The organism is Nocardioides sp. GCM10027114 (genome assembly GCF_042659625.1).
GTDB lineage: Bacteria > Actinomycetota > Actinomycetes > Propionibacteriales > Nocardioidaceae > Nocardioides.
Map to the genome: position 1 here is coordinate 1 of NZ_JBHSSS010000006.1, position 115,035 is coordinate 115,035.

General features: G+C 73.0%; 106 protein-coding genes and 1 tRNA gene (1 of these 107 only partly in view). 80 read left to right on the forward strand and 27 right to left on the reverse strand.

What is annotated here, in order from left to right; all coding sequences use genetic code 11:
* Positions 1–346: 346 nt before the first annotated feature.
* The 8 genes from ACFP2E_RS03160 to ACFP2E_RS03195 all read left to right on the forward strand — a co-directional run bounded on the left by ACFP2E_RS03160 (position 347) and on the right by ACFP2E_RS03195 (position 9,610).
* A complete protein-coding gene (locus ACFP2E_RS03160) occupies positions 347–1,375 on the forward strand; it encodes a 6-phosphofructokinase (RefSeq protein WP_378521328.1) in 1,029 nt (342 codons plus the stop codon).
* A gap of 25 nt (positions 1,376–1,400) precedes the next feature.
* Entirely contained in the window at positions 1,401–2,819 is a 1,419-nt protein-coding gene (locus ACFP2E_RS03165; RefSeq protein ID WP_378521327.1) for an APC family permease, read from the forward strand.
* A gap of 196 nt (positions 2,820–3,015) precedes the next feature.
* Positions 3,016–3,498, forward strand: coding sequence for a hypothetical protein (locus tag ACFP2E_RS03170; RefSeq protein ID WP_378521326.1), 483 nt, complete (start codon positions 3,016–3,018; stop codon positions 3,496–3,498).
* Between the two features lie 67 nt (positions 3,499–3,565).
* On the forward strand, positions 3,566–5,557 hold the full coding sequence (locus ACFP2E_RS03175; RefSeq protein WP_378521325.1) for a delta-60 repeat domain-containing protein: 1,992 nt from the start codon (positions 3,566–3,568) through the stop codon (positions 5,555–5,557).
* A gap of 80 nt (positions 5,558–5,637) precedes the next feature.
* Positions 5,638–6,972 carry a class II 3-deoxy-7-phosphoheptulonate synthase gene (locus ACFP2E_RS03180; protein ID WP_378521324.1) on the forward strand — a complete coding sequence of 445 codons (1,335 nt, stop codon included), beginning with the start codon at positions 5,638–5,640 and terminating at the stop codon, positions 6,970–6,972.
* Between the two features lie 22 nt (positions 6,973–6,994).
* The gene (locus ACFP2E_RS03185) at positions 6,995–7,987 is read left to right on the forward strand and encodes a threonine aldolase family protein (protein WP_378521323.1); all 993 of its coding nucleotides are present in this window, start codon (positions 6,995–6,997) and stop codon (positions 7,985–7,987) included.
* Positions 7,988–8,081: 94 nt separating this feature from the next.
* Positions 8,082–8,540 (forward strand): NfeD family protein, encoded by a 459-nt coding sequence (locus ACFP2E_RS03190; RefSeq protein ID WP_378521322.1) that lies wholly within the window; start codon positions 8,082–8,084, stop codon positions 8,538–8,540.
* Positions 8,541–8,545: 5 nt separating this feature from the next.
* Positions 8,546–9,610 carry an SPFH domain-containing protein gene (locus ACFP2E_RS03195; protein ID WP_378521321.1) on the forward strand — a complete coding sequence of 355 codons (1,065 nt, stop codon included), beginning with the start codon at positions 8,546–8,548 and terminating at the stop codon, positions 9,608–9,610.
* A gap of 29 nt (positions 9,611–9,639) precedes the next feature.
* On the opposite strand, the gene ACFP2E_RS03200 is transcribed toward ACFP2E_RS03195, so the two are convergent.
* Positions 9,640–9,858, reverse strand: a complete 219-nt coding sequence (locus ACFP2E_RS03200) for a hypothetical protein (protein ID WP_378521320.1) — start codon at positions 9,856–9,858, stop codon at positions 9,640–9,642.
* Between the two features lie 212 nt (positions 9,859–10,070).
* On the opposite strand from ACFP2E_RS03200, the gene ACFP2E_RS03205 reads away from it, so the two are divergent.
* Together ACFP2E_RS03205 and ACFP2E_RS03210 are read left to right on the forward strand one after the other, a co-directional pair.
* The gene (locus tag ACFP2E_RS03205) at positions 10,071–10,559 is read left to right on the forward strand and encodes a DUF5994 family protein (protein WP_378521319.1); all 489 of its coding nucleotides are present in this window, start codon (positions 10,071–10,073) and stop codon (positions 10,557–10,559) included.
* Positions 10,552–10,827, forward strand: a complete 276-nt coding sequence (locus ACFP2E_RS03210) for a hypothetical protein (protein WP_378521318.1) — start codon at positions 10,552–10,554, stop codon at positions 10,825–10,827. The genes ACFP2E_RS03205 and ACFP2E_RS03210 overlap by 8 nt, the downstream gene beginning before the upstream one ends.
* 7 nt (positions 10,828–10,834) lie before the next feature.
* Here the strand turns inward: ACFP2E_RS03210 and ACFP2E_RS03215 are convergent, their stop codons facing one another.
* The 5 genes from ACFP2E_RS03215 to pknB form a co-directional block, all read right to left on the reverse strand.
* Positions 10,835–11,380 (reverse strand): cupin domain-containing protein, encoded by a 546-nt coding sequence (locus ACFP2E_RS03215; protein ID WP_378521317.1) that lies wholly within the window; start codon positions 11,378–11,380, stop codon positions 10,835–10,837.
* Positions 11,381–11,448: 68 nt separating this feature from the next.
* Positions 11,449–12,486, reverse strand: a complete 1,038-nt coding sequence (gene aroF, locus ACFP2E_RS03220; RefSeq protein ID WP_378521316.1) for a 3-deoxy-7-phosphoheptulonate synthase — start codon at positions 12,484–12,486, stop codon at positions 11,449–11,451.
* A gap of 114 nt (positions 12,487–12,600) precedes the next feature.
* On the reverse strand, positions 12,601–13,494 hold the full coding sequence (locus ACFP2E_RS03225; protein ID WP_378521315.1) for a DMT family transporter: 894 nt from the start codon (positions 13,492–13,494) through the stop codon (positions 12,601–12,603).
* Positions 13,491–14,402: a deoxyribonuclease IV gene (locus ACFP2E_RS03230; protein WP_378521314.1), complete on the reverse strand. Its 912-nt coding sequence runs from the start codon at positions 14,400–14,402 to the stop codon at positions 13,491–13,493. Before ACFP2E_RS03230 ends, ACFP2E_RS03225 begins: the two co-directional genes overlap by 4 nt.
* A 73-nt stretch (positions 14,403–14,475) precedes the next feature.
* A complete protein-coding gene (gene pknB, locus ACFP2E_RS03235) occupies positions 14,476–16,560 on the reverse strand; it encodes a Stk1 family PASTA domain-containing Ser/Thr kinase (protein ID WP_378521313.1) in 2,085 nt (694 codons plus the stop codon).
* A gap of 155 nt (positions 16,561–16,715) precedes the next feature.
* On the opposite strand from pknB, the gene ACFP2E_RS03240 reads away from it, so the two are divergent.
* A complete protein-coding gene (locus ACFP2E_RS03240; protein ID WP_378521312.1) occupies positions 16,716–17,087 on the forward strand; it encodes an Rv2175c family DNA-binding protein in 372 nt (123 codons plus the stop codon).
* A 75-nt stretch (positions 17,088–17,162) separates the two neighbouring features.
* The gene (locus tag ACFP2E_RS03245) at positions 17,163–17,597 is read left to right on the forward strand and encodes a barstar family protein (protein ID WP_378521311.1); all 435 of its coding nucleotides are present in this window, start codon (positions 17,163–17,165) and stop codon (positions 17,595–17,597) included.
* A 56-nt stretch (positions 17,598–17,653) separates the two neighbouring features.
* Here the strand turns inward: ACFP2E_RS03245 and ACFP2E_RS03250 are convergent, their stop codons facing one another.
* On the reverse strand, positions 17,654–18,727 hold the full coding sequence (locus ACFP2E_RS03250; RefSeq protein WP_378521310.1) for a polyprenyl synthetase family protein: 1,074 nt from the start codon (positions 18,725–18,727) through the stop codon (positions 17,654–17,656).
* Between the two features lie 103 nt (positions 18,728–18,830).
* Here ACFP2E_RS03250 and metF point away from each other — a divergent pair, with 103 nt between their 5' ends.
* Positions 18,831–19,718 carry a methylenetetrahydrofolate reductase [NAD(P)H] gene (gene metF, locus ACFP2E_RS03255; protein WP_378521309.1) on the forward strand — a complete coding sequence of 296 codons (888 nt, stop codon included), beginning with the start codon at positions 18,831–18,833 and terminating at the stop codon, positions 19,716–19,718.
* A 27-nt stretch (positions 19,719–19,745) separates the two neighbouring features.
* Complete coding sequence (locus ACFP2E_RS03260) at positions 19,746–20,354, forward strand: SIMPL domain-containing protein (protein WP_378521308.1); 609 nt, start codon at positions 19,746–19,748, stop codon at positions 20,352–20,354.
* Here ACFP2E_RS03260 and ACFP2E_RS03265 read toward each other — a convergent pair.
* The 4 genes from ACFP2E_RS03265 to ACFP2E_RS03280 are packed head-to-tail and all read right to left on the reverse strand — an operon-like array spanning position 20,329 to position 23,045.
* Complete coding sequence (locus tag ACFP2E_RS03265; RefSeq protein ID WP_378521307.1) at positions 20,329–20,805, reverse strand: MOSC domain-containing protein; 477 nt, start codon at positions 20,803–20,805, stop codon at positions 20,329–20,331. The two genes, ACFP2E_RS03260 and ACFP2E_RS03265, sit on opposite strands and share 26 nt — an antisense overlap.
* Positions 20,802–22,154, reverse strand: a complete 1,353-nt coding sequence (locus tag ACFP2E_RS03270) for a phytoene desaturase family protein (RefSeq protein ID WP_378521306.1) — start codon at positions 22,152–22,154, stop codon at positions 20,802–20,804. The genes ACFP2E_RS03265 and ACFP2E_RS03270 overlap by 4 nt, the downstream gene beginning before the upstream one ends.
* Positions 22,155–22,168: 14 nt before the next feature.
* Positions 22,169–22,528 carry an ArsC/Spx/MgsR family protein gene (locus ACFP2E_RS03275; protein WP_378521305.1) on the reverse strand — a complete coding sequence of 120 codons (360 nt, stop codon included), beginning with the start codon at positions 22,526–22,528 and terminating at the stop codon, positions 22,169–22,171.
* Positions 22,529–22,535: 7 nt separating this feature from the next.
* Positions 22,536–23,045, reverse strand: a complete 510-nt coding sequence (locus ACFP2E_RS03280; protein WP_378521304.1) for a YbaK/EbsC family protein — start codon at positions 23,043–23,045, stop codon at positions 22,536–22,538.
* A gap of 34 nt (positions 23,046–23,079) precedes the next feature.
* On the opposite strand from ACFP2E_RS03280, the gene ACFP2E_RS03285 reads away from it, so the two are divergent.
* The 7 genes from ACFP2E_RS03285 to ACFP2E_RS03315 all read left to right on the forward strand — a co-directional run bounded on the left by ACFP2E_RS03285 (position 23,080) and on the right by ACFP2E_RS03315 (position 31,185).
* Positions 23,080–23,583: a hypothetical protein gene (locus tag ACFP2E_RS03285; RefSeq protein WP_378521303.1), complete on the forward strand. Its 504-nt coding sequence runs from the start codon at positions 23,080–23,082 to the stop codon at positions 23,581–23,583.
* A gap of 259 nt (positions 23,584–23,842) precedes the next feature.
* A complete protein-coding gene (locus ACFP2E_RS03290; protein WP_378521302.1) occupies positions 23,843–24,196 on the forward strand; it encodes a DUF6504 family protein in 354 nt (117 codons plus the stop codon).
* A 13-nt stretch (positions 24,197–24,209) separates the two neighbouring features.
* Complete coding sequence (locus ACFP2E_RS03295) at positions 24,210–24,656, forward strand: SAV_6107 family HEPN domain-containing protein (RefSeq protein WP_378521301.1); 447 nt, start codon at positions 24,210–24,212, stop codon at positions 24,654–24,656.
* On the forward strand, positions 24,649–28,530 hold the full coding sequence (locus ACFP2E_RS03300; RefSeq protein WP_378521300.1) for a DNA polymerase III subunit alpha: 3,882 nt from the start codon (positions 24,649–24,651) through the stop codon (positions 28,528–28,530). The genes ACFP2E_RS03295 and ACFP2E_RS03300 overlap by 8 nt, the downstream gene beginning before the upstream one ends.
* A 49-nt stretch (positions 28,531–28,579) precedes the next feature.
* Complete coding sequence (locus tag ACFP2E_RS03305) at positions 28,580–29,326, forward strand: methyltransferase domain-containing protein (RefSeq protein WP_378521299.1); 747 nt, start codon at positions 28,580–28,582, stop codon at positions 29,324–29,326.
* A 45-nt stretch (positions 29,327–29,371) separates the two neighbouring features.
* Positions 29,372–30,571, forward strand: a complete 1,200-nt coding sequence (dinB, locus tag ACFP2E_RS03310; protein WP_378521298.1) for a DNA polymerase IV — start codon at positions 29,372–29,374, stop codon at positions 30,569–30,571.
* Positions 30,572–30,744: 173 nt separating this feature from the next.
* Positions 30,745–31,185: a DUF3040 domain-containing protein gene (locus ACFP2E_RS03315; RefSeq protein WP_378521297.1), complete on the forward strand. Its 441-nt coding sequence runs from the start codon at positions 30,745–30,747 to the stop codon at positions 31,183–31,185.
* 46 nt (positions 31,186–31,231) lie between these two features.
* On the opposite strand, the gene ACFP2E_RS03320 is transcribed toward ACFP2E_RS03315, so the two are convergent.
* Genes ACFP2E_RS03320 through ACFP2E_RS03330 form a run of 3 tightly spaced genes read right to left on the reverse strand, consistent with a single transcriptional unit; the run spans position 31,232 to position 35,923 of the window.
* The gene (locus tag ACFP2E_RS03320) at positions 31,232–33,634 is read right to left on the reverse strand and encodes a transglutaminaseTgpA domain-containing protein (RefSeq protein WP_378521296.1); all 2,403 of its coding nucleotides are present in this window, start codon (positions 33,632–33,634) and stop codon (positions 31,232–31,234) included.
* Positions 33,631–34,923: a DUF58 domain-containing protein gene (locus ACFP2E_RS03325; RefSeq protein ID WP_378521295.1), complete on the reverse strand. Its 1,293-nt coding sequence runs from the start codon at positions 34,921–34,923 to the stop codon at positions 33,631–33,633. Before ACFP2E_RS03325 ends, ACFP2E_RS03320 begins: the two co-directional genes overlap by 4 nt.
* Before the next feature lie 22 nt (positions 34,924–34,945).
* The gene (locus tag ACFP2E_RS03330) at positions 34,946–35,923 is read right to left on the reverse strand and encodes an AAA family ATPase (RefSeq protein WP_378521294.1); all 978 of its coding nucleotides are present in this window, start codon (positions 35,921–35,923) and stop codon (positions 34,946–34,948) included.
* Between the two features lie 439 nt (positions 35,924–36,362).
* On the opposite strand from ACFP2E_RS03330, the gene mraZ reads away from it, so the two are divergent.
* From mraZ to ACFP2E_RS03460, 26 genes are all read left to right on the forward strand, one after another.
* Positions 36,363–36,794 (forward strand): division/cell wall cluster transcriptional repressor MraZ, encoded by a 432-nt coding sequence (gene mraZ / locus ACFP2E_RS03335; protein WP_378521293.1) that lies wholly within the window; start codon positions 36,363–36,365, stop codon positions 36,792–36,794.
* A 203-nt stretch (positions 36,795–36,997) separates the two neighbouring features.
* Positions 36,998–37,141 (forward strand): hypothetical protein, encoded by a 144-nt coding sequence (locus ACFP2E_RS03340; RefSeq protein ID WP_378521292.1) that lies wholly within the window; start codon positions 36,998–37,000, stop codon positions 37,139–37,141.
* A gap of 7 nt (positions 37,142–37,148) precedes the next feature.
* Positions 37,149–38,123, forward strand: a complete 975-nt coding sequence (gene rsmH / locus ACFP2E_RS03345; RefSeq protein ID WP_378521291.1) for a 16S rRNA (cytosine(1402)-N(4))-methyltransferase RsmH — start codon at positions 37,149–37,151, stop codon at positions 38,121–38,123.
* Positions 38,120–38,710, forward strand: a complete 591-nt coding sequence (locus tag ACFP2E_RS03350; RefSeq protein WP_378521290.1) for a hypothetical protein — start codon at positions 38,120–38,122, stop codon at positions 38,708–38,710. The genes rsmH and ACFP2E_RS03350 overlap by 4 nt, the downstream gene beginning before the upstream one ends.
* 14 nt (positions 38,711–38,724) lie before the next feature.
* Positions 38,725–40,482: a peptidoglycan D,D-transpeptidase FtsI family protein gene (locus ACFP2E_RS03355; RefSeq protein WP_378521289.1), complete on the forward strand. Its 1,758-nt coding sequence runs from the start codon at positions 38,725–38,727 to the stop codon at positions 40,480–40,482.
* A 43-nt stretch (positions 40,483–40,525) separates the two neighbouring features.
* Positions 40,526–42,112, forward strand: a complete 1,587-nt coding sequence (locus ACFP2E_RS03360) for a UDP-N-acetylmuramoyl-L-alanyl-D-glutamate--2,6-diaminopimelate ligase (RefSeq protein ID WP_378521288.1) — start codon at positions 40,526–40,528, stop codon at positions 42,110–42,112.
* Positions 42,109–43,491, forward strand: a complete 1,383-nt coding sequence (gene murF, locus ACFP2E_RS03365) for a UDP-N-acetylmuramoyl-tripeptide--D-alanyl-D-alanine ligase (protein ID WP_378521287.1) — start codon at positions 42,109–42,111, stop codon at positions 43,489–43,491. The genes ACFP2E_RS03360 and murF overlap by 4 nt, the downstream gene beginning before the upstream one ends.
* Positions 43,488–44,597 (forward strand): phospho-N-acetylmuramoyl-pentapeptide-transferase, encoded by a 1,110-nt coding sequence (gene mraY / locus ACFP2E_RS03370; RefSeq protein ID WP_378521286.1) that lies wholly within the window; start codon positions 43,488–43,490, stop codon positions 44,595–44,597. Before murF ends, mraY begins: the two co-directional genes overlap by 4 nt.
* The gene (gene murD, locus ACFP2E_RS03375; RefSeq protein WP_378521285.1) at positions 44,594–46,072 is read left to right on the forward strand and encodes a UDP-N-acetylmuramoyl-L-alanine--D-glutamate ligase; all 1,479 of its coding nucleotides are present in this window, start codon (positions 44,594–44,596) and stop codon (positions 46,070–46,072) included. The genes mraY and murD overlap by 4 nt, the downstream gene beginning before the upstream one ends.
* Positions 46,073–46,099: 27 nt before the next feature.
* On the forward strand, positions 46,100–47,326 hold the full coding sequence (gene ftsW, locus ACFP2E_RS03380) for a putative lipid II flippase FtsW (RefSeq protein WP_378521284.1): 1,227 nt from the start codon (positions 46,100–46,102) through the stop codon (positions 47,324–47,326).
* An 18-nt stretch (positions 47,327–47,344) separates the two neighbouring features.
* Positions 47,345–48,415, forward strand: coding sequence for an undecaprenyldiphospho-muramoylpentapeptide beta-N-acetylglucosaminyltransferase (gene murG / locus ACFP2E_RS03385; protein WP_378521283.1), 1,071 nt, complete (start codon positions 47,345–47,347; stop codon positions 48,413–48,415).
* Positions 48,412–49,842, forward strand: a complete 1,431-nt coding sequence (gene murC / locus ACFP2E_RS03390) for a UDP-N-acetylmuramate--L-alanine ligase (RefSeq protein WP_378521331.1) — start codon at positions 48,412–48,414, stop codon at positions 49,840–49,842. The genes murG and murC overlap by 4 nt, the downstream gene beginning before the upstream one ends.
* Positions 49,835–50,575 carry a cell division protein FtsQ/DivIB gene (locus tag ACFP2E_RS03395; protein WP_378521282.1) on the forward strand — a complete coding sequence of 247 codons (741 nt, stop codon included), beginning with the start codon at positions 49,835–49,837 and terminating at the stop codon, positions 50,573–50,575. Before murC ends, ACFP2E_RS03395 begins: the two co-directional genes overlap by 8 nt.
* A 222-nt stretch (positions 50,576–50,797) precedes the next feature.
* Positions 50,798–52,060: a cell division protein FtsZ gene (ftsZ, locus tag ACFP2E_RS03400; RefSeq protein ID WP_378521281.1), complete on the forward strand. Its 1,263-nt coding sequence runs from the start codon at positions 50,798–50,800 to the stop codon at positions 52,058–52,060.
* A 5-nt stretch (positions 52,061–52,065) separates the two neighbouring features.
* Positions 52,066–52,809, forward strand: coding sequence for a peptidoglycan editing factor PgeF (gene pgeF, locus ACFP2E_RS03405; protein ID WP_378521280.1), 744 nt, complete (start codon positions 52,066–52,068; stop codon positions 52,807–52,809).
* Positions 52,806–53,516, forward strand: coding sequence for a YggS family pyridoxal phosphate-dependent enzyme (locus ACFP2E_RS03410; protein ID WP_378521279.1), 711 nt, complete (start codon positions 52,806–52,808; stop codon positions 53,514–53,516). The genes pgeF and ACFP2E_RS03410 overlap by 4 nt, the downstream gene beginning before the upstream one ends.
* Before the next feature lie 58 nt (positions 53,517–53,574).
* Complete coding sequence (locus tag ACFP2E_RS03415; protein WP_378521278.1) at positions 53,575–54,066, forward strand: cell division protein SepF; 492 nt, start codon at positions 53,575–53,577, stop codon at positions 54,064–54,066.
* A gap of 44 nt (positions 54,067–54,110) precedes the next feature.
* On the forward strand, positions 54,111–54,404 hold the full coding sequence (locus ACFP2E_RS03420) for a YggT family protein (RefSeq protein ID WP_378521277.1): 294 nt from the start codon (positions 54,111–54,113) through the stop codon (positions 54,402–54,404).
* Positions 54,405–54,544: 140 nt separating this feature from the next.
* Positions 54,545–55,282, forward strand: coding sequence for a DivIVA domain-containing protein (locus ACFP2E_RS03425; RefSeq protein WP_378521276.1), 738 nt, complete (start codon positions 54,545–54,547; stop codon positions 55,280–55,282).
* Between the two features lie 160 nt (positions 55,283–55,442).
* Complete coding sequence (locus ACFP2E_RS03430) at positions 55,443–56,408, forward strand: TraR/DksA family transcriptional regulator (protein ID WP_378521275.1); 966 nt, start codon at positions 55,443–55,445, stop codon at positions 56,406–56,408.
* Positions 56,381–56,956, forward strand: a complete 576-nt coding sequence (lspA, locus tag ACFP2E_RS03435) for a signal peptidase II (protein WP_378521274.1) — start codon at positions 56,381–56,383, stop codon at positions 56,954–56,956. The genes ACFP2E_RS03430 and lspA overlap by 28 nt, the downstream gene beginning before the upstream one ends.
* Complete coding sequence (locus ACFP2E_RS03440) at positions 56,953–57,891, forward strand: RluA family pseudouridine synthase (protein ID WP_378521273.1); 939 nt, start codon at positions 56,953–56,955, stop codon at positions 57,889–57,891. The genes lspA and ACFP2E_RS03440 overlap by 4 nt, the downstream gene beginning before the upstream one ends.
* Positions 57,878–58,375 (forward strand): GNAT family N-acetyltransferase, encoded by a 498-nt coding sequence (locus ACFP2E_RS03445; protein ID WP_378521272.1) that lies wholly within the window; start codon positions 57,878–57,880, stop codon positions 58,373–58,375. The genes ACFP2E_RS03440 and ACFP2E_RS03445 overlap by 14 nt, the downstream gene beginning before the upstream one ends.
* A 123-nt stretch (positions 58,376–58,498) precedes the next feature.
* Entirely contained in the window at positions 58,499–62,059 is a 3,561-nt protein-coding gene (gene dnaE / locus ACFP2E_RS03450) for a DNA polymerase III subunit alpha (RefSeq protein ID WP_378521271.1), read from the forward strand.
* Positions 62,044–62,559, forward strand: a complete 516-nt coding sequence (locus ACFP2E_RS03455; protein ID WP_378521270.1) for a hypothetical protein — start codon at positions 62,044–62,046, stop codon at positions 62,557–62,559. The genes dnaE and ACFP2E_RS03455 overlap by 16 nt, the downstream gene beginning before the upstream one ends.
* A 99-nt stretch (positions 62,560–62,658) precedes the next feature.
* Entirely contained in the window at positions 62,659–64,323 is a 1,665-nt protein-coding gene (locus ACFP2E_RS03460; RefSeq protein WP_378521269.1) for a hypothetical protein, read from the forward strand.
* A 13-nt stretch (positions 64,324–64,336) separates the two neighbouring features.
* Here the strand turns inward: ACFP2E_RS03460 and ybaK are convergent, their stop codons facing one another.
* Both ybaK and ACFP2E_RS03470 read right to left on the reverse strand, forming a co-directional pair.
* Positions 64,337–64,828 carry a Cys-tRNA(Pro) deacylase gene (gene ybaK, locus ACFP2E_RS03465; RefSeq protein WP_378521268.1) on the reverse strand — a complete coding sequence of 164 codons (492 nt, stop codon included), beginning with the start codon at positions 64,826–64,828 and terminating at the stop codon, positions 64,337–64,339.
* An 8-nt stretch (positions 64,829–64,836) separates the two neighbouring features.
* Positions 64,837–65,502, reverse strand: coding sequence for an LON peptidase substrate-binding domain-containing protein (locus ACFP2E_RS03470; protein ID WP_378521267.1), 666 nt, complete (start codon positions 65,500–65,502; stop codon positions 64,837–64,839).
* A 70-nt stretch (positions 65,503–65,572) separates the two neighbouring features.
* Between ACFP2E_RS03470 and hisD the strand changes: the two genes are divergently transcribed.
* From hisD to ACFP2E_RS03510, 8 genes are read left to right on the forward strand one after another with little or no spacing between them, the layout of a single operon-like run.
* Positions 65,573–66,874 carry a histidinol dehydrogenase gene (hisD, locus tag ACFP2E_RS03475; protein WP_378521266.1) on the forward strand — a complete coding sequence of 434 codons (1,302 nt, stop codon included), beginning with the start codon at positions 65,573–65,575 and terminating at the stop codon, positions 66,872–66,874.
* Positions 66,875–66,879: 5 nt separating this feature from the next.
* Complete coding sequence (locus ACFP2E_RS03480; RefSeq protein WP_378521265.1) at positions 66,880–68,031, forward strand: histidinol-phosphate transaminase; 1,152 nt, start codon at positions 66,880–66,882, stop codon at positions 68,029–68,031.
* Positions 68,031–68,642 (forward strand): imidazoleglycerol-phosphate dehydratase HisB, encoded by a 612-nt coding sequence (gene hisB / locus ACFP2E_RS03485; protein ID WP_378521264.1) that lies wholly within the window; start codon positions 68,031–68,033, stop codon positions 68,640–68,642. Before ACFP2E_RS03480 ends, hisB begins: the two co-directional genes overlap by 1 nt.
* Before the next feature lie 2 nt (positions 68,643–68,644).
* Complete coding sequence (gene hisH, locus ACFP2E_RS03490; RefSeq protein WP_378521263.1) at positions 68,645–69,289, forward strand: imidazole glycerol phosphate synthase subunit HisH; 645 nt, start codon at positions 68,645–68,647, stop codon at positions 69,287–69,289.
* A 4-nt stretch (positions 69,290–69,293) separates the two neighbouring features.
* A complete protein-coding gene (locus ACFP2E_RS03495; protein ID WP_378521262.1) occupies positions 69,294–69,632 on the forward strand; it encodes a hypothetical protein in 339 nt (112 codons plus the stop codon).
* A 42-nt stretch (positions 69,633–69,674) separates the two neighbouring features.
* Positions 69,675–70,430, forward strand: a complete 756-nt coding sequence (gene priA / locus ACFP2E_RS03500; RefSeq protein ID WP_378521261.1) for a bifunctional 1-(5-phosphoribosyl)-5-((5-phosphoribosylamino)methylideneamino)imidazole-4-carboxamide isomerase/phosphoribosylanthranilate isomerase PriA — start codon at positions 69,675–69,677, stop codon at positions 70,428–70,430.
* Positions 70,427–71,188 (forward strand): imidazole glycerol phosphate synthase subunit HisF, encoded by a 762-nt coding sequence (hisF, locus tag ACFP2E_RS03505; RefSeq protein ID WP_378521260.1) that lies wholly within the window; start codon positions 70,427–70,429, stop codon positions 71,186–71,188. The genes priA and hisF overlap by 4 nt, the downstream gene beginning before the upstream one ends.
* A 60-nt stretch (positions 71,189–71,248) precedes the next feature.
* Positions 71,249–71,614, forward strand: a complete 366-nt coding sequence (locus ACFP2E_RS03510) for a hypothetical protein (protein WP_378521259.1) — start codon at positions 71,249–71,251, stop codon at positions 71,612–71,614.
* Positions 71,615–71,623: 9 nt separating this feature from the next.
* Here ACFP2E_RS03510 and ACFP2E_RS03515 read toward each other — a convergent pair whose 3' ends face one another.
* Complete coding sequence (locus ACFP2E_RS03515) at positions 71,624–72,259, reverse strand: TIGR03085 family metal-binding protein (RefSeq protein ID WP_378521258.1); 636 nt, start codon at positions 72,257–72,259, stop codon at positions 71,624–71,626.
* A gap of 143 nt (positions 72,260–72,402) precedes the next feature.
* Between ACFP2E_RS03515 and ACFP2E_RS03520 the strand changes: the two genes are divergently transcribed.
* From ACFP2E_RS03520 to pyk, 13 genes are all read left to right on the forward strand, one after another.
* Positions 72,403–74,184, forward strand: coding sequence for an ABC transporter ATP-binding protein (locus ACFP2E_RS03520; protein WP_378521257.1), 1,782 nt, complete (start codon positions 72,403–72,405; stop codon positions 74,182–74,184).
* Positions 74,181–76,001 (forward strand): ABC transporter ATP-binding protein, encoded by a 1,821-nt coding sequence (locus ACFP2E_RS03525; protein ID WP_378521256.1) that lies wholly within the window; start codon positions 74,181–74,183, stop codon positions 75,999–76,001. Before ACFP2E_RS03520 ends, ACFP2E_RS03525 begins: the two co-directional genes overlap by 4 nt.
* Positions 76,002–76,018: 17 nt before the next feature.
* Positions 76,019–76,366: a phosphoribosyl-AMP cyclohydrolase gene (gene hisI / locus ACFP2E_RS03530; protein ID WP_378521255.1), complete on the forward strand. Its 348-nt coding sequence runs from the start codon at positions 76,019–76,021 to the stop codon at positions 76,364–76,366.
* Positions 76,359–77,006: a Trp biosynthesis-associated membrane protein gene (locus ACFP2E_RS03535; protein WP_378521254.1), complete on the forward strand. Its 648-nt coding sequence runs from the start codon at positions 76,359–76,361 to the stop codon at positions 77,004–77,006. The genes hisI and ACFP2E_RS03535 overlap by 8 nt, the downstream gene beginning before the upstream one ends.
* Positions 77,007–77,046: 40 nt before the next feature.
* Positions 77,047–77,247 carry an HGxxPAAW family protein gene (locus ACFP2E_RS03540; protein WP_378521253.1) on the forward strand — a complete coding sequence of 67 codons (201 nt, stop codon included), beginning with the start codon at positions 77,047–77,049 and terminating at the stop codon, positions 77,245–77,247.
* A gap of 2 nt (positions 77,248–77,249) precedes the next feature.
* Entirely contained in the window at positions 77,250–78,032 is a 783-nt protein-coding gene (gene trpC / locus ACFP2E_RS03545) for an indole-3-glycerol phosphate synthase TrpC (protein ID WP_378521252.1), read from the forward strand.
* On the forward strand, positions 78,029–79,300 hold the full coding sequence (gene trpB / locus ACFP2E_RS03550) for a tryptophan synthase subunit beta (RefSeq protein WP_378521251.1): 1,272 nt from the start codon (positions 78,029–78,031) through the stop codon (positions 79,298–79,300). The genes trpC and trpB overlap by 4 nt, the downstream gene beginning before the upstream one ends.
* Positions 79,297–80,094, forward strand: coding sequence for a tryptophan synthase subunit alpha (gene trpA / locus ACFP2E_RS03555; protein ID WP_378521250.1), 798 nt, complete (start codon positions 79,297–79,299; stop codon positions 80,092–80,094). Before trpB ends, trpA begins: the two co-directional genes overlap by 4 nt.
* Positions 80,087–80,734: an SCO family protein gene (locus ACFP2E_RS03560; protein ID WP_378521249.1), complete on the forward strand. Its 648-nt coding sequence runs from the start codon at positions 80,087–80,089 to the stop codon at positions 80,732–80,734. The genes trpA and ACFP2E_RS03560 overlap by 8 nt, the downstream gene beginning before the upstream one ends.
* 13 nt (positions 80,735–80,747) lie before the next feature.
* Entirely contained in the window at positions 80,748–81,608 is an 861-nt protein-coding gene (gene lgt, locus ACFP2E_RS03565; protein ID WP_378521248.1) for a prolipoprotein diacylglyceryl transferase, read from the forward strand.
* A gap of 157 nt (positions 81,609–81,765) precedes the next feature.
* On the forward strand, positions 81,766–86,334 hold the full coding sequence (gene gltB / locus ACFP2E_RS03570) for a glutamate synthase large subunit (RefSeq protein ID WP_378521247.1): 4,569 nt from the start codon (positions 81,766–81,768) through the stop codon (positions 86,332–86,334).
* Positions 86,327–87,793 (forward strand): glutamate synthase subunit beta, encoded by a 1,467-nt coding sequence (locus ACFP2E_RS03575; protein WP_378521246.1) that lies wholly within the window; start codon positions 86,327–86,329, stop codon positions 87,791–87,793. Before gltB ends, ACFP2E_RS03575 begins: the two co-directional genes overlap by 8 nt.
* 69 nt (positions 87,794–87,862) lie before the next feature.
* Positions 87,863–89,311 (forward strand): pyruvate kinase, encoded by a 1,449-nt coding sequence (pyk, locus tag ACFP2E_RS03580; RefSeq protein WP_378521245.1) that lies wholly within the window; start codon positions 87,863–87,865, stop codon positions 89,309–89,311.
* A 21-nt stretch (positions 89,312–89,332) separates the two neighbouring features.
* Here pyk and ACFP2E_RS03585 read toward each other — a convergent pair whose 3' ends face one another.
* Both ACFP2E_RS03585 and ACFP2E_RS03590 read right to left on the reverse strand, forming a co-directional pair.
* Entirely contained in the window at positions 89,333–90,079 is a 747-nt protein-coding gene (locus ACFP2E_RS03585; RefSeq protein WP_378521244.1) for a transcriptional regulator, read from the reverse strand.
* A gap of 49 nt (positions 90,080–90,128) precedes the next feature.
* Positions 90,129–90,201, reverse strand: a tRNA-Leu gene (locus ACFP2E_RS03590).
* A 106-nt stretch (positions 90,202–90,307) separates the two neighbouring features.
* On the opposite strand from ACFP2E_RS03590, the gene ACFP2E_RS03595 reads away from it, so the two are divergent.
* The 5 genes from ACFP2E_RS03595 to ACFP2E_RS03615 all read left to right on the forward strand — a co-directional run bounded on the left by ACFP2E_RS03595 (position 90,308) and on the right by ACFP2E_RS03615 (position 95,105).
* Positions 90,308–90,910, forward strand: coding sequence for an ANTAR domain-containing response regulator (locus tag ACFP2E_RS03595; RefSeq protein WP_378521243.1), 603 nt, complete (start codon positions 90,308–90,310; stop codon positions 90,908–90,910).
* A 159-nt stretch (positions 90,911–91,069) separates the two neighbouring features.
* Positions 91,070–92,356 (forward strand): branched-chain amino acid ABC transporter permease, encoded by a 1,287-nt coding sequence (locus tag ACFP2E_RS03600; RefSeq protein WP_378521242.1) that lies wholly within the window; start codon positions 91,070–91,072, stop codon positions 92,354–92,356.
* A 13-nt stretch (positions 92,357–92,369) separates the two neighbouring features.
* Positions 92,370–93,356 (forward strand): branched-chain amino acid ABC transporter permease, encoded by a 987-nt coding sequence (locus tag ACFP2E_RS03605; protein WP_378521241.1) that lies wholly within the window; start codon positions 92,370–92,372, stop codon positions 93,354–93,356.
* Complete coding sequence (locus tag ACFP2E_RS03610) at positions 93,349–94,341, forward strand: ABC transporter ATP-binding protein (protein ID WP_378521240.1); 993 nt, start codon at positions 93,349–93,351, stop codon at positions 94,339–94,341. The genes ACFP2E_RS03605 and ACFP2E_RS03610 overlap by 8 nt, the downstream gene beginning before the upstream one ends.
* Positions 94,338–95,105, forward strand: a complete 768-nt coding sequence (locus tag ACFP2E_RS03615) for an ABC transporter ATP-binding protein (RefSeq protein WP_378521239.1) — start codon at positions 94,338–94,340, stop codon at positions 95,103–95,105. The genes ACFP2E_RS03610 and ACFP2E_RS03615 overlap by 4 nt, the downstream gene beginning before the upstream one ends.
* Positions 95,106–95,461: 356 nt before the next feature.
* Here ACFP2E_RS03615 and ACFP2E_RS03620 read toward each other — a convergent pair whose 3' ends face one another.
* Together ACFP2E_RS03620 and ACFP2E_RS03625 are read right to left on the reverse strand one after the other, a co-directional pair.
* Complete coding sequence (locus ACFP2E_RS03620) at positions 95,462–96,817, reverse strand: ABC transporter substrate-binding protein (RefSeq protein ID WP_378521238.1); 1,356 nt, start codon at positions 96,815–96,817, stop codon at positions 95,462–95,464.
* 130 nt (positions 96,818–96,947) lie between these two features.
* Positions 96,948–97,694, reverse strand: a complete 747-nt coding sequence (locus ACFP2E_RS03625) for a DUF554 domain-containing protein (protein ID WP_378521237.1) — start codon at positions 97,692–97,694, stop codon at positions 96,948–96,950.
* A gap of 116 nt (positions 97,695–97,810) precedes the next feature.
* Here ACFP2E_RS03625 and ACFP2E_RS03630 point away from each other — a divergent pair, with 116 nt between their 5' ends.
* On the forward strand, positions 97,811–98,383 hold the full coding sequence (locus ACFP2E_RS03630; protein WP_378521236.1) for a GNAT family N-acetyltransferase: 573 nt from the start codon (positions 97,811–97,813) through the stop codon (positions 98,381–98,383).
* A 16-nt stretch (positions 98,384–98,399) separates the two neighbouring features.
* On the opposite strand, the gene ACFP2E_RS03635 is transcribed toward ACFP2E_RS03630, so the two are convergent.
* A complete protein-coding gene (locus ACFP2E_RS03635) occupies positions 98,400–98,852 on the reverse strand; it encodes a hotdog fold thioesterase (RefSeq protein WP_378521235.1) in 453 nt (150 codons plus the stop codon).
* 55 nt (positions 98,853–98,907) lie between these two features.
* On the opposite strand from ACFP2E_RS03635, the gene polA reads away from it, so the two are divergent.
* Positions 98,908–101,604, forward strand: a complete 2,697-nt coding sequence (gene polA / locus ACFP2E_RS03640) for a DNA polymerase I (RefSeq protein WP_378521234.1) — start codon at positions 98,908–98,910, stop codon at positions 101,602–101,604.
* A 10-nt stretch (positions 101,605–101,614) separates the two neighbouring features.
* Here polA and ACFP2E_RS03645 read toward each other — a convergent pair whose 3' ends face one another.
* Positions 101,615–102,874, reverse strand: a complete 1,260-nt coding sequence (locus tag ACFP2E_RS03645; RefSeq protein WP_378521233.1) for an oligosaccharide flippase family protein — start codon at positions 102,872–102,874, stop codon at positions 101,615–101,617.
* A gap of 24 nt (positions 102,875–102,898) precedes the next feature.
* Between ACFP2E_RS03645 and ACFP2E_RS03650 the strand changes: the two genes are divergently transcribed.
* Positions 102,899–104,632 (forward strand): hypothetical protein, encoded by a 1,734-nt coding sequence (locus ACFP2E_RS03650; RefSeq protein WP_378521232.1) that lies wholly within the window; start codon positions 102,899–102,901, stop codon positions 104,630–104,632.
* A 69-nt stretch (positions 104,633–104,701) separates the two neighbouring features.
* Entirely contained in the window at positions 104,702–104,857 is a 156-nt protein-coding gene (locus ACFP2E_RS03655) for a DUF2613 family protein (protein WP_378521231.1), read from the forward strand.
* 36 nt (positions 104,858–104,893) lie between these two features.
* Here the strand turns inward: ACFP2E_RS03655 and ACFP2E_RS03660 are convergent, their stop codons facing one another.
* Positions 104,894–106,048: a glycosyltransferase family 4 protein gene (locus ACFP2E_RS03660; protein ID WP_378521230.1), complete on the reverse strand. Its 1,155-nt coding sequence runs from the start codon at positions 106,046–106,048 to the stop codon at positions 104,894–104,896.
* A 38-nt stretch (positions 106,049–106,086) separates the two neighbouring features.
* On the opposite strand from ACFP2E_RS03660, the gene ACFP2E_RS03665 reads away from it, so the two are divergent.
* Together ACFP2E_RS03665 and ACFP2E_RS03670 are read left to right on the forward strand one after the other, a co-directional pair.
* Complete coding sequence (locus ACFP2E_RS03665; RefSeq protein WP_378521229.1) at positions 106,087–106,845, forward strand: class I SAM-dependent methyltransferase; 759 nt, start codon at positions 106,087–106,089, stop codon at positions 106,843–106,845.
* 47 nt (positions 106,846–106,892) lie between these two features.
* Entirely contained in the window at positions 106,893–110,924 is a 4,032-nt protein-coding gene (locus ACFP2E_RS03670; RefSeq protein WP_378521228.1) for an alpha-(1->3)-arabinofuranosyltransferase family protein, read from the forward strand.
* Here ACFP2E_RS03670 and ACFP2E_RS03675 read toward each other — a convergent pair.
* The gene (locus tag ACFP2E_RS03675; protein ID WP_378521227.1) at positions 110,831–112,039 is read right to left on the reverse strand and encodes an acyltransferase family protein; all 1,209 of its coding nucleotides are present in this window, start codon (positions 112,037–112,039) and stop codon (positions 110,831–110,833) included. The genes ACFP2E_RS03670 and ACFP2E_RS03675 overlap by 94 nt on opposite strands.
* Position 112,040: 1 nt before the next feature.
* Complete coding sequence (locus ACFP2E_RS03680) at positions 112,041–113,918, reverse strand: hypothetical protein (protein ID WP_378521226.1); 1,878 nt, start codon at positions 113,916–113,918, stop codon at positions 112,041–112,043.
* Between the two features lie 126 nt (positions 113,919–114,044).
* Here ACFP2E_RS03680 and ACFP2E_RS03685 point away from each other — a divergent pair, with 126 nt between their 5' ends.
* A complete protein-coding gene (locus ACFP2E_RS03685; protein ID WP_378521225.1) occupies positions 114,045–114,950 on the forward strand; it encodes a DUF3068 domain-containing protein in 906 nt (301 codons plus the stop codon).
* 2 nt (positions 114,951–114,952) lie between these two features.
* Here ACFP2E_RS03685 and ACFP2E_RS03690 read toward each other — a convergent pair whose 3' ends face one another.
* Positions 114,953–115,035, reverse strand: partial view of a class I SAM-dependent methyltransferase gene (locus tag ACFP2E_RS03690; protein WP_378521224.1) — the 3' end only. The gene runs 760 nt beyond the window's last position; 83 of the gene's 843 nt are visible here — the last part of the coding sequence; its start codon lies off the right edge, out of view; it ends in the stop codon at positions 114,953–114,955.

Sequence of the window (115,035 nt, forward strand, 5' to 3'; positions counted from 1 at the left end):
TACATCGGCAACGGCCGACCCCCTGGACCGCGACCCAGGAACCCCGAACCGTCACCGAAGTCCTGATACATCAAGTGTCACCGATCCCCTGATGCAGAACTGTCACCCATGTCTTGAGACATCACACCGGCCCCGCTGCCCTGAGCACTTCCCCCGTCGAACATGTGTTCGATTCTAGGTGGTGCCGCCGACAGGCACAAGGGGTGGGCGCACATCTGTGGATGAGCGCCCACGTTCATGGACGACCCCGCCCGCGCCCATGAGACACGCCGCTTCCCGCACCAGCCGCCCACCGCTAGGGTCGAAGCGGCCGCGTGAACGATCCAAGGACACAGGAGGCAACGCCGTGCGCGTCGGAGTTCTCACCGGAGGCGGGGACTGCCCTGGTCTCAACGCCGTCATCCGAGCCGTGGTCCGCAAGGGGGTGCGCGAGCACGGGTTCGACTTCGTCGGCTACCGCAACGGCTGGCAGGGTCCGCTCGAGGGCCTGACGATGGAGCTCGGCATCGAGCAGTGCCGCGGCATCCTCCCGCGCGGAGGCACCATCCTCGGCTCCTCCCGCACCAACCCGTTCAAGATCGACGGCGGCGTGGAGAAGATCAAGGAGAACCTCGCCAACGACGGCGTCGACGCCCTCGTCGCGATCGGCGGCGAGGACACGCTCGGCGTCGCCACCAAGCTCGCCGACCTCGGCGTCGACGTCGTCGGCGTGCCGAAGACCATCGACAACGACCTGTCGGGCACCGACTTCACGTTCGGCTTCGACACCGCGGTCAACATCGCGACCGAGGCGATCGACCGGCTCCACACCACCGCCGAGTCGCACCACCGCGTCCTCGTCGTCGAGGTGATGGGCCGCCACGCCGGCTGGATCGCGCTCCACTCGGGCATCGCCGGCGGCGCCAGTGCGGTGCTGATCCCCGAGCAGCCGTTCGACATCGACGCGCTCTGCGCGCACGTCGAGAACCGCTTCAAGACCCGGTACGCCCCGATCGTCGTCGTGGCCGAGGGCGCCGTCCCCAAGGAGGGTGGCGACATGACGCTGCGGACGGGGGAGAAGGACGCGTTCGGCCACGTCCGCCTCGGCGGCATCGGCGACCGGCTGGCCAGCGAGATCGAGCAGCGCACCGGCAAGGAGGCGCGCGCGGTCGTGCTCGGCCACATCCAGCGCGGCGGCACGCCCACGGCGTTCGACCGCTGGCTCGCGACCCGTTTCGGCCTCAACGCGATCGACGCGGTCGCCGAGGGCGACTTCGGCAAGATGATGGCGCTGCGCGGCACCAACATCGCGCGGGTCCCGCTCATCGAGGGGACCGGCGAGCTCAAGACGGTGAGCCCCGAGGAGTACGCCGAGGCGCAGGTCTTCTTCGGCTGACGTCGGAGGACCCGGGGGAGGTCGGATGGACGAGCAGCCGTCGCTCAAGCGGGTCATGGGCCCGCGGCTCCTGCTGCTCTTCATCGTTGGCGACATCCTCGGCGCGGGGGTCTACGCCGTCACCGGCGAGATGGCCGGCCTGGTGGGCGGCATCGTGTGGGTGCCGTTCGTGGTCGCCTTCGCGGTGGCGGCGCTCACCGCGCTGAGCTACCTCGAGCTCGTCACCAAGTACCCCCAGGCCGCCGGCGCCGCGCTCTACGTCCACAAGGCGTTCGGGATCCACTTCGTCACGTTCCTCGTGGCGTTCGCGGTGATCTGCTCCGGCATCACCAGCGCGTCCACGTCGTCCAACGTCCTCGCCCAGAACCTGCTGGCGGGGCTGGACAACGTCGGCTGGGAGACCGGCCTCGGCACGACCGGCGCCACCGCGGTCGCGATGGCGTTCATGGTGCTGCTCGCGCTCATCAACCTGCGCGGAGTGGGGGAGAGCGTGAAGTTCAACGTCGTCCTCACGCTCGTGGAGATGACGGCGCTGGCGATCGTCATCGGCGTCGGCTTCTGGGTGATGGCCCGCGGCGACGGCGACCTGAGCCGCGTCGTCACCTTCACCTCCCCGGAGGAGAAGGGCCTCTTCCTCGCCGTCACGGCAGCGACCGCTGTGGCGTTCTTCGCGATGGTCGGCTTCGAGGACTCGGTCAACATGGTCGAGGAGTGCAAGGAGCCGGAGCGGATCTTCCCGCGCACGATGCTCACAGGCCTCGGCATCGCCGTGGTGATCTACGTGCTGGTCGCGATCTCGGTCGTGACGGTGCTGACCCCCGGCGAGCTCGCGGAGATCGACAAGGCCGAGGGCCGGGCGCTGCTCGAGGTCGTCAGCGCGGGCGCGCCGGACTTCCCGATCGACAAGGTCTTCCCGTTCCTCGCGGTCTTCGCGGTCGCCAACACCGCGCTCATCAACATGCTCATGGCGTCGCGGCTGCTCTACGGGCTGGCGCGGCAGGATGTGCTGCCCCGGGTGCTGGGGCGGGTCGCGCCGCGCAGCCGGGCCCCCTGGGTCTCGGTCGTGTTCACCACGCTGCTCGCGCTGGCCCTCATCGCCTACGTCGCCAGCCAGGCGGAGAGCAGAATCGTGCTCAACCTCGCCAGCACCACCGCGCTGCTGCTCCTGGGCGTCTTCGCGGTCGTCAACGTCGCCTGCCTCGTCGTACGCCGTCGCGACGACGAGCCCGGCTTCTTCCGGTCGCCCGGGCCGCTGCCGGCGGTGGCGGCGCTCGCGTGCCTGTTCCTGGTCGGCCCGTGGGTCGACCGCGACGCCATCGTCTACGAGATCGCCGGCGCGCTGCTGCTGCTGGGCGTCGTGCTCTGGGCGGTCACCTGGCTGACCAACCGCGGCGCCCGGGCGAAGCGCACCGGCTTCAGCGACGTCGACCACCTCGGCGGCTGAGCCGCCCTTCCCGGGGCCGAAGGTCCGACGCTACCGAGCCGGGCCCGGCCGGGGCATCCCCGCGGTGGGGTAGACGCCTGCCGATCTCGCCGCGACGTGGCCCACGTGGGCGATTCGGGGCAGGGGGCGATCTGGGCACGGTGGGTGTGGGACCGCCCCATCCCGCGCCACATCACTCCGCGAAGGGAACGAGACGATGAAGCTGAACTCCAGGTCCTGGGGACTCGCGGCCGCCGCGATGGCCATCCCGGGGCTGGTCCTCGCCGCCGGCGTCGAGTCCTCGGCCAGGCCCCCGGGCAACAACGGTGTCATCAAGATCGACGACATCCCGTTCGACCAGCACCCCGACAACGAGCCGCACGTCGGCTGCACCTTCGAGGTCGACTTCTACAACTACGAGATGGGGGACTACTACGCCACGGTCCGGTTCACCGTCCACCCGCCGAGCGGCAAGCCGCAGGTGCTGCTCACCGACTCGGTCTTCATCGGCGAGGACGCGGCCGGCGGCGGTACCGACCTGGACGCCGAGAACGAGTACAACCTCGCTGACGCACTCAAGCCGTTCTGGGCCCACCCGAACCAGGGCTACCACGTGAAGCTCAAGGTCAGGGCGCCCGGCTCCATCGGCAAGGACACCAAGTACAAGACCTTCTGGGTCACCGGCTGCGCCGGCTACTGACGCAGCGACGTGAACCGGTGCCGGCCACCGGCCGGCACCGGTCCGGAACCTCTGGGAGATGCCTACGATGCCCACCGCCCGACGCCGCCGCCTCTCGCTGCTGATCGGGGTGGTGGCCGCCTGCCTCGTCGCCTCGACACCGTGGACCGCAGGGGCGATGACGCCCCCCCACGAGGTCGTCGTGAGCGACGACCCGGTCGACTGGACGCCACACGTCCTCGACGGGCAGGTCAACGCGATCGTGCAGGTGGGCGACACGGCCATCGTCGGCGGGGACTTCACCCAGGTGCAGGACGCCGGCTCGGCCCAGGTGATCGACCGCCGCCACCTCTTCGCGGTCGACACCCGGACCGGCGCGGTCCGCGACGACTTCGTCGTCCCGCTCAACGGCCGCGTCGAGGACCTCGCAGTCGCCCCCGACGGCAGCTCGGTGGTTCTCGTGGGCGGCTTCCGCAGGGTCGACGGCGTGCTCAAGCGCCGGATCGCGATCATCGACGCCGCCACCGGTGAGGTGGACCGGGGCTTCACCGCGCACGCAGACTCGCTGGCGCAGGAGGTCGCCGTCCGCGGAGACCGGATCTACGTCGGCGGCAAGTTCTCCACGGTCAACGACGTCGCCAGGTCCGGGCTCGTGCGGCTGGATGCGACGGGGGCCGTGGACCCGGGACTCGACATCCCCTTCACCGACCCGCCCCGCGGCGGCATGGGCATCCGCGGCCTCGACGTGTCCCCGGACGGGTCCACCCTCGTGGCCGTCGGCAACTTCGGGCAGGTGGCCGGCCTCGAGCGGGTCCAGATCGCGATGCTCGACGTCGGTGGCCCCACGGCGTCCGTCGTCGACGGCTGGAAGACCGACGTCTTCCCGGTCTGGAACCCCGACAAGGCGGGGGCCAGCTGGTGCTCGACCTCGTTCGACGGGTACATGCGCGACGTCGACTTCTCCCCGGACAGCAGCTATTTCGTGGTGGCCACGACCGGCGCCAACCGCCCCGAGCGGCTCTGCGACACCGTCACCCGCTGGGAGACCGGCGATCGCGGCGCCTCGCTGCACCCCACCTGGGCGAACTGGAGCGGCGGCGACTCGCTCACCGCAGTGGCCGTGACCGGTGAGGCGGTCTACGTCGGCGGGCACCAGCAGTGGATGAACAACCCGTACATCGCGCTGGCCTGCGGCGTGTGCCCGGGCCCGGGGCCCGGCGGCGTGGACCGGCAGGGGATCGCGGCGCTTGACCCGCTGAACGGGCTGCCGTTCAGCTGGGACCCGGGGCGGTCCCGCGGCTACGGCGTCAACGGCTTCTTCACGACGCCCGAGGGGCTGTGGGTCGGCAGCGACACCGACGTGCTCGGCGGCGAGGTCCACCGCAAGCTCGGCTTCTTCCCGACCGCGGGTGGCGTGGACGTGCCGCCGCACGTCCCTGTTCCCATCACGGCGGACCTCTACGACATGGACCCCGCGACCGGCGACCTGTTGCGCCGGCCCTGGGACCCGGACGGCCCCGGCGCCGGGAGCGTGGTGCCCACCGGCGTGGACTGGAGTCAGGCCCGCGGCGCCTTCGTCGCCCACGACCGGCTGTACACCGGCTGGAGCGACGGCACCCTCACGGTCCGGGACTTCGACGGCACGACGGTCGGTCCCACGAGCGCGCTGGACCTGCACGGGCTGGAGGTCGCGCCGCCCAAGCGGTTCAAGATCCCCGGGACGAAGACGCCGATCCCCGGCTTCGCCGACCACCTGGCGAACGCCTCCGGCATGTTCTTCCACGAGGGCCGGCTCTACTACACGGTCGCCGGCGAGGGGCGCCTCTACTTCCGCGGGTTCACCCCGGAGAGCGGGATCGTCGGCGCCAACCTGTACGTCGCGAGCACCGGTGACGGGGTGCCCTGGGCGCGGGTCCGTGGCATGACCCTGGGCTCCGGCCAGCTGGTCTACGCGGCGCGCGGCAAGCTGTGGCGGGTCCCGTTCGACGGCAGGCCCACCGGCTCGCCCACCGTGATGGGGGGCCGCCGGGTCGACGGCGTGGCGTGGAACACCACGGGGTTGTTCTCCTTCGGCGGCTGAGCGGGAGGGGCCGAGCAGGGCGGCGTCCACGCCCCGGCGCCGAGTCGGGGCCGCGGCCCCGTCCGCCGTACGCTGGTCCGGTGAGCATTCCCGACCTGTCATCCCTGCACGCGCTCGGACCGGCCCAGCAGCCGTCGTACCCGGACCGCACCGCCGTCGACGACGCGGTCGCCAAGCTCCGGACGTTTCCGCCGCTGGTCTTCGCTGGTGAGTGCGACGAGCTGAAGGCCAAGATCGCCGCGGTCAGCCGCGGCGAGGCGTTCCTGCTCCAGGGCGGCGACTGCGCCGAGACCTTCGCCGGCGTCACCGCCGACAACGTCCGCAACAAGCTGCGGGTGCTGCTGCAGATGGCGGTCGTGCTGACGTACGCCGCGTCCGTGCCGGTCGTGAAGGTCGGCCGGATCGCCGGTCAGTACGCCAAGCCCCGCTCCTCCGACAACGAGACCCGCGAGGGCGTCACCCTGCCGGCGTACCGCGGCGACGCGGTCAACGGCTTCGACTTCACCGAGGCCGCCCGGGTCCCCGACCCGCAGCGACTCGTGGACGTGTACCACGCGTCCGCCGCCACGCTGAACCTCGTGCGTGCCTTCGTCACCGGTGGCTACGCCGACCTGCGCCAGGTGCACGCGTGGAACACCGACTTCGTGCGCGAGTCGGCCGCCGGCCAGCGCTACGAGGCGGTCGCCAACGACATCGACCGTGCGCTGACCTTCATGAAGGCGATCGGCGCCGACCCCGACGAGTTCCACCGGGTCGACTTCCACAGCAGCCACGAGGCGCTGGTGCTGGAGTACGAGCACGCGATGACCCGCATCGACTCCCGCACCAACGACCCGTACGACGTCTCCGGCCACTTCGTGTGGATCGGGGAGCGGACCCGCCAGCTCGACGGGGCGCACGTGGAGCTGCTGAGCCACATCAAGAACCCCATCGGCGTGAAGCTCGGCCCGTCGACGACGCCCGACGACGCCCTGGCGCTCGCGGCCAAGCTCAACCCGGAGAACGAGCCCGGCCGGCTCACCTTCATCACCCGCTTCGGCGCGGGGAAGATCCGTGACGGCCTGCCGCCGCTGATCGAGAAGGTCACCGCGGCCGGTGTCGAGGTGGCCTGGGTCTGCGACCCGATGCACGGCAACACGTTCGAGGCGTCGTCGGGCTACAAGACCCGACGCTTCGACGACGTCATCGAGGAGGTGCAGGGCTTCTTCGACGTGCACCGCTCGCTCGGCACCTGGCCGGGCGGCATCCATGTCGAGCTGACCGGTGACGACGTGACGGAGTGCGTCGGCGGCGGCGAGGACCTCGCCGAGATCGACCTGGCCCATCGCTACGAGTCGGTGTGCGACCCGCGGCTCAACCGGGTGCAGTCGCTGGAGCTGGCCTTCCTCGTGGCGCAGATGCTGCGCGAGGCCTGAGCCGGTCCGGGGGACGACGGCCGTGATCGACCTGCGCAGCGACACGCTGACGCGCCCGACCGAGGCGATGCGCGCCGCGATGGCGCGCGCCGAGGTGGGCGACGACGTCTACTCGGAGGACCCGACGGTTCGGCTGCTCGAGGAGCGGGTGGCCGGGCTGTTCGGCCACGAGGCCGCGCTGTTCACGCCGACCGGGTCCATGGCCAACGTGCTCGCGGTCCGGTCGCTGGTCGCGCCCGGGCAGGAGGTGCTCTGCGACGCCAGCGCCCACATCGCACGTGCGGAGCTCGGCGCCCACGGCGCCTACTCCGGCATCACGATGCGCACGTGGGTGGGGGAGCGCGGCCAGGTCGACCTCCCGATCATCAAGCAGCTGTTCGCGCCCGACATGGGCCCGTTCTTCGTGCCGACGGCGGCGATCTCCGTCGAGAACACCCACAACTTCGCCGGCGGCGCGGTGCAGCCGATCGAGGACCTCCAGGCGTTGCGGCAGTACGGCGACTCCGTCGGGGTGGCCGTGCACCTCGACGGTGCCCGGATCTGGAACGCGCACGTCGCGACGGGGGTGCCGCTGCACGACTACGGCGCCGTCGCCGACGTCCTCGCCGTCTGCCTCTCGAAGGGGCTCGGCGCCCCGGTCGGCTCGCTGATGGTCGGACCGGCCGACGCGATCGCCGAGGCGCGGGTCTGGCGCAAGCGGATGGGTGGCGGCATGCGGCAGGTCGGCATCCTCGCCGCGGCCGGGCTGCACGCGCTCGACCACCACGTCGAGCGGCTCGCCGAGGACCACGCCCACGCCCGGCTGCTCGCCGAGGCCTGCCGCGTCGACCCGGCCTCGGTCGACACCAACATCGTGGTCGTCCCGCACGACGACCCCCCGGCGTACGTCGCCGCGGCCCGCGAGGCGGGTGTCCTCGTGGCGGCCGTGGGCCCCGCCGCCGTCCGGCTGGTCACCCACCTCGACGTGAGCGGGGCCGACGCCGACCGGGCCGCGAAGATCCTCGGCTCCCTCTGACTGCACGGGCCGGCCGCGGCCCCATTTCCGGGGACTCGAAAACGGGCGACCGGTCAGTACAGTGGAATCACATCCCCAGCGGATGGATGGTTCCATGTGGTGGTTGTTGTGGTTGACGTTGGCGGTCCTGCTCGGGGCTGCCGAGTTCTTCACGCTCACCCTGGTGCTCGGACTGCTCGCGGGCGCCGCGCTCGCCGCCGCGGTCGCGGGAGCCCTCGGGGCGTCGGTCCCGATCCAGCTCCTCGCGTTCGCCGTCACCGGCGGGGTCGGCCTGGCGGGGGTCCGGCCGATCGCGAGACGACACCTCGCCCTGCCGCCCCTGTCGCGCGAGGGCAGCTACGCCCTCGTCGGCAAGACGGGCCTCGTCACCCGTGAGGTCACCGCCGACGGCGGCCTGGTCCACATCGCGGGGGAGGACTGGTCGGCGCGGGCGTACGACGAGGACCTGGTCATCCCGGCCGGGATCCACGTGGACGTGTTCGAGATCGAGGGCGCGACCGCGCTCGTCCATCCGCGCGACCCGCTGCCGGAGACCCGGCAGGAGGAGGGCTGAGCACGATGGATCTGTTGGTGGTTCTCGCCGTCGTCGCCGGACTCATCGCCTTCGTGATGGCGTCGGCGATCCGCATCGTCCCGCAGGCCAGGCGGTACAACATCGAGAGGTTCGGGCGGTACCACAAGACGCTCCAGCCGGGCCTCAACCTGATCATCCCGCTGGTCGACCGGGTCAACACCAAGCTCGACGTGCGCGAGCACGTCTACTCCTCCGACCCCAAGCCCGTGATCACCGAGGACAACCTGGTGGTCGCGATCGACACCGTCCTCTACTACCAGATCACCGACCCGCGGGCGGCGGCGTACGAGGTGGCCAACTACCTGCAGGCCATCGACCAGCTGACCGTCACCACGCTGCGCAACCTGATCGGCTCGCTGGACCTCGAGAGCACGCTGACGTCCCGCGAGACCATCAACACCAGGCTTCGGGAGGTGCTCGACGAGGCCACCGGCAAGTGGGGCATCCGGGTCAACCGCGTGGAGATCAAGGCCATCGACCCGCCCACCAGCATCAAGGAGGCGATGGAGAAGCAGATGCGTGCCGAGCGCGACAAGCGTGCGGTGATCCTCCACGCCGAGGGCGAGCGGCAGTCGCTGATCCTCACCGCGGAGGGCACCCGCAACAAGCTGATCCTCGAGGCCGAGGGCAAGCAGCAGGCGATGATCCTCGAGGCCGACGGCGAGGCGAAGGCGCTGGAGCGGGTCTTCCAGTCGGTCCACGCGAACGACGCCGACCCGAAGGTGCTGGCCTACAAGTACCTCGAGATGCTTCCGCGCCTTGCCGAGAACGGCAACGGCTGGTTCGTCATCCCCGGCGAGCTCACCGAGGCGGTCAGGACCGTGACCTCGGCCTTCGCCGGCGACGAGGGCGCCTCCCGGCCCGCCGGGATGGGCACGTCGGTCACCGCCGAGCAGGAGACCGGCCCGGGCGCCGGCTCGAACGGCGTGATCGCACCGCCGCCGCGGCCGCAGGCGATCGAGGCCGAGGCGGCCCGGGCCGCGGAGACCGCCCGCGCGGCGGCCGACGAGGCGAGGGCCGAGGCGCAGGAGGCCCGCAAGCAGGTCTGACCGTCAGCCGGAGCAGTCAGCCGGAGCGGTCAGCTGGAGGGGGCGACGAAGGTCCGGGTCGGCACGCCGACCTCGCAGCGCGGCAGCGGCCCGTCGCCCTCGTTCCAGCGCGGCGGCTGGATGAAGCACGGCCGGGTGTCGCCCGGCGCGGGGTCGGGGGACCCCGTCGCGAGCCCGGCCGTGGCGTGGACAAGTGCGGCGACGACTCCCGAGACCAGCAGGACAGCCAGCGGCTGACGAGTTCTCATGGCGGTTCCTCTCGCTCTCGACCCCCGTCCAGACTCGGTCGCGAGCCGGCGCAGCGCCATTCGCCATCCGGCGAATCCTTGCCCGCGACGCGACCGCGTCCCCATGGCCCCGTCTCGCTGAAGGCCGTGGTTGCAGCTGGCGGTAGGGTCGAGGCAACCATGCTGCCGAGCCAGCTCGCCGAGCTGCGGGGCAGACCTGAAGGGCGGACGTCATGTCGACGTCACCGACCACCCGCACCCCCGACGACACGGTTCCGGTCTCCGAGCGTGTGCCCCTGAGGCTGGGTCTGCGACCCCCGGCGCTCGAGGCGTCCGGGCCCGACGGCGCCTGGTGGCCGCAGTCACGCGACCTCCGGACCGAGGCGGCGGACCTGGTGGACAACTTCCCCGTGGAGGCCGGGCACGTCAGCCGGCTGCTGTTCTCGCGTCCCGACTGGGACGACGCGCTCGTCGACGGCCGCGGAGCGCGCCGGATCCTGGCGCGAAGGGGGTTCGTGAAGGTCGGCTCGTTCCCGAGCGACGACACCCGGCTGATGGTGGCGATGCTGGCCACCGGCCAGCGGCTCCGGCTGACGGTGATCGCCTGCGACGCCGACCCCGTCGAGGCCGCGGCCGTGCTGGAGGCCGCGGCGGCAGGGGCCCTCGTCGAGGACCCAGGTGCTCTCTCGTCGAGGTGGGATGACGAGGATCCGCATGGCTGACGTGCCCACGACGCGACGTCCCGACAGGTCGCGGGGCCTGTCGGCCCTCCGCGAGTCGGTCACGGAGGCGCGCCAGCGGGTCGACCAGGCACGCGGGGCCAGGTCGACCCCCACGGCGCCTTCTGGCGCCGGGGAGCAGCGCGACCTCTGGCATGCGCTGGAGCTCTACGCCGGGGCGCTCGAGCACCTGGGGGTTCCCGTGCCCTACCGGATGCGGGACGAGCTGTCGCTGTACCGGTCCCTGTTCGCCATCCGTCGCGGCACGTGACCGCTGCTCACCCGGGGCGAGGCGTGCCGAGGAGGCGGGCGACGCCGGCCAGAGGACCGACCAGCAAGCCCGCAGGAGGTGGCGGCCTCATCACCCGGCGGTAGGCGTGGGTGAGCGCGGCCAGCTGCAGCAGCGGCGGCTCGCCCGTGCGGGCGCCGACCGGTCCTCGGCGACGCATCCGGTCGTAGGTGGCCGCGAAGTCCATGAGGTCGTCCTCCGGCCGGTAGCCGAGGACGAAGACGACCTCGGAGTCGACCAGTGCGGCCTCGTCGCCGGTGTTCAGGAAGCCGTGGGTGGCTCCCGTCGGAACCTCGACCCGTCCGCCCACGGGGAGCGTGTCGACCCTCCGCCCGATCCGGGTGACCACCTGGCCGCGGACGCAGGTGAAGGTCTCCACGAGGACGGGATGACGGTGGGGGAAGCTGCCCCGGATGCCCGGCCCGCCGGGTTCGGCCTCGATGCGGAGCCGGTACCGGTCCCCGGTCTCGCGGGGCGTCTCGAGCACCTGCACGGTGTGGTCGCCGATGTCCAGCACGGTCCCGGGCTCGAGCATCGTGTGCCTCCCTCGGGTCCGGCAACCGGTCGCCCGAGCGACTCCTCGGGGCCCATTCTCCTCCGTCGCTAGCCCACCCGCACCCGGTCGGCCGAGTCGACCCGGTCGACCATTGCGGGGAGTCGGCGCACGGCGGCGGCGAGCTCGCGCAGCGTCGTCCCCTCGAGCGCCTGCGGCCCGTCGCAGAGGGCCTGCTCGGGGTCGGGGTGGACGTCCACGATCACGCCGTCGGCACCCACCGCGATCGCCGCCCGCGACAGCGGGACCACGAGGTCCTTGCGGCCGGCGGCGTGCGAGGGGTCGACGATGATCGGCAGGTGGCTGGTCGCCTGCACCACCGGCACCGCCGAGATGTCGAGGGTGTTGCGGGTCGCGGGCTCGAAGGTGCGGATGCCCCGCTCGCACAGGACGACGTCGAGGTTGCCGCGCTGGGCGATGTACTCGGCCGCCATCAGCCACTCCTCGACGGTCGCCGTCATCCCGCGCTTGAGCAGCACCGGCTTCCCGGCCTGCCCGACGGCCTGCAGCAGCCCGAAGTTCGCCATGTTGCGGGTGCCGACCTGGAGCATGTCGGCGTGCTCGGCCACGACCTCGACGTCGCGGGCGTCGACGACCTCGGTGACGACCGGCAGCCCCGTGGCGCGGCGTACGTCGGCGAGGATGCGCAGCCCCTCGAGGCCGAGCCCCTGGAAGGCGTACGGCGAGGTGCGCGGCTTGAAGGCCCCGCCGCGCAGGATGGTGGCGCCGGCGAGCTGCGCCATCCGCGCGGCCGCGAGCGTCTGCTCGGCGGACTCGACGGCGCACGGTCCGGCGATGAGCGTGAAGGTGTCCGGCCCGATCGGCACCTGGTGGCCGGCCGGCCCCACCCACACCGTGGAGCGCTCGGGGTGGTGCTGCCGGCTCACCAGCTTGTAGGGATCGGAGATCCGGTGGACGTCGGCGACGCCCGGCAGCGTCCGCAGGTTCAGGTGGTGGAAGGAGTCGATGTCGCCGACGAGGCCGATGATCGTGCGCACCACGCCCTTGCTGACGAACGCCTCGCCGCCGACGCTCTCGACCCGTTCGACGACATGTGCGATCTGCTCGTCGGTGGCATCGGGGGACATGACCACGACCATGGGGGCTCCCTCACGTCGGCGCACTCTGGCGGCACTCAGGCGGCGTGGCACGCGACGCTAGGCGGTCCCGGTCACGGAAAGGTCTCGTTCCCGGAAGTGAGATCAGACCGCAATGTGCGGAACCTCGACCTCCACCTTCCGGCGGGGGACGAGCTCCACGACCAGCATCGCCGTCAGCACCATCGCGCCGCCGCCGAGCATCCGCAGCGTCGTGTCCTCGCCGCCGAGGAGCACCGCGAAGAACGCCGCGAAGACCGGCTCCATGCTCATGATGATCGCCGCCCGGGTCGCCGGCAGGTGGGCCTGCGCCCAGGTCTGCGCCACCATCGCAAAGGCCCCGGCGAACGCCGCCATGTAGACGACCGAGAGCCAGTCCCGTGCGTTCTCGGGGAGGACCAGGCCGTCCGGCGCGGTCGCGACCAGGCAGACCACCGCGATCACGATGATCTGCACGATGGCCATGCCCAGCGCCTCCTGCGGCCGCGACCACGCGCCGAGGCCGACGATGTGCAGCGCGTAGAGCAGCGCGGCGACCAGCGTGATCGCCTCGCCGTAGCCGACGCTGAAGCCCTCGAGGGTCAGCACCGCCAGCCCTGCGGTCGCCAGGGCGACGGCGCCCCAGGTCATCCGGGTGATCCGGGTCCGCAGCAGCACGGCCGCGAACAGCGGCGTCGCGACGACGTACATCCCGGTGATGAAGCCGGAGACGCTGGCGGGCGTGTGGGCGAGGCCGGCCGTCTGGAGGATCTGCGCGAGGCCGTAGAGCAGCCCCAGCACCAGCGCGTGCCGCCGCGACTCTGCGGAGAGCCGGGCCAGCGCGCCCGGCGCGACCGCGACCAGCAGCACGGCGGCGATGGCGAAGCGGACCGCCAGGAAGTCCAGCGTCGGCACCCGGTCGAGCAGGTCCTTGATGAGGAAGAAGGTGCTGCCCCACATGGCGGTGACCGCGAGCAGCGCCGCGGTGGCGAGCAGCGTGGTGCGCCGCGACTCGGTCACGGCGCGTCCCCGGTCGCCGCGGCGGCCTCGTCGCGGAGCCGCTTCAGCAGCGGGATGCCCGGGTCGTCGGCGTCCCGGGAGCCGGGCGTCTCCAGGACGAACGGCACGCCCTCGGTGGCCGGGTGCGCCAGCAGCTCGGCGAACGCGGCAGTGCCGATGTGGCCCTCGCCGAGCTTCTGGTGCCGGTCCTTGAAGGCGCCACGGACGTCCATCGAGTCGTTGGCGTGCACCAGCCGGAGCCGCCCCGGCCCGCCGACCTCGACCACCCGGTCGAGCGTCGCCGCGGCGCCGCCCGCCTCGTCCAGCGGCGCGCCGGCGGCGAAGACGTGGCAGGTGTCGAGGCAGATGCCGGCCTTGGGGTGGTCGTCCAGCGCCGCGAGGTACGCCGTGAGGTCGTCGACGCCCGCGCACAGCGAGCGCCCCTGCCCGGCTGTGGGCTCGAGCAGCAGCCACGGCGCGTCGTCGTCCGCGACGAGGTCGAGCAGCGGGAGCAGCCCCTCGCGGACCTGGCGCATCGCCGCGGCGTACCGCTCGTCGCTGTCGGTGGGGTCGACGAAGGAGCCGGTGTGCACCACGACGCCCTCGGCGCCGATCTCGGCCGCCCGCTTGAGGTTGTGCGCCACCGAGGCGACGGACTTCTCGTAGGTGGCGGGAGTGGGGGAGCCGAGGTTGACGAGGTAGGGCGCGTGGATGAAGACGCGGGTGCCGCGCTCGCCGATGGCGTCGCGGAAGGCGGCGTCCTGCTTCGGGTCGCCCGCGGAGTGCGCCCAGCCGCGCGGGTTGCCGGCGAAGACCTGGAAGGTCTCGCAGCCGAGCTCCTCGGCCGACCGGAGCGCCCCGGCGACGAGGCCCTTGCCCACCTGCACGTGCGTGCCGACGGGGTTGCGGAGGGCGGGGTCGAGCGGCACGGGAGAACCCTAGGTCCGGAGAGCTGGTGGCAGCTCGGGGGGTCTGCGGGGTGAACTGGTGGCAGCTCGCGGGTCAGATCAGGTAGAGCGTGATCGTGCTGCCGCGCGGGACCATCTCGCCGGCCTTCGGGCTGTGGCTGAACACGTAGCCGAGGCCGAAGTAGTTGTCGCTGCGCTCGACCTTCACGTCGAAGCCGAGGTCCTCCAGCCGCTGCCGGGCCGCGTCGACGCCCGAGCCGCGCAGCCCGCTGGGCACTTCGACGAGCTCCGGGCCCAGCGAGACCACGAGCCGGACGTCGTCGCCCCTGTAGAGCGTGGTGCCGCCGGAGGGGTCCTGCGAGATGACGTCGCCCTCCGGGACGGAGTCGGAGTAGGCGGTGTCGCGGGTGACGTCGAGGCCGGACCCGGTGAGCGCCTGCTCGGCCCGGTCGCCGTCCTTGCCGGTCCAGTCGCGGACCCTGATCGGCTTCGGGCCCTTGCTGACGACGAGGTCGACGATGGCGCCCGGCCGCAGCGTGGTGCCGGCGGCGGGCTCGCTGGCGATGACCTGCCCCTCGGGGACCTTCTCCGACCACGCGCCGGTGGACTCCCCGAACGCCAGGTTGGTCTCCTGCAGGGCGTCCTGCGCCTCGTCCTCGCTCAGGCCGCGCAGCTTCGGGACGTCGTAGCGCTCCTTGCCGAGCGACAGCACGACGGTGACGGTGCCGCCGTCGAGGACCCGCTCGCCGGTGGCGGGGTCGGTGGCGAGCACCTTGCCGGCCGGGACGGTCTCGGAGTACTGCCGCTCGCCCAGCTCGGCGACCAGACCGGCCTCCTCGAGCTTCTCGACGGCCGCGACCTTGCCGAGCCCGAGCACGGCGGGCGTGGCGGTGTAGCGCGCCCAGCCGAACCACCAGGCGCCCGCGCCCGCGGCGGTGGCCAGCAGCAGCGCCAGGACCAGCATGATCGGGCCGCGCTTCGACCGGCGGGGCCGGCGCGGGCGAGCGACGGGCGCCGCCACCGTGCGCGTGCCGGTCTCGTCGGGGAGCGGTGCGGGCTCGGCGCGCCCGAGGGTCGTGGTGGGCTCGTGGTCCGCGGCGGCCGTGCCGTGCGCCCCGCCGACGGCCGCGGCCGCTGCCGCGGGCGCGACCACGGTGGCGAGCTCGTCGGTGTCGAAGGGGTCCGCCCGGGTGTCCTCGGGGTCGTCGGAGGGGACGGGCCGTCGTGGGGCGAGGTCCGCCTCGAGGTCCTCGTCCTCGACGACGCCGGCCGCGAGGGCCTGGGCGACCCGGTGCAGCTGGTGGAGCAGCACGCCGGCGTCGGCGGGCCGCTGCGCGGTGTCCCGCGCGGTGGCCCGGGCGACCAGGGCGTCGACGTAGCCGGGGATGCCGGGGGCCAGCGTCGACGGCGCCGGGACGTCCTCGTGGACGTGCTTGTAGGCCACCTGGATCGGGGACTCGCCCTCGTGGGGCTTGCTGCCGGTGAGCAGCTCGAAGAGCACCACGCCCACGGCGTACACGTCGGCGCGCGCGTCGGAGCGGCTCTGCACGACCAGCTCGGGCGCGAGGTAGCTGACGGTGCCGATCAGCACGCCGCCGGTGGCGGTGTGCTGGGTGTCGGCGCTGACGGCCTTGGCGAGCCCGAAGTCGGCCACCTTGACCCGGGTCGCTCCGGAGGAGGGGTCGGTCGCGATGAGGACGTTCTCGGGCTTGATGTCGCGGTGGACGAGGCCGTGGCGGTGGGCCAGGGCGAGCGCCGACAGCACCGGCTCGAGCAGGGCGACCGCCCGCGCCGGCGCCAGCGGGGCCTCCTTGCGGATCACGTCGCGCAGGGTGTGCCCCGGGACGTACTCCATGGCGAGGAAGACGGTGCCGTCGTCGTCGCCCTGGTCGTAGACGGCCACGATGTTGGGGTGGGAGAGGCCGGCGGCGGCGCGGGCTTCGCGGACGAACCGAGCGGCGAACTCGTCGTCGCCCAGGACCGGGTCGCCGAGCCCGGGGTGCATCACCTTGACCGCGACGGTCCGCTGCAGCCGGAGGTCGGTGGCCTCGTAGACGCTGGCCATGCCTCCGCGCGCGACTCGCGGCCCGACTTGGTAGCGGCCGTCGAGGACGCGGCCGGTCATGGGGTCGCTGAGACCGGCGCTCTCGCCCGCGCGGGCGTGCCGATCTGGCTGCACGACGACCCTCCTGCAACCGGACTGGGGAAGGGATCCGGTCGCCTCATGGTACGGAGTCCGGGCGGCCCGGCCGGGCCCCGGCCCGGCCCGGCGTGGCGCGGGACCTGTCCGGGCGGCGGTTTCTCCGGGCCCGCGAGGGGTGGGAAACTGGGGCCATGACCACCCCACGCCTCGCCGACGCAGACCTGTCCGTCCTCGTGCCCGAGTGGCTCGACTGGACCGAGGTCGGCGCCCTCCTCGGCGTGACCCCCGCCAAGGTCCGCACCATGATCCGCGACCACGAGCTCGCCGCCGCCGTACCCGTCCCGGGCGGCGGCCCGAAGGTCCCCGCGGCGTTCATCCAGGACGGACTCGTCGTCAAGGGTCTGCCCGGACTGTTGACGGTCCTGCACGACGGGGGGTACGACGATCGTGAGTGCATCGCCTGGCTCTTCACCGACGACGACCTCCCCGGCCGCCCGATCGACGCGCTTCGGGAGAACCGGGGGTCCGAGGTCAAGCGGCGGGCGCAGGCGATGAGCCTCTGACGGGTCGCCACCCGGCAGGAGCGGACTCGACAGGGCAGGAGCAGCACCTACCGAGAACCGACCGAGAGGATCACCATGAGCGGACTGGCGGCACTGCTGGCCAAGCGGCACGAGCCTGGCATCTTCCGTTGGCACAGCGGCTTCGGCGTCGCGGACGTGCAGCACACGGTCGAGCACGCCGGATGGCGGTTCGTCTACCTCGACGGGCACGAGGAGGAGACGGCCGAGGAGTTCCTCACGGGGATCGGCAAGTCCTTCGGCTTCTCCGACGAGTACCGCCACGACTTCGACTCGCTGGCCGACCACCTCGGTGACGTGGTGCCCTCGGACCGCGAGGGCACGGTGCTGCTCTGGGACAGCTGGAGCCCGTTCGCCCGCGCCGACGAGCAGGCCTTCTCGGTGGCCCTGTCGGCGCTCGGCAGCCGGGTCAACGCCGACCGCGGCGGCCCGCTGGTGGTGCTGATGCGGGGCGAGGGCCCGGACGTGCCGGGCATCGGCAGCATCGACTAGCCGGATCGACCAGCCGGATCGACCAGCCGGATCGACCAGCCGGATCGACCAGCCGGTCAGACCACCCGGTCCGTCGCCGCCGCGGCGAGGTCGCGCAGCACGGCGCGCGCCCCCTCGTCGACGGCAGCGCGGTCCAGCGCGGCCAGCGCCAGGTCGCCGAGCTCGCGGATGACGGCCTCGACCTGCCCGTGGGCGCCCGAGTCGTCGATGACCTCGCGCAGCCGGGCCACCTCGGCCGGCGACAGGCGGGTGCCGAGCGCGCGGTCGAGCAGCGTGGCCTCCTCCTCCGGCGCACCGTCGAGGGCCAGCGCGACGAGGACGGTCCGCTTGCCCTCGACGAGGTCGTCGCCCGCGGGCTTGCCGGTGGTCGCGGCGTCGCCGAAGACGCCGAGCAGGTCGTCGCGCAGCTGGAACGCCTCGCCGAGCGGCAGCCCGAACGCCGACAGCTCGGCCAGCAGGTCTGCGTCGGCCCCGGCCAGGGCGGCGCCGACGTGGAGCGGCCGCTCGATGGAGTACTTCGCCGACTTGTAGCGCAGCACGGTCATCGCGGTGTCCACGTCGGCGTGCCCGCGCGCCTGCGCCGACACGTCGAGGAACTGGCCCGCGATGACCTCGCTGCGGCACAGGTCGAAGACGTCGAGGGCGGCCGAGACCCGCTCCAGCGGCAGGCCGCAGCGCCGCAGCAGCTCGTCGGCCCAGCTCAGCAGCAGGTCGCCGAGCAGGATCGCCGCGGCGGCGCCGTACTGCTCGGGGTCGCCCCGCCAGTCGTCGCCGCGGTGCTCGGCCTCGAAGGCGCGGTGGACGGCCGGCCGGCCGCGGCGGGTGTCCGAGGCGTCCATGAAGTCGTCGTGCACCAGCGCGGACGCGTGCAGCAGCTCCAGCGCGGCACAGGCGCGCAGCAGCGCCTTCTCGTCGGCCTCGGAGACCGGGTCGGGCTGCACGGCGCGGTAGCCCCACCAGCAGAAGGCGGCGCGGAAGCGCTTGCCGCCGGAGACCGAGCGTCGCGCCGCACCGAGCAGCCGCGCCGCGTCGGGACCCAGCGGCTCGAGCCGGTCGGTCATCTCGTCGAGGAAGGCGTCGAGCGTCTCCTGGATGCTCGCGCGGAAGGCGGCAGCGTCCCAGCTCGTCACCCCACGAGGCTAGGCCATGCCGCCACACCGGCCGGCCGCTGGGTGGGCGGCCGCTGGGTGGACAACGACAGGTGGGCTGGACCGGGCTCCCTACACTGCCGGCATGGTCGATGGACGGGGTCTCAGCATCGGCGAGCTGATCCGCGAGGGGGAGCGATCCATCTCCTTCGAGTTCATGCCGCCGCGCGACGAGGCGGGCGTGGAGCAGCTGTGGCAGGCGATCCGCGACCTCGAGCCGTACGCGCCGACGTTCGTCTCGGTGACGTACGGCGCCGGCGGGACGACCCGTGACACGACGGTCCAGATCACCGGCCGGATCGCCCGGGAGACCTCGCTGCGGGCGATGGGGCACCTCACCTGCGTGGGGCACACCCGCGAGGAGCTCGTCGACATCCTCCGCTCCTACCGCGACGCGGGCGTGCGCAACATCCTGGCGCTGCGCGGCGACCCGAAGGAGGGGCCGCGGGCCCCGTGGACGCCGACCGAGGGCGGCCTGACCTACGCCCGCGAGCTGGTGGAGCTGGTCAAGGAGACCGGCGACTTCTCCGTGGGCGTCGCGGCCTTCCCGGAGGCCCACCCGTCCGCGCTGTCCCGCGAGCACGACGCGCAGGTCCTCGTCGACAAGGCCCGGGCGGGCGCCGAGTTCGCCGTGACCCAGCTCTTCTACCGCCCCGAGGACTACTTCGCGCTGGTCGACCGGGTGCGGTCGCTCGGCTGCGACATCCCGGTCCTGCCCGGGATCATGCCGATCACCAACCTCAAGTCGGTGCGCCGGATGGCCGAGCTGTCCGGCGCCGAGCTGCCCGACGACCTGATGGCCCGGTTCGACGGCGTCACCGAGCCCGCCGAGGTCCGGCGGATCGGGGTCGGCATCGCCACCGAGCTGTGCGAGGCGCTGCTCGCGGGCGGCGCGCCGGGGCTGCACTTCTACACGCTGAACCGCTCGCGCGCCACGCTGGAGATCTTCGAGGCGTTGCGGATCACCGCCTAGGGTCCTGCCGCGGGATACCGTGCCGGCATGCGGACGCTCACCGTCACCGGCACCGGCAGCGCCTCGGTCGCCCCCGACTCGGCGCTGGTCCGGGTGGCCGCCACCCACCGCGCCGACGGCGTCACCGCCGCGCTGGCCGGGGTCTCGTCCACCGTCGAGGCGATCGGCGAGGTCGCGCGCCGCTTCACCGACGCGGCGCGGATCGGCTCGCAGGGCCTCTCGGTGTGGCCCTCCCACGACTACGACGGCATGCCGTCGGGCTTCGAGGCCCGGCACTCGCTGGCCATCGGCTGCGACGACCTCACCGCCGCCGGCGAGCTCGTCGCCAGCCTGGCGAAGGAGACCGGGGACCGGATCCAGGTGGAGTCGGTCGGGCTCGACGTCGCCGACCGGACCGAGGCGCTCGCGTCCGCGCGCGAGGCGGCCTGGGCCGACGCCCTGGCCCGTGCCGAGCAGCTCGCGGGCCTCGCCGGCGCGAGCGTGGGCGAGGTGCAGTCGGTGAGCGAGGGCGGCGGCCCCCACGTCGTCGACGGGGGCGAGGTGGCCGTGGCCGCGTCCCGCCGCGCCGACGTCGGCTTCGAGCCGGGTCAGACGTCGGTGTCGGCCACCGTCACGGTGACGTTCCAGCTGGTCTGACCACCACCGGGTCGCCCACCCGGATCCGGCCGCCGGCCAGCACCCGGCAGACGGAGCCGCCGCGCCGCCGCAGCGCCGCGGCCGCGCCCGGGGCGATCTCGTCGTCCAGGATCCGGCAGGGCGCCGCGACCCGGACCACCTCGAGCTCGACCTCGCCCACGGTGATCCGGCTGCCGGGCGCGCTGGGCACGTCGCCGTGGGAGATCGTGACGTTGCGGCGGGTGCCCTCCGGTGGCACCGGGTGGCCCAGCGCCGCGGCGGCCTCGTCGAGCCGCTCCTGCGACTGCACGGTCACCTGCCGGTGCCGCGCGCCGTGGTAGCGGTCGCCCACGATGCCGCGTCCGGTCTCGACGACCACCTCGTCGTGGGCGCGCATCGGCAGCCGGCGACCCGGGGCGGTCCGCAGCGCGGTGACCACCGGGGTGTGGGGAGCGTCGTCGTCGGAGGTCACGCCGGGTCGCCCGCCCGGCCGTCGGCGGGACCCACGGACTGGGCCACCAGCGCCGCCGACAGCCCGACGAACGGAAGCCCGCCGCCCGGAGTGGCGTGGGCGCCGGCGGCGTAGACCCCCGGGATCGGCGTGGTGGGCCCTAGCCGGTGCCGGACCGTGCCGCGGCCCTGCCACTGCAGGCCCATCGGCGAGCCGCCCCAGCGCTCGACGAGCTCGCGGGGGGAGCGGTCCACGCGCACCACGACCCGGTCGCGCAGGTCGATGCCGCGGCGGGCGAGCGCCACCAGGACGTCCTCGGCCAGCCTGCCGCGGCCGTGCACGGTCCACGCGGACAGGTCACCCGACTCGTTCCCCTGTGGCACGCGGCCGCCGGTGCGCACCACGAGCATGGGGTCGCCGTGCAGCACCGTCTCCGGACCCAGGTCGGGCAGCGGGCCCTTCAGCCCGACGTGGCAGACCACCGGAGGGATGGCCGGCGTGGTGCGGGCGACGTGCGGCGCCAGCGCGGGCAGCCGGCGCGGGTCGGTCGCCACCACCACGACGTCCGCGTCCACCGTGTCCTCCGCCGAGCCGTCACCGGTGGCGACCGCCACCACGCGGCCTTCGCGGACCACCAGGTCGCGGACCGGGGTGCCGGTGTGCACCGTGACGCGGCGGGTGGCGAGCCGGTCGGCCAGTGCCCCGGCCAGCCGGCCCATGCCGCCCTCGACCGTCCAGCCGCCGAAGCGCTGCTCGACGTAGGAGTGGACCCCCAGCCAGGCCGGGACGTCACGCAGGTCGTGGCCCTCGGCGACGAACCGGTGCCCGGCGACCAGCCGGAGCCGCTCGTCGCGGAAGTCGCGCCGCAGTCGGCGGCGCAGCGTCTCGCGGCTCCCGAGCACCGCCGCCAGCGGCGGGGACGGCCGCTCCGGTTCCCAGGGGACCTCGAGGTAGTTGCGGCGCAGCACCTCCCAGTCGTCGGCGTAGGCCGCGACGTGGTCGGCCCACCGCTGTCCGAGCCCGGGTCCCAGCTCGTCGAAGGCCGTGAGCTGCGCGGCCCGCGAGCCGCCGGGCACCCGTACCGATGAGCCGTCCTCGAAACGGTGCTCCCGCAGGAACGGCAGCGGCACCAGCTCGAGCTCGCGCTCGACGGGCCGGCCGGACTTGCGGAACAGGTCGCGGACCACGGCGGGCAGCAGCATCGACGTGGCGCTGGCGTCCCACGAGAAGCCGTCCTCGGCCTCGGGCGCCAGGGCGCCACCCAGCACCGGGGCGCGCTCCAGCAGGGTCACCTCGTGGCGCAGCTTCGCCAGCCGGGCCGCCACCGCCATGCCGGCGAAGCCGCCGCCGACCACCACCACGCGTGCCACCGGTCCGCCCTGCCTCAGGCCGAACCGATGACGCGCGCGAGCGACGCGGGGTCCCGTCCCACGACGGTGGTGCCGTCGGCGGCCGTGATCACCGGCCGCTGGATCGCCCGCGGGTGCGCCGCCAGCGCCGCGCACCAGTCGGCCCGGTGCGCCGGGTCGCGCGGCAGGTCGATGCCGGCCTCGCGCGCCTCCCGGGGCCGGGCCAGGTCCCACGGCTCGAGGCCGAGCCGGTCGACGACCGTGGCGACCTCCTCGGCCGTCGGCGGGTCGTCGAGGTAGCGGCGGACGGTGTAGCCGACCCCGGCCGCGTCGAGCTCGGCGACGGCGGTGCGGCACTTGCTGCAGGCAGGGTTGAGCCAGATCTCCACGGTCACGGCCGGGTCACTCGACGTCGATGGTGGTGGCGCCGGTCATCGCCACGAGCTCGTCGTAGGTGGTCGAGAAGACCGCGGCGGGGTGGCCCGCGGCGGCCCACACCACGTCGTACTTCTGCAGCCAGGCGTCGATGTACGTCGGCACCGGCACCGGATGGCCGATGGGGGAGACGCCGCCGATGACCTGGCCCGTGTGGGCGCGCACGAACTCGGGCTTGGCGCGGGCCAGCCGGCCCGCGCCGACGGCCTCGGCGGTCTTCGCGGTGTCGACCCGGTGGGCGCCGGAGGTGAGGATCAGCACGGGGGAGCCGTGGTCGTCGAAGAGCAGGCTGTTGGCGATGGCACCGACCTCGCAGCCGAGCGCCTCGGCGGCGAGTGCCGCGGTGTGCACCGACTCCGGCAGAATGACGATCTCGCCGGTGCCTCCGCGACGGGCGTGCTCCTCGCGGAACCGGGTGATGGAGGCGTGCTCGGTCGGCTGCCCAGTCGGCTGCCCAGTCGGCTGATCGGTCGGCATGGGCCGAGATTAGCGAAGAAGAGAGGGGACCCGGATGGGGCGGCAGGTGCCGGCATCGGTGACCAGTGCGATCCGGACGCAGCTGGCGCTCGTCGTGGTGAGCGGGGTGGTGGCGGTGCTCGCCGTCGTCGAGCGCGACGAGCTGCTGCGCGCCTGGGCCGCGTCCAACCCGAATGCCCGGGTGATCCTGGAGGAGGGCGGTCTCGAGGCGCTCCACGACAGCACCATCGCGCTGCCCATGTTCGCCCCGGTCGCGGTGGTCTCGTTCTTCACCTTCGCGCTGCTGGCCGTGATGCTGCTGGTGTTCTTCCGTGGCGGGCACCCCTCGGCGCGGTGGTCGCTCACCGGCCTCGCCCTCTTCGTGCTCCTGGCGATGGCCGGGATGGTGCGGCAGGACCCGCCCGCGGTCTTCGTGGCGGTCGCCGCGGTCGCCGCGGTGCTCGACGTGCTGCTGCTGTGGTTCCTCTGGCACCGCGACACGTCCCAGTTCATGCGCGGCGCCGACCTCGCCCACGAGGCCGACGACCAGCAGGCCTGAGCGCCCGCCGGCAGCCCGGCACCGCTTCCACGAGAAGGTCCCCGAGACCCGTCCTCCACATCCGGAGGGCGGGTCTTGACGTCGTGTCGGCGGACGGGTGTACCGTGGACGGTGTTCGAACAGTTGTTCGACAGACCTCCGGCGGGGGCGACCTCGACCCCCGCCTCCGCCGGAGGGCCCCGCCACCCCTTCTCGGGCGTGGCGGGGCCGGGCCGGGGTCGGGAGCCAGGGGTCGACGGTGCGAGGCGAGGAGCGTGACGTGAGGCGGTACGACGACCCCGTGGAGGTGCGCAAGGGCTGGGTGACCGGGATCGAGGGTCCCGAGCAGTTCCTGTGGCGCGGAGGGCTGTGGAAGGTCCGGGCGGTGCTGGCCCACTGGGTGGAGACCGGCCCGTGGTGGCAGTCCCCGGGCGTGACCCGGGTGCTGGGTGCCGACGACGTGGACCGGGGCGAGGAGACCGCCCGGAGCTCGGCCGACCTGCTCGCCGAGCGGGAGCTGTGGCGGGTCGAGGCGGGCCGCGGGGTGGCCGCCACTGCCGACGGGGCCGGTGTCTTCGACCTCTCCTTCGACTGGAACGACGGCCGCTGGCAGCTCGTCGGCTGCGCGGACTGAGGGGAGCGCAGCGATGGACCTCCCGACCCACCTGCCGGCCACGACCCACTCCTACCTCGCCCGCTCCGCGGAGTCGCTGAGCGAGGCGATCACCGCCACCGACGTGCCCACCCGCTACGCCTGCGCCCACGTCGCGGCGCTGCGCGCGGCGGCCGCGCTGCTGGCGGCCCGCGCCGAGCCCGTGACCGGGCGCCGGCGCCCCCAGCGCAACGCCTGGGTGCTGCTCACCGAGGTGGCGCCCGAGCTCACCGAGTGGGCGCAGTTCTTCGCCGCCGGCGCCGGCAAGCGGGCGGCGGCCGAGGCGGGCTCCACCCGCGCCGTCACCGAGCGCGAGGCCGACGACCTCGTCCGCGACGCCGACCGGTTCCTCGGCGTGGTCGAGCAGCTGCTCGGCCTGGTGCCCCACGCCCCCCTGTCCGGGCGGGTCGCGGCCACCGGGGGGAGGGCCGGCGTTGCCTGACCCGTTCGTCCACCTCCACGTGGCGTCGGGCTACTCCTTGCAGTACGGCGCCTCCCACCCGCACGTCCTCGTCGAGCGGGCCCTCGAGCACGAGATGGACACCCTCGCGCTGACCGACCGCGACGGCACCTACGGCGCGGTGAAGTTCGCCAAGGCCTGCCTGCAGGCCGGCATCCGGCCGGTGCTGGGGGTCGACCTGGCCTACCGACCGCCCGGCTGGCCCGGTCCGGACGGGCCGGGCAGCTCGCGGTCCCCGGTCCGCGGCGGCGCCTTCCGCGAGACCTGGCTGCCGCGTGCCACCTTCCTGGCCAGCGGCCGGGCCGGGTGGGCGGCGTTGTGCCGCCTCGTCTCGGCCACCCACCTGGCCGGCGAGCGGGGCAGCCCGGTCGCCGACCCCGACCTGCTCGCCCCCCACCTCGCGGCCGGCGACGTGCTGGTGCTGCTCGGCCCCGACTCCGAGGTCGGGGCCGCGGTGACCGCCCGCCGCGACGACCGGGCGCTGGCCGCGCTGGCTGCCTGGCGGGGGCTGCTGCCCCCGGAGAACCTCCTCGTCGAGCTGGTCTCCCACCGGCTCCCGGCTGCCGGCGGCAGCTGGGGGCCCGGCAGCTCGCCCCACGCCGCCCGGATGGCCGGGCTCGCCCGGCAGGCCGGCGTCGGGACGGTGCTCTCCAACGCCGTCCGCTACGCCGACCGGCTCGACGCGCCCACCGTCGACGTGCTCGACGCCGCCCGCCGGCTGGTGCCGCTGGGCTCGGTCGACCTGCGCCGGGTCGGCCCCACCGGCGCCCGGGGCAACGCCGAGGGGTTCCTCAAGTCCGGCAAGCAGATGCAGGAGGTGGCCGAGGAGGTCTGCCGGCTCGCGGGGCTCGCCGGTGACCCGGCCCGCGAGGCGCGGCGGCTGCTGGCCGCCACCCGCGCCGTGGCCGACCGGTGTGCGCTCGACCCCCGGGCCGACCTCGGGCTGGGCGAGGTCCACTTCCCCGAGTTCGAGCTCGCCACCGGTGGCGTCACCCCCCGGCCCACCCCGGGCGCGAGCCCGGCCGACGCCCTGCTGCGGGCGCGCTGCGAGGGCGCGGTCGGCGACCGCTACGGCAGCGCCCCGCGCCAGCGCATCTGGAAGCGGCTCGACGACGAGCTCGAGATGATCCGCGAGCTCGGCTACGCGTCGTACTTCCTCACCGTCGGCGACGTCACCGACCTGATCCGGGAGATGGGCGTGCGCTGCGCGGCCCGCGGCTCGGGCGCCGGCAGCCTGGTCAACTACCTGCTCGGCATCTCCGGGGTCGACCCGATCCGCCACGGCCTGCTCATGGAGCGGTTCCTCTCCCCGCTGCGGCAGGCGCTGCCCGACGTCGACGTCGACGTCGAGTCCGCCCGACGGCTGGAGGTCTACGAGGCGATCCTCACCCGCTACGGCGGGGAGCGGTGCGTCTGCGTCTCGATGATGGACACCTACCGGGTGCGCCACGCCGTCCGCGACGTGGGGGCCGCCCTGGGCATGCCGCCGGGGGAGACCGACGCCATCGCCAAGGCCTTCCCCCACATCCGCGCCCGCGACGCGCGCACCGCGCTGCAGGAGCTGCCCGAGCTGCGCGCCTCCGGGTTGGGGGAGGACCGCCTCGACCTGATGTTCCGGCTGGTCGAGCGGCTCGACGGGCTGCCGCGGCACATCGCGGTCCACCCGTGCGGGGTGCTGCTCTCCGACGCGACCCTCCTCGACCGCACCCCAGTCGAGGCCAGCTACGCCGGCTTCCCGATGAGCCAGTTCGACAAGGACGACGTCGAGGACCTCGGGCTGCTCAAGCTCGACGTGCTCGGGATCCGGATGCAGTCCTCGATGGCCCACGCGGTCGCCGAGATCCGCCGCGTCGACGGGGTCGAGGTCGACCTCGACGACGAGGCGCAGGTGCCGCTCGACGACCCCGCCACCTACGACCTGATCTCCAGCGCCCGCACCCTCGGGGTCTTCCAGATCGAGTCGCCGGGCCAGCGGGAGCTGGTCGGCAAGTCCGGGATCGAGACCTTCGAGGAGGTCATCACCGACATCTCGCTGTTCCGGCCCGGCCCGGTCAAGAGCGACATGATCACCCCCTACCTCGACGTCAAGCAGGGCTGGCGGGGCGCCACCTACCTCCACGACGACCTGCGGCCGATTCTCGCCGGCACCCACGGCGTGGTGGTCTTCCACGAGCAGGTGATCGAGATGATCGCCCAGCTCACCGGGATCGACCTCGCCGAGGCCGACGAGAAGCGCCGCGCCCTCGGCGACCCCGAGGGGATGGCCGAGACCAGGGCCTGGTTCTTCCCCCGCGCCCTGGGCCGGGGCTACCCGCTGCCCGTGGTCGAGCGGGTCTGGGAGGTGCTGGCGGCGTTCGCGTCGTTCGGGTTCTGCAAGGCCCACGCCGCGGCGTTCGCCCTGCCGACCTTCCAGTCGGCCTGGCTCAAGACCCACTGGCCCGCCCACTTCCTGGCAGGCGTCCTCACCCACGACCCCGGCATGTACCCCAAGCGGCTGATCCTCGACGACGCCCGGCAGCTCGGCATCGCCGTGCTCGGGCTCGACGTCGACGCCAGCGAGCAGGCCTTCGTCGTCGAGCGGCTCGAGGAGGGCTACGGCATCCGGCTGGCGCTCTCGGAGGTGAAGGGGATCAGCGAGGCCGAGGTGGAGCGGGTCGTCGCGGCCCGCCCCTACCTCTCGCTCACCGACTTCTGGCACCGCGCCCAGGTCTCCCGGCCGGTGGTCGAGCGGCTGGTGCTGGCCGGGGGCTTCGACAGCATCTACGGCATCGGCGACGCCACCCGGGTGGGCCGACGCTCGGCGGTGACCCGGCGCGACCTGCTGCTGCAGGTCGCCGAGCTCGACCGCCACGCCCGCGCCCTCGACCGCGCGGCGCGCGGACGGGGACGCGGACTGGGGCGCGGACCGGCGGTTCGGTCGGTGGCCCAGCAGCGGGCGGAGGAGGCCGCGGCCCGCAACAGCTCCGACCCGGCCGTGCGTGAGGGGGCGGCCGGGCTCGAGCGCCACCCGCTCGCCGACGGCGGGGTGTGGGCGCGGGCGGCCGCCCAGTCCCGGGCCACCCGGGCGACCGGCCCGGTCTCCTCGGTCCAGCTCGCGCTCGACCTGGGCGACGCCCCCGGCGAGGGGCCGGGCGAGCTGACGACCGGGCTGCCCGAGATGACCGACGAGGAGCGGATGCGCGCCGAGCTCGAGATCCTCGGCCTCGACGTGAGCCGCCACGTGGTCGACGCCTACGGCGAGTTCCTCACCGACCTCGGCGCCACCCGCAGCCGCGACCTGCTGCAGCGCCGCAGCGCCTCCGAGCTCCTGGTCGCCGGCGTCAAGGTCGCCACCCAGACCCCGCCGATCCGGTCCGGGCGCCGGGTGGTCTTCCTGACCCTCGACGACGGCACCGGCCCGGTCGACGCCACCTTCTTCGAGGACGCCCAGGGGCCCTACGCCGCGACCGTCTTCCACTCGTGGCTGCTGGTGGTGCGCGGGGTGCTGCGCCGCACCGGCCACCGCGGGGTCTCGCTGCGCGCCACCGGCGCGTGGGCGCTGCCCGACCTGCACGCGCTGTGGTGCCGTGACGGGGTCGAGGCGGTGCGGGCGGCGATGGCGGTCGTGCCCGGCGGGTTCGCCGAGGCCGGGGAGGCCGCGGTGGGGGGTGCCGCGGAGTCCCGCTCGCCGCGCCCCGTGGTGAGCCGACCGGACGGCCCGGACGGTGGCGCCGCCGGCGGGATGGGGCGCCGCCGGGTGCTCGTCCACTCCAGCGGCTTCCGGCTCTCCCCGTACGCCGACGTCAAGCCCGCGGGGGAGGAGACCCGGCAGGTCGCCCGCAAGCTGTGGCACCGCAGCCCGGGGAGCCCGGGATGACCGGCGCCACTGCTCCGGCGGGGACGGGGTGGCCACTAGGGTTGCCCCCATGTCGACCCAGCAGCCGTCCCGAGGCGAACGCCGCAGCGCCGTGCGCACCGCCGTGGTCTGGGAGGCGCTGCGTCCCGTCCTCGACCGCGCCGCCGGTGACGTCCTCGACATCGGCGGCGGCACCGGCGGGTTCGCCGTGCGGGTCGCCGAGCTCGGCCACCGGGTCCGGGTCGTCGACCCCAGCCCCGACGCGCTCGCCGCGCTCGACCGCCGCGCCCACGAGGCCGGGGTGGCCGACCGGGTCACCGGCCAGCAGGGCGACCTCTCCGACCTGGTCGGGCTGGTGGGTCCCGCCAGCACCGACCTGGTGCTGTGCCACGGCGTCCTCGAGGTCGTCGACGACCCCGCCGCCGCCCTGGCCACGATCGCCGAGGTGCTGCGGCCCGGCGGCGTGCTCAGCCTGCTCGTGGCCCAGCGCCACGCGGCGGTGGTGGCGCGCGCCATGGCCGGCCACTTCCAGCAGGCCCATGCCCTGCTCGACGGCCACGACGCCGCCCACGAGGCGGGCCACCGCGGCACCGGCCACCGGTTCACCCGCGAGGAGCTCGCGGAGCTGCTGCCGGCCGCGGGGCTGCGGGTCACCGACGTCCACGCCGTCCGGGTCTTCTCCGACCTGGTCCCGGGTGCCCTGCTCGACCTCGAGCCGGGGGCGACCCGGGCCCTGCTCGACCTCGAGCACGCCGTCGCCGAGCGCCCCGAGTACCTCCCCCTCGCGACCCAGCTCCACCTGCTCGCGACCCGTTGACGCCCTCACGGGGGTGACCCTGTGACCGGGCCTGTGACCGGGCCCGTGACCGACAGGTCCCTCGCCTGCCCGGTGCTCCACGTCGACATGGACGCGTTCTACGCCTCCGTGGTCACCCGCGACCGGCCCGACCTCCAGGACGTCCCGGTGATCGTCGGCGGCGGCCACCGGGGGGTCGTGCTGTCCGCCAACTACCTCGCCCGTGAGTCCGGGGTGCGCTCGGCGCTGCCGATGACCCGGGCCCGCCGGCTGTGCCCGGCGGCGGTCGTCGTCCCGCCCGACTACGCGCTCTTCGAGCAGGTCTCCACCTCGGTCATGGAGACGTTCCGGCGGACCACGCCGGTGGTGGAGGTGCTCTCGCTGGACGAGGCGTTCCTCGACGTCCGCGGTGCCACCCGCCGGCTCGGGTCGCCGGCACAGATCGCCGAGCGGCTGCGCGCCACGATCCACGACGAGCAGGGCGTCACCTGCTCGGTGGGGGTGGCAGCCACGGTCTCGGTCGCGAAGATCGCCAGTCGCCGCGCCAAGCCCGACGGCGTCCTGGTGGTGCCCCCCGACGACCTCACCTCCTTCCTCCACCCGCTCGACGTGGGCGAGCTCTGGGGGGTGGGCGAGAAGACCCGGGCGATGCTCCACCGGCTCGGCCTGCTCACCGTCGGCGACGTCGCGCACACCCCGCGCCGCACCCTCCAGCGGGCGCTCGGCGACAAGCTCGGGGGGCACCTCCACGACCTGGCGTGGGGGACCGACCAACGGGTGGTCGCGCCCGGCCGCGGTTTCTTCGGCCTGGGGGAGGGCGACCCGGAGCGCTCGATGGGCGCCGACGAGACGTTCTCGCGTGACACCGACGACCGTGGGGTGGTGCTGCGCGAGCTGCTGCGGCTCTCCGCCCGGGTGACCGGACGGATGCGGGTCGCCGGCGTGGCCGGGCGCACGGTCACGGTGCGCGTCCGCTTCGCCGACTTCACCACCCTCACCCGGTCGCGCACCCTCCCGGAGGCGACCGACGTCACCCAGGAGGTCTACCGCGCGGCCGTCCGGCTCTACGACGCCCTCGGCCTCCAGCGGGCCCGGGTCCGGCTGGTCGGGGTCCGGGTCGAGGGGCTGGTACCCCGCGGGACCGTCCACCACCAGCTGGCGCTGGGGGAGCGCGAGCACGGCTGGGCGGAGGCCGACCGTGCGGTCGACCGGGCGACGCGGCGCTTCGGCTCCGCCGCCGTGCGGCCGGCCAGCCTGCTGGCCTGACGGCTCCGGGGCCCGTGGTTGCGCCCCGAATCGACCCGAAAGTGTCACGGAGACGTGAATTTCCCCCGGTCGCCTACCGCCGTGACCAGCCGCTGCCTAGACTTGTGGCACACCCGGGTCGGCAGTGGCCCCAACCGGGTGCGGGACGTCCGGAACGAACTGCTGGAGGCACAGTGCCACTCTCCGAAGAAGAGTTGCGGCTGCTCGAGCAGATGGAGCGCGCCCTCGTCGAAGAGGACCCGAAGTTCGCCTCCACCCTGCGCGGCACCACCCTGCGCAGCACCGCCCGTCGGCGCGCGCTGCTGGCCGGTGTCGGCTTCGTCATCGGTGTCACGGTGCTCATGACCGGTGCCATCGCCCAGACGCCCCTCATCGGCATCGCCGGCTTCGTGGTGATGCTCGCCTCCGCCACGCTCGGCCTCGCCGCGCTCCGCGGCCAGCGCAACGCGCCGGCGGCCGAGGTCCCCGAGACCCCGGACCCCAAGGGCCACGGCTTCACCCTCATCCACGGCGGCAAGAAGGGCCGGACCCGCAAGGCCGGCCGCCAGTCCTCCGGCTCGTTCATGGAGCGGATGGAGCAGCGCTGGAACCGTCGCCGCGAGCGGGGCTTCTGAGCGCTCTGACCGCTCAGCCGACCCTCAGCCGACCCTCAGCCGACCCTCAGCCGACGTGGTCGACGACCGCGCCGTGCCGCACGGTGATCGGCGCCCCGCCCGTCTCCTGACCGGCAGCACCTCCGGCCAGCACGGACCGCGGCCAGCAGTCGGCGCGACGCCGTGCCGACCTGGTCGCGCCCCCGCGCAGCGAGTCGACGACGGTCCCGACCTCGGCGGCGAGCCCGGGCCCGGACGCCGCCGACCCCGGACGGGCGTAGCGGCCACGCTCGACCGCGAGCACGACCGTGTCGAGCGCCACGAGCACCTCCGGCGGCGCGACGGCAGGCCCGTGCGCGGGACGCTCGGGGGTGTCCCCGTCCAGCGGTGCGCCGAGGTGGACGACCAGGTGGTCGCGCACCTCCCGCGGTGAGCGGTCACGCGGCCACACGATGCCGAGGTCGACCGCGGTGTCGCGCAGCTCCGCCCACGCAGCCTCCGGCCCCGCGCCAACCCGGCGCCGGGTGCGGGCGCGGCGGACGGTCCGGGGCGTCAGCAGCAGCCCGCCGACGACCAGGACGGCCGCCACGCCGCCGAGCACCGGCCGCCACGGGAAGGCGGCGGCCGCGGCATCGTCGGACTCCGAGCCGGACTCCTCGGGGGCGGCGCTCTCGTTCTCGCTGCGGTCGGGGAGCAGCTCGCTCGCGCGGGGGATGCCCAGTCCGCTGGGGTCGTCGGCCTCGGGGACCTGGTCGGTGGAGTAGGCCGGCACGCTGCTGGCGCGCCCCGGCGGCGTCGGCTCGAAGCGCACCCAGCCCGACCCGGGGAAGAACAGCTCGGGCCACGCGTGCATGTCCCAGGCGCTGTACTCGAAGGTGTTGGGTCCCACCCGGTCGGGCACCAGGAAGCCGACGGCGACCCGCGAGGGGATGCCGAGGGTGCGGGCCATCACGGCCATCGACGCCGCGAACTGCTCGCAGTAGCCGACGCGTCCGCCCTCGCCCTCGGAGAGGAAGCGGATCAGGTCGTCGGTGCCGTTGCCCTCCTCGGCCTCGAGCCGGTAGGTGAACCCGCCGTCGGTGCGGAACCACTGCTGGAGGGCCTGCGCCTTCTCGAAGCGGGACTGCTCGTTGCGGGTGACCTGGTTGGCGAGGTTGGCGACCGCGGGCGGGATCCCGTCGGGCAGCTCGAGGTAGTCGCTCTCCACCTGGCCACCCGACGACCCGGCCCGCGCCATGTCGGCCGCGGAGAGCTGCAGCTCGACGGCGGTCATCTCGTAGTCGATGCCGGCGGCGGTCTGCTCCTTGCTGCCGGAGAGGAAGTCCATGGTGGTCAGGTCGTAGCGCCAGTCGCCGGGCGCCTCGACCCTGCTGACCAGCTGCTGGGTGGGCAGCCAGGTCGACTGGAACTGCGGGCTCACCGACACGTCGTAGGAGAACTCGCGCCGGGCGACGGTGCCGGCGACCCCGAGCAGCTGCGGCATCTCGCCGTCGGCCTGCTGGTGGGTCGGCACCTGCCGGTCGCCGGAGGTCCACTCGTTGCCGTTGAAGCGGTTGAGGACCGAGATCCGCATGTACGACGGGTCGGGGTCGTCGGTCCGCACGCGGAGCAGCGGGACGTCCTCGCCGCGGTTGAGGTCGCGTCGCAGGTCGACCATCGGGTTCTTGATGACGAGGTCGCCGTCGCCGGACCCCACGCCGCCGTCGAGCAGGTCGAGGTCCAGCGTGGGGATGAGCACCGGGAGCAGTACCGCCAGCCCGGTGGTGACGCCCCCGATGGCGGCGGCCGAGGCGCGGGTGGAGCCGGTGCGCACCCCGAAGCCGGACGGGTCGGCCTGGCTCTCGCCGCCGAGCGGCCGGCCCCAGCGGGTGAGCTGGTCGTCCATCTGGAGGTAGAGCATCAGCAGGAAGCCGGCCGCGGTGACGGCGAAGACAGTCCAGCCGACGCCACCGCCCAGCATGCTGACCGGGACGCTGTAGACGGTGAGCAGCGGCAGTCCGGCCAGCGGCACGCGGCGCAGCGTGCAGGCGAGGGCGTCGACGAGCAGCAGGCACACGAGGCCGCCCGCGACGAGGAGCGGCGCCACTCCCTCGCCGGCGGACGCCGGCACCGGCGCTGCGTACTGCTGCGCGGCCGCGACGGCGTCCTCGAACGTGATCTGGAGCCGCAGTCGTCCGTCGCCGAAGGGGAGCGGGGCACCCGAGAGCAGAGCGCCGGCCAGCATGCCCGAGACCAGCAGCTGCACGAGCACGACGAACGGGCCGGGCACGCGCAGCCAGCGCGCGACGGCCCCGGTGACCGCGACCGTCGCGGCGAGCACCATCAGTGGCCCGAGGAACTGCGCCGGCTGCTCGGTGAAGCCGCGCCAGGAGAGGAAGGCCAGCCAGGTCGTGCCGGCCGCCGCGAGGGGGAGGGTGAGGCTCGGCCCGCCGCCGAGCCCGGGCCGCAGGCTGCCGCGCAGGTCGCTCATCGCACTGCCTCCGCCGTCGGGGAGGAGGCGGCGGGGCCGCCCCGGCCGGTGCGCGAGGCCTGGGTGCTCGACCGGCCGAGCTCCTGCCACACGGTCTCGAGCCGGTCGCGGGGGCCGAGCGTGGCCGCCCGCCAGCCCTGCGCCGCCAGGATGGAGGCGACCGGGGCGTGGGCCGTGCCACCGATCCACGCCTCCACGTCGAGCGCGATCGCCATGGCGGAGCCGGCGTGGTGCTGCATCCGGCGCAGCACCGGGACGTCGTGCGGCTCCAGCGAGCCCAGCACCGCGACGATCAGGCCGCCGTGACCGGGCTCGGCCAGCCAGTCGGTCTCGAGCCGCGCGGTCTGGAGCGGCTGGACGACGGCGAGCGCCTCGAGCAGCGGGCCGGTGTTGAGCTCCGCCTGGCGTACGTGCCAGGCGTTCCCGGTCTCCTCGCCGGCTGCCGTGACGAGCCGGACCGCGAAGCCGCGCTGGCTGAGGTGCAGGGCCATCGAGGCGACGGCCGACACCGCGGTCTCGAGCGAGGAGGCGATCCCCTGACCGCGGTGGGCCCGCATCCGGTTGTCGAGGAAGAGGGTGGCGCGCGACTGCCAGGGCTGCTCCTCGCGCCGCACCATGAGCTCGCCGACCCGGGCCGAGCTGCGCCAGTGGACCCGTCGCAGGTCGTCGCCGCGGCGGTACTCCCGGACGGTGACGTCCTCGGCGCTGCCGATGGCGAAGGCGCGCGGCCGGTTGTCGCCGGCGCCGGTCCAGCCCCCGCCGACCGGGATCGTGGGCAACGGCACGGTGCGGGGCGTCACCGTCAGCGGCACGGTGGTGCGGAAGGCCCGCCCGAGCTCGACGAGGCCGAACGGGTCGCTGACCCGGACGCTCATCGGGCCGATCTCGAACTGACCCCGGACGTCGGACCGCACCTGGTAGGTCACGTGGCGGCGCCACCCGTGGCCGATGCCCTCGAGGACGAAGCGGGGCCGGGTCCCGAGGACGTAGGGGACGTGGTCCTCCAGCAGCAGGGTGCCGCTCGGGGTGCGGCCCTCGTTGGTGAGCGTGAGGCTCACCCGAGCCGGCTGCCCCGCGCTCACGAGCTGCGGGGTGACGGTGCGGACCAGGGCGAGCCGGTAGCGCCCCCGGCCGAGCACGAAGGCCGTGACCAGCGGCAGCGCGGCCACCAGGACGCCTACCCGGGTCAGCGAGGACTGGCCGAGGACGACAGCGCACACGATCGCCGTCACGCCCGCGGCCAGGAAGGCCCGTCCCCGGACGGTGAGTCCTGCCAGTGCCTCTCGCATCGTCGTTCCGCTCGTGGGCGGGTCAGCCGCGCTGACCCTCGGGGACCGGGACGGCGTCGAGGATCGTCTCGAGGATCGCAGCCGTGCTGCGGCCGCTCATGGCGGCCTCGACGCTGGGGAGGAGCCGGTGCGCCAGCACCGGCTGGGCGAGGGTGCGGACGTCGTCGGGGAGCACGTAGTCGCGCCCCTGCATCGCCGCCATCGCCTTGGCCGCGCGCACCAGGTGGAGCGTGGAACGGGGCGAGGCGCCGAGCGTGAGCTCGCCTGACCGGCGGGTCGCCGCAGCCAGGGCGACGGTGTAGCGCTGCACCGCCTCGGAGACGTAGACCTGCCCCACGATCTGGATGAGCTTGCGGATCTCGGCCGCGTCGGTGACCGCCTCGAGGTCGTCCAGCGGGTTGTGGCCGGTGTGCGAGCCGAGCATGGCGATCTCCGCGGCCTCGACCGGGTAGCCCACGGAGACGCGGGCCATGAACCGGTCACGCTGGGCCTCGGGGAGCGCGTAGGTCCCCTCCATCTCGATGGGGTTCTGGGTCGCGATGACCATGAACGGCGCGTCGAGCTGGTACGTCGTGTTGTCGACGGTGACCTGCCGCTCCTCCATGCACTCGAGCAGCGCCGACTGGGTCTTGGGGGAGGCTCGGTTGATCTCGTCGCCCACGACGATGTTGGCGAAGACGCCGCCGGGGCGGAACTCGAACTCGCGGGTGTTCTGGTTGAAGACCGACACGCCCGTCACGTCCGACGGAAGGAGGTCGGGTGTGAACTGGATCCGGCGCACGGTGGAGTCGATGCTGCGGGCGAGTGCCTTGCTGAGCATCGTCTTGCCGACGCCGGGGACGTCCTCGATGAGCAGGTGGCCCTCGGCGAGCAGGACGATGACCGAGGAGGAGACCACGTCGGGCTTGCCCTCGATGACCGACTCGATGTTCGCCCGGATCCGTCCCGTGACGCGTGCCAGCGTCTCCAGGTCGGCGCCACCAGCACTCGGAGTTCCCACGCCCGGTCCTTCCCTCTCCACGGTCCACGACACACCACCACGACGGTGACCGCAAGGGTGCGTGAGTCCACCGTAGGTGTTGCGCACAACCTAGGGGATCGGGTCCCCGGTCGTGGCTGGACCGGCCCCCGCCGACCCCGTGACCCCCCCCGGGTCGATGTGCCCGCTCCTCCCCGGTCGCCCCACTGGCGCCCCACCGGCGCTCCACTCTTCCCCCACCTCGCTCCACCACGGTGTCCCACCGAAGCGAAATTGCCGCTGACCTGCGCTTTCGCAGGGGAGCGGGGTCGCGGCCCAGCCGCAGCAGGCCGCCGCTGGGGCCCGAAAAACGTGGGGCGGACACGGCGAATGTGGTTGACGGTGGTGCAAAGTGGCGTAAGGTGGGGCGCAGTGGAGGAAGGGTCCGACAGCCGTCGGTCCAAGGGAGCGGAGGTGCCCGATGTTCTTCATGGGCACCTACACACCGAGGCTCGACGACAAGGGGCGCCTCTTCCTCCCGGCGAAGTTCAGGGACCAGCTCGCGGAGGGGCTCGTGGTGACCAGGGGACAGGAACGCTGCCTGACCGTCTGGCCCATGGCTGCCTTCGAGGAGGTGGCCCGCCGGGCCCAGGAGGCGCCGGTCACCGTCAAGGGGGCCCGCGACTACACCCGGTTCCTCTTCGCCGGGGCGACCGACGAGAAGCCCGACAAGCAGGGCCGCATCACGATCCCGCCGATGCTGCGCGAGTACGCATCGCTCACCAAGGACGTGGTCGTGATCGGCGTGATGAACCGCGTGGAGATCTGGGACCCGACGCGCTGGCAGGAGTACTCCGAGGCGGGCGAGACGGCCTTCTCGGAGCTCAGCGAGGAAGTCTTCCCCGGGGTCTGACCCCGACCGCAGCACAGCACGACGCAGCACAACTCAACACGGAGTCGCCAGGCGAGGTCTCGGGCCCGCTCCTCACACCATCCGGCATCTGGGGCACCTTCCCCGGTTCCAGAACCGGACTTCCCACCCGGGGAGCGGGCAGGGACCTGGTCGGGCGAATCCGCAGCACAGGCACACACCAGCTCGTGAGTGGGGTCGAACCGATGAGCATCACCACACCTTCCGCACCCGGCGTCCGCCGGGTCCGGCACCAGGCGCGCGACGCGGTCGCCGTCATGGCGTTCTCGGCCGCCACGTCCGTCGGCCTGGCCACCGCGCTCCTGCTGCTCACGAGCCTGGCCCGGTAGTCAGGCCATGAGCGAGCCCCGCCACGTCCCGGTCCTGCTGGACCGGGTCGTGTCCCTGCTGACGCCGTCGCTGGCCCACGAGGGTGCCGTCCTCATCGACGCCACGCTGGGCCTCGGCGGCCACTCCGAGGCCGTCCTCGAGCGTTGCCCGCAGGCGCGCGTCCTCGGCGTCGACCGCGACCCCGAGGCGCTGCGCCGGGCGGGGGAGCGCCTGGCCCGCTTCGGCGACCGGTTCACCGGTGTGCACGCCGTCTACGACGAGATCCCCGACGTCCTCGACGGGCAGGGGCTCCGGGCCGTCGACGGGGTCCTCTTCGACCTCGGCGTCTCCTCCATGCAGCTCGACGTCGCCGAGCGCGGCTTCGCCTACCGCGAGGACGCGCCCCTCGACATGCGGATGGACCCGAGCCGCGGACGCACCGCCGCCGACGTGCTGAACACCTACCCGGCGGCCGAGCTGACCCGGATCCTCAAGGAGTACGGCGAGGAGAAGTTCGCGCGCAGGATCGCCGCGGCCATCGTGCGGGAGCGGGAGCGCGAGCCGTTCGACCGCTCCGGCCGTCTCGTCGAGCTGCTGTACGCCGAGATCCCGGCGCCTGCGCGCCGCACCGGCGGCCACCCCGCGAAGCGGACCTTCCAGGCGCTGCGCATGGAGGTCAACGACGAGCTGGCGGTCCTCCGCCGGGCCGTTCCCGCCGCGATCGACGCGCTGGCCGTCGGCGGCCGCGTGGTGGTGGAGTCCTACCACTCGCTCGAGGACCGGCTGGTGAAGCAGGCCTTCACCGCGGCGTCGCGCAGCGACGTGCCGGAGGACCTGCCGTTCGTGCCGGCCGGGCGCGAGCCGGCCTTCCGCCTGGTGACCCGCGGGGCCGAGAAGGCCGACCCCGGCGAGGTCGAGCACAACCCGCGGGCCGCCTCGGTGCGGCTGCGCGCCATCGAACGTGTCCGTGCCGTCGAACCCGACAGGGGAGCCACCTCATGAGCAGTCCTGCAGTCCAGCTCCGCTCGCGGGTCCCGAGGCTCGCGGAGGCCGCCGTCGAGCGCGCCCGCCTCACGGTGGTGCCGCGCCGCCGCACGCGCGCCCCGCGGATGCCCTTCGTCGTCCTGGTCAGCCTGGTCCTGCTCGGCGGTGTCGTCGGGCTGCTCCTCTTCAACACCTCGATGCAGCAGGCATCGTTCGCGGCGACCGCGCTGGAGCAGCAGGCGAGCACGCTGTCGGCCCGGGAGCAGACGCTCGAGATGGAGCTCGACGTGCTGCGCGACCCGCAGCACGTCGCGGAGGAGGCACAGGCGATGGGCATGGTGCCGGCGCGCAACCCGGCGTTCCTGAGCCTCTCCGACGGCACGGTCCTCGGCGAGCCGGCGCCAGCCGCGCCGACCGACGGCCTGCGCATCCGGCCGCGCCCGCCGGTCAAGCCGGCGGTGCTGAACCCCGCGCCGATCATCGAGACCGTCGTGGTCCAGACGGTGCCGCAGCAGAACGCCAGCGCGTCCTCCGTCGTCCCGGGGGCCGCAGGCGGTACTGATGGGGACCGTCGGAGGAACAACGACCGCAGCGCCCGCCGCTGAGACCGGAGAGACCCGTGCGTCCCACCCGCCCCCGCGGCAGCCTGCGCGGCTCGCCGATGCTGCGGCTGCGGCTGGCCTTCGTGGTGATCGCGATGGTGCTCTCCGTCTTCGGGGCCCGGCTGGTGCAGCTGCAGGGGGTCGACCCCAACGCGTATGCCGAGATGGCCGCCGCCGAGGGGACGGTCGAGGTCGACCTTCCCGCGCAGCGTGGCGACATCCTGGACCGGCACGGTGAGCCGTTCGCGGCGTCCGTCGACGGCCTCATGGTCGTCGCCGACCCGCTGCTGACGGCCGAGAAGGCCCCGGAGATCGGCAAGTTCCTCGCCAACCGGCTCGACGTCGACTACGTCACGATCCTCCCGCTGCTGCGCGAGGAGGGCTCCCGCTTCGAGTACATCGCCCGCCGGGTGCCGTCGACGCTGGCCACCGACGTGGTCAGGGAGGCGGCGTCCCTCGGCTACGCCGGGATCAGCACCCGCCGGGACCCGGTGCGCGACTACCCGGCCGGCGACGTCGGCGCCAACCTGGTGGGGTTCCTCGGCACCGACGAGGCGCTCGGCGGCTTCGAGCGCACCTTCGACGCCCAGCTGGCCGGCACCGACGGCTCCGCCCGGTACGCCGTGGGCGGCGGCAACCGGATCCCGCTCGGCGAGAGCACGGTCGAGGCGCCCGTCGACGGCGCCGACCTGCGGACCACGCTCGACCTCGACCTGCAGTGGTTCGCCCAGCGGGTGCTGCGCCAGACGGTGGAGGACGCCCGCGGCGACTCCGGGTTCGCGGTCGTGATGCACACCGAGACCGGCGAGGTCCTCGCGCTGGCCGACCACCCGACGTTCGACGCCAGCCAGCCGCTGCTGTCGCCCGAGGAGGACCTCGGCTCGCGCGCTATGAGCGACGTGTTCGAGCCGGGCTCGGTCGCGAAGGCCCTGACGGTCGCCGGCCTCCTCGACTCGGGTGAGGTGACGCCCCGGACCCGCGTCGTGGTGCCGTCGGAGCTGCGCAAGGACGGCCGCGTCATCGGCGACTGGTTCGACCACGGCACACTGCGGCTCACGCTGACCGGCGTCCTGGCCAAGTCCTCCAACATCGGCACCGTCCGGGCCGCGGAGCGGTTCGCCAAGGGCGAGCTGCGGCGCTACTTCGCCGCCTTCGGGCTCGGCAGGCGCACCGGCGTGGGCGTGCGCGGCGAGACCCCCGGCATCCTGCCGGCCACCAGCCTGTGGAGCAGCCTCGTCCACGACCGCGCCGCGTTCGGCCAGTCGATGTCGGTCAACGCGCTGCAGATGGCGGCCGCGATCAACGCCATCGCCAACGGCGGCGTCCGGGTCAGCCCGAGCCTGGTCCGCGGCAGCGCCACGACCGACGCCGGCAAGGTCGTCGGCACCGACACCGCCACCACCCGCCGGGTGGTCAGCGAGCAGGCGGCCCGCCAGACAGCGCTGATGATGGAGCGGGTCATCGACCCGGAGGCGGGCGTCGCGCCCGGCGCCGCCGTGCCCGGCTACCGGGTCGCCGGCAAGACCGGCACCGCGCAACGGGTGGGCGCTGAGTGCGGCTGCTACGACGGCACCTTCACGGTGAGCTTCGCCGGCTTCGCGCCGGCCGACGACCCCGAGTTCACCGTCTACGTCGTGGTGCAGAATCCCCGCAACGGCGGCGGTGGCGGCTCCGTGGCGGGTCCGGCGTTCTCGAAGATCATGGGCTTCGCGCTGCGGCGCTACCAGGTGCCGCCGACCGGGACCAAGCCCTCGACGCTCCCGGTGGAGTGGTGACGGCGCCGGTCGCGGCGCCGACCGCCAGCGGTAACCTCGCGGCGTGCTGAGCCAGCAGGACCCGCCGGGCGACCCCGACCGAGAGACGGCCCGACAGACGGACCCGCCGACCGCGCGACCCCAGCGCCCCGTGCGGACCCCGCTCGCCGATCTCGCGGCCTGGCTGGGGACCGTCGCCCCCGACGCCGCCACCCGCGGCGACCTCAGCGGCGTCGAGGTCACCGGCGTCACCCTCAGCTCGCAGCGCGTCGAGCCCGGCGACCTGTACGCCGCCCTCCCGGGCGCCCGCGCGCACGGCATCGACTTCGCCGCGACCGCGGTTGGGGCCGGGGCGGTCGCGGTGCTCACCGACCCTGCCGGTGCGGAGCGGGCCCCCGGGCCGCCGGGGCTGCCGCTGCTCGTCGTCGACGACCCCCGGGGGGTGCTGGGGCGGCTGGCCGCCCGCGTCCACGGCGACCCGGCCACGTCGCTGCGGATGATCGGCGTGACCGGCACCCAGGGCAAGACCACCACCACCCGGCTCGCCGAGGGCGGGCTGCAGCAGGCCGGCGTGACCGCCGCCGTCGTGGGCACCGTCGGCACCCGCGTCGACGGCACCGACGTGAGGACCACCCTCACCACCCCCGAGGCGCCCGACCTGCACGGCCTCTTCGCGATGATGCGCGAGCGCGGCGTCGCCGCCTGCGCGATGGAGGTCTCGAGCCACGCGCTCGTCATGGGTCGCGTGGACGGCGTGGTCTTCGACGTCGCGGTGTTCCTCAACCTCGGCCGCGACCACCTCGACTTCCACCGCGACCTCGAGGACTACTACGCCGCGAAGGCTTCGCTGTTCACGCCGGAGCGGGCGCGGCTGGCGCTGGTCAACGTCGACGACGAGCACGGCCGCCGGCTCGCGGCGGAGACCGAGCTCCCGGTGCGCACCTTCTCGCTCACCGGGCGCGAGGCCGACTGGCAGGCGGTCGACGTCGAGCAGCACCCCGCCGGCTCCCACTTCGTCGTGATCGCTCCCGACGGCACCGCCATCGAGGCGATGGTCCCGCTGCCCGGCGACTTCAACGTCGCCAACGCGCTCGCCGCGATCGCGGCCTGCGCGGAGGCGGGCTTCGACCCGGCGCGGGTGGCCGCGGGCATCGCGACCGGCGGGGGAGTGCCCGGCCGTCTCGAGCAGGTCGACGCCGGGCAGGACTTCCTCGTGGTCGTCGACTACGCCCACAAGCCCGACGCGGTGGAGGCGGCGCTGCGCACGCTGCGTCCGCTCACCGACGGCCGGCTGCTGGTGGTGCTCGGCGCCGGCGGCGACCGCGATCCCGGCAAGCGTCCGATCATGGGCGAGATCGCGGCCCGGCTGGCCGACGTCCTGGTCGTCACCGACGACAACCCGCGCTCGGAGGACCCGGCCGAGATCCGAGCGGCGATGGTCGCCGGCGCGGCCGGCGGCCCGGAGAGCAGGGCCGAGGTCATCGAGGTCGGCGACCGCCGTGAGGCGATCCGTACCGCGCTCGGCCGCGCCACTGCCGGCGACATCGTGCTCATCGCCGGCAAGGGCCACGAGACCGGCCAGGAGGTGGCCGGCGTGGTCCACCCGTTCGACGACCGCACCGTGGCCCGGGAGGAGCTGGTTCGCCGATGATCCCGATGACGCTCACCGAGATCGCGGAGGTGGTCGAGGGCCGGGTGGCGGGCGACCCCGCCACGCAGGTCACCGGTGCCGCCTTCGTCGACAGCCGGTCGCCGGTGGAGAACGGCCTCTTCGTCGCCGTCATCGGCGAGCACGTCGACGGCCACGAGTACGCCGGCGACGCGGTGGCCCACGGCGCCGCAGCGGTGCTCGGCAGCCACGACACCGGCCAGCCCGGGGTCGTCGTGGACGACCCGGTGGCTGCGCTGGCGCGGCTGGCCGGCCACGTGGTCGACCGGCTGCCGGCGACGGTGCTCGCGATGACCGGCTCCCAGGGCAAGACCGGCACCAAGGACTACCTCGCCCACGTGCTGGAGGGGTTCGGCCCGACGGTGGCGACCCGGGGCAACCTGAACAACGAGATCGGCGTCCCGCTCACGGTGCTCCGTGCCGACGAGCAGACGGCGTACCTCGTGGTCGAGATGGGTGCCCGCGGCGTCGGCCACATCGCCTACCTCTGCGACATCGCGAGGCCAGACGTCGCCGCCGTGCTCAACGTCGGCACCGCCCACCTCAGTGAGTTCGGCTCGCGCGAGGCGATCGCGCAGGCCAAGGGCGAGATCGTCGAGTCGCTGGCCCCGGAGGGGGTCGCGGTGCTCAACGCCTACGACGACTTCACGCCGGGGATGGCCGCGCGCACCCGTGCCCGGGTCATCACGTTCGGTGGCCACGACTCCGACGTCGCCTGGCGCGACCCCAGCGCCGACGACCTCGGCCGGCAGTCCTTCACGCTCGGGTACGACGGCGAGTGGTTCCCCGTGCGCCTGGGCCAGCTGGGCGCCCACCAGGTCCAGAACGCGATGGCGGCGACCGCGATGGCGGTCGGCGCCGGCCTCCCGCTGGAGCAGGTCGCGGCGCGGCTGTCGACCGCGGCGCCGGCCTCGCGCTGGCGGATGGAGCTCCACGAGCGCCCCGACGGGCTGGTCGTCATCAACGACGCCTACAACGCCAACCCGGAGTCGATGAAGGCGGCGCTCGGCACGCTGGCGGGGATCGGCCGCAGCCGCGACTGCCGGACGCTGGCGGTGCTGGGGGAGATGCTCGAGCTCGGAGACGGGGCGGTGGACGCCCACCGCGACGTCGGCCGCTTCGCCGCCGCCGAGGGCGTCGACGTGGTGGTGACCGTCGGCGAGGCGGCCTCGGCGATCGCCGAGGGTGCCCGCGGACACGAGGGCTGGACGGGTGAGGCGATCGTCACGGCCGGGCGGGACGAGGCGCTGTCCTGGATGCGGGAGAATGTCGCGGCTGCCGATGTCGTGCTGGTGAAGGCCTCGCGCGGGGCGGCCCTCGAACACATCGCCGACGGCCTGCTGGAGGGATCGACGCAGTGAGAGCCATCCTGTTCGGTGGGGGATTCGCCCTGCTGATCTCGCTCCTGGGCACCCGCGTCGCCATCAACATGCTGACCCAGCACGGGTACGGCCAGGAGGTCCGCGACGACGGCCCGACCAGCCACCACACGAAGCGCGGGACGCCCACGATGGGCGGCGTCGTCATCATCCTCGCCACGGTGCTCGGCTACTTCATCGCGAAGGTGATCACCCAGGACCTGCCGTCGGCGTCGGCGCTGCTCCTCCTCTTCCTCTTCGTCGGCTGCGGCCTCGTGGGCTTCCTCGACGACTTCATCAAGGTCGCCAAGCAGCGCAGCCTGGGGCTGCGCAGCAAGGCCAAGATGATCGGGCTGACGGTCGTCGCCGTGCTGTTCGGCGTGCTGGCGCTGACGCCGGCGCTCGAGGACGACCGCGGGATGACGCCCGCCTCGCGCCACCTCTCGTTCATCCGCGACTTCGACAGCTGGACGCTGCCCACCGTGGCGGTGGTGCTGCTGATCTGGTTGATCGTGACCGGCACCAGCAACGCGGTGAACCTCGTCGACGGCCTCGACGGGCTCGCGACCGGGGCGTCGATGATGGTCTTCGGCGCCTACACGCTGGTGAACATCTGGCAGAACAACCAGTCGTGCGAGATCTCGCCGTCGCGCACCTGCTACGAGGTCCGCGACCCCCTCGACCTCGCCGTCATCGCCGCGGCGCTCACCGGGGCCTGCTTCGGCTTCCTGTGGTGGAACGCCTCGCCGGCCGCGATCTTCATGGGCGACACCGGGTCGCTGGCGCTCGGCGGCGCGATGGCCGGGTTCGCGGTGCTCACCCGGACCGAGCTGCTGCTGCTGATCCTCGGCGGGCTCTTCGTGGTGGTCACGCTGTCGGTGATGATCCAGGTCAGCGTGTTCAAGGCCAGCCGGGCCAGCGGGCTCTTCAGATCGGTGTTCCGGGTCGAACCAGGGCATCGCGTGTTCCGCATGACGCCGCTCCACCACCACTTCGAGATGCTCGGCTGGGAGCAGGTGACTGTCGTCATCCGCTTCTGGATCATCACCGGCCTCTGCGTCGCCGCGGGCCTCGGCATCTTCTACGCCGAGTGGGTGGCCGGCTCGTGAACCCCGACAGCCTCGGGCGCCGCGACTCCTGGGACGGCGTCCGCGCGGTCGTGGCCGGCTTCGGCGTCTCCGGGCAGGCCGCCGCCGACAACCTGCTCTTCCTCGGCGCCGACGTCACCGCGCTCGACGACACCTCCGCCGAGGCCGGCGGCGAGGCGCGCGCCGAGCGCGCCGAGCTGCTCGAGACCCTCGGCGCCCGGATCGACCTGCGCCCCGGCGCGACGCGGACCCTCCCCGAGGACGTCGACCTCGTCGTCACCTCGCCCGGGTGGCGGCCGGACGCGCCGCTGCTGCGGCAGGCGGCCGACCGCGGCATCCCCATGTGGGGCGAGGTCGAGCTCGCCTGGCGGCTGCGCGACCCCGAGAACGCCGCGCCGTGGCTCGCCGTCACCGGCACCAACGGCAAGACCACGACCGTGCAGATGCTCGACGCGATCCTGCGGGCCGCGGGCCTGCGCAGCGTCGCCGCCGGCAACGTCGGGCTGCCCATCGTCGAGGCCGTGATGGACCCCGAGCCCCACGACGTGCTCGCGGTCGAGCTCTCCAGCTTCCAGCTGCACTACACCCACTCGATGAGCGCCGAGTCCGCCGCCGTGCTCAACGTCGCCGAGGACCACCTCGACTGGTACGACGGCCCCGACGCCATGCGCGACTACGCCGCCGACAAGGGCCGGATCTACGAGCGGGTCCAGCGGGCGTGCGTCTACAACGTGGCCGACCCCGTCACCGAGCAGCTCGTCCGCGACGCCGACGTGCTCGAGGGCGCCCGCGCGATCGGCTTCACCCTCGGCACCCCCGGCGTCGGCATGGTCGGCCTGGTCGACGACCTGCTCGTCGACCGGGCCTTCATCGAGCAGCGCGACACCAGCGCCGCCGAGCTGTGCTCGCTCGACGACCTCGCCTCGCCGGCGCCGCACTTCGTGCAGGACGCGCTCGCCGCAGCGGCGCTCGCCCGCTCCCACGGCATCTCCCAGGCCGCGGTCCGTGACGGGCTGCGCGGCTTCCGGCCCGACGGCCACCGGATCGCGACCGTCGCCGAGGCGGAGGGGGTCACGTGGGTCGACGACTCCAAGGCGACCAACCCCCACGCCGCCCGCTCGTCGCTGCTCGGCTACGAGTCCGTGGTCTGGGTCGCCGGCGGCCTCGCGAAGGGCGCCCGCTTCGACGACCTGGTGCAGTCCGTCCGCGGCCGGTTGCGCGGCGTCGTGCTCCTCGGGCGCGACCGTGACGTGATCGCCGACGCCCTCGCGCGACACGCCCCCGATGTGCCCGTGATCGTGGTCGGCGAGGGCGAGACTGGTCCCGAACATGGCTCCATGGAGCGCGTCGTGGCGGCAGCGGGCCGGTTGGCCCGACCCGGCGACACGGTCCTGCTGGCGCCCGGCTGCGCGTCCATGGACATGTTCGCCAACTACGGCGAGCGTGGCGACGCGTTCGCCGCGGCCGTCCACCGGTGGGTGGGCCGCACCGAATGATCAGGGCCTGACCGGAGGGAGCGCGACGTGGCCACCACGGCGTACCCCCGGCTCGGGACGGTGCAGACCCTGCGGGCCGCGCTCCACCGGCCGCTGACGTCGTACTACCTGCTCCTCGGCGCCTCGACGCTGCTGCTCATCGTCGGGCTCATCATGGTGAGCAGCTCCTCGAGCGTCTACGCCTTCGAGCAGCACGACGGCGACTCCTACGCCATCGTCAAGCGCCAGCTGATGTGGGTCGCCCTCGGCATCCCGTGCGCCTGGATCGCCTCGCGGCTGCCGTTCCGCGCGATCCGGCAGATCTCCTGGCTGGGCCTGCTGTTCGCGGTCGTGCTGCTCGCGCTGACCACGCAGTTCGGCACCACCGTCAACGGCAACACCAACTGGCTGGCGCTCGGCCCGGTCCGGATCCAGCCGTCGGAGATCGCCAAGCTGGCGATCGTGCTGTGGGCGGCGCACGTCTACGCCCAGAAGGACCGCCGGCTCGGCAGCCTGCACCACGTCGTGATGCCGGTCGTGCCGGTCCTGCTGGGCATCACGCTGCTCGTCATCGCCGGAGGCGACCTCGGCACCGCGCTGGTGCTGTTCGCGATCCTGCTCGCGATGCTCTGGGTGGTCGGGGCACCGGCGCGGCTGTTCACGTTCTCGCTGACCGTGATCGGGGTGGTGGCCATCTGGCTGGCCTCGACCAGCGACGAGCGGCTCGAGCGGCTCACCAACTTCGTCGACCCGTTCAAGGACTACTACGACGCCGGCTGGCAGCCCGCCCACGGCCTCTACGCCCTGTCGACCGGCGGCGTCTTCGGACAGGGCATCGGCGCCAGCCAGCAGAAGTGGGGCGACCTGCCCGAGGCCCACACCGACTTCATCTTCGCCGTGCTGGGCGAGGAGCTCGGCCTCGTCGGCACCCTCCTGGTGATCGGGCTGTTCCTCACCATCGCCTACGCCGCCACCCGCGTCGCGATGACGACCGAGGAACCCTTCGTCCGCTACCTCACCTTCGGCATCGTGGTGTGGCTCATCGGCCAGATGATCATCAACGTCGGCATGGTGCTGGCGCTGCTCCCCGTCATCGGCATCCCGCTGCCGCTGGTGTCCTACGGCGGCTCTGCGCTGTTGCCGTCGCTGGTCGCGCTGGGGCTCCTCGTCGGGGCTGCGCGCCGCGAGCCGGAGGCCGCGCGCGCCCTCGCACAGCGGCGCCGTGCCCGGTCCGTCGGGGTGTCGGCCGGCCGGGTCGGCGCCGACGACCGGTAGATCCTAGATTTGGTCCCGATGCGCGTCCTTCTCGCCGGCGGCGGTACCGCCGGCCACACCTCGCCCCTGATCGCCACCGCCGACGCCCTGCGCCGGCTCCGGCCCGACGTCGAGATCACCTGCCTCGGCACCGCGCGCGGGCTCGAGACCCGCGTGGTCCCCGAGGCCGGCTACCCGCTCGAGCTGGTCCCGCCCGTGCCGTTGCCGCGCAAGCCGGGCACGGACCTGCTGCGCGTGCCCTCGCGGCTGCGTGCCGCGGTGCGGGAGACCGGCGCCGTCCTCGACCGGGCCCGGCCCGACGTGGTCGTCGGCTACGGCGGCTACGTCTCGGTCCCCGCCTACCTCGCCGCCCGGCGCCGCAAGCTCCCTGTCGTCGTCCACGAGCAGAACGCCGTCCCCGGCCTGGCCAACAAGCTGGGCGCCCGGGTCGCCAGCCGGGTCGCGGTGAGCTTCCCGGACACGCCGCTGCCCCACGCGGAGTACGTCGGGCTCCCGCTGCGCCGGATGATCTCCACCCTCGACCGTGCCGCCGTCCGCGCCGAGGCACGCGTCTTCTTCGGCCTCGACCCCGACCTGCCGACACTGATGGTGACCGGCGGGTCGCAGGGCTCCCGCCGCCTCAACCAGGCGGTCTCCGGCGCCGCCCGGGTGCTCTCCGACGCGGGCGTCCAGGTGCTCCACATCCAGGGCAAGCACGGCGGCGCCGAGCCGGCGACCACCGAGGTGCCCTACGTCGTGCTCGACTACTGCGACCGCATGGACCTCGCCCTGGCCGCGGCCGACCTGACCGTGTGCCGCGCCGGCGCCAACAGCGTCGTCGAGGCCGCCGCCACCGGTCTGCCCGCGATCTTCGTGCCGCTGCCGATCGGCAACGGCGAGCAGCAGCGCAACGCCCGCGCCGTCGTCGACGCCGGGGGCGCGCTGCAGGTGGCCGACGACGCGATGACCACCGAGTGGGTCGCGGCCACCGTGCCGGGCCTGGCGAACGACGCCGAGCGGCTCGCGGCCATGGGCCGCGCAGCCAGCGCCCTCGTCCCGCGCGACGCCGACGACGCGCTCGCCCGGATCATCGCGGAGTGCCAGCGGTGAGGCTCCCGGTCCCCGACGAGATCCTGCCCGCCGACCGGCTCGGCCGAGTCCACTTCGTCGGCATCGGCGGCGCCGGGCTGTCCGGCATCGCCCGGATCATGGCCGCCCGCGGCCTGCCGGTCACCGGCAGCGACGACCAGGACACCCCGTTCCTGCCGGCGCTGCGCGAGCTCGGCGTGACCTGCCACCTCGGCTACGACGCCGACCACCTGAGCCACCTGGGCGAGGGCGACACCGTCGTCGTGACCACGGCAGCCCGCGAGGACAACCCCGAGGTGCTGGAGGCCCGGCGCCGCGGGCTGCGGCTGCTGCCACGGTCGGCCGGGCTGAGGTCGGTGATGGACGGGCGGCGGGTGCTCGCCGTCGCCGGCACCCACGGCAAGACCACCACCACCTCGCTGCTCACCTCGGCCCTCGTCGCCTGCGGGGTCGACCCGTCGTACGCCGTCGGCGGCGTGCTGACCACGACCGGCCGCAACGCCGACGCGGGCGCCGGCGACCTGTTCGTCGCCGAGGCCGACGAGAGCGACGGCGCCTTCCTGGTCTACGAGCCGCACGCCGCGATCGTCACCAACGTGCTGGCCGACCACCTCGACACCTGGGGGACCGAGGAGGCCTACCGGCAGGCCTTCGCCGACTTCCTCGACCGGATCGACCGCGACGGGTTCCTCGTCGTCTGCGCTGACGACCCCGGCGCCGCCGCGCTCGCCGACGAGGCGGAGCGTCGTGGGCTGGCCGCGGTGCGGGTCGGGGAGGGCGCGGGTGCCGACGTGCGGGCCACCGACCTCGCCTTCGCCGGCACCACCTCGTCGTTCACCGTCCACGAGGACGGTCGCGAGCTCGGCCGGGTGACCCTGCGGATCCCCGGGCGGCACTACGTGCTGGACGCGCTGGCCGCGCTCGCCGTCGGGCTGCGGCTGGGGCTGCCGTTCGAGCGGCTGCGGGAGGGGCTCGAGGGGTTCACCGGCTCGGGCCGCCGGATGGAGGCCAAGGGCGAGGCCGCCGGGGTCCGCGTCTACGACAGCTACGCCCACCAGCCCGTCGAGATCGCGGGCGACCTCGCGGCCGCGCGGGCGGTGGCGGGCGAGGGCCGGGTCGTCGTGGCGTTCCAGCCCCACCTCGTCTCCCGCACGCGCATCTTCGGCGAGGCGATGGGGGAGGCGCTCGGCGCCGCCGACGAGGTCGTCGTGCTCGACGTCTACGTCGCCCGGGAGGAGCCCGACCCGGCGGTCACCGGCCGCCTCGTGGCCGACGCCGTGCCGCTGCCCACGGACCGGGTCGAGTTCGTCGCCGACCTGACCGACGCGCCCGCCGCGCTGGCGGCCCGCGCCCGGCCCGGCGACCTCGTGCTCACCCTCGGAGCCGGCAGCGTCACCGAGGTCGGCCCGCGCCTGCTCGCGCTGCTCGGGGACCGCGACCGTGCCTGAGACCGACCCGGCCGCGGTCGACCTGCGGTCGCGGCGCCGTTTTGCGCGCCGGCAGTGGGCCCGCCGTTGGCTGGCCTGGCGCTACGTCGCCGGCGCCGTCGCGGTGACCGGCCTCGTGGGGGCCGGGGTCTGGCTGGTCTTCTTCTCCTCCGTGCTGGCCGTCGGCTCCGTGGCCGTGGCCGGCACCGACGAGCTCGACCCGGCGCAGGTGCGGCGTGCCGCCGCCGTGCCGAGCGGGGAGCCACTCGCCCGGGTCGACCTCACGGCCGTCCGGGCGCGGGTCGAGGCGATGGCCTGGGTCCGCGAGGCCGAGGTCACCCGGCGGTGGCCCGACGAGGTCCTCGTCACCGTCGAGGAGCGCGAGGCGATCGCCGTGGTGGTGATCGGGGGACAGGCGCGCGGCATGGACCTCGACGGTGTCGTGTTCCGCGAGTTCGCCACCGCGCCCGCCGATCTGCCGACCGTGCGCACCGCGCCCGACACCGGGGCGGAGGCGCTGCGCGAGGCCGCCCGGGTGGTGGCCTCGCTGCCCGACGACCTCGCCGGGCGCGTCGACCACGTCGAGGTGGCGACCGTCGACCAGATCAGCCTCGCGCTGCGTGACGGCCGTGAGGTCGTGTGGGGGAGCGCGGAGGACTCCGAGCAGAAGGCACTGGTGCTGGTGCCGCTGCTGCGCCAGCCCGGCCAGGTGTACGACGTGAGCGTCCCCGGCCAGCCCACCACCTCGAGCTGACCGGTCGCGCGGTCGCGCCCGGACAATTCGCGCGACACGCGGGCGTGTCTCCACGGCTGGGGGCGTCCCGGCTCCTACTGTCGTCCCCGACGACAGGTTGACATAACTATAACCCTCAGGCTCAGGGTTACGGTTTCCGGCCCGGAGTCGCCCGAAGACCACAGCTCCCGAACCGACCACAGCACCGGCGCCGCCGGGCACGATCACGAGAGGCAAGCCGACATGGCAGCAGCTCAGAACTACCTGGCCATCATCAAGGTCGTCGGCATCGGCGGCGGCGGGGTGAACGCCGTCAACCGGATGATCGAGGTCGGGCTCAAGGGCGTCGAGTTCATCGCGATCAACACCGACGCGCAGGCCCTGCTCATGTCCGACGCGGACGTGAAGCTCGACATCGGCCGCGAGCTCACCCGCGGTCTCGGCGCCGGCGCCAACCCGGAGGTCGGCGCCAAGGCCGCCGAGGACCACTCCGACGAGATCGAGGAGGTCCTCAAGGGGGCCGACATGGTCTTCGTCACCGCGGGCGAGGGCGGCGGCACCGGCACCGGCGGCGCGCCGGTCGTCGCCCGGATCGCCCGGTCGCTCGGCGCCCTGACCATCGGCGTCGTGACCCGCCCGTTCGCGTTCGAGGGCCGCCGTCGCGCCAACTCGGCCGAGGAGGGCATCGCGCGGCTGCGCGAGGAGGTCGACACCCTCATCGTGATCCCCAACGACCGGCTGCTGTCGATCAGCGACCGCAACGTCTCGGTCCTCGACGCGTTCAAGCAGGCCGACCAGGTGCTGCTCCAGGGCGTCTCGGGCATCACCGACCTGATCACCACGCCGGGCCTGATCAACCTCGACTTCGCCGACGTGAAGTCGGTCATGGCCAACGCCGGCTCCGCGCTGATGGGCATCGGCTCGGCCCGGGGCGAGGACCGTGCGGTCGCCGCCGCCGAGATGGCCGTCTCCTCGCCGCTGCTCGAGGCCTCGATCGAGGGTGCGCACGGCGTGCTGCTCTCGATCGCCGGCGGCTCCGACCTCGGCCTCTTCGAGATCAACGAGGCCGCGGCGCTCGTCTCCCAGTCCGCCCACAACGAGGCGAACATCATCTTCGGTGCGACCATCGACGATGCGCTCGGCGACGAGGTGCGGGTGACCGTGATCGCCGCGGGCTTCGACGGCGGGATGCCGCAGCGCCGCCACGAGGGCACGGTCCTGCGCCGTGAGCAGCGGCCGCAGCAGACCCAGGCCGAGACCAAGGCGGCCGCCCAGCAGATCGCCTCCCAGTCGGCACCGCAGACCGCGACCCGGGCCCCGGAGGCCTCCCCGACGCAGGGCCAGTCGCAGCAGTCGGCCGCGCAGCCGCAGCAGCAGCCGGCCCGCACCCCCGTCGGCACCCCGGCCCGCCAGGAGCAGGCCGGCGCCCCGCAGCCGCCGCGGCAGCAGCCCCGTCCGGTCCAGTTCGACGACGACGACCTGGACGTGCCGGACTTCCTCAAGTAGGTCGCTTGTACGCCTTCCGCACCACGCACGGCCCCGCCGACAGCCCGGTCGACCTCGCCTTCACCGACCGGCACGGCGGGGTCAGCGGCGCTCCCTTCGACTCGCTGAACCTCGCGCTCGAGGGGGACGACGAACCGCAGTCGGTTGCCGACAACCTGCGCCGGGTCCTCGACGACTTCGCGCCGGGTGACCTGCTCGCCGACCTCCACCAGGTCCACGGGGCCGAGGTGGTCACCGTGACCGACGTCCCGGGGGAGTGGACGCGGCCCGACGCCGACGCGATCGTGTCCGCGACGCCCGGGGTGGTGCTCGCGGTCCGGGCCGCCGACTGCGTGCCGGTGCTGCTCGCCGACCCCCGGGCCGGGGTCGTCGGCGCGGCCCACGCCGGCCGCATGGGCGTCGCCTCGGGCGTGGTGCGGCGCACGGTCGAGCGGATGCGTGAGCTCGGCGCCACCGACGTCACCGCGTGGATCGGCCCGCACGTGTGCGGCTCCTGCTACGAGGTGCCCGCCGAGATGCAGGCGGAGGTCGCCGCCGCAGTGCCCGCCACGGCCGCCACCACGTCGTGGGGGACGCCCGCCCTCGACCTGGGTGCCGGCGTCCGCGGCCAGCTGGAGGCCGCCGGCGCCGCGGTGGTCGACGTCTCCCGTTGCACGCGCGAGTCCGCCGACCTCTACTCCCACCGTCGCGACGGGCGCGGGGCCGGCCGGCTGGCCGGCCTGGTGCGACTGCGGGGGGCGGGGTCGTGAGCGCGCGGCGTCAGGAGGTCGCCGCCGGCCTGGCCTCGGTGCGCGAACGGATCGCCCGTGCCTGCGACGACGTCGACCGCGATCCCGGCGGGGTCCGCCTCGTCGTCGTGACCAAGTTCTTCCCGTTCTCCGACGTCGAGCTGCTCGCCGACCTCGGGGTGACCGACGTCGGCGAGAACCGCCACCAGGAGGCCGAGGCCAAGGCCGCCGAGTGCGCCGAGCGTGGCCTGACCGGCCTGACCTGGCACTTCATCGGCGGGCTGCAGAGCAACAAGGCGGCCGCGGTCGCCCGGTACGCCGACGTCGTCGAGTCCGTCGACAGGGTCAAGCTGGTCAAGCGCCTCGACGAGGGTGCGGCCTCACGCGGACGCCCCGTCGACTGCCTCCTGCAGGTCAGCCTCGACCCGCCCGACGCGACGGGCCGGGCAGGTGCCGCTCCCGCCGACCTGCCAGCCCTGGCGGACGCGGTGTCCGCCGCCGGGCACCTGCGGCTGCGAGGCCTGATGGCCGTGGCGCCGCTCGGCGAGGACCCTGCCGGGGCCTTCGCGCGACTGGCCGCGGTGCGCCGCGACCTGCTCGTCGACCACCCCGACGCCGAATGGCTCTCGGCGGGGATGAGCGGCGACCTCGAGCACGCCGTACGCGTGGGTGCGACACACGTGCGCGTCGGCTCCGCGATCCTCGGATCGCGGCCCCCCGTCAGTTAGTGTCACGACAACAAGGAGCGCCCCCACGGGGGTGCAGGAGTTCCGGAGGACATCTGTCATGAGCGGCGCGATGCGCAGGATCGGGGAGTACCTCGGCCTGCTCGAGGACACCGGCCGGTACGACGACTACGACGCCGAGCACGACACGACCGACGCGACCCCGGTCGTCGCCGGCCGTGCCCCCCAGGCCCGGGAACCCCGCCCTGCCCCCGTGTCCGACCTCGCCGAGCGCCGTCGTCCGGCCTCGGGACCCACCGGAGTGGTTGCCGAATTGTCACGCATCACGACCCTGCACCCGCGCACCTACAACGAGGCCCGCACCGTCGGCGAGAACTTCCGCGACGGCACCCCGGTGATCATGAACCTCTCGGAGATGGACGACAACGACGCCAAGCGTCTGGTCGACTTCGCCGCCGGTCTGGTGTTTGCCACGCGTGGCACCATCGAGCGCGTGACCAACAAGGTCTTCCTGCTCTCCCCGCCCAACGTGACGGTGGCTGCCGAGGACAAGCAGCGCATCGCCGAGGGCGGGTTCTTCAACCAGAGCTGACCCCGCAGTTCCCGGACCCGAGCCAGAACAGAGCCTTCCCCCTGATGTACGTCGTCGGCAGCATCCTCTACACCGCCCTGTGGATCTTCATCGCGCTGCTGTGGGTGCGCTTCGTCGTCGACTGGATCCAGGTGTTCGCCCGCTCGTGGTCCCCGAGAGGACCGTTGCTGGTCGTGCTCGAGGTCGTCTACTCGGCGACCGATCCGCCGATCAAGGCGCTGCGCCGGGTCATCCCGCCGCTGCGGATCGGGAGCATCGCCCTCGACCTCAGCTTCCTGATCGTCCTCGTGGCGGCCTACGTGGCGCTGCAGGTCACCGCGGGCGTGTTCCTCGTCTGACCCCCCGCGCGTGTGACACCGTGTTGTCCTGCTGACATGGTGTTGCCGTCCTGACAAGGGCTGCCTGACCCCGCTGAAGCTCAGGCGCTATTGTTCCCACGACAGAACTTCAAGTTCTCCGACAATGAATGGGTGAGGTCATGCCGCTGACGCCTGAGGACGTGAGCAACAAGCGCTTTACTCCAGTCCGGCTCCGCGAGGGCTACGACATGGGGGAGGTCGACCAGTTCCTCGACGAGGTGGAGGCCGAGCTCGCGCGGCTCACCAAGGAGAACGACGACCTCCGGGCCAAGCTCTCCGCTGCTCAGTCCGGCGGCGCCGCGCCGACGCCGACGCCGACGCCGGCCCCCAAGCCGGTCGAGCCGCCGAAGGTGGAGAAGGCACCCGAGCCGACCCCGGCCGTGGCCGCCTCCTCGGTCGAGACCATCCGCGTCGAGACCGTGCCGGACGCCTCCAACGCGGCGGCCCGCCTGCTCGAGATCGCCACCCGCAACGCGGACGAGCTCGTCGAGGAGGCCAAGAACGAGGCCGACCGCATCGTCGGCGAGGCCCGCACCAAGGCCGAGCGGCTGGAGTCCGAGTCCAAGGGCAAGGCCGACCGCCTCGAGGCGGACGCCCGGGCCCGTGCTCAGATGCTCGACTCCGAGACCGCCGAGCGTCGCCAGCAGATGTTCGGCGACCTCGAGAAGGAGCGCGACAAGCTCAACACCGACGTGGAGAACCTGCGGGCGTTCGAGCGGGAGTACCGCTCGCGGCTGCGCAGCTACTTCACCCAGCAGCTCGAGGCGCTCGAGCAGCCCAGCGACAACGGCCAGGCCGGCCACGAGCCGCCTGCCCCGAAGCGCCTGCGTTCGATCCTCGGTGACGACGAGGGCTGACCTCACGCATCCCGATCACGCGGCCGTCCCGGACACCGGGTCGGCCGCGTGGTGTATTTGCGGGCGCGGCGGTTTGAAGCGCCCCTTGTGACGGGCTACCCTCCCGACCACGCTGTGGCCCCTGCCACATCGTGCGCCGGCTCGAGGAAGGCACAGCCCCATGGCTCGCAGCACCAGGAAGTCGCTCGCCAGCACCGCCGCGTCCGCGGCCCGGAAGATGATCCCGCGCCGCTCGGGGAGCAAGAGCGCTGCCAACGGCTCCGCGCCGGCCGGCGGAGGTGCCGCCACCACCACGAAGAAGGCTTCCCCGGCCACGAAGACAGCGGCGAGGAAGGCTGCGCCGGCCAAGAAGGCTGCGGCTCGGAAGGCTGCGGCTCGGAAGGCCGCGCCCGCCAAGAAGGCTGCGGCGAAGAAGGCCGCGCCGGCCACGAAGGCGACTGCGAAGAAGGCCGCGCCCGCCAAGAAGACCGCGGCGAAGAAGGCCGCGCCGGCCACGAAGGCGACTGCGAAGAAGGCTGCGCCGGCCAAGAAGGCTGCGCCGGCCAAGAAGGCTGCACCGGCCAAGAAGGCCGCACCGGCCAAGAAGGCTGCGGCCAAGAAGGCCGCTCCCGCCACGAAGAAGACCGCTGCTGCGACCAAGGCGGCTCCGACCAAGAAGACCACCGCGACCACGAAGAAGGCAGCCGTGACGAAGAAGGCAGCAGCGGCCACGAAGGCCGCCCCCGAGAAGGCCGGCACGCTCAAGGTCAAGGAGGGCGAGGGCGCCTGGACCAAGGCCGAGCTGAAGGAGGTCCTCGACGAGCTCCACACCCTCCGCGACAAGGTGGTCGCGACGCTGACCGCCCAGGAGGAGGAGCTCGCCGGGCTCATGCGCGACGCCGGCGACGGCGCCGGCCAGGACCAGGCGGACATGGGCGCCACCAGCTTCGAGCGCGACCACGAGCTGAGCGTCGTCAACAACGAGCGCGAGAAGCTCGCGCAGATCGACCGCGCCCTCGCACGGATCGCCGACGGCTCCTACGGCATCTGCGAGTCCTGCGGGAACCCCATCGGCAAGATGCGGGTGATGGCCTTCCCGCGTGCCACACTGTGCATGACATGCAAGCAGCGCGAGGAACGTCGCTGAGCGACACCGAAGACCCCCGGCCCCACCAGCCCCACCGCATTCCGGCGCGACTCCTCGCGCTGTTCGCGGGAGTCGCCGTCGCGGCTTACGCCGTCGACCAGGTGACCAAGGCGCTCGCCCTCCGCCACCTGCGCGACGGCGACGTCGAGGTGCTCGGCCAGTTCCTGGTGCTGCACCTCGTGCGCAACCCGGGCGCGGCCTTCAGCACCGGCACGCAGTACACCTTCGCGCTGACCGTGCTGGCGATCGTCGCGGTGATCGTGGTGCTCGTCCTGGTCCGGCGGGTCGGGACGCGCCTGTGGGCGTTCACCCTGGGGCTGCTGCTCGCCGGTGTGGCGGGGAACCTCACCGACCGCATCATCCGCGACCCGGCGCCCATGCGGGGGCACGTCATCGACATGCTCCAGCTGCCGAACTGGCCGGTGTTCAACGTCGCCGACATCTGCATCAACGTCGCGGCGGGCCTGATCCTGCTGCAGGCCTTCCGCGGGATCCGGCTGGACGGGACGCGCGAGAAGGGTCGCGACGAGAGCGGGAGCGAGTCGTGACCCGCACCGCCGACCACCGGGTGCTGCCGGTGCCGGAGGGCCTGGCGGGGGAGCGGATCGATGCCGCCCTGGCCCGGCTCTTCGGGTTCTCCCGGACCCGGGCGGCCGAGCTGATCGGCGAGGGCCTCGTGCTGCTCGACGGCACGCCCGTCGCCAAGAGCGACCGGGTGCTGCCCGGCGCCGTGCTCGACGTCACGATCCCGGTCGAGGCCGACCCGCTCGAGGTCGTACCCGAGGTGGTCGAGGGCATCCGGATCATCCACGACGACGACTCCATCGTGGTCATCGACAAGCCGGTGGGGGTCGCCGTCCACCCGTCGCCGGGCTGGAACGGTCCCACCGTCGTCGGCCACCTCGCCGGCGCCGGCTTCCGGATCGCGACGAGCGGCGCCTCGGAGCGGCAGGGGATCGTGCAGCGGCTCGACGTCGGCACGTCCGGCGTCATGGTGATCTGCAAGTCCGAGCACGCCTACTCGCTGCTCAAGAACGCCTTCCGCCAGCGCACCGTCGACAAGACGTACCACGCGCTCGTGCAGGGACACCCCGACCCGCTCGAGGGCACCATCGACGCGCCGATCGGGCGCCACCCCAAGGCCGACTACAAGTTCGCGGTGATGGCCGACGGCCGCCACAGCGTCACCCACTACGAGACGCTCGAGGCGCACCGCTTCGCCAGCCTGCTCGAGATCCACCTCGAGACCGGTCGCACCCACCAGATCCGGGTCCACATGGCCGCGCTCAAGCACCCGTGCGTGGGGGACATCACCTACGGCGCGGACCCGGTCCTGGCCCGCCGGCTCGAGCTGGAGCGGCAGTGGCTGCACGCCGTCCGCCTCGGCTTCGAGCACCCCGACACCGGCGAGTACGTCGAGTACGAGTCGACGTACCCCGACGACCTCGCGCACGCCCTCGAGGTCATCCGTGACGCTCACTGACGGCAGCGCCGACCTCGCCCTCGTGCTGCGCCCGGCCACCACGGCGGACGCGGACGCGGTGGCCGACATCCACCTCGGCGCGCGCCGGGCGGCCCCGATGCCGCCGGGCATCCACCCCGACCACGAGGTCCGGGAGTGGCTGCGCGGCCGGCTCGCGAGCGACGAGGTGTGGCTCGCCCTCGTCGAGGACGAGCCGGCCGGCTACGCCCGGCTCGCCGACGACTGGCTCGACGACCTCTACGTCCTGCCCGAGCACGCCGGACGCGGCATCGGCAGCGCCCTCCTGGGCGTCGCCAAGGCACGGTGCCCCGCCGGGTTCGGGCTGTGGGTCTTCGAGGTCAACGAGCCCGCGCGCACGTTCTACCGCCGGCACGGGCTGGTCGAGGTGGAGCGCACCGACGGCGCGGACAACGAGGAGAAGGCCCCGGACATCCGGATGGAGTGGCAGCCAGGGCTGTCGGTGCGCCCTGCCACGATGGCCTGACCGGTTCCCGTAGGCTGGCGTCCTTCCCCAGGACGGTCGCCGATGCCAGCGTCGGACCGCTGCCGCATGCCCGATCCACCCGCACCAACCGCCAGCCCGACCTTGCAGGAGCGCCTCCACCCCATGACCACCGGGACGTCCGACTCCTTCGTCCACCTCCACGTCCACACCGAGTACTCCATGCTCGACGGCGCGGCGCGGCTGGGTGCTCTCACGGAGCGGGCGGCCCAGCTCGGGATGCCGGCGGTGGCGATGACCGACCACGGCAACGTGTTCGGCGCCTACGAGTTCTACAAGAAGGCGAACGCCGCCGGGGTCAAGCCGATCATCGGCATCGAGGCCTACTTCGCGCCCAACATCTCCCGCTTCGAGCGCAAGGGCGTCAACTTCTACGACGGCGGCCCCGACGACGTCTCGGCCCGCGGTGCCTACACCCACATGACGCTGCTGTCCGAGTCCACAGAGGGCATGCACAACCTCTTCCGGCTCTCGACCGGCGCCTGGCGCGACGGCTTCTTCAAGCACCCCCGCATGGACCGCGAGCTCCTCGCCCAGCACAGCGCCGGCATCATCGGCACCACCGGCTGCCCGTCCGGCGAGGTGCAGGTCCACCTGCGCTACGGCAACTACGAGGCGGCGCGGCAGACCGCCGGCGACTTCCAGGACATCCTCGGCCGGGAGAACTACTTCCTCGAGCTGATGGACCACGGCCTCGACATCGAGAACCGCGTCCGCGACGGGCTGCTCCGGCTCGCCAAGGACCTGCAGATCCCGCTGCTGGCCACCAACGACTCCCACTACGTCGACCAGGCCGACGCGAAGGCGCAGGAGCACCTGCTCTGCATCAACTCCGGCTCGACCATGGACATCCCTGCGGGCGACGGGCCGGGCCAACGGTTCGCCTTTAGCGGCGACGGCTACTACCTCAAGTCCGCCGCCGAGATGCGCGCCCTGTGGGCCGACCGGTACCAGCTCCGCGAGGCGTGCGACAACACCCTGCTGATCGCCGAGCGCTGCGACGTGAAGTTCAGCGAGGGCGTCGGCACCTACATGCCCCGGTTCCCCTGCCCCCCTGGCGAGAACGAGGACTCCTGGCTGGTCAAGGAGGTCGAGCGTGGCCTCGACTTCCGCTACCCGGCCGGCGTCCCGGACAAGGTCCGCAAGCAGGCCGAGTTCGAGCTCGGCGTCATCACCCAGATGGGCTTCCCGGGCTACTTCCTCGTGGTCGCCGACTTCATCAACTGGGCCAAGGACAACGGGATCCGCGTCGGTCCCGGCCGTGGCTCCGGCGCGGGCTCGATGGTCGCCTACGCCCTGCGGATCACCGACCTCGACCCGCTCGAGCACGGCCTGATCTTCGAGCGGTTCCTGAACCCCGACCGCGTCTCGATGCCCGACTTCGACATCGACTTCGACGAGCGTCGGCGCAGCGAGGTCATCCGCTACGTCACCGAGAAGTACGGCGACGACCGCGTGTCCTACATCGTCACCTACGGCACCATCAAGGCGAAGCAGGCGGTCAAGGACTCCTCGCGGATCCTCGGCTACCCGTTCGCGATGGGCGACCGGATCACCAAGGCGATGCCGGCCGCGGTGATGGGCAAGGACGTTCCGCTCCAGGACATCTTCGACCCGCAGCACAAGCGCTACTCCGAGGGCGGCGAGTTCCGGTCGCTCTACGACAGCGACGCCGACGTGAAGCGGGTCGTCGACACCGCCATCGGCATCGAGGGCCTGAAGCGCCAGTGGGGCGTCCACGCCGCCGGCGTCATCATGTCGAGCGAGCCGCTCGTCGACGTCATCCCGCTGCTCAAGCGGCCTTCCGACGGCGCCATGATCACGCAGTTCGACTACCCGACCTGCGAGACGCTCGGCCTCATCAAGATGGACTTCCTCGGGCTCCGCAACCTCACGGTGCTCGACGACGCCGTCAAGAACATCGCGGCCAACCGGGGTGAGCAGGTGGTCCTCGAGGAGCTGCCGCTGACCGACCCGAAGACCTACGAGCTGCTGCAGCGCGGCGACACCCTCGGGGTGTTCCAGCTCGACGGCGGCCCGATGCGGGCCCTGCTGCGCTCGATGCGCCCCGACTGCTTCGAGGACATCTCCGCCGTGGGTGCGCTCTACCGGCCAGGTCCCATGGGCGCGGACTCCCACAACAAGTACGCCCGCCGCAAGACCGGCCGCGAGGAGGTCGTGCCGATCCACCCCGAGCTGGCCGAGCCGCTCGAGGACATCCTGGGCGAGACCTACGGCCTGATCGTCTACCAGGAGCAGGTCATGGCGATCGCCCAGAAGCTCGCGGGCTACACGCTCGGACAGGCGGACCTGCTCCGCCGGGCCATGGGCAAGAAGAAGAAGGAGGAGCTGGACAAGCAGTTCGAGACCTTCTCCGCCGGCATGACGGAGCGGGGCTACTCCATGGCGGCGGTCAAGACGCTGTGGGAGATCCTGCTGCCGTTCTCCGACTACGCGTTCAACAAGGCGCACTCCGCCGCCTACGGCCTCGTCTCCTACTGGACGGCCTACCTCAAGGCCAACTACCCCGCCGAGTACATGGCCGCGCTGCTGACCTCGGTCAAGGACGACAAGGACAAGTCGGCGATCTACCTCAACGAGTGCCGCCGGATGAAGATCCGGGTGCTGCCGCCCGACGTCAACGAGTCCGCCTCCAACTTCACCCCGGTCGAGCGCGACGTCCGCTTCGGCCTCAGCGCGATCCGCAACGTCGGCGGCAACGTCGTCGCCGAGATCGTGCGCGCCCGCGAGGAGAAGGGCCGCTACGAGGACTTCAACGACTTCCTCGACAAGGTGCCGGCCGTGGTGTGCAACAAGCGGGTCATCGAGTCGCTGGTGAAGGCCGGCGCGTTCGACGAGATGAAGCACCGGCGCAAGGCGCTGGTGGCCATCCACGAGGAGGCCGCCGACCGCTACGCGACGATGAAGCGCGACTCGGGTGTCGGACAGGACTCCCTCTTCGACGCGCTCGAGCCGACCAGCGAGGCGGCGTTCTCGCTCGCGGTCCCGGTGCCCGACATCGACGAGTGGGACAAGATGACGCTGCTCGGTCACGAGCGCGACATGCTCGGCCTCTACGTCTCCGACCACCCGCTGCTCGGCCTCGAGCACGTCCTGGCCAACGGCACCGACTGCACCATCGGCCAGCTGATGCTCGACGAGGAGCGGCCCGACGGCGCGACCATCACCATCAGCGGGCTGGTGACGTCGGTGCAGCGCAAGATCACCAAGCGCGGCGACGCGTGGGCGATGGTGACCCTCGAGGACCTCGACGGCGCCATCGACGTGCTGCTGTTCCCGAGCGCCTACCAGCTCGCGAGCCCCCACCTCGTCGAGGACGCCATCATCACGGTGAAGGGCCGCCTCTCCCGCAGCAAGGACCAGCCCGAGCTGCACGGGCAGGAGGTCAGCGTCCCCGACATCTCCGACGGTCCCTCGGGCCCGGTGGTGATCAGCCTGCCCTCGACCCGCTGCACCGGCCCCGTCGTGGAGCAGCTCCGCGACGTCCTCGGCACCCACCCCGGCATGACCGAGGTGCGGCTGCGCCTGCTGGCCCGCGACTCCACGAAGGTGATGCGGCTCGACGACCGGCTGCGGGTCACCCCGAGCCCGGCCCTCTTCGCCGACCTCAAGCAGCTGCTGGGGCCCGGGTGCCTGACCAGCTGACCCGCGGCCGCCTGTCCGCTCCCGCCCAGGCGGTGGTCGTCGTCGCCGCGTTCGCCGCCGGGGGAGCCCTGGCCGGCGTGCTCTGGGAGTGGCTCTGGACCCCGCAGCAGGGCGTCGCGATCGACGGCCAGTGGCTGCTCGACAGCGAGGCTCTCGGGTCGGAGTTCTCCGGGACCGCCCTCTACGTCCTCGTCGGCGCGGCCGTCGGCCTGCTGCTCGGGGTGGCCGTGGCGCTGCTCCTGCCCGACCACGAGCTCGTCACGCTCGGCGCGACTGTCGTCGGGTCCGTGCTCGCCGCGTGGCTGATGTGGCGGGTCGGCCTCGCCCTCGACCCGCCCGACCCGGCGGTGGTCGCCCGCACGGCGCCCGACCGCACACCCGTTCCCGGCGACCTCGACGTCGTCGGGCGCAGCCCGTTCACGGCGCTGCCCACCGGTGCCCTGGTGGGACTCGTCGCCGTCTTCGTCGGCTTCACCCGTCACCGCAAACCGCCGCGGTGACACAACGGCCGCGCTAGCCTCGAAGCCGGGGAACGGAGCGCGCCACCCGCGCGTCACACAGATACGACCAGCCAGGCAAGACCTCCAGGGGGTAGCACCGTGTCCACCAACCAGCCGACCGGCCCGAACGGCCCCGAGTACCTCGAGCAGGGCGGCGGCGAGCCGCTGGCCCGCGAGCCACGGACCCCCCGCGGCGGCAAGCGCCGCGCCCTGGTCGCCGGCGGCGTCGTCGGCGCGCTGGCGCTCGTCGGTGGCGGCGCCTGGGCGCTCTCGTGGTGGTCGACCACCGGGTCCCAGCCCGCGGAGGCGCTCCCGGCGGGGACCCTCGGCTACGCCGGCGTCGACCTGGACCCGAGCGGGAGCCAGAAGGTCGAGGCGATCCGGATGCTCAACAAGTTCCCCGCCTTCAAGGAGGAGCTCGGCCTCGACGCCGACGACGACATCCGCCAGCGGCTCTTCGAGGACGGCCTGACCGACGCCTGCGAGGACCTCGACTACGCCGCCGACGTGGAGCCGTGGCTCGGCCACCGCATGGCCGTGGCAGCCGTCGAGCTGGGGGAGGGGAAGCCCGAGCCCGCCATGGTGCTGCAGGTGTCCGACGTCGACGCCGCCGAGGACGGCCTGGCGGCACTGCGCGACTGCACCGGCGACACCGACAGCCCCGGCTGGGTGGTCGAGGGCGAGTGGGCCGTCGTCGCCGAGACCGACGACCTGGCCCAGGAGGTCGTGGACGCCCGCGCGGACGGCACCCTCGCCGACGACGAGGACTTCCAGCGCTGGACCGAGGCCGCCGGCGACCCCGGCGTCATCACGATGTACGCCGCCCCGGAGGCCGGACGCCACCTCCTCGACGGCATGAGCGGGCTGATGGGCCTCGGTGCCTACGGCGGCATGCCCGGCGTGGTCGGATCGGGCGAGGACCTCTTCGACCCCGAGCTGTCCGAGCCCGGGCTGCCCGACAGCGAGGTGCCCGAGGAGCTGCGCACCCTGCTCGAGGACTTCAGCGGCATGGCCGTGTCGGTCCGCTTCGACGACGGGGCGCTCGAGGTCGAGGCGGCCGTCGACGCCGCCATGTCCGAGGGCTTCTACGCCGAGGAGGGTGCCGACGTCGTCACGACGCTGCCGTCCGACACCGTGGTCGCCGTCGGCGCCGGGCTCGCCGACGGCTGGCTCCAGACCTGGCTCGACCAGTTCGCGGCCGGCGCGGGCGGCGGCATGTCGGTCGACGACCTCCTCGCCATGGCGGAGGCCGAGACGGGTCTCGCGTTGCCCGAGGACATCGAGACCCTCTTCGGGGATTCCGCGGCCTTCGCCCTCGGCGGCGACTTCGACCCGGAGGCGTTCTTCGCCAGCAGCGACGGCAGCGACATCCCGTTCGGCTTCAAGGTGCAGGGCGACCCGCCGGCGGTCGAGGGAGTGCTCGGCAAGCTCCAGACGGCCATCGCGGCCGAGGGGGGCCCGGAGATCGCGAGCGAGTCCGAGGGCGACACCATCGCGTTCGGCTTCAACGCCGACTACGTCAGCAGCCTGGCCGGCGACGGCGGGCTCGGTGACACGGACACGTTCCAGAACGTCGTTCGTGAGGCCGACCGCGCGGTCGCGATCTTCTTCCTGGACTTCGACGGCAGCGACAACTGGCTCGCCGAGCTGGCCTCCGGCGATCCGGAGGCCCAGGAGAACCTCGAGCCGCTCGAGGGGCTCGGCATCAGCGGCTGGATCGACGGCGACACCGCGCACTCGATGCTGCGGGTCACCACCGACTGACCCCGGGCCGGGCTCAGGCCCGGCTGATCGGCGCGAGCAGCGCCCCGGCGACCGCGACGAGGTCCGCCGGGGCCAGCTCGACGTCGAGTCCGCGACGCCCCGCGGAGACGAAGACCGTCGGGTGGTCGGTCGCGGACGCGTCCACCACCGTGGGGTGGGCCCGCTTCTGACCGACGGGGGCGATGCCTCCGGCGACGTAGCCGGTGGCCCGCTCGGCGGCCGCGACGTCTGCCATGGCCGCGCGGCTGCCGCCGAGCGCCCGGGCGAGCGCCTTCAGGTCGAGCTGGCCGGACACCGGGACGACCCCGACCACCAGCCGGCCGTCGAGCGAGGCCATCAGGGTCTTGAACACCCGGGCCGGGTCGACGCCGAGCGCCTCGGCGGCCTCGAGGCCGTACGACGCCGCCCGCGAGTCGTGCTCGTAGGGGTGCAGCGTGAACGCGACCCCGGCGCGGGTCAGGGCCACCGTCGCCGGCGTGCCGCCGGCCACCTTCTTCCTGCCCAACGTGTCCCCTAGTTCGGCGACCAGCGGGTCCGCGCCACCTGGGTGGCGGGCAGCGACGGGATGACGTTCATCGCGCGCAGCTCGCGGCGCAGCAGGTCGGTGACCAGGCTCAGCCGGAGCCCGGCGTCCTCGGCCTCGAGCAGCCGCTGCCGCTCCTGCAGCGGCAGCGGGGCCAGCGCCGCCAGGGTCCACGACAGGTACGCCGGGTCACGAGGGAGCTCGCCGGGGAATGGGTCCTCGCTGAAGGTTCCGAGCGCCACCCGGTAGGCCGCGAACGTCGCACGCGCCCGCTCGGCCAGCTCCTCGGGGACCGGGGCGTGCTCCTCGGGCAGGTCGACGACGTGGCCGACGGGGAAGAGTCCGCCGGTGTCGAGGCGCTCGAGCCCGATGCGCTCGAGGCCGACCGCGACGATGTCGAAGGTGCCGTCGGGGTGCGGCTGCACCTCGCTGAGCTTGACCCGGCAGCCGACCCGGAACAGCGACTGGGCGCCGTGGTCGCCGACCTCGTACCCCTCCCGGATGCCGACGGAGCCGAAGACCCGCTCGGTGTCGTCCGGGATGCGCAGCAGGTGGTGCACCAGGGCGCGGTAGCGGTCCTCGAAGACCCGCAGCGGCACACTCACACCCGGGAACAGCACGGTGTTCAGCGGGAACATCGGGAGCGGCTCGGTCACGCCTGCGACAGTAGTCCAGCCCCCGTCACCGAATCGGGGACCCGCCCGCCGCCCCCGTAGAATCCGGTCCATGATCCGCCGGCTCGACTTCCGCGGCGCTGCCGCCCCCGACGACTACCGGACCGCACTGCCGCGCGCCGAGTTCGACGTCGAGGCGGCGCAGCATGTCGTCCGGCCCATCTGCGACGCCGTGCGCGAGCGCGGCGTCGACGCGATCGTCGAGTTCTCGCGGCAGTTCGACGGCGTCGAGCAGACCGACATCCGGGTCCCGGTCGAGGCCACGCACGAGGCCCTCGAGCAGCTCGACCCCGCCGTCCGCGCCGGCCTGGAGGAGTCCATCCGCCGGTTGCGCGCGACGAGCGAGGCCGAGCTCGAGCGCGACGTCGTGACCGACCTGGCGCCCGGCGCCCGGGTGACCCACCGCAAGGTGCCGGTCGGCCGGGTCGGGCTCTACGTGCCGGGCGGCATCGCGCCGCTGGTCTCGTCCGTGGTCATGAACGTCGTCCCCGCGCAGGTCGCCGGGGTCGAGTCGATCGCGCTCACCTCGTCGCCGCGCGCCGACAACGGCGGGCTGCCGCACCCCACGATCCTCGCCGCCTGCGCGCTGCTCGGGATCGAGGAGGTCTACGCCGTGGGCGGCGCCCAGGCGGTCGCGATGTTCGCCTACGGCGCGGGCCCCTGCCGGCCGGTCGACCTCGTCACCGGCCCCGGTGCGATCTACACCGTCGCGGCCAAGCGGCTGCTCAAGGGCGTCGTCGGCATCGACTCCGAGGCCGGTCCCACCGAGATCGCGGTGCTCGCCGACGACACGGCCGACGCCGCCCACGTCGCGGCGGACCTGGTCAGCCAGTCCGAGCACGACCCGATGGCCGCCAGCGTCCTGGTGACCCCGTCGGAGCGGCTCGCCGACGAGGTCGAGGCCGAGCTCGACAAGCAGGTCTCCGTGACCCGTCACTCCGAGCGGATCCGCACCTCGCTCGCCGGGCCACAGTCGGGCATCGTGCTGGTCGACGACGTCGAGCAGGGCCTCGCCGTCGTCAACGCCTACGCCGCCGAGCACCTCGAGATCCAGACCGCCGACGCCGCGGCCGTCGCCGCGCGGGTCCGCAACGCGGGCGCGGTGTTCGTCGGCTCCTACGCACCGGTGTCGCTGGGCGACTACTGCGCCGGCTCCAACCACGTGCTGCCCACCGCCGGCTGCGCGTGCCACTCGTCGGGCCTGTCGGTGCGTGCCTTCACCAAGTCGATGCACGTCGTGGAGTACTCCCGCGACGCCCTCGCCGAGGTCGCCGACCACGTCGCGAACCTCGCCGAGGCCGAGGACCTGCCGGGGCACGGCGCCGCCGTGCGCGTCCGGTTCGCGCAGGACTGACGCCGGTGACCACCCCCGGGCTCGCCGACGAGCCGACCGGCTGGCCGCCCCTGCGCGCCGAGCTCCGAGGGCTGCGCCCCTACGGCGCACCCCAGCTCGACGTGCCGGTGCAGCTCAACGTCAACGAGAACCCCTACGGCCCCTCGCCCGAGTGCGTCGCCGACATCGCCGCCGCGGTGGCCGAGGCCGCCGGAGACCTCAACCGCTACCCCGACCGCGAGTTCACCGAGCTGCGCGAGGGGCTCGCGGCCTACCTCGACCGCGACGCCCCCTCCGGGATCACTGCTGACCAGGTGTGGGCGGCCAACGGGTCCAACGAGGTGATGCTGCAGATCCTCCAGGCCTTCGGCGGCCCGGGGCGCACGGCGCTGAGCTTCGCGCCGACGTACTCGATGTACCCCGAGTACGCCCGCGACTCGCTGACGGGCTGGGTGGTCGGCCACCGCGAGGAGGACTTCTCGCTCGACCTCGACCGCGCCCGCAGGCTGGTGCTCGAGCAGCGGCCGTCGGTCGTGCTGCTGCCGTCGCCCAACAACCCCACCGGCACCGCGCTGCCTCCCGAGGCGGTGACGACGCTGTGCGAGGCGGCCGCCGAGGGCGGCCACCACGGCCTCGTGGTCGTCGACGAGGCGTACGGCGAGTTCCGGCGGGCCGGCACCCCGAGCGCCCTCGAGCTCCTGCCGCGGCACCGCAACCTCGTGGTCACGCGCACGATGAGCAAGGCGTTCGCGCTGGCGGGGGCCCGCCTGGGCTACCTCGCCGCCGACCCCTCGATCTGCGACGCGATCCGCGTCGTCCGGCTGCCCTACCACCTCTCCGCCGTGACGCAGGCCGTCGCGCTGGCCGCGCTGCGGCACGCGCCCGAGCTGCTCGGCAAGGTCGACGAGCTCCGGGCGGAGCGCGACGCGACGGTCCGCTGGCTCCGGGAGCAGGGGCTCGAGGTCGCCGACAGCGACGCCAACTTCGCGCTCTTCGGGCGCTTCGAGGACCGTCACGCCGTGTGGGAGGGTCTGCTGAAGCGGGGCGTGCTGATCCGGGAGGTCGGCCCCGAGGGCTGGTTGCGGGTCTCGATCGGCACGCCCGCCGAGATGGCGGCGTTCCGTGACGCACTGACGCAGGTCCTGGCATCGGCCGGGGTCGAGGAAGGACAGCACTGATGAGCAGGACCGCACGCATCGAGCGGGAGACCAAGGAGTCCAAGGTCCTCGTCGAGCTCGACGTCGACGGCACCGGCCGGGCCGACGTCAGCACCGGCGTCGGCTTCTACGACCACATGCTCTCGTCGTTCGCCCGGCACTCCCTGGTCGACCTGACGGTGCAGACCGAGGGCGACCTCCACATCGACGCCCACCACACCGTCGAGGACACCGCGATCGTGCTCGGCCAGGCGCTGCGCGAGGCCCTCGGCGACAAGCGCGGGATCCGCCGCTTCGGCGACGCCACCGTGCCGCTCGACGAGGCGCTGGTGCAGGCCGTGGTCGACCTCTCGGGCCGCCCCTACTGCGTCCACACCGGGGAGCCCGACGAGCAGGCGTACGTCGCCATCGGCGGCAGCACCGGCCCGGCGTTCCAGGGCTCGCTGACCCGCCACGTGTTCGAGACGATCGCGTTCCACGCCCAGCTGGCGCTGCACGTGCGGGTGCTGGCCGGGCGCGACCCGCACCACCTGGTGGAGACGCAGTTCAAGGCGTTCGCGCGGGCCTTCCGCGACGCCGCGTCCCACGACCCCCGCGAGCTCGGCGTCCCGTCCACCAAGGGCACCCTCTGACGATGAAGCGAGTCACCGTCCTCGACTACGGGTCGGGGAACCTCCGCTCCGCCGTGCGTGCCCTCGAGCGGGCCGGCGCCGAGGTCACGCTCTCGTCCGACCGGCACGTGGCGGAGGAGGCCGAGGGCCTCGTGGTCCCGGGCGTCGGCGCCTTCGCGGCCTGCATGGCCGGGCTGCGTGCCGTCGACGGGCCGCGCGCCATCGGCCGCCGCCTCGCCGGGGGCCGCCCGGTGCTCGGCATCTGCGTGGGCATGCAGGTGCTGTTCGCCCGCGGCGTCGAGCACGGCGTCGAGACCGAGGGCTGCGACGAGTGGCCGGGCGTCGTGGAGCGGCTCCAGGCGCCGGTCGTGCCGCACATGGGCTGGAACACCGTCGACGTGCCGGAGGGCTCCCAGCTCTTCGCGGGCATCGAGGACGAGCGCTTCTTCTTCGTGCACTCCTACGGCGTCCGCGAGTGGACCCTGGTCACCAACGACCGGACCCGTGCGCCGCTCGTCACCTGGGCCCAGACCGGTCCTACGGAGCACGGCGGAGACCGCTTCGTGGCCGCGGTCGAGAACGGCCCGCTGAGCGCCACCCAGTTCCACCCCGAGAAGTCCGGGGACGCGGGGGCGGCGCTGCTGCGCTCGTGGGTGCAGTCGCTCTAGGACGATGAGCAAGGAACGACAGCGCCGCCGCGCGGAGCGCGAGCGCGAGGCGGCGATCCGGGCCGCCGCGCGCGCGGCCGAGCAGGAGCGGCGGCAGCGTCGCGAGGCCCGTCGCCGGGCTCTCTCCCACTCCCTGACCGGGTGGGTGCCGCGGCCGCGGTGGCGGCCCGGCCTGCTCGCCCGGCGACGCAGGCGGGAGGTCGCCGGCACCGTGGCGGTGCTGCTCGTCCTCAATCTGCTGCTCTGGCTGGTCCGCGACGACGCCGCCGCCCGCGTCCTCGGCCTGCTCGTCAGCCTGCTCGTCGCCCCCGTCGTCCACACCATGCTGTTCCGCCGCCGCTGAGCTCTGCAGACCCATCCACCCCCGACTCCTAGGATCGAACCCATGGCCTACCTCGAGCTGCTGCCCGCCGTCGACATCGCCGGAGGGCAGGCCGTCCAGCTGGTACAGGGTGTCGCCGGCTCCGAGAAACGCTTCGGCGACCCCGTCGAGGCCGCGCTGCGCTGGCAGGAGGCCGGCGCCGAGTGGATCCACCTCGTGGACCTCGACGCGGCCTTCGGGCGCGGCCACAACCGCGAGCTGCAGGCGAAGATCGTCGGCACCCTCGACATCAAGGTCGAGATGAGCGGCGGCATCCGCGACGACGAGTCGCTCGCCGCCGCGATGGCGACGGGCTGCCGGCGCGTCAACATCGGCACCGCCGCCCTCGAGCAGCCGGAGTGGTGTGCGGCCGCCATCGCCGAGTACGGCGACCGGGTGGCCGTGGGCCTCGACGTGCGCGGCCGGACCCTGGCCGCGCGCGGCTGGACCCGCGAGGGCGGCGACCTCTACGACGTGCTGGCCCGCCTCGACGCCGAGGGTTGTGCCCGCTACGTCGTCACCGACGTCAACAAGGACGGCATGCTCCAGGGCCCCAACCTGCAGCTGCTGGGCGACGTCTGCGCGGCCACAGACCGTCCCGTGGTCGCCTCCGGCGGCATCACCGAGCTCGCCGACCTCGAGGCGCTCCAGGGCCTCGTGGAGGAGGGCGTGGAGGGCGCGATCATCGGCACCGCGCTCTACGAGGGCCGCTTCACCCTCGAGGACGCGCTGCTGCTCACCCTTCCTCAGGGGCACCAGGGCCGCGAGGGGTCCGCATGAGCCTCGCCGTCCGCGTCATCCCGTGCCTCGACGTCGACGCCGGCCGGGTCGTCAAGGGCGTCCGTTTCGAGGGGCTCCGCGACGCCGGTGACCCCGTCGAGCTGGCCAAGCTCTACGACAGCGAGGGTGCCGACGAGTTGACCTTCCTCGACATCTCGGCCTCCCACGAGGGCCGGGCGACAACGATGGAGATCGTGTCGGCCACGGCCGAGCAGGTCTTCATCCCGCTCACCGTGGGTGGCGGCGTGTCCGCGGTCGAGGACGTCGACCGGCTGCTGCGCGCCGGGGCCGACAAGATCGCCGTCAACACCAGCGCCGTCCGGCGTCCGGAGCTCGTCGCCGAGATCGCCGACCGGTTCGGCAGCCAGGTGCTGGTGCTCTCGGTGGACGCCCGTCGGGCGCAGGGCACCGACTCCGGCTTCGAGGTCACGACCCACGGCGGCCGTCAGTCGGCCGGGCTCGACGCGCTGGAGTGGGCCGCCCGGGGCGCCGAGCTGGGCGCGGGGGAGATCCTGCTCAACGCCATGGACGCCGACGGCACCAAGGACGGCTTCGACCTCGAGCTGATCCGCGCGGTTCGGCGCGAGGTCACCATCCCGGTCGTCGCCTCCGGCGGCGCCGGCGCCGTCGAGCACTTCCCGCCGGCGGTCGAAGCGGGCGCCGACGCCGTCCTGGCCGCGAGCGTCTTCCACTTCGGCACGCTGCGGGTCGGCGACGTCAAGCAGGAGCTCGCGCGGGCCGGCCACCCCGTCCGTTGACCGTGTGAGGCCCGGGAGCGGGGGTACGGGCTGCCACCCCCGGAACCACCAGGAGCCCTGATGAGCCACCTGCTCAGCCGTGTCATGTCGGCCGCGACCGCGTCGTACGCCGTCTTCGCCCTCGCGAAGCCGGAGCACCTCGCGAACGCCATGGAGGCCGACCCGGACGAGCGCGAGTTCTACGACTCGCTCGCCCGCGGCTACGGAGTGCGCGACCTCGCGATCGGCGCGCTCGGCATCGCCGGTCCGGCCTCGGCCGTCCCGGCGGCGATGGGGCTGCGGATCGCCTCAGACCTGGCTGACGCGGCGATCCTCGCCGTCCGGGCGCCGGACCGGACGATCCGGGCCAAGGTCCTCGGCGTGACGCTGGGCTGGGCGGCCCTCAACGCCGCCGCGCTGGCCGCCGACCGGCGCCGGGCCGCCTAGCCTCCGGGGCTAGAAGCCCAGCGACGCCTCGCGCAGCCGCGCCATCCCGTCCGCCGGGCCCTCGGCCTCGACGTCGCGGACCTGTCGGCGGCCGTGGAGCCGCAGCACCACCTCTGCGGGGGGCCCGGAGACCACCACGGGGTCGTCGCCCGGCCGCAACGTGATCGTGTCGCCGGTGTCGGTGCGTCGGGCCTGCAGCGGCACTCCGGCGTTGCGGACGAGGCCGCGGCCGGTGAGTCGGAGGCCGCGCCACAGGGTGTCGAGGTCGGCGGTGGACAGCTCCCGCGGTTCCCAGCCCGGCTGGGCGCGGCGCAGGTCCTCGTGGTGCACGAAGAACTCGAGCGTGTTGAACAGCGGCTCGACCACCGGCGCGACGCCGGGGATGGGTCCCGGGCGCCGCACCCGCTCCACGAGCACGGTGAAGTCGCGGCGGGCCTGGCGCGCCATCGCACGGTCGGTCGCGCCGGCCAGCGGCGGGACTGCGATGCCCAGCGCGGCCAGCGGGCTGCGCTCGCGCACCAGCAGGTGGGCGACCAGCTCCTTGGCGTCCCAGTCGCCGCAGAGGGTGGGGGCGTCCTCGCCCACGGCCAGGGCGGTGTCGCACAGCGCGCGCCGCTCCCGGCGGGCGAGGGAGTCCTGGGTCATGCCGCGATCCTAGGTGCGCCCCGGTCACCGCTCCGGTGGCCGCCCCGGTGACCGCTGCCGTGGACGCTTGGCCGGTGACCTAGCCTGACCCCGGCAGGTGAGACCGGGGGCAGCCGGGGGTGACCGGAGGGGGAGTCGGACAGGTGACGGACGTGCAGGCCCAGCCCCGGGGGGCCACGACCCGTGAGGGCTTCGCGGTCCTCGGGGTCGCCATCAGGCGGGAGCCGTGGATCTTCGTCCTGTCCACCGTCGGCAGCGTGCTCTTCGCGGTGCTCACCGTCGCCGACGCGTGGGTGCTCGGCTGGGCGACCGACCACGTGCTGCTGCCGGCCTTCCGTGACGGCGAGATCTCCGGCAGCCTCCTCTGGGCGGTGCTGGCGCTGTTCGTCGGCGTCGCCGTCCTGCGCGCGGTCGGGATCGTGGCCCGCCGGCTCGGCGCGGGCGTCATGCAGTACCGCATGCAGGCCCACACCCGCCGAGGCGTGACCCGGCAGTACCTCTCGCTCCCCATGTCGTGGCACCAGCGCCACCCCACGGGCCAGCTGCTCTCCAACGCCTACTCCGACGTCGAGGCCGCGTGGGGGCCCATCGCGCCGCTGCCGATGGCGCTCGGCACCGTGGTGATGATGGCCATCGCGATCGTCCAGATGCTCCTCGCCGACGTCGTGATGGCACTGGTCGGGCTGCTGGTCTTCCCGGCGGTCGTCGCGGCCAACCTCGTCTACCAGCGGCTCGCGTCCCCGCTGATGACCCGGGCCCAGGGGCTGCGCGCCGAGGTCAGCGAGATCGCCCACGAGTCGTTCGACGGCGCGATGGTGGTCAAGACACTGGGCCGCGAGGGGGAGGAGACCGACCGCTTCACCGCCAAGGCCCACGAGCTGCGCGACGTCAACATCCGCGCCGGCCGCATCCGCGCGGCGTTCGACCCGACCCTGGCGGCCCTGCCCAACGTCGGCGTCCTGGTGGTGCTGGCGGTGGGGGTGGCCCGGGTGCTCGGCGGCCAGGCCGACGCCGGCGACGTCGTGACCGTCGCCTACCTGCTGACGATCGTCTCCTTCCCGATCCGCGCCATCGGCTGGCTGCTCGGCGAGTTCCCGCGCAGTTTGGTGGGCTTCCGCCGCACCAGTGCCGTGCTGGCCGCCCGCGGCGCCATCCCGTACGGCGACGCGTCGCTGCCCGCCACGGGGGGCGGCGCGCGGCTCGAGGTGGACGGCCTCGCCTACGCGTACGACGGCGGCCCGCCGCTGCTGCGCGACGTCAGCTTCACCGTCGAGCCCGGCCGCACCGTGGCCCTCGTGGGCGCGACCGCCTCCGGCAAGAGCACGATCACCAACCTGCTGACCCGCCTCGTCGACCCCGACAGCGGCGCCGTCCGGGTCGACGGGGTCGACCTGCGAGACCTGCGCCCGGGCGCGCTGGCCGAGTCGGTGGCGCTCGTGCCGCAGACCGCGTTCCTCTTCGACGACACCGTCCGGGGCAACGTCACGCTCGGCGCAGACGTCCCCGACGACGAGGTCTGGCGGGCACTGCGCGCAGCGCAGGCCGACGGCTTCGTCGCCGGCCTCGCCCACGGCCTCGACGCGCGGCTGGGGGAGCGCGGGACGTCGCTGTCCGGCGGCCAGCGGCAGCGGATCTCGCTGGCCCGGGCCCTGGTCCGCCGCCCCCGGCTGCTGGTGCTCGACGACGCCACCTCGGCCGTGGACCCCGAGGTCGAGGCCCGGATCCTCGCCACCCTCCGCGAGCAGGGCGGCGGCGCCACGCTCGTCGTCGTCGCCTACCGGAAGGCGACCATCGCGCTGGCCGACGAGGTGGTCCACCTCGACGGCGGGCGGATCGTCGACCGCGGCCCCCACGCCGAGCTGCTGCGCACGAGCCCCGCCTACGCCCGGCTGGTCAACGCCTACGAGCACGGGGAGCACGCATGAGCACCGCCGGCACGACCACGGGCGACGACCTCGCCCGCTCCGGCCCCCGCGTCGACACCGGCGAGTCGATCGGCGCCATCGCGACGATCCGCCGCGGCATGCGGATCTCTCCCGAGCTCTCGGAGGGCCTCGGGCTCACCCTGGTGCTCGCCGTCGTCGCCTCGCTCGGCCAGGTCGTGGTGCCGATCGCCGTGCAGCAGACCCTCGACCGCGGCCTCAGGGGACCCGGGGGACCCGACGTCTCCTTCGTCGTCTGGATGGGGGTCGCCGCTGCCGCCGCGATCGCGCTGACCAGCGGGGCGTCGTACCTCATGACGAGCCGGCTGTTCACCACCTCCGAGCGCGGCCTGGCGACGCTGCGCATCAAGGCCTTCCGCCACGTCCACGACCTGCCGCTGCTCACCCAGAACACCGAGCGCCGCGGCGCCCTCGTCTCGCGGGTCACCACCGACGTCGACCAGGTCAGCCAGTTCCTCGTCTTCGGCGGCCTGCTCTTCATCGTGAGCATCGGCCAGATGCTGGTCGCGACCGTGATCATGGTGGTCTACAGCTGGCAGCTCGCCCTCGTCGTCTGGCTGTGCTTCGCGCCGCTGTTCCTCTCCATCCGCTACTTCCAGCGCAAGCTCTCCGAGGCGTACGGCATCGTCCGCCACCAGGTCGGCGTGCTGCTCTCCGCCATCTCCGAGCCGGTCGTCGGCACCGCCGTGGTCCGCTCCTACGCGATCGAGGACCGCACCCAGGGCCGCATCGACACCGCCATCGACGACTACAAGGCCGCCAGCGTCCGGGCCCAGAAGTTCACGGTCGTCTCCTTCTCGCTCGGCGGCATCTCGGCCGGCCTCGCCAACGCCGGGGTCCTGATCGTGGGCGTGTGGCTCGGCTTCGTCGGCGACATGACCGCCGGCAAGGTGCTCGCGTTCGCGTTCCTGGTCACGCTCTTCGTGGGCCCGGTACAGATGGGCACCCAGATCCTCACCGACGCGCAGAACGCCATCGCCAGCTGGCGGCGCGTGATCGGCATCCTCGAGACCCCCGCGGACCTCGTCGACCCCGGTCCCGACGGCCGCGAGCTGCCGCGCGGGCCGATCGACGTCGAGCTCGACCACGTGACGTTCGCCTACCCCGGTGGGCCGCCGGTGCTGCGCGACGTGACGATGGGCATCGCCGCCGGCACCCGCGTCGCGATCGTGGGGGAGACCGGCTCGGGCAAGTCCACCTTCGCCAAGCTGCTGACCCGTCTGATGGACCCGGACCAGGGGTCCGTGCGGCTCGACGGCGTCGACGTCCGCGAGATCGCGGCCACCAGCCTGCGGCGCAGCGTGGTGCTGGTGCCGCAGGAGGGCTTCCTGTTCGACGACACCATCGCGGCGAACGTCCGCTACGGCCGCCTCGACGCGACCGAGGCCGAGATCCTCGCCGCCGCCGAGGAGCTCGGTCTCGCCGACTGGGTGGCGGGACTGCCGAACGGCCTGCGCACCCGGGTCGGCCAGCGCGGCGAGTCGCTCTCTGCGGGCGAGCGGCAGCTGGTCGCGCTGCTGCGGGCGCAGCTCGCGGACCCGGACCTGCTGGTCCTCGACGAGGCGACCAGCGCCGTCGACCCGGCGCTCGAGATGCGGATCGGGCGCGCCCTCGAGCGGCTGATGACGGGCCGCACGTCGGTCACGATCGCGCACCGCCTCACCACCGCGGAGAACGCCGACGAGGTCGTCGTCGTCGACCGCGGCGAGGTGGTCCAGCGCGGCCCCCACGCGGAGCTGGTCGGTCAGGCCGGGGTGTACGCCGGTCTCCACGCCTCGTGGGTCGCCCAGCACGGGTGAGGGGGATACTGGGAGGCGTGACTTCCCTGGATCCCGCGGTGACCCACCGGGTGCGCTGGAACGCCGAGGGGCTCGTGCCCGCGGTCGTCCAGCAGCATGACACCGGCGAGGTGCTGATGCTCGGCTGGATGGACGACGAGGCGCTGGCCCGGACGCTGACGACCGGGCGGGCGACGTACTGGAGCCGCTCTCGCCGCGAGTACTGGGTCAAGGGCGAGACCAGCGGAAACCGGCAGTGGGTCAAGGAGGTCCGCCTCGACTGCGACGGCGACACCCTGCTCGTGAAGGTCCAGCAGGAGGGCGCCGCGTGCCACACGGGTGACCGCACCTGCTTCGACGCCGACCTCCTGCTCGCCGATGGCTGAGGGTCGGGGCGCCGCGGGAGCGAGGGGCACCTTCGGCCCGGTCGTCGCGCTCGGCCTGGCCGCCGGCATCCTCGCCGCGGTCGCGGGCGCGCGGCCGTGGGTCGTCGACGGCGGTGCCTCCGGGGGCGCGGCCGCGTCCGACCCGCTCGGGCTCGTGGAGGCAGCGGGGGAGATGCCGCTGGCCTCGGCGCTGAGCCTGGTCGTGCTCGCGAGCTGGGGCGTGGTGCTCGTCACCCGCCGGCGGGTGCGCCGCGTGCTGACAGTGCTCGGCCTGCTCGCCTCCCTCGGCCTGGTCGCCACCGTGGTGACGGGCTGGTTCACGCTCCCCGACGACGTGGCCGCGGCCCTGCTCGAGCTGCAGCCCGGCGGGGGCGAGCCGGAGACGGCCGTGTCCGGCTGGTTCTGGGGCGCGGCCGCCGGGTCGCTGGGCTCGGTGGTCGCCACCGCGCTCGCGGTGAGGTGGGTCCCTGCCTGGCCCGAGATGGGCAGCCGCTACGACGCGCCGGCCGACTCCGGGCGGCCGGGGCGCGACCGCGACGCGGCGGCGCCGGCCGACACCGACACCGTGGGCCTCGACCTGTGGCGGGCCATGGACGAGGGGCGTGACCCGACCGTCCGAGAGGACCCCCAGACCCCCTAGACTTGGCCCCGATCCGCACGTAACGCCTCGAGGAGCACGCATGGCAGACAACCACGGCAACACCCCTGCGGCCTGGGCCGCCGTCGCGACCGCGCTGCTCGGGTTCGTGGTGGGGGGCGTCGCGCTCATGCTCGAGCCGGTCAGCCTGAGCCTGTTCTGGGTCGGCTGCGCGCTCGCCGGGGCCTCGCTGGTGGTCTTCGCCGTGATGGCCAAGCTGGGCTTCCACACCTCCGGCCACTGACCGTGTCCGTCCTCGACGACATCGTCGCGGGCGTCCGGATCGACCTCGCCCGCCGCGAGGAGCGCACGCCCGCGGCGGACCTGCGCGCGGCGCTGGCCGACGTCCCGGCCCCGCGTGACCCGATGCCCCACTTCCGGGCGCCGGGCTCCTCCGTCATCGCGGAGGTCAAGCGGCGCAGCCCGAGCAAGGGCGACCTCGCCGAGATCCCCGACCCCGCGGAGCTCGCCGCCGCCTACGCCCGTGGCGGTGCCGCGGCGATCAGCGTGCTGACCGAGGAGCGCCGCTTCGGCGGCAGCCTCGACGACCTGCGCGCCGTCCGCGCCGCCGTCGACGTCCCGCTGCTGCGCAAGGACTTCATCGTCACGTCCTACCAGCTGCTCGAGGCCCGGGCCGCCGGCGCCGACCTGGTGCTGCTGATCGTGGCGGCGCTCGACACCGACGAGCTGCGGCGGCTCCACGACGAGGCCCGCGAGCTCGGCATGACCGTGCTGGTGGAGGTCCATGACGAGCCGGAGACCGAGCGCGCGGTCGCGCTCGGCGCCGAGCTGGTCGGGGTCAACGCCCGCAACCTCAAGACGCTGGACGTCGACCCCGCCACCTTGGGTCGGCTGGCACCCTTGGTCCCGCAGGACCGTGTGCTCGTCGCGGAGTCCGGCATCGCCGGCCCGGCCGACGTGGCGCGCTACGTGGGTGAGGGCGCCCGGGTGGTCCTGGTCGGGGAGTCGCTCGTCCGTGACGGCGACCCCGAGGCAGCCGTCCGCGCGATGACAGGAGTGGGTTCGTGACGACGTACGACGTCGATGCCCGTGGTTTCTTCGGCGACTTCGGGGGCCGGTTCATGCCGGAGGCCCTCGTCGCCGCGCTCGACGAGCTCACCGACGCGTGGCACGCCGCGATGGCCGACCCGGAGTTCACCGCCGAGTTCGACCAGGTGCTGCGCGAGTACGCCGGGCTCCCGAGCCCGCTCTACCTCGCCGAGCGGCTCAGCGAGCAGGTCGGCTGCCGGATCCTGCTCAAGCGCGAGGACCTCAACCACACCGGTGCCCACAAGATCCGCAACGTGCTCGGCCAGGCGCTGCTCACCAAGCGGATGGGCAAGACGCGGGTCATCGCCGAGACCGGCGCCGGCCAGCACGGTGTCGCCAGCGCGACCGCCGCCGCCTACTTCGGCCTCGACTGCACCGTCTACATGGGCGCCGTCGACACCCGCCGTCAGGCGCTCAACGTCGCCCGGATGAACCTCCTCGGGGCGAAGGTGGTGCCCGTGGAGTCGGGCAGCGCCACGCTCAAGGACGCCATCAACGAGGCGCTCCGCGACTGGGTCGCCTCGGTCGACCACACGGCGTACCTCTTCGGGACCGCGGCCGGGCCGCACCCCTTCCCGAGCATGGTGCGCGACTTCACCCGGGGCATCGGCGACGAGTCGCGCCAGCAGTGCCTCGACCGCTTCGGCCGGCTCCCGGACGCCGTGACCGCGTGCGTCGGCGGCGGCTCCAACGCCATCGGCATGTTCACCGCGTTCCTCGACGACGACGTCGAGATCTACGGCTTCGAGGCCGGCGGCGACGGCGTGGAGACCGGCCGTCACGCCGCGACCATCGTCGCGGGGGAGAGCGGGGTTCTCCACGGCGCCCGTACCTACGTCCTGCAGGACGAGGACGGCCAGACCGTCGAGTCCCACTCGATCTCCGCGGGCCTCGACTACCCGGGCGTCGGGCCGCAGCACGCCCACCTCGCCAAGTCGGGGCGCGCCACCTACCTGCCCGTGACGGACACCGAGGCGATGGAGGCGATGGCGCTCCTCAGCCGGACCGAAGGCATCATCCCCGCCATCGAGACCGCCCACGCCGTCGCGGGCTCGCTCGAGGTCGCGAGGCGACTGGCGGCCGAGAAGGGCCCCGAGGCCACGGTGCTGATCAACCTCAGCGGCCGCGGCGACAAGGACATGGGCACCGCCATCGAGTGGTTCGGGCTCGGCGACCCCGACCGCGACACCGCCGAGCCGGTCGGCGACCCCGACACCGACCCCCGCGCCACGGAAGGACCACGGTGACCGTCTCCACCGCGTTCGACAAGGCCCGCGGCGAGGGCCGCGGGGCCCTGGTCGGCTACCTCCCCGCCGGCTTCCCCGACGTCGACGGCGGCATCGACGCGCTGCGCGCCATGGTGGACGCCGGCTGCGACGTCATAGAGGTCGGCCTGCCCTACACCGACCCGGTCATGGACGGCCCGACGATCCAGGCCGCGGCGCAGCAGGCGCTCGAGGGCGGCACCCGCACCCGCGACGTGCTGCGCACGGTCGAGGCGGTCGCGGCCACCGGCACGCCCACCGTCGTGATGACCTACTGGAACCCCGTCGAGCGCTACGGCGTCGCCCGCTGGGCCGCCGACCTCGCCTCGGCGGGCGGCTCCGGCCTGATCACGCCCGACCTGACACCAGACAGCGCCGCGGAGTGGGTGGCCGCTGCCGACGAGCACGACCTCGACAAGATCTTCCTGGTCGCGCCGAGCTCGACCGACAGCCGGATCGCCATGACGACCGCCGCCTGCCGTGGCTTCGTCTACGCCACCGCCGTCATGGGCGTCACCGGCACCCGCGCCACCACCAGCGACCTCTCCGCGCCGCTCGTCGAGCGCACCCGCGCCACGACCGACCTGCCCGTCGCGGTGGGCCTCGGCGTCAGCACCCGCGAGCAGGCGGCCGAGGTCGCGTCGTACGCCGACGGCGTGATCGTCGGCTCGGCGTTCGTCCGGACGCTCCTCGACCACGCGGACGACCGCGCGGCAGGGCTCGCGGCCCTGCGCGGCCTCACCGAGGAGCTCGCGGCCGGGGTGCGCGGTGGCTGAGTCCCGACGCCTTCCCGGGCGGCGGGCGCTGCGGCTCGCGGCCGCGGGGCTGGCGCTGGCGCTCGCGGCCGGCTGCGCCTCGAGCGGTGCCGACGGGGCCTCGTCCACCGACGGCGGCTACCACGGCGCCGTCCTCGACCAGCAGTACGTCGTCCCGGAGACGCCGCTCGTCGACACCGACGGCGAGCCCTTCTCGCTCGCCGACGACACCGACGAGCCCCTGACGCTCGTCTTCTTCGGCTACACCAACTGCCCCGACATCTGCCAGGCGGTGCTGGCCTCGCTCGCCTCCGCCAAGACGCGGCTCGACGAGGCCGACCGCGAGCGGGTCGAGGTGGTCTTCGTGACCACCGACCCGGCGCGTGACGACGAGGCCGCGGTGCGCGACTACCTCGACCGCTTCGACCCGGAGTTCATCGGGCTCACCGGCGACCTCGACACGATCATCGAGGTCGGCCGCCCGCTGGCGGTCGCCGTCGAGAAGGGTGAGCGGCTGCCGTCGGGCGGCTACGAGGTCACCCACGGCACGCAGGTCACCGCGGTGACCTCCGACGACCGGGTGCCGCTGGTGTGGACCCAGGGCACCTCCTCGGCCCAGTTCGCCGAGGACATCCACCGGCTGCTCCAGGACGGCGCGTGAGAGGGTGCCTGACGTGCTGCCCCTGCTGACCGTCCTCTCGATCCCCAGCCCCTCCAGCGGCGTCTGGGAGCTCGGCCCGGTCCCGCTGCGCGGCTACGCGCTCTGCATCATCCTCGGCATCGTCGCCGCGATCTGGATCGGCGAGAAGCGCTGGGTCGCCCGCGGCGGCACGGCCGGCGAGGTCAGCGACCTCGCGGTCTGGGCGGTCCCGTTCGGGCTCGTGGGCGGCCGGATCTACCACGTCGCCACCGACTGGCAGCTCTACTTCGGCGAGGGACAGGACCCCGTCTCCGCGCTGTACCTGTGGCGCGGCGGGCTCGGCGTGTGGGGCGCCATCGCGTTCGGCGCGCTCGGGGTCGTGATCGGCGCCCGGCGGCGCGGCATCAAGCTGCTCCCGATCCTCGACGCCATGGCGCCCGGTGTGCTCGTCGCGCAGGCGATCGGGCGCTGGGGCAACTGGTTCAACCAGGAGCTGTTCGGCGGGCCGACGGACCTGCCCTGGGGCCTCGAGATCGACCTCGCCCACCGCCCTGCCGACTACCTCGACGCCACGACGTTCCACCCGACGTTCCTCTACGAGTTCGTCTGGAACCTGCTGGCGTTCGCCGTGGTGATCTGGCTCGACCGACGGCTCCGGCTGGGCCACGGCCGGGTGCTCGCGCTCTACGTGATGGCCTACACCCTGGGCCGCGGCTGGATCGAGATGCTGCGCATCGACGAGGTGCAGATGGCCGACGTGCTCGGCCTCCGGCTGAACGTCTGGACCTCGATCGTGCTGTTCGTCGCCGCGGCCGTCTACTTCGTCGTGGTGGGGCGTCGCCGACCGGGCCGCGAGGACCAGGTCTACCGCGACGGCCACGTGTCCGTCCCGTAGTCGGCCCCTCCTGCGCGGACCGACCGGGTGGTAGCCTGAGCCCTCGCTTGGGCCAACGTCGTCCCCTGCACGCTTGACTGCACCACCTCGCATGCCGACTCGTCGGCCTGGGCCCTCGCGGCGCCCGGCCGGCACCGACGACGACGGGAGAATGCCCATGCACGCGTTCCCGCCGCCCGCACCGCAGGTCCCGACCGCCCCTTGGGCGGGCCCGCAGGCACAAGGGCTCTACGACCCCCGCCACGAGCACGACGCCTGTGGCGTCGCGTTCGTCGCGACGCTCACCGGGGAGGCCAGCCACGACATCGTGGCCAAGGCGCTCACCGCGCTGCGCAACCTCGAGCACCGCGGTGCCGCGGGTGCCGAGCCCACCTCCGGCGACGGCGCCGGCATCCTGATGCAGGTCCCGGACGCGTTCCTGCGCGAGGTCGTGGACTTCGAGCTGCCCGCGCCGGCGTCGTACGCCGTCGGCACGGCCTTCCTCCCCGGTGACGACGAGCAGGTCGCCAAGAGCCGCCGCCGCATCGAGGAGATCGCCGCGGAGGAGGGCCTCGCGGTCCTCGGCTGGCGTGACGTCCCGATCGACCCGAGCATCCTCGGCGCCACCGCGCGCGGCGTGATGCCGGCCTTCAGCCAGCTCTTCGTCGCCGGCGCCGGCGCCCGGGTCAGCGGGATGGCGCTGGAGCGGCTGGCGTTCTGCCTGCGCAAGCGCTCCGAGCGCGAGACCGACGTCTACTTCCCGTCGCTGTCGTCGCGCACCCTCGCCTACAAGGGCATGCTCACCACCGACCAGCTCGACAACTTCTTCCCGGACCTGACCGACGAGCGGATCGCCTCCGCCCTCGCCGTGGTCCACTCGCGGTTCTCGACCAACACGTTCCCGAGCTGGCCGCTGGCCCACCCGTTCCGGTTCATCGCCCACAACGGCGAGATCAACACCGTGATGGGCAACCGCAACTGGATGCGCGCCCGCGAGGCGCTGCTGGAGTCCGACCTCATCCCGGGCGACCTCGATCGGCTCTTCCCGATCTGCACTCCCGGCGCCTCCGACTCGGCGTCGTTCGACGAGGTCCTCGAGCTGCTCCACATGGGCGGCCGGTCGCTGCCCCACGTGGTGCTGATGATGATCCCGGAGGCCTGGGAGAACCACGCCGAGATGGACGCGCAGCGGCGCTCGTTCTACGAGTTCCACGCGTCGATGATGGAGCCGTGGGACGGCCCCGCCTGCGTCGTCTTCACCGACGGCGCCCAGATCGGCGCCGTGCTCGACCGCAACGGCCTGCGCCCCAGCCGCTACTGGGTCACCGACGACGGCCTGGTCGTGCTCGCGTCCGAGGTCGGCGTGCTCGACCTCGACCCGGCGACGATCGTCCGCAAGGGCCGGCTGCAGCCGGGCCGGATGTTCCTCGTCGACACCGACGAGCACCGCATCATCGAGGACGAGGAGATCAAGTCCGCCCTCGCCGCGGAGCACCCCTACGACGAGTGGCTCCACGCCGGCCAGATCCACCTCGACGACCTGCCGTGGCGTGAGCACGTCGTGCACACGCACGCCTCGGTGACCCGTCGCCAGCAGGTGTTCGGCTACACCGAGGAGGAGCTGCGGGTCCTGCTCACGCCGATGGCCGGCACCGGCGCCGAGCCGATCGGCTCGATGGGCACCGACACCCCCATCGCGGCGCTCAGTGACAAGCCGCGGCTGCTGTTCGACTACTTCAGCCAGCTCTTCGCGCAGGTCACCAACCCGCCGCTCGACGCGATCCGCGAGGAGCTCGTCACCTCGCTGAGCGGCACCATCGGTCCCGAGGCCAACCTGCTCAAGCCGACCCCGGCGTCGTGCCGTCAGGTCGTGCTGCCGTTCCCGGTCATCTCCAACGACGACCTCGCCAAGATCCGCCACGTCAACCGCGACGGCGACATGCCGGGCTTCATCACCCACGTCGCCCGCGGCCTCTACCCCGTCGAGGGCGGCGGCGAGGCGATGGCGCGGCGGCTCGACGAGATCTGCCAGGAGGTGTCCGAGGCCATCGAGGGCGGCGCCCGGATCATCGTGCTCTCCGACCGGCACTGCACCGCCGAGCTGGCGCCGATCCCGTCGCTGCTGCTGACCGGCGCGGTCCACCACCACCTGGTCCGCGAGAAGACCCGCACCCAGGTCGGGCTGCTGGTCGAGGCAGGCGACGTCCGCGAGGTCCACCACGTCGCCCTGCTCATCGGGTACGGCGCGGCCGCGGTCAACCCCTACCTCGCCATGGAGTCCGTCGAGGACCTCGCGCGCGACGGCCACTTCGTGAAGCTCGACCCCGAGAAGGCCGTCGCCAACCTGGTGAAGGCGCTCGGCAAGGGCGTCCTCAAGGTGATGTCCAAGATGGGCGTCTCGACGGTCGCCTCCTACACCGGCGCCCAGATCTTCGAGGCCGTCGGCCTGAGCCAGTCGCTGGTCGACCGGTACTTCACCGGCACGACCTCCAAGCTCGGCGGCATCGGGCTCGACACCATCGCCGAGGAGGTCGCCCGTCGCCACGCCACGGCGTACCCGCCCGTCGGCATCGCGCCGGCCCACCGGGAGCTCGCCATCGGCGGCGAGTACCAGTGGCGCCGGGAGGGCGAGCCGCACCTCTTCGACCCGGAGACGGTGTTCCGGCTGCAGCACTCCACGCGCACCGGCCGCTACGACATCTTCAAGCAGTACACCCAGCGCGTCGACGAGCAGTCGGAACGGCTGATGACGCTGCGCGGCCTGTTCCGCTTCCGCAGCGGCGAGCGGGCCCCGATCCCGGTGGACGAGGTCGAGCCGGTCTCGGAGATCGTGAAGCGGTTCCAGACCGGGGCGATGTCCTACGGCTCGATCAGCCAGGAGGCCCACGAGACCCTCGCCATCGCGATGAACCGGCTGGGGGGCAAGTCCAACACCGGTGAGGGCGGCGAGGACCCCGACCGGCTCTACGACCCCGAGCGCCGCAGCGCGATCAAGCAGGTCGCCTCCGGCCGCTTCGGTGTCACCGCCGAGTACCTCACCAACTCCGACGACATCCAGATCAAGATGGCGCAGGGCGCGAAGCCCGGCGAGGGCGGCCAGCTGCCCGGTCACAAGGTCTACCCGTGGGTGGCGAAGACCCGGCACTCCACGCCGGGTGTGGGCCTCATCAGCCCGCCGCCGCACCACGACATCTACTCGATCGAGGACCTGGCGCAGCTGATCCACGACCTCAAGAACGCCAACCCGTCGGCCCGCGTCCACGTGAAGCTCGTCTCGGAGGTCGGCGTCGGGACGGTCGCGGCGGGCGTCTCGAAGGCGCACGCCGACGTGGTGCTGATCTCCGGCCACGACGGCGGCACCGGTGCGTCGCCGCTGACGTCGCTCAAGCACGCGGGCGGCCCCTGGGAGCTCGGCCTCGCCGAGACCCAGCAGACGCTGCTGCTCAACGGCCTGCGCGACCGGATCGTCGTGCAGACCGACGGCCAGCTGAAGACCGGGCGCGACGTGGTGATCGCGGCGCTCCTCGGCGCCGAGGAGTTCGGCTTCGCGACCGCGCCGCTCGTGGTGTCGGGCTGCATCATGATGCGGGTCTGCCACCTCGACACCTGCCCGGTCGGCGTCGCCACCCAGAACCCCGTCCTGCGCGAGCGCTACACGGGCAAGGCCGAGCACGTCGTGAACTTCTTCGAGTTCGTCGCCCAGGAGGTGCGCGAGCTGCTCGCCGAGCTCGGCTTCCGCACCCTCGACGAGGCGATCGGCCGCGTCGACGCTCTCGACGTCAGCCAGGCCGTCGACCACTGGAAGGCAAGCGGACTCGACCTGTCGCCGGTGCTGCACCTGCCGGAGCTGCCGGAGGGCGCCGCCCGCCGCAACACCACGGTGCAGGACCACGGCCTCGACAAGGCGCTCGACGTCACCGACCTGGTGCCGCTCGCAGCGCCCGCGCTCGAGCGGGGCGAGCCGGTGCGCGCCCAGCTGCCGATCCGCAACGTCAACCGCACGGTCGGCACGATCCTCGGCCACGAGGTGACCAAGCGCTACCGCGGCGAGGGCCTGCCCGACGGCACGATCGACCTGACCTTCACCGGGTCGGCCGGCCAGTCCTTCGGTGCGTTCCTGCCCCGCGGCATCACGCTGCGGCTCGAGGGCGACGCCAACGACTACGTCGGCAAGGGGCTCTCCGGCGGCCGGATCGTGGTCCGGCCCGACCGGGCTGCCACCTTCGACGCCCGTCGGCAGATCATCGCCGGCAACGTCATCGGGTACGGCGCGACCTCGGGCGAGATCTTCCTGCGCGGCGAGGTCGGCGAGCGGTTCTGCGTCCGGAACTCCGGCGCGACCGCCGTCGTCGAGGGAGTGGGCGACCACGGCTGCGAGTACATGACCGGTGGCATCGTGGTCGTGCTCGGCCGGACCGGGCGCAACTTCGCGGCCGGCATGTCCGGCGGGTACGCCTTCGTGCTCGACCTCGACGAGGGCCGGGTCAACCCCGAGCTCGTCGAGCTCGGCCCGGTGACCGGCGAGGCCGCCGAGCAGCTCAGAACCCTGGTCACGACGCACCACGAGGAGACGGGCTCGACCGTCGCCGAGGAGCTGCTGGCCGACTGGGACGCGTCGCTGGCGCGCTTCACCGAGGTGATGCCCAGCGACTTCAAGAGGGTCCTCGACGCGAGGGCCGAAGCTATCGAGGACGGCCTCAACGACGAGGAAGCCGCGGCACGGATCATGGAGGTTCTTCATGGCTGACCCCAAGGGATTCCTCAAGGACGGCCGGCAGGTCGCCGAGCGGCGGCCGGTCGAGGAGCGGGTGAAGGACTGGAACGAGGTCTACCCCGGCTCCGCCGGACGCGCCCTGCTCCCCATCATCAGCAAGCAGGCCGGACGCTGCATGGACTGCGGCATCCCGTTCTGCCACCAGGGCTGCCCGCTGGGCAACATCATCCCGGAGTGGAACGACCTGGTCTGGCGCGACGACTGGGAGGGCGCCATCGAGCGCCTCCACGCGACCAACAACTTCCCGGAGTTCACCGGTCGCCTCTGCCCGGCGCCCTGCGAGACGGCCTGCGTCCTCGGCATCAACCAGGACCCGGTCACGATCAAGAACGTCGAGGTCTCGATCATCGACAAGGCATGGGAGTCCGGCTTCGTCCGGCCCCAGCCGCCCGAGTGGCTGTCGGGCCGCACGGTGGCCGTGATCGGGTCCGGCCCCGCCGGCCTCGCGGCCGCGCAGCAGCTGACCCGGGCCGGTCACACCGTCGCCGTCTACGAGCGCGCCGACAAGATCGGCGGGCTGATGCGCTACGGCATCCCCGAGTTCAAGATGGAGAAGCAGCACCTCGACCGCCGCCTAGACCAGATGCGGCGCGAGGGCACCGTCTTCCGGGCAGGCGTCGACGTCGGGAACGACCTCACCGGCCAGCAGCTGCGCGAGCGCTACGACGCGGTGGTCGTCGCCACCGGGGCGACCGTCGCGCGGGACCTGCCGGTGCCCGGGCGCGAGCTCGACGGCATCCACCAGGCGATGCACTACCTGCCGCAGGCCAACCGCGTCGCGCTGGGGGAGGAGGTCGCCGGCCAGGTGACCGCCGAGGGCAAGCACGTCGTCATCATCGGTGGCGGCGACACCGGTGCCGACTGCCTCGGCACCGCGACCCGTCAGGGCGCGGCGTCGATCACGCAGCTCGAGATCATGCCCGAGCCACCGGAGAGCCGGCCCGCCGGCCAGCCGTGGCCGACGTACCCGATGACCTTCCGGGTCTCCTCGGCGCACGAGGAGGCCGGCGAGCGGGTCTACTCCGTCTCCACCAAGGAGTTCCTCGGTGACGACGAGGGCCGGGTCCGTGCGCTGCGGATCGTCGAGGTCGAGTTCGTCGACGGCCGGCTCGTCGAGCACGAGGGCACCGAGCGCGAGCTGGCCGCCGACCTGGTGCTCTTCGCGATGGGCTTCACCGGCCCCGAGAAGGAGGGGCTGCTCGAGCAGCTCGGCGTCGACCTCGACGAGCGCGGCAACGTCGCACGCGACGGTCGCTACGCCACCTCGGTCGACGGCGTCTTCGTCGCCGGCGACGCCGGGCGGGGCCAGTCGCTGATCGTCTGGGCCATCGCGGAGGGCCGGGCGGCCGCGGCCGCGGTCGACGAGTACCTCAGCGGCTCGACCAACCTGCCGGCGCCGATCCCGCCGACGGCCCGGCCGCTCGTCGTGTGACCACGGTCGCCTGAAAAGGGGGCGGGGTCGAGGTGTTTGAACGATCTAACTCGCGCTAGGCTCAGGCCCGTGCGTAGAGCCAAGATCGTCTGCACCCTCGGCCCCGCCGTCTCGACCCCGGAGAAGATCCGTGAGCTGGTCGAGGCCGGCATGGACGTCGCCCGGCTGAACATGAGCCACGGCAGCCATGCCGACCACGAGCGCAACTACCGGATGGTCCGCGACGCCGCGGACGCCACCGGTCACGGGGTCGGCATCTTCGCCGACCTGCAGGGGCCGAAGATCCGGCTCGACACCTTCGCCCACGGCCGGGCCTTCCTCGAGCCAGGTGCGCGCTTCACCATCACCACCCGCGAGGTCGCAGGAGACGAGAACGTCTGCGGCACGACGTACGACGGGCTGCCCGGCGACGTGAGCCCCGGCGACCCGATCCTCATCGACGACGGCAAGATCCGGCTCAAGGTCGTCGAGATCGACGGCAAGGACGTGGTGACCGAGGTGGTCACCGGCGGTCCGGTGAGCGACCACAAGGGCATCAACCTCCCCGGCGTCCCGGTGAGCGTGCCGGCGCTGTCGGAGAAGGACATCGAGGACCTGCGCTTCGCGCTCCACCTCTCGGTCGACTTCATCGCGCTGTCCTTCGTGCGCTCGGCCAAGGACGTCGACAAGGTGCGCGAGGTGATGGCCGAGGAGGGCGTGATGCTCCCCGTCATCGCCAAGATCGAGAAGCCCCAGGCGATCGACAACCTCGACGAGGTCATCAAGGCGTTCGACGCCTTCATGGTGGCTCGTGGCGACCTGGGTGTTGAGTGCCCCCTGGAGGACGTCCCGTTCCTGCAGAAGCGGGTCATCGAGAAGGCTCGCCGGAACGCCAAGCCGGTCATCGTCGCGACCCAGATGCTCGAGTCGATGATCGAGAACCCCGCGCCGACCCGCGCGGAGGCCTCCGACGTGTCCAACGCCGTCCTCGACGGCGCCGACGCCGTGATGCTGTCGGGCGAGACGAGCGTGGGGGAGTACCCCATCGAGGCCGTCCGGACCATGGCCCGGATCATCGAGTCCACCGAGAAGCACTCCCTCGGCAAGATGGCGGCCATCGACTGGCAGCCCAAGACCAAGGGCGGCATCATCGCCAAGGCGGCCGCCGAGGTCGGCGAGCGTGCCGAGGCGGCGTACCTCGTGGCCTTCACCCAGTCCGGCGACTCCGCCCGGCGGCTCTCGCGCTACCGCGGAACGATCCCGGTGCTGGCCTTCACCCCCGAGGCGACGGTCCGGTCGCAGCTGTCCATGACCTGGGGCGTCGAGACCTTCAAGACCGCCCCCGTCGAGCACACCGACGAGATGGTCCGCCAGGTCGACGAGCAGCTGCTGCACATCGGGCGCGTCAAGCCCGGTGACCTCGTGGTCATCATCGCGGGCAGCCCGCCTGGCATCCCCGGGTCGACCAACGCGCTGCGGATCCACCGGATGGGCGACGCCATCAACGAGGTGGCGCCGGCCTACCGCCGCCACCGGTAGACAGGTCGCGGGCGGGAGGCGTCACCGCTTCAGCCCGATCAGCGCCTCGAGCGCTGCGACGTCCGCCGCCCTCGAGACGGCGACGCACGTCGACCGCGGCCGCCGCCAGGCGATGCCGACGGCGTCGAGCGTCGCGGTGCACAGGCTCATGATGTCCTCGGACCTGTTGCTGAACATCCAGCGCGGATAGTCGTGGCGGGTGCGGACGCCACCCACCGTGCGCGTGGCCCAGTTGGCCACCCGGCTCCCGTCCGAGTGGAACAGGCCCCGCAGGAAGTCTCCCGGATGGGCGTCCACGATCGCCTGCTGCCATGGCTCGAGCACGATGGGGCGGTGATGCTTGCGTCCGGGCCCGTGCTGCGGGAACAGGCAGGGCCAGTGCTTCCACGCCGACTGCACCACCAGAACTCCCGGACCCCGCACCCGGTGAATCGTCGCGTCTGGTCGTACCCCGAGCACTGATCGCTCCACGTCGCCTACGATCCCGAGGCGAGTGGCGTCACAGCTGATGCGGAGAACCACGGTGCGTCTGGCGGGGGAGAGGCACCCGTCGCCGAGGTAGTAGCCGAGCAGCGCAGCGTAGGCGGCCAGGTCGTCGCCGCCCTGGCCGCAGCGCGGGCAGTGCATCTCCACGCCGGTCCGCGCCGGGCGGCGGGACCAGTCGCGTACTGCCCACCTGCTCACACCGAGCCTGCGGCTGACCTCCGACACGCTGAGCCCGGCCGACAGCAGATCCTGGGCAGCGTGGCGCACGTCAGCGGGGTACATGACCCCACGATCAGTCAGAGCACCGACACTGGCGCTGGGCGGGCTGGGGTGCCCCGGGTGGGATTCGAACCCACACTGGACGGTGTTTGAGACCGCTTCCTCTGCCGTTGGGATACCGGGGCCGCGAGCGACGCAACGCTACCCGACTGCCCTCGGACCCATCCCGCCGCAGGGTCGGCGTCAGGGTCGTCGTTGAGGCAGGGGACCGGCCGACTACATTTGCCCACCGTGAACCAGGCCACACCTGCCCCCCGTCGCGTCGTCATCGCCGAGGACGAGGCCCTCATCCGGATGGATCTCGCCGAGATGCTCGGTGAGGAGGGCTACGAGGTCGTCGGCCAGGCCGGGGACGGCCAGCGCGCCGTCGAGCTGGCGCGCGAGCTGCGTCCGGACCTCGTCATCCTCGACGTCAAGATGCCGGTGCTGGACGGCATCGCCGCCGCCGAGCTCATCGCCGCCGACCGGATCGCCCCCGTCGTGATCCTCACCGCCTTCTCCCAGCGCGAGCTGGTCGAGCGGGCGCGCGACGCGGGCGCCATGGCCTACCTCGTCAAGCCGTTCAGCCAGGGCGACCTCGTCCCCGCCATCGAGATGGCCGTGAGCCGGTTCGCCGAGCTCGACCAGCTCGAGAAGGAGGTCGCAGACCTCCAGGAGCGGCTCGAGGCGCGCAAGGCCGTTGACCGCGCCAAGGGCGTCCTCCAGAAGGAGCTCGGCCTGAGCGAGTCCGAGGCGTTCCGCTGGATCCAGAAGACGGCCATGGACCTGCGACTGTCGATGCGGCAGGTCGCGGACGGCGTCGTCGAGCACGGACCCGGGGTCGCGGGGCCCTGATGTCACGAGCCGGTATCGAACTCGGCGCCGCGTGCCCTGATGTGGCCTGCGCCACGCGCAACACCCTTAGACTGCCCGGCAGCACCCAGAGGGGGGCCTGTGAGGAGGACCCGAGTGAAGTCTCGTCCCAACGTCCGTGAGCGAGCTTTGGTCAGGGGGGTGGCAGGACTGCTGTTCGCAGTTCTGCTCGCACCACTGCTGCTGCTCATCGGCACGTCCACGGCACATGCGTCGGCACTGTGCCTGCCTGATGACGGTACGTCGTGCATCGTCGGCACCCTGCGCTCCGAGGAGGGCCCGGTCGCCGAGGTGAACCTGGTGATCACCACTCCCGCCGGGGAGGAGGTCACGGTCACCACCGACGAGGCCGGCAAGTGGAACTACCCGGCCACCGAGGCGGGCGAGTACGTCGTCACGCTCGACGAGGAGTCGTTCCCCGAGGGGCTCGCCGCGCAGGGCGTCACGGAGCGCACCCTGGACGTGAAGATCGGCAAGGCGCAGAAGACGTTCCCGGCGCTCTTCAACGTCCGCACCGCCGAGTTCGACGCCACCACGAGCCGCTCCGACCTGCTCATCCAGAGCTCCTTCAACGGGCTCCGGCTGGGCCTGCTGCTGGCGCTCGCGTCGGTCGGGCTGTCGCTGATCTACGGCACGACCGGCCTGTCGAACTTCGCGCACGCCGAGCAGGTGACTCTCGGCGGCATCCTCGCCTACGGCTTCGTCAACGTCGCCGGCCTCAACCTGTGGGTGGGCATGGTGATCGTGGTCGCCCTCTGCGGCCTCACGGGCTACCTCCAGGACCGCGGCATGTGGCAACCACTGCGTCGCCGTGGCCTGGGCCTGACCCAGATGATGATCGTGACCATCGGCATGTCGCTCGCCGCGCAGTACACCTTCCAGTACTTCGTCGGCGCGAGCACGGTGAAGGTGGTGGTCCAGAACTTCGACACCACGACGTTCGGCCCGATCACCGTCACGAACATGTCGTTCGTCGCGATGGGCATCTCGGTCGTCGTGATCGCCGCGGTCGGCTACATCCTGCTCCGCACCCGGATCGGGCGCGCCACGCGGGCCGTGTCGGACAACCCGGCGCTCGCCGCCGCCTCCGGCATCGACGTCGACCGCATCATCCGGCTCGTCTGGACGGCGGCCGCCGGACTCGCCGGCCTTGCCGGCGTCCTCTACGCCCTCGTCGTCAGCAACGGCATCCGGTGGGACACCGGCATGCAGATCCTGCTGCTGCTGTTCGCGGCCGTGACCCTGGGCGGTCTCGGCACCGCCTTCGGCGCACTGGTCGGCTCGCTGATCATCGGCATGGTGGTCGAGCTCGCCGGGCCGCTGGGCGCCCCCGGCGACCTCAAGTACGCCGTGGCGCTGGGCATCCTGATCCTGCTGCTGCTCGTCAGGCCGCAGGGCCTGCTGGGACGCGCCGAGCGGGTCGGCTGAGAGGGAAGAAGACATGGACACCTTTGTGAACATCCTCGAGGCCATGGCCCGCGAGGCGATCGCACCGCAGACCGCGGCCGTGGCGATCGCCGTCATCGGCCTCAACATCCACTTCGGATTCACCGGCCTGCTCAACATGGGCCAGGCGGGCTTCATGCTGCTCGGGGCCTACGGCTTCGCCATCTCCATCTGGAAGGGCCTGCCCCTGCCGCTGGCCGTGCTCATCGGCCTCGGCGCCGCCTTCGTGTTCGCGTTGATCCTGGGCGCGCCCACGCTGAAGCTACGAGGCGACTACCTCGCGATCGTCACGATCTCGGCGGCGGAGATCATCCGCTTCGTCGGCCGGTTGTCGCTGCTCACCGACTTCACGGGCGCTGCCCAGGGCATCCCCGGAAGCCAGTACCGCGACCCCTTCGTCGAGCTCTCCTTCTTCGGGAGCGGCAGCACGGCGTTCGGACCGTGGGACTACTCCAACACCGGCGTCAACGGCTGGTGGGTGCGGTTCGTGGCCTGGATGCTCGTGCTCATCTCCGCCGTGCTGGTCGCGCTGCTCGTCAAGAGCCCGTGGGGCCGTCTGCTGCGCGGCATCCGTGAGGACGAGGACGCCATCCGCAGCCTCGGCAAGAACGTGTTCGCCATCAAGATGCAGGCGCTGGTCATCGGTGGTCTCTTCGGTGCGCTGGGCGGCATGGTCTACGTGCTGGCCAGCTCGGTGCAGGCAGACGCGATGGGACGCTCGCTGACGTTCTTCGCCTACACGGCACTGCTGCTCGGAGGAGCGGCGACGCTCTTCGGTCCGATCCTGGGGGCGGTCATCTTCTACACCGCCCGGATCCTGATCAAGAACGGCGCCAATGCCTACGTCCCCGACAGCATCATGAACAGCCAGCAGACCGAGCAGTTCTCGTTCATCGTCGTGGGTGTGGCCCTGATGCTCCTGGTCATCTTCCGGCCGCAGGGCATCCTCGGTAACAAGAGGGAGTTGCGTTTCAATGTCTGAGCAGGTCGCCACCCCCAGCCTGGCGGACCCGGCGGAGCGGGCCCGGCTGATGTCGGGCGTCGAGGCCCGTCCCGGCGCGTCCAAGCCGGACCCGATCCTCGTGGTCGACAACATCGTCCGGAACTTCGGCGGCATGACCGCCGTGGACGTCGACCACCTCGAGGTCCAGCGAGGCATCATCACCGCCCTGATCGGCCCCAACGGTGCCGGCAAGACGACGTTCTTCAACCTGATCACCGGCTTCGACAAGCCGAGCTCGGCGAAGAGCGGCGCCCACTGGTCGTTCGACGGGAGGACCCTCGACAAGACCTCGGCGTCCAGCGTCGCGCGGGCCGGCATGGTCCGCACCTTCCAGCTCACCAAGGCGCTCAGCCGCATGACGGTGATGGACAACATGATGCTGGGCGCCCAGCAGCAGACCGGCGAGAACCTCCTGAAGTGCATGTTCAAGCCGGCCTGGTCCAAGCAGGAGATCGCGATCGAGGAGAAGGCCAAGGAGCTGCTCCAGCGCTTCAAGCTCCTCGAGAAGAAGGACGACTACGCCGGCAGCCTGTCCGGCGGTCAGCGCAAGCTGCTCGAGATGGCGCGCGCGCTGATGAGTGACCCGAAGATGATCATGCTCGACGAGCCGATGGCGGGTGTGAACCCGGCCCTGACGCAGTCGCTGCTGGGCCACATCCAGAGCCTGCGCGACGAAGGCATGACCGTCCTCTTCGTCGAGCACGACATGCACGTCGTCCGGCACATCTCCGACTGGGTCAACGTCATGGCCGAGGGCAAGCTCGTCGCCGAGGGGCCCGCCGACACGGTGATGTCCGACCCTGCGGTGATCGACGCCTACCTCGGTGCCCACCACGACACCGACCTCGGCGACGACAGCCTGCTGGAGGACGAGGCCATCGAGCAGATCCACGCGGAGGTCGAGGCGGAGGACGCCCAGCGGGCGACCCACCACCACGGCGCCGCCGGGGAGGAGAAGAAGTGACCGCGCAGCCGCAGAATCAGACCCCGGTCGTCGAGGCCAAGGACGTCGTCGCGGGCTACCTGCCCGGCGTCAACATCCTCAACGGGTGCAGCCTCGTGGCCTACCCCGGCGAGATGATCGGCATCATCGGCCCGAACGGCGCCGGCAAGTCGACCCTCCTCAAGGCGATGTTCGGCCTGGTGAAGGTCCACTCCGGGTCCGTCACCCTGCACGGCGAGGAGATCACCAACTTCAAGGCCAACAAGCTCGTGGAGATGGGTGTCGGCTTCGTGCCGCAGACCAACAACGTCTTCCCGACGCTGACCATCGAGGAGAACCTCCGGATGGGGCTCTTCATGCGGCCCAAGAAGCTCAACGAGCGACTTGCGGCCATGTGGGACCTCTTCCCGGTCCTGCACGACCGGCGCAACCAGCGTGCGGGTGCGCTCTCCGGCGGTGAGCGGCAGTCGCTGGCCATGGCCCGGGCGCTCATGATGGAGCCCTCGGTCCTGCTCCTCGACGAGCCGTCGGCCGGCCTGTCCCCGGTGCGTCAGGACGAGACGTTCATCCGCACCCGGCGCATCAACAAGACCGGCGTGTCCGTGGTCATGGTCGAGCAGAACGCCCGCCGCTGCCTGCAGATCTGCGACCGCGGCTACGTGCTCGACCAGGGCAAGGACGCCTACACCGGCAGCGGCCGTGATCTTGCCAACGACCCCAAGGTCATCGAGCTCTACCTCGGCACGCTCGCCAAGGACGTCGACGCGGAGCGCGAGCAGCACTGACGCTCCAGCCCGCCTGACACCACCAGCGCCCCCGGCCACCAGGCCGGGGGCGCTGGTGTGTGCCGGGAGTGCGTGTTTGGTGCCCGGAGCGCTGCTGTGGTTCCTCGGTGGCGGTGTACGCCGGGCGCGCGTCCTCGGCGTACCTCCGCCCGCCTGAGCCGTCGCCTCACCTGCGCCGGCTGTCACACCGCTCGGGCACTCGCTGCGCTTCTGGGCCACTCCACTGCCCGAGAAGCGAGGCGATCCCCGGATATCCGGGGATCGCGACAGGGCAGCTCCGCGCACGACAACGGCCCCGGACCTTGCGGTCCGGGGCCGTTGCCGTGGGGCCGGGTGGCCCGAGTCAGGGACTCGGGTCAGCCGAGCGACCCCTCGACGGTGCTCGAGATCTCAGGAGCGTTGTCGTTGTTGAAGGTGTAGATGCCGACGAACGCGGACGACGGGTCGTTCTCGTCGTTGATCGGGCCGATGCCGGACGGACCGGCGTAGCGGATCTCGCTGCCCTCCTCGAGCAGGGCGACACAGTCGGCGTAGGAGGTGCACTCCTCACCGTCGGTGGCACCCGAGACAGCCGCGTAGTTGTCGCGGACCGTCTGCGAGTCGGTGCTACCGCCGCGAACGGCAGCCAGCGCCGCCAGGATCACCGCGTCGTAGGACTCGGCGCCGTAGGCGAAGCTGTCGAGCGTGCCACCTTCGGCCTGGTCGAACCAACCGTTGAGGCGGTCCTTGAAGGACTGCTCCGGGTCGGCACCCGGGATGGTGCCCTGCGCGCCCTCGATGGTGCCGGGCTCGAAGTCCTTGCTGTAGTCCGCGGTGTTGCCGTCGGAGAAGTAGGTCTTCTGCATGTCCCAGCCCTGCGCGGCGAGCTCGGGCACGATGGCCTTGGTCTCGTCGAACGCGAGGATGACGATGGCGTCCGGGTTGCTGTTGATCGCCGCGGTGACCTCGGCCGAGAACGTGGTCTGGCCGGCCGGGAACTCGTCGCCGTCGCCCTTGCCGCCGAAGACGATCTCGCCGCCGGCCTGCTCGATGGTCTGCTGGGTGAAGTTGCGCAGACCGGTGCCGTAGGTGTCGTTGAACACCAGGAAGGCGATGCGCTGGAAGCCGTCAGAGGTGATCAGCGTGCCGAGCGCGTTGCCCTGGATGGTGTCCGGCGGGGCGGTGCGGAAGTAGAACGGCGAGTAGCCGGACAGGTCGACCGCGGTGTTCGCGGGGGAGACCTGCGTGATCTTGGCGTCGGTGAGGGTGTCGACGAAGTTCAGCGACACGCTGGACGACGCGGCGCCGATGACGACCGAAGGCTTGCTCGACACCATGGTGCCGGCGGAGGCCGTCGAGACCGACATGTCGGTCGAGTCACCGGAGTCCTCGATCTGGTGGCAGGCGTCCTTGCCGTCGACGCCGCCGGCGGCGTTGATGTCCGACACGGCGAGGCCGACACCCGCGATCTCCGGGGGACCGAGGAAGGCCAGGTTGCCCGTGAGCGGCAGGATGCCGCCGACCTTGAACGTGTCCTTGCTCGTAGCACCCCCAGCACAGACGTCGTTGGTGAAGGTCTCGTCGGTGCCTGCGTCAGAGGTGGGGCTCTCGGCTGCGGTGTCGTCGGCCGCGGGCGCGGCTTCCTCGTCCGAGCCACAGGCTGCCAGCGTCAGGCTGAGAGCGGCCGTGCTGGCCATCAGCTTGACCCAGGTGGCGGTTCTGGATCGATTCACGGGGTGAACCTTTCTGTCAGGAGTGCGCTTCACCGCTGCACAGCCCCGAGGGTGGGCGCGGCGCTGACACAGTAGGACCGGTAGGTGTGTCCGGAGTCACGCCGCACCCTGTCGTTAGCGAACCGTTACGTCAATGAAGCCACGCCGCTGCCTGAACGAGAAATGGCGCCACGATCAGGGCCGGAAGCAGGTCAGCCACGGGGATCTCGCGGATCCTCAGCAACCGCAGCCCGACGCCGACGAGAAGCAGTCCGCCGGTTGCGGTGAGCGCGGCGAGGTGGGCGTCAGGAAGGACGTCGCCCAGCAGCAGGCCGACGACCGTCAGGCTGCCCTGCACGGCGAGCACCGTGAGGGCGCTCGCCGCGACGCCCCAGCCGAAGGAGGCCGCGAACGCGATGGCGGCGAAGCCGTCCAGCGTGGCCTTGAGGAAGAGCTGGTCGGCGCCGAGCCCGAGCCCGTCGCTGAGGGACCCGAGGATGGTCAACGGTCCGGTGCAGAAGACGAGGGAGGACACCACGAAGCCCTCGATGAACCGGTGCCGCTCCACCGAGCCGACGTCGCCGGAGAGGCGGCGCTGCAGCCAGCCGCCGAGCGCCTCCACGCGCGCCTCGAGGCGCAGCAGCGAGCCCACGATCCCGCCCAGCACCAGCGAGCCGAGGACGACGAGCATGGGCGCGCTGGAGCCCACCTCGCTGGCCAGCGCCGGGTCGGTGACCGCGAGTGCCGCCAGCGCGGCGATGAGGAGCGTGACGAGCCCCAGGCAGTCGGTCACGGCGTCGCGCGTGCGCACCGGCAGCCGGTGGCCCAGGAGCACGCCGAGGCCTGCTCCGAGCAGCACGGTCACGACATTGACGGCAGTGCCGGTTCCGGCGATCACGGGTCTCCTTCGGACATGGGGGCTCCCTCCTGACAGGCGAGCGGGGTGAGCGTAGTCTCGGCCCGTTGTGCCGCGCCCGGGGAGAGGGTGGCGTGGCGGGAGAGAGACGAGGCTCGATGAAGCGGTCGCTGGTGTCCCTGCGGGAAGCCGTCCCGTCGGACGTCGAGTTGCTCGTCGCCCTCTGGGGCGACGTGCTCCGCCGGGCCGAGCCCGACGAGCAGGCGAGCGACGTCCGTTCGGTCCTGGCACGCGTCGCCGCGTCCGACGTCGAGCGCATCGTGGTCGCCGAGTACGACGGCCGGCCGGCCGGCGCGGTCTACCTGCGCGCCACGAGCGTCACCCCGCTGAACCTCGAGCCGGTGCTGCAGGCGGTCTCGCCGCACGTGCTGCCGGAGTTCCGCCGCCACGGCGTGGGTCGGGCGCTCATGGAGGCGTCGGTCGCCTTCGCCGAGGAGCTCGGCATCGCCCACATGGCCACCGGCGTGACCGCCGGGGCCCGCGACGCCAACCGCTTCATGGCCCGGCTCGCCCTGGGGCCGCACGTCCTGCTCCGGGTCGCCCCGGTGCCGACCGTCAAGGCACGGCTGAGCATCCAGCGCGGGGGTGTCCCGCGCACCAGCGGCCGCCAGCTCCCGCAGGTGCTGGCGGCGCGGCGGTCGCTGCGTCGCTCGCAGCCCACCCCGGGCTGAGCGGTGCCCGCCCGGGTCAGGAGCTGTTCGCGGCGGACCGGTCCGCGGGCACGAGGGCGCAGGTGATCCGGGACGTGCACAGCCGCCGGCCCTGCTCGTCGCTGATGACGACCTCGTAGCACGCGGAGGTGCGGCCGAGGTGGACCGCCGTGGCCACGCCGGTCACGGTGCCGGAGGTGGCCGAGCGGTGGTGGGTGGCGTTGATGTCCACTCCCACGGAGATGCGGTCGGGGGCGGCGTGCAGCGCGGACCCGACGGACCCGAGCGTCTCGGCGAGCACGACCGACGCGCCGCCGTGCAGCAGGCCGAAGGGCTGGGTGTTGCCGGCCACCGGCATGGTCGCCACGACCCGCTCGGCGGAGATCTCGACCAGCTCGATCCCCATCTTCTCGTTGAGGCCGCCCATGCCCTGCGGCAGGTACGACAGGAACTCCTCGACGGTCGGCGCGGGGCGCTCGCTGGGGGTCATGGCGGCCATTCTGGCCCACGGCGAAGGCGTCGGGGACGGCGGCTAGAGTCGGCGGGTGCCCGCGACCGACAGCCGCCCCCGCCTGCTCCTCCTCGACGGCCACTCGCTGGCCTACCGTGCCTTCTTCGCGCTCCCGGTCGAGAACTTCTCGACCACGACGGGCCAGCACACCAACGCGGTCTACGGCTTCACCTCGATGCTCATCAACGTGCTGCGCGACGAGCAGCCCACGCACGTCGGCGTCGCGTTCGACCTGTCCCGCCAGACGTTCCGCGCCGCCGAGTACTCCGACTACAAGGCCAAGCGCAACAAGACGCCCGACGAGTTCAGCAGCCAGCTGCCGCTGATCCAGGAGGTCCTCGACGCGCTGCGGATCCCCCACCTCGTCAAGGAGGGCTTCGAGGCGGACGACATCATCGCCACCCTCACGACGCAGGCGGTCGAGCGCGGCCTCGACGTGCTGATCCTCACCGGCGACCGCGACTCGCTCCAGCTCGTCGGTGAGCACTCCACGGTGCTCTACCCCATGAAGGGCGTCTCCGACCTCGCGCGGATGACCCCCGAGGCGGTCGAGACGAAGTACGGCGTCCCGCCGGCGCGCTACCCCGAGCTGGCGGCGCTCGTGGGCGAGACGTCCGACAACCTCCCCGGCGTCCCCGGGGTCGGCCCCAAGACCGCCGCCAAGTGGATCGCCCAGTTCGACGGGCTCGACAACGTGGTGGCCCACGCCGACCAGGTCAAGGGCAAGGCCGGCGAGAACCTCCGCGCCCACCTCGGCGACGTCATCCGCAACCGCCGGCTCAACGCCCTCGTCCGCGACCTCGACCTCGAGGTCGGGCCCGAGGACCTCGTCGTGCGGCCGTGGGACCGCCACGAGGTCCACACGCTCTTCGACGGCCTGGAGTTCCGGGTGCTGCGCGACCGCCTCTTCGAGACCCTCGAGTCCGAGGAGGAGACGGTCGACTCCGGCTTCGCGCTGGCCGGCGCCCGGCTCGGCGCCGGCGAGGTCGCCGACTGGCTGGCCGCGCACGCCGCCCCGGCGGGCCCCGACGGTCCGCGGACGGGCGTCTCCGTCCAGGGCTCGTGGCGGGCCGGCAGCGGCGAGGTGCGCGCCGTCGCGCTCGCCGCGCAGGACGGCACCGCCGCGTGGATCGACGCCGCCGAGGTGACTCCCGACGACGACGCGGCGCTGGTCACCTGGTTCGGCGACCCAGAGGCCGCCAAGGTGCTCCACGACGCCAAGGGCCCGATGCTGGCGCTCGCCGCCCGCGGCTGGCCGCTCCACGGCCTCGTCAGCGACACCGCGCTCGCGGCGTACCTCGTGCGGCCGGACCAGCGCTCCTACGACCTGGCCGACCTCACGCTGCGCTACCTCAAGCGCGAGCTGCGGCAGGAGTCCGGCGACGGCGACCAGCTCAGCCTCGACGGCCTCGACGACAACGACGCCGCGGAGACCGAGATGCTGCGCGCCCGGGCGGTCCTCGACCTCGCGGAGGCGCTCGACGAGGCGGTCGAGGAGCACGGTGGCACCCGACTCCTCGCCGAAGTCGAGCTGCCGCTCGTCGACCTGCTGGCCACCATGGAGCAGACCGGCATCGCCGTCGACGTCGACCACCTCGAGGCGCTCGAGTCCCACTTCGCCGACGAGGTGCGGGCGGCCGCCCAGGAGGCGTACGGCGTCATCGGCAAGGAGATCAACCTCGGCTCGCCCAAGCAGCTGCAGGTGGTGCTCTTCGACGAGCTCGACATGCCCAAGACCAAGCGCACCAAGACCGGGTACACCACGGACGCCGACGCGCTGCAGCAGCTCTACGAGAAGACCGAGCACCCCTTCCTCGTGGCGCTGCTGCGCCACCGCGACGTGTCCCGGCTCCGGCAGACCATCGAGGGGCTGCTCAAGACGGTGGCCGCGGACGGGCGGATCCACACCACGTTCAACCAGACGATCGCCGCCACCGGCCGGCTCTCGAGCACCGACCCCAACCTGCAGAACATCCCGATCCGCACCGAGGAGGGTCGCCGGATCCGGGAGGGCTTCGTGGTCGGCCCTGGCTTCGACTGCCTGATGACGGCCGACTACAGCCAGATCGAGATGCGCATCATGGCCCACCTCTCCGAGGACGAGCTGCTGATCGAGGCGTTCCGCTCGGGCCAGGACTTCCACTCGATCACCGCCGCCCGGGTCTTCGGCGTCGACGCCGAGGACGTCACCGTCGAGATGCGCGCCAAGATCAAGGCGATGAACTACGGCCTCGCCTACGGATTGTCGGCCTTCGGGCTCGGCCAGCAGCTGCGCATCGAGCCGGGCGAGGCGCGCGGCCTCATGGACGAGTACTTCGAGACCTTCGGCGGCGTGCGCGACTACCTCGCCGGCGTCGTCGACGAGGCCCGGCGCTCGGGCTTCACCGAGACGATCCGGGGCCGTCGCCGCTACCTGCCCGACCTCACCAGCGACAACCGGCAGCGCCGCGAGATGGCGGAGCGGATGGCGCTCAACGCGCCGATCCAGGGCTCGGCCGCCGACCTCATCAAGGTGGCCATGCTCAACGTCGACCGGGCCCTGTCGGAGTCCGGCCTCGCCTCACGGATGCTGCTGCAGGTCCACGACGAGCTCGTGCTCGAGGTGGCCGAGGGCGAGCGTGACGCGCTCGAGGCGCTGGTACGCGAGCAGATGGCGGGCGCCGCCGACCTCGCGGTGCCGCTCGACGTCTCGGTCGGCACCGGCCGCAGCTGGCACGACGCCGCCCACTGAGGCGGGCCCGTCAGCGCGGTGCGTCCGCCGGCTCGGAGTCGTCCGTCGGGGCGGGGCTCCGGAGCAGGACCAGGCTGGTGCCGGCGAGCAGCACCAGCAGGGTGAGGTCCACGGTGAGCACCCGGGCCAGCAGCCCGCCGAGCGACGTCGCGGTCGACCCGATGGCGATGAGCGTCGCCAGCGCCAGCCAGATGACGTAGACCGATCGACGCCCCTGCCGCGCGACCACGCTGTAGACGAGCAGCTGCAGCATGGCGAGCGCCGTGCCGAGCACCGCGAAGAGCCACAGCCGCGACTGGATGTCGGAGTAGTCGTCCCCGCCCACGAACACCAGCGCGAGCTCGGGCAGCAGCCAGGCGCCCCCGACCGCCGCGGCGCCCAGAACTGCGACGAGGCCGAGGGCCCGGCCGAGGGCGCGTCGTCGCGCGCCGGTCGAGGACATGGCGGGGAACGCGAGCACGACGACGAACTGCGGCAGGAAGAGCACGGCCTTGGTGAGGATGAGTCCGCCCGCGTAGAGGCCGGCGGCACGGTCGTCGAGCACGTTGCGCGCGACGACCACGTCGACGTTGCTGAGGGCGAAGTACGCGAACAGGGCCTGTGAGTTGTGGACGGCCTCCCGGAGCACTGGGCGGGTGGCGTGGTCGCCCGCCGTCTTGCCCGCCTGGCGGCGGTGGCGGAGAGCGTGCCAGCCGACGAGGCACGGAACGAACTGGCCGAGAACCACGCCCAGTACGGCGTTCAGCTCTGACGGCTGCCACAGCAGCAGCGAGGTGCCGATCAGCAGTCGGGGCACCCCGTTGGCGACGTACAGCAGAGCCAGCGGCACCCAGCGCCGTTCGCCCTGCAGGATCCCGGCCTGGCCGCCCATGACGGTCATGGGCGCAGCAGTGACTGCCACGAGGGCGGCGATCGTGAGGTTGTCCAGCCGGAGCACCAGGTTGATGACCGGGGTCAGCAGCAGGCACACGGCGCCGACGCCGATGGCGGCGCGGTAGGTCACCCGCAGGATCGAGTACTCGATCTCTCCGACCCGCTCCGGTTCGGCCGAGATACGGCGCGCGGCGGTCGCCTGCAGTCCCAGGGGCAGCACGCTGACGACCAGCAGTGCGGCCATCAGGCTGGCGAACGCGCCGTAGGACCCCGGGCCGAGGAGGCGGGCCGCGATGATCGTGTACCCGTACGTGCCGAGGTTCATCAGGCCGATGGCCACGGCGATCGAGCCGGCGCCGACCAGCCAGGGCGGCAGCGACCTCCTCGTCTTGCTCACGCGGCGAGCCTAGACTCTGCGCACGTGACGGGAGGGAGGGCGGGTCGACGGCTGCGCGTCCCGCCTGCCGCGTCCGTCGCCGGTGCGGTCCCGGCCGTGTGGACCGTCGCCCTGTCGCTGCTGCTGCTCGGTCCCGCGCTGGGTCCGGGCCACGTCCTCGCCTACGACATGGTGTGGGTCCCCGACCTGGCGCTGCGGCCGGACTTCCTCGGTGTCGGCAGCGCGCTGCCGCGGGCGGTGCCCTCCGACGCCGTCGTCGCCGTGCTCGACGAGGTCGTGCCGGGCGCGGTGCTCCAGGACCTGGTGCTGCTCGGCGCCCTGGTGGCCGGCGGGCTCGGCGCGGTGCGGCTCGCCGGCGACGCCGGCCTCGTGGGGCGCTGCCTCGCCGCGGCGCTGTTCGTCTGGAACCCCTTCACCGTCGAGAGGCTGCTGCTGGGCCACTGGCCCACCCTCGTGGGGTACGCCGTGCTGCCCTGGCTGGCGCTGGCCGCCCGGCAGGCCCGGCGCACCGGACGGGTGCCGGCCGGGCTCCTCGTGCTGCTCCCGCTCGGCTCGCTCAGCGCGAGCGCCGGACTCGCCACCGCGGTGGTCCTGCTGACCTTCGGCCTCGGGCGCTCCCGCACGTGGGGGCTGCTCGTGGGGCTGGCGGTGGCGGCCAACCTGCCCTGGGCCGTGTCGGGGCTGCTCCACGCAGGCGCCGCCACCACCGACCCCGCCGGCGCCACCGCCTTCGCCCTCCGGGCCGAGGGGCCGCTGCCCGCCCCGCTGACCGCGCTGGGTCTCGGCGGGGTCTGGAACGCCGAGACCGTGCCCGCGACCAGGGAGGGCCCGCTCGGGCTGCTGGCCCTGCTGGTGCTGGTAGCCCTCGCGGCGCTCGGCGCCCGCGGCTGGGCAAACCGCTGGGGTCGCCGGGACGTCGCGGCCTTCGCGGCCTGCTGGGTCGTCGGCTGGGGCCTGGCGGTGCTGACCTGGCTGGCGCCGGACGCCGTCGCCTGGCTGGGGGCCGAGGTCCCGGGCGGGGGGCTGCTCCGTGACGGGAGCCGGCTGCTGGGACTGTCGGCCCTCGCGCTCGTGCCGCTCGTGGCGGCCGGGGGAGACCGGCTCTCCGGCTGGTTCGACGTCGCCTGGCAGCGCGTGCTCGTCGGCAGCGTGCTGGCGCTGCTGCCGGTGGCCCTCATGCCCGACGCGGCCTGGGGTGTCTCCGGGCGGCTCGCGGCCACCGACTACCCCCCGTCGTACGCCGCGGCGCGCGAGGCCGTCGGCGATGCGGAGGGCGCCGACGTCCTGGTCCTGCCGTTCAGCAGCTACCGCGCGCCGGCGTGGAACGAGGGCCGCAAGGTGCTCGACCCGCTGGGGCGCTACCTGCGGCCCGACTTCGTCGCCAGCGACGAGCTGGTGGTGTCGGGCGTGACGATCGCGGGGGAGGACCCACGGGGTGCTCAGGTCCGGGAGGCGCTGGGCGCGCCCACACCGCAGCAGCGCGCCGAGGCACTGGCGGACCTCGGCGTCGGGGTGGTGGTCCGCGACGACTCGGCGCCCGGCCCGGCGCCGGACGTGGCCGGGACCGAGGTCGTCCGGACGGGCGACCTCGTCGTCACCCGGCTGGCCGATCCGGCGCCGGCGGAAGCCCCGCCGACCTGGGTGGCGGCCATGGCCGCAGCGTGGCTGGGCTGGCTCGGGTCGCTGCTCGCCGGTGTGATGTTGCTCGCACTCCGGCGGCGTCGCCCGCCTGCGAGGGGCGCTCACGTGTCTCGTTGACGTTCGCCGATGACGGGAAGACCTGCAGTCCGCTGCTACAGTCGGCGTCGATCAAGGGAGGGTCAACCAGTGGGAACCAGCATCATCGGCGGGATCGCCGCGCTCATGCTCGGCTCTGCCGTTGCGGGCGCCACCGTCTTCGGACTCGTCTCGGCGCAGAACAGCGCGCCGTCGCAGTCGCCGGCCAACGTCAACCAGCCGGTCATCGAGTACGGCCAGAACTGACCTCACCGGTCACACCGGCCGGCCCGCTGCCCGTTCCTACTCGTCCGGGTCCTGGCCGCTCTCGGTGTGCCCGGTCATCGCTGACGCCAGCACCTGGGCGAAGGACCCTCGGGCGTGCCCCCAGGTGAACCGGTCGCTCATGTCGCGCGCGCCGGCGGCCAGTTGCGCCCGCAGGTCGCCGTCGGTGAGCACCGCGCGCAGGTGGTCGACGAACTGCTCCTCGTCGTGCGCCAGCAGACCTGAGCGGCCGTCCTCGATGGACTCGCGGGTGCCGCCGGCCGACGAGTAGGCCACGGTCGGGGTGCCGTGCATCCCCGCCTCCCCGACGACGAGTCCCCAGCCCTCCTTCAGGGACGGCAGCGCCATCAGCCACGACGCGGCGTAGACCTCCTGCTTGCGCCGCTCGCTGACGTGCCCGGCGAACTCGACGACGTCCGATGCCCCCAGCCGCTGCACGTGGTTGCGCAGCTCGTCCTCCCACCAGCCCGAGCCGACCACCGTGAGCCGCAGCCCCGGCACCTCCTCGCGCAGGGCCACGCAGGCGTCGATGGCGTGCTCGACCTGCTTGTGCGGCACGAGCCGGCCGACGGTGCACATGGAGGGCTCGGCGCTGCGCTGGGTGGCCACGGGCAGCGCGGGCTCCGTGCCGTTGTGCACCACCGCGATCCGGGCCCGGTCGACGCCGAGCTCCACCAGCTCGTCCCGTGTCGCCTGCGACACCGCGACGTACTGGCAGCGCCGGTAGAGCCGCGGCGAGAGCCGGCTCTCGATCCACCAGCCGATCTTGCCGGTCAGCCCCGGGTAGACGACCGGCCACTGCTCGCGGTGGACGTGGTGGACCAGCACCACGACCGGCTTGCGGGTGAGCAGCCGCGTGAAGAACGGCAGGCCGTTCTGGACGTCGACGACACCGTCGATCCTGCCGAACCGGCGCATCAGCAGGCACAGCATGCCCTTGAGGTAGACGCTCGTCTTCGAGCCGCGACGGACGAACCGCAGCCCGTCGACCACCTCGTTCGCGGGTGCCTCGTCGTGCGCGGCACAGAAGATCGTGACGCGGGCGCCGCGCTCGAGGAGCCCGCGGGCGACCTGCTCGAGGTAGACCTCCGCGCCCCCGCCCTCGGGGTTGCGGGTGTCCCGCCAGCTGAAGAAGACGACGTGGCGGCCTTCGAAGGAGCCCAGGTAGTGCATCGGCCCAACGTTACCGGTGCGTCAGGTAGGGTCGCGGCGTGCTGCGCCCCTCGACCCCTGTCGCGGCGTGGCGGGCCTCGTGGGGGCGATCGGTCCGGCTGCTGCGCGAGTTCCGCTACGAGCAGCCCGACCCCGCCCGCTTCTACACGGCGATCGCCGAGGACTCGGTCGGCCAGCTCTCTCAGTACGTCGACCTCGACGGCTCGGTGATGCTCGACGTCGGCGGTGGCCCCGGCTACTTCCGCGATGCCTTCGCCCGGGTGGGGGCGACCTACTTCGCCCTCGACGCGGACGTGGGCGAGCTGGCGGGGACGGGGCGGATCGCGGAGAACACTGTCGTCGGCAGCGGCATGCAGCTGCCGTTCGCGGACGACTCCGTCGACGTCGCCTACTCGTCCAACGTGCTCGAGCACGTCGTCGACCCGTGGCTGATGGCCCAGGAGATGCTGCGCGTCACCCGGCCCGGCGGCGTGGCCTTCATCAGCTACACCGTGTGGTACGGACCGTGGGGCGGCCACGAGACGGCGCCGTGGCACTACCTGTCGGGTGGCTACGCGCGCCGGCGCTACGCCCGCCGCCACGGCCACGAGCCCAAGAACAAGTACGGCGAGTCGCTCTACAAGGTGACCGTCCGCGACGGCCTGCGCTGGGCTCGCCACCAGCAGGCCGCCGGGGTGGCCGACGTGGTCGCGGCGATGCCTCGCTACAACCCTCGCGGCACCTGGTGGCTGCTGCGGGTGCCCGGGGTCCGGGAGGTGGCGACGTGGAACCTGGCCCTCGTGCTGCGGAAGCGCTGACGCGCCCGCGCCCGGAGGCCTCACGCCTGGGACTTCGCTCGGCCGCGGTGGTTGTCCTGCTGGTCGGCCTCGCCTTCGTGCAGAACCCCGGGTTCCTGGTCGCCGACACCAAGTTCGACCTCGCCGAGGAGCCGGTCCGCTTCCTCGAACGCGCGCTGCACCTGTGGGACCCGGTCGGGGCCTTCGGCCAGCTCCAGAACCAGGCCTACGGCTACCTGTGGCCGATGGGACCGTTCTTCGCCCTCGGTGACCTGCTCTCGCTCGACGGGTGGGTCGTGCAGCGGCTGTGGCTGGCGCTGGTGATGGTCACGGCGTTTCTCGGCGCGACCCGCGTCGTACGGGAGCTGGGGGTCCGGTCCGACCTGGCCTGCCTCGTCGCGGGACTGGCCTACGCGCTCTCGCCCCGGCTGCTCAGCACGCTGGGTCCGATCTCCATCGAGGCCTGGCCGAGCGCCGTGGCGCCGTGGGTGCTGCTGCCGCTCGTGATCGGCGCCTCCCGCGGCTCGGCCAGGAGGATGGCGCTGCTGGCGGGTCTCGGCGTCGCGGCCGTCGGCGGCGTCAATGCCGTGGCCACGTTCGCGGTGATCCCGGTCGGCGCCGTGTGGCTGCTGACCCGCTCGCCCGGGCCGCGTCGGCGTGCGCTGATGCTGTGGTGGCCCGTCTTCACGCTGCTCGGCACGCTGTGGTGGCTCGTCCCGCTGTTCGTCATGGGCGCCTACAGCCCGCCGTTCCTCGACTTCATCGAGACCGCGTCGGTGACGACGTTCCCGACCACGCCGTTCGACGCGCTGCGCGGCACCTCGGCCTGGGTGCCCTACCTCGACCCCACCTGGCAGGGGGGCGTCGAGACGGTGCGCACCGGGTACCTCGCCCTCAACAGTGGCGTGCTGCTGATGCTCGGGCTGGTCGGCCTGGCTGCCCGCGACAACCCGCACCGGCTCTTCCTCGCCGCCTCGCTCTGCCTGGGGCTGCTGCTGGTGACGATGGGCCACCAGGGCTCCACCGAGGGCTGGTTCGCCGGCGTGCTGAACGCGCAGCTCGACCAGGTTCTCGCGCCCCTGCGCAACGTGCACAAGTTCGACCCGGTCGTGCGCCTGCCCCTGGTGGTGGGGCTCGCCTGGGCCGTCGACCGGGCAGTCGCAGCATGGTCGGCGCGGGAGCCGCGTCGCCGGCTCACCGGCTCCCCCCTGCCGGTCGTGGGACTGACGGTCGTCGCCCTGGCCGGCACCACTCTGCCCGCGGTCACGGGCAGCCTGACGACGACCCGCCCGGTCGTCGAGACGCCCGGCTACTGGCAGGAGACCGCAGCCTGGCTCGCCGACCGGCCGGGGGACGAGGTGGCGCTGCTGGCGCCGGGGTCCAGCTTCGGGTCCTACCTGTGGGGGGAGCCGCGCGACGAGCCGATGCAGTACCTCGCCCGGTCGCCGTGGGCGGTGCGCAACGCCATCCCGCTCACGCCGCCCGGCAACATCCGGATGCTCGACGCGTTCGAGCGTCGGCTCGCCCAGGGCGAGCCCTCCACCGGGCTGGCGGACTACCTGCGCCGGATGGGGGTGCGCTACGTCGTCGTCCGCAACGACCTGAGCCCCGTCTCGGGAGCCCCCGACCCGGCGCTGGTGCGGCAGGCGCTGTCCGGTTCCCCCGACGTGCGCCTCGTGACGGCGTTCGGTCCGGTCGTGGGCGGCGAGCCCTCGCTGCGCGGCGCGCAGGGCCGGGTCGTCGTCGACGGGGGTTGGCAGACCACGCGCCGGGCGATCGAGGTCTACGAGGTGGCCGGGGCGTCGCGGGTCGTGGCCGCGGACCGGCTCCCCGTCGTGGTCGGCGGACCGGAGGACCTGCTGGACCTGTCCGACGCCGGGATCCTCCGCGCCGAGCCGACCCGGCTCGCGGTCGACCTGGCCCCCGACGAGCAACCGTCGGGGGCAGTCGTGCTGACCGACGGCCTGCTCGACCGCGAGCGTTCGTTCGGTCGCGTCCACGACGCCTACTCGTCCGTGCGCACCCCGGGCGACGTGCCGCGCTCGGGCAATCCCACGGCGGACTACGGGCTCGACCCCGGCACCCGGTGGCGCACCACGGCGCGGCTGGTCGGGGCCCGGTCCCTGGCGGCGTCGTCCTCCACGGCGGACTCCGACCGGCTCGGAGGGAGCCGCCCCGGCGAGCTGCCGTACGCCGCGGTCGACGGTTCCCCCTCCACGTCGTGGGTGGCGGGGGCGGACGGCCCGGCCTGGTGGGAGGTGCGCCTCGACGAGTCGACGTACGTCGACATGGTCGAGGTCACGGTGCGGCGTGGCCGCCCAGGTCAGGTGGTTCGGGTCCGGACGGCCGCCGGTGCGGGGGAGCCCGTGGCCGTCAACTCCGGGACGACGACCCGGATCCCGGTGCCTCCGGGCGAGACCGGGTGGATCCGGGTGGAGGACGCGGGCGGTGCGGCCGCCTTCTCGCTGGCCGAGGTGGTGTGGGACGGCCGGGACGTGGACCGGCAGCTGGTGCTGCCGGCGCTGCCCCAGGAGTGGGGGGCGCCGGACGCCGTGCTGCTCCGGGCGCTGCGCGACCACCGGACCGGGTGCGCGACCGTCGCGGGCGCGGCCCGATGCCTCGAGAGTCGCGCCAGACCCTCGGAGGAGCCGCTGCGCATGACCCGCGTCGTCCCGCTGCAGGCACGGGACATGTCGTACCCACTCTCGGTGACGGCGGTGCCCCGCCCGGGTGCTTCCCTGTCGGCCCTGGTCCAGCGTGACCGGTTGGTCACTGCTGCCACGTCTTCGGAGGGCCCGCCCGACGCGCGGGCATCTGCGGCGGCCGCCGTCGACGGCGACCCGGGTACGGCGTGGTCGGCCGCGCTCGACGATGCCACCCCCCAGCTGGCCCTCGTGTGGCTCGGCGAGCGCCGGATCACCGGCCTCAGGGTCCGCCGTGACCCCGGCATGCCGGTCCGCCTCCCCACCGTCGTCCGGCTGAGCTGGGACGGCGGCTCGCGGACAGTCGACCTCGGCCCGGACGGGCGGGCAACCTTCCCGCCGACGCGCGCCGACGGGCTCAGGGTGCGGGTGCTGGAGGCCGAGGATGCCGTCTCCGTCGAGCCCGACGGATCGAGCACCCCACTTCCGGTCGGCGTGGGGGAGATCCGGCTGCGCGGGGCCGACATCCTCCCCGTCCCCCCGTCACCCGACGTCCGTCTCTGGGACTGCGGCACCGGCCCCACGCTGACCGTCAACGGCCGCCGGTTGCGGACTGCCCTCCAGGCGAGCCCCGCCGAGCTGTTCGGCATGACCGCGGTGCCCGCCGTACCGTGCCGACGCGACACGGTCCGTCTGGAGCCCGGCGAGAACGTGGTCGTCGCCGAGGCCAGCGAGGTGGCGGCGCCGGACACGATCCGGCTCGGCGAGCTGGGACCGGTGCAGCCCGCGGCACGGGTCGTGCCCGTCGACACCGAGCGCCCGGACCCCGTCACGCGGCGCTTCGACCCGATTCCCGGGGCCACGGTCGTGGCGACGCGCGAGAACGCCAACCCGGGCTGGCAGGTCGACGACGTGGACGCGGCCACGCCGGTCGTCCTCGACGGGTGGCAGCAGGGCTGGCGGGTCGACGGCAGCGGGGAGCCCCTGGTGACCCGCTTCGCCCCCGACGACGGCTACCGCCTCGGACTGGCCTCCGGTGCCGTGCTGCTGGTGCTTCTCCTGGGCCTCGCCCTGGTCCCGGCCCGGCGGTGGCCCGGTGCCGACCGTCCGGCCACGCAGCCCCGCCGGGTGCCGAGCGTCGCCCTGGGGGTAGCGGCCGTCCTGGTCTCCGGCCTGCTCGTGGGCTGGCCCGGCGTCGCCTGCGCCCTGCTGGCCGCCGGCCTGGCCCGGGCGGCTCGCAGCACAGTGCTCGACGAGCTGGTCACCTGGCTGACCGGCGGGCTGGTCGTGGTGGCGGCGTCGGCGTACTTCCTCCGCCCGTGGGGTTCGGTCGACGGCTGGGCGGGCGAGCTGGCCTGGCCGCACTACCTGGTCGCGTTGGCCGTGTCCTTCGTCGTGCTCCGCGCCGGGAGCCGCAGGCCGCGCAGCCGCATCGCCGGCAGCTCCACCACGCGGTAGAGCGCCTCGGCGGCGATGACCGACAGCGCGAGCGTCAGCAGCCAGATCTGCAGCATGTTGCCGCCGAAGAGCGGGTAGTCGGTGACCCACATGACGAAGTGCAGCACGCCCATGTGCACCAGGAAGACGCCGTAGGAGACGTGGCCGAGGTGACGCAGGGCAGGGTGCCCCATGACCCTGCTGTAGCGGCCGCCCGGGGCGGCGAAGATGCCGGGCAGCACCACGAGCGTGCCGACGGCCGCGTACAGCAGGTTCTTGGTGAGTGCCTCGAACTCGGTGGCCGGCAGCAGCAGCTTGGGACCGGCGACCGAGGTGCCGGCGACGAGCAGCAGGCCGAGCGCGATCGTCCAGCACACACCGGGACTGACGGCGAGCTCCCGCACCAGCCTGGGGACGCGACCGCCGCGCTCGGGCGCGACCTGCAGCGTGGCGAGGCCGATGCCGGCGCCGAACCAGGTGAGGAAGGCGGGGAGCCACTCGTTGACGTGCCCCCCTCCCACGGGTACCTCGGCGGACAGCCACAGCAGCCACGCCACGTTGAGCACCACCATCGCGACGAGAAGCGTGAGGATTCTCCATGCGGGCAGCCGACGGCCGGCGACCACCGCCAGCATGAGCAGCGGGAGCACCACGTAGAACGCCACCTCGGTGGCGAGGCTCCAGATCTGCGTCAGGCCGTACGGCAGGGGACCCGACACGTAGATGTCGGTCATGGTGAGCGCGATCGCCCAGTCGGCGGGCCCCAGGTCCTCGTTGCTGGTGATGAGGGCCAGGCAGAGCACGGCGACCACGACGTACGCCGGGACGATGCGCAGGAACCGCTTCCAGAAGTACCGGCCGACAGCCGGGCCGGGCAGTCCCGCACGCGAGCGTGCGAGCCATGGCCGCGAGAGGAGGAAGCCGGACAGTACGAAGAACACCGCGACCCCGACGTCGAGCCGCGCCAGGAAGGAGCCCCAGGCTCCGTTCCTCTCGTAGGCGCCGGCCCAGAAGGCGGCGTGAGTGGTGAGCACTGCCAGCGCCCCGACCGCGCGCATCGTGTCGAGGACCGGGAAGTTCTCGGCCAGCTGGGTGTGCGCGACATTCTCGGCGCTGATCGTCCGGGTCACTGCCACCTCACAGTCTCGGTCCTACCACCAGGTCACCGACCTCCACCACGTCGACGCACACCGACGTGCCCGGGTCGAGGTCGAGCAGGGCCACCTCGTCGAAGGCTGCCTCGGTCCTGACGAACAGCGAGCCGAGACCGCCGGCGAGCTCCACCTCCTCCCGCTGCTGGTCACCGAGCGTGATGGTGACCCGGTCGGCGCCGCTCGAGAGGTAGCCGATCCTCACCCACCACGGCACGGCAATCGTCCGCGACGAGAGGGGAATCCGCACCGCGGGGCTGCGGCCGAGCCAGCCGCAGCCGGGCGAGGGCCCCGGTGGAGACTCCAGCACCGGCTCGAGCAGTGCCTGGTGGAGCGTGCCGGCCTCGTCGGCGATCGCCAGCCTCGACGACGTGGTGGGGTACTCCGCAGGCTGCCGGAGCAGACGGGTGAAGACGCTGAGGCGGTTGTCGTCAGGGGCGAAGAGCTCGGCGGGCATGACGTCGTCGGGTACTTCCTGGTCGGCCAGGAAGACCCGTCCGGTGCGGTCGAGCTCGGCGTCGAGGGTGCGCACGTAGGCCTCGCTGGCGTTGCGGTCATGCCACAGGTTCGCGTACGTCGTCCAGCTGAAGAGGCCGGACAGCGCCACCACCGCGGTGACCCCGACCAGCAGCCGGGGTCCAGGACCTCCCGTCCGTGCCGATCGCCGGGCCCCCCGGGAGCCGCCCGGGTCGGCGGCACCGCGCACCGGCAGCAGCAGCAGCCCGAGGGTGAGCACCAGCGCGCACACCACGTCGGTCTGCAGCCGGTAGGCCAGACCGATCTCGGCGCCGAAGACCGGGGCGCGGCTGGTCGCGACCAGGACGATGTCGAGCGTGACGTAGCCGGCCAGCAGGAGCCACGCCACGGCGGCGCTTCGCCGACGCGCCACCGACAGCACGACCACGGCCGCTGTCGCCAGGAGGGCGGCCGCCTGCAGCCAGGTCGGCGGCGCCGCCCACGCACCCCCGGGCTGCCACTCCCACAGCCACGGGCCGCCCCAGGCCGCAAGGGCGGTGCTGGAGGCCATGTTCCAGGCCAGCGCCGCGGCGTCGAGGTCCGGCTCGGTGAAGGGCTGCGGCACCTCGGCGAGCGCGTAGACGGCGTACAGGCCGGCCACGCCGCCCATGACCACGAGGGCGGGCCAGTAGCAGCGGGCGAGCCGGGTGATGCGGCCCGCGAGCCCTCCGGTGGCGAAGAAGGCGAGCGCGAGCAGCACCAGAACCGGCAGCACGAGCAGCGCCTTCTGGAAGAACAGCAGGCCCGTCGCGACGGCCCCTGCAGCCCCGAGCAGCCAGGCGAGCCGGCGGCTGCGCAGGTAGCGGACCCAGGCGCCGACCGCGACGAAGAAGGTGGCCTGGATGGAGATCTGGTTGAGGCTGGAGATCCACCACAGCGTGGCCTGGGCCGTGCTGGCGGTGGTCAGGTAGACCGCCAGCGGCACCAGCACCTGCCAGCGCGGACCGAACAGCACCACCAGCATCCACAGTGCGGCCAGGCTCGCGGCCGCCTGCAGCGCCAGTGTGAGCGTCGCGGCGAGGCCCCAGTTCAGCGGCCCGGAGGCGTCGACGAGCCAGAGCAGCGCGCGGGTGCCGGGCATGAGGTGGCTGTTGAACGGCTCGGCGAGGTAGTCGAGGGTGAGCCCCCGCTCGCGAGCCTCCAGGAGCAGCACGTAGTCGTCGAAGTAGAAGAACCCCGACAGCACTGCCCAGGCCCGGTGCCCCAGCTGCAGCGCGACCATGACCAGGCCGGCCACCACGACCGGCCGTCCGAGTCCGGCGCGCAGCCGGGCGAGCAGCCCGGCGAGGCGCTCCGGCAGGGGTCCGGCCGCGGCGTCGCGCGGTCGTGGCCGGACGGGGGTGGTCACTGCGGGACTATCTCACGGTGGCCGGCGGGCCCCCGCGGTCGAGGTCACATGTCGGCGAGGACGCCACTACGGCTACCTGCTGGTAGCCTTGCGCGACTTTGTCGTTCCTGTGGGAGGGAAACCACTGTGCGCAAGATCGTCAGCTGGGTGCTGCTGGGAGTCGGCGCCTTCCTGCTGGTCACCGCCGTCGTCGCGTCCGTCTGGGCGCCCGGCCAGGTGAAGCGGGCCCCGATCGATACCGACAGCACCACGCGCCTGGCGGGCACCGCGGAGAGGCTGGACGCCTCCGCCGGTGAGGTCGTCGACCTCGACGTCCGTGCCGTCAGCATCACCGAGGCGGACTCCAACGCCTCCGACGACGAGATCGTCGTCTACGTCAACACCGTGTGCCTCGTCGTGGACGTGCCGGACACGCCCGACTGTGGCGAGCCGGGCACCGGTGAGGACGCCGACCCCAACGTCATCAACATCGCGACCGACGTCTTCGCCACCGACCGGGAGACCGGCCTGGCCGTGAACGACCCGGAGTACCTGCCCGCCGACGCGGAGCCGCACGAGGGCCTGGTCAACAAGTTCCCGTTCGACACCGAGAAGAAGGACTACCCCTTCTGGGACGGCGTGCTCGACCGGGCCGTCACGGCGCAGTACGTCGGCGAGACCACCATCGACGGGCTCGACGTCTACGAGTTCAACTACGTCGTGGAGGAGGAGCCGGCGACCGTGGTCGGCGACATCGAGGGCCTCTACAGCATGGACAAGACCATCTGGGCCGAGCCCCGCACCGGCAAGATCGTCGACCAGGAGCAGCACGACGTGCGCACCCTCGAGGACGGCTCGCCGCTGCTCGACCTGCGCCTCGCCTTCACCGACGAGCAGGTCGCTGCCGACGTGGCCGACGCCGAGGACAGCCTCGACAGCCTCAACCTGCTGACCCGCACCGTGCCGATTGTCGGCTACGTCGCGGGACCGCTGCTCATCCTGGTCGGCGCGGGCATGCTGCTCATGGCAGCCGCCCGCTCCCGCCGGGCCTGAGCTCAGGTCGGGTCGAGCCGGCAGCCGAAGATCGCGGTCCCGGGGGTGAAGCGCCCCCGGGTCCGCGACCAGCCGCCCCACACCC

Bases quoted from the DNA above. Each gene is read 5' to 3' on its own strand.
- ACFP2E_RS03165 (WP_378521327.1), top strand. From the start codon at position 1,401: ATGGACGAGCAGCCGTCGCTCAAGCGGGTCATGGGCCCGCGGCTCCTG.
- ACFP2E_RS03170 (WP_378521326.1), top strand. From the start codon at position 3,016: ATGAAGCTGAACTCCAGGTCCTGGGGACTCGCGGCCGCCGCGATGGCC.
- ACFP2E_RS03175 (WP_378521325.1), top strand. From the start codon at position 3,566: ATGCCCACCGCCCGACGCCGCCGCCTCTCGCTGCTGATCGGGGTGGTG.
- ACFP2E_RS03190 (WP_378521322.1), top strand. From the start codon at position 8,082: ATGTGGTGGTTGTTGTGGTTGACGTTGGCGGTCCTGCTCGGGGCTGCC.
- ACFP2E_RS03195 (WP_378521321.1), top strand. From the start codon at position 8,546: ATGGATCTGTTGGTGGTTCTCGCCGTCGTCGCCGGACTCATCGCCTTC.
- ACFP2E_RS03200 (WP_378521320.1), bottom strand. From the start codon at position 9,858: ATGAGAACTCGTCAGCCGCTGGCTGTCCTGCTGGTCTCGGGAGTCGTC.
- ACFP2E_RS03205 (WP_378521319.1), top strand. From the start codon at position 10,071: ATGTCGACGTCACCGACCACCCGCACCCCCGACGACACGGTTCCGGTC.
- ACFP2E_RS03210 (WP_378521318.1), top strand. From the start codon at position 10,552: ATGGCTGACGTGCCCACGACGCGACGTCCCGACAGGTCGCGGGGCCTG.
- ACFP2E_RS03215 (WP_378521317.1), bottom strand. From the start codon at position 11,380: ATGCTCGAGCCCGGGACCGTGCTGGACATCGGCGACCACACCGTGCAG.
- aroF (WP_378521316.1), bottom strand. From the start codon at position 12,486: ATGTCCCCCGATGCCACCGACGAGCAGATCGCACATGTCGTCGAACGG.
- ACFP2E_RS03240 (WP_378521312.1), top strand. From the start codon at position 16,716: ATGACCACCCCACGCCTCGCCGACGCAGACCTGTCCGTCCTCGTGCCC.
- ACFP2E_RS03245 (WP_378521311.1), top strand. From the start codon at position 17,163: ATGAGCGGACTGGCGGCACTGCTGGCCAAGCGGCACGAGCCTGGCATC.
- metF (WP_378521309.1), top strand. From the start codon at position 18,831: ATGGTCGATGGACGGGGTCTCAGCATCGGCGAGCTGATCCGCGAGGGG.
- ACFP2E_RS03260 (WP_378521308.1), top strand. From the start codon at position 19,746: ATGCGGACGCTCACCGTCACCGGCACCGGCAGCGCCTCGGTCGCCCCC.
- ACFP2E_RS03280 (WP_378521304.1), bottom strand. From the start codon at position 23,045: ATGCCGACCGATCAGCCGACTGGGCAGCCGACTGGGCAGCCGACCGAG.
- ACFP2E_RS03285 (WP_378521303.1), top strand. From the start codon at position 23,080: ATGGGGCGGCAGGTGCCGGCATCGGTGACCAGTGCGATCCGGACGCAG.
- ACFP2E_RS03295 (WP_378521301.1), top strand. From the start codon at position 24,210: ATGGACCTCCCGACCCACCTGCCGGCCACGACCCACTCCTACCTCGCC.
- ACFP2E_RS03305 (WP_378521299.1), top strand. From the start codon at position 28,580: ATGTCGACCCAGCAGCCGTCCCGAGGCGAACGCCGCAGCGCCGTGCGC.
- ACFP2E_RS03320 (WP_378521296.1), bottom strand. From the start codon at position 33,634: ATGAGCGACCTGCGCGGCAGCCTGCGGCCCGGGCTCGGCGGCGGGCCG.
- ACFP2E_RS03325 (WP_378521295.1), bottom strand. From the start codon at position 34,923: ATGCGAGAGGCACTGGCAGGACTCACCGTCCGGGGACGGGCCTTCCTG.
- mraZ (WP_378521293.1), top strand. From the start codon at position 36,363: ATGTTCTTCATGGGCACCTACACACCGAGGCTCGACGACAAGGGGCGC.
- ACFP2E_RS03340 (WP_378521292.1), top strand. From the start codon at position 36,998: ATGAGCATCACCACACCTTCCGCACCCGGCGTCCGCCGGGTCCGGCAC.
- rsmH (WP_378521291.1), top strand. From the start codon at position 37,149: ATGAGCGAGCCCCGCCACGTCCCGGTCCTGCTGGACCGGGTCGTGTCC.
- ACFP2E_RS03350 (WP_378521290.1), top strand. From the start codon at position 38,120: ATGAGCAGTCCTGCAGTCCAGCTCCGCTCGCGGGTCCCGAGGCTCGCG.
- murF (WP_378521287.1), top strand. From the start codon at position 42,109: ATGATCCCGATGACGCTCACCGAGATCGCGGAGGTGGTCGAGGGCCGG.
- murG (WP_378521283.1), top strand. From the start codon at position 47,345: ATGCGCGTCCTTCTCGCCGGCGGCGGTACCGCCGGCCACACCTCGCCC.
- ftsZ (WP_378521281.1), top strand. From the start codon at position 50,798: ATGGCAGCAGCTCAGAACTACCTGGCCATCATCAAGGTCGTCGGCATC.
- ACFP2E_RS03415 (WP_378521278.1), top strand. From the start codon at position 53,575: ATGAGCGGCGCGATGCGCAGGATCGGGGAGTACCTCGGCCTGCTCGAG.
- ACFP2E_RS03420 (WP_378521277.1), top strand. From the start codon at position 54,111: ATGTACGTCGTCGGCAGCATCCTCTACACCGCCCTGTGGATCTTCATC.
- ACFP2E_RS03425 (WP_378521276.1), top strand. From the start codon at position 54,545: ATGCCGCTGACGCCTGAGGACGTGAGCAACAAGCGCTTTACTCCAGTC.
- ACFP2E_RS03430 (WP_378521275.1), top strand. From the start codon at position 55,443: ATGGCTCGCAGCACCAGGAAGTCGCTCGCCAGCACCGCCGCGTCCGCG.
- lspA (WP_378521274.1), top strand. From the start codon at position 56,381: ATGCAAGCAGCGCGAGGAACGTCGCTGAGCGACACCGAAGACCCCCGG.
- dnaE (WP_378521271.1), top strand. From the start codon at position 58,499: ATGACCACCGGGACGTCCGACTCCTTCGTCCACCTCCACGTCCACACC.
- hisD (WP_378521266.1), top strand. From the start codon at position 65,573: ATGATCCGCCGGCTCGACTTCCGCGGCGCTGCCGCCCCCGACGACTAC.
- hisB (WP_378521264.1), top strand. From the start codon at position 68,031: ATGAGCAGGACCGCACGCATCGAGCGGGAGACCAAGGAGTCCAAGGTC.
- hisH (WP_378521263.1), top strand. From the start codon at position 68,645: ATGAAGCGAGTCACCGTCCTCGACTACGGGTCGGGGAACCTCCGCTCC.
- ACFP2E_RS03495 (WP_378521262.1), top strand. From the start codon at position 69,294: ATGAGCAAGGAACGACAGCGCCGCCGCGCGGAGCGCGAGCGCGAGGCG.
- priA (WP_378521261.1), top strand. From the start codon at position 69,675: ATGGCCTACCTCGAGCTGCTGCCCGCCGTCGACATCGCCGGAGGGCAG.
- hisF (WP_378521260.1), top strand. From the start codon at position 70,427: ATGAGCCTCGCCGTCCGCGTCATCCCGTGCCTCGACGTCGACGCCGGC.
- ACFP2E_RS03510 (WP_378521259.1), top strand. From the start codon at position 71,249: ATGAGCCACCTGCTCAGCCGTGTCATGTCGGCCGCGACCGCGTCGTAC.
- ACFP2E_RS03515 (WP_378521258.1), bottom strand. From the start codon at position 72,259: ATGACCCAGGACTCCCTCGCCCGCCGGGAGCGGCGCGCGCTGTGCGAC.
- ACFP2E_RS03525 (WP_378521256.1), top strand. From the start codon at position 74,181: ATGAGCACCGCCGGCACGACCACGGGCGACGACCTCGCCCGCTCCGGC.
- ACFP2E_RS03535 (WP_378521254.1), top strand. From the start codon at position 76,359: ATGGCTGAGGGTCGGGGCGCCGCGGGAGCGAGGGGCACCTTCGGCCCG.
- ACFP2E_RS03540 (WP_378521253.1), top strand. From the start codon at position 77,047: ATGGCAGACAACCACGGCAACACCCCTGCGGCCTGGGCCGCCGTCGCG.
- gltB (WP_378521247.1), top strand. From the start codon at position 81,766: ATGCACGCGTTCCCGCCGCCCGCACCGCAGGTCCCGACCGCCCCTTGG.
- ACFP2E_RS03575 (WP_378521246.1), top strand. From the start codon at position 86,327: ATGGCTGACCCCAAGGGATTCCTCAAGGACGGCCGGCAGGTCGCCGAG.
- ACFP2E_RS03585 (WP_378521244.1), bottom strand. From the start codon at position 90,079: ATGTACCCCGCTGACGTGCGCCACGCTGCCCAGGATCTGCTGTCGGCC.
- ACFP2E_RS03605 (WP_378521241.1), top strand. From the start codon at position 92,370: ATGGACACCTTTGTGAACATCCTCGAGGCCATGGCCCGCGAGGCGATC.
- ACFP2E_RS03610 (WP_378521240.1), top strand. From the start codon at position 93,349: ATGTCTGAGCAGGTCGCCACCCCCAGCCTGGCGGACCCGGCGGAGCGG.
- ACFP2E_RS03630 (WP_378521236.1), top strand. From the start codon at position 97,811: ATGAAGCGGTCGCTGGTGTCCCTGCGGGAAGCCGTCCCGTCGGACGTC.
- ACFP2E_RS03635 (WP_378521235.1), bottom strand. From the start codon at position 98,852: ATGACCCCCAGCGAGCGCCCCGCGCCGACCGTCGAGGAGTTCCTGTCG.
- ACFP2E_RS03660 (WP_378521230.1), bottom strand. From the start codon at position 106,048: ATGCACTACCTGGGCTCCTTCGAAGGCCGCCACGTCGTCTTCTTCAGC.